The sequence below is a fragment of the Dokdonia sp. R78006 genome, from assembly GCF_042466145.1.
GTDB lineage: Bacteria > Bacteroidota > Bacteroidia > Flavobacteriales > Flavobacteriaceae > Dokdonia.
In genome coordinates, this window is sequence record NZ_JAXHBU010000001.1 from 290858 (window position 1) to 406200 (window position 115343).

Annotated in this window: 103 protein-coding genes and 1 tRNA gene (2 of these 104 running past the window's edge); 33 read left to right on the top strand and 71 right to left on the bottom strand. The window is 37.8% G+C overall.

All coding sequences use genetic code 11. The annotated features are described in order from the left end of the window. The 26 genes from infA to rpsL all read right to left on the bottom strand — a co-directional run. Positions 1-209, bottom strand: the 5' portion of a protein-coding gene (infA, locus tag SJY37_RS01375; RefSeq protein WP_013751343.1) for a translation initiation factor IF-1. 7 nt of this gene lie to the left of the window's left edge; only the first 209 of its 216 coding nucleotides appear in the window; its start codon is at positions 207-209; its stop codon lies beyond the left edge, outside the window. Beyond that, the gene (gene secY, locus SJY37_RS01380) at positions 209-1561 is read right to left on the bottom strand and encodes a preprotein translocase subunit SecY (RefSeq protein ID WP_013751342.1); all 1353 of its coding nucleotides are present in this window, start codon (positions 1559-1561) and stop codon (positions 209-211) included. Before secY ends, infA begins: the two co-directional genes overlap by 1 nt. Before the next feature lie 13 nt (positions 1562-1574). Continuing rightward, positions 1575-2027, bottom strand: a complete 453-nt coding sequence (gene rplO / locus SJY37_RS01385) for a 50S ribosomal protein L15 (protein ID WP_013751341.1) — start codon at positions 2025-2027, stop codon at positions 1575-1577. A gap of 12 nt (positions 2028-2039) precedes the next feature. Further along, positions 2040-2219, bottom strand: coding sequence for a 50S ribosomal protein L30 (rpmD, locus tag SJY37_RS01390; protein ID WP_013751340.1), 180 nt, complete (start codon positions 2217-2219; stop codon positions 2040-2042). Positions 2220-2229: 10 nt separating this feature from the next. Next, positions 2230-2754 (bottom strand): 30S ribosomal protein S5, encoded by a 525-nt coding sequence (gene rpsE / locus SJY37_RS01395; protein WP_013751339.1) that lies wholly within the window; start codon positions 2752-2754, stop codon positions 2230-2232. 5 nt (positions 2755-2759) lie between these two features. After that, entirely contained in the window at positions 2760-3116 is a 357-nt protein-coding gene (gene rplR, locus SJY37_RS01400) for a 50S ribosomal protein L18 (RefSeq protein ID WP_013751338.1), read from the bottom strand. An 11-nt stretch (positions 3117-3127) separates the two neighbouring features. Continuing rightward, complete coding sequence (gene rplF, locus SJY37_RS01405) at positions 3128-3670, bottom strand: 50S ribosomal protein L6 (RefSeq protein ID WP_298328852.1); 543 nt, start codon at positions 3668-3670, stop codon at positions 3128-3130. A gap of 20 nt (positions 3671-3690) precedes the next feature. Then, positions 3691-4089, bottom strand: coding sequence for a 30S ribosomal protein S8 (rpsH, locus tag SJY37_RS01410; protein ID WP_013751336.1), 399 nt, complete (start codon positions 4087-4089; stop codon positions 3691-3693). 86 nt (positions 4090-4175) lie between these two features. Continuing rightward, the gene (gene rpsN / locus SJY37_RS01415) at positions 4176-4445 is read right to left on the bottom strand and encodes a 30S ribosomal protein S14 (protein ID WP_013751335.1); all 270 of its coding nucleotides are present in this window, start codon (positions 4443-4445) and stop codon (positions 4176-4178) included. A gap of 3 nt (positions 4446-4448) precedes the next feature. Further along, complete coding sequence (gene rplE / locus SJY37_RS01420) at positions 4449-5000, bottom strand: 50S ribosomal protein L5 (protein ID WP_013751334.1); 552 nt, start codon at positions 4998-5000, stop codon at positions 4449-4451. Between the two features lie 2 nt (positions 5001-5002). Next, on the bottom strand, positions 5003-5314 hold the full coding sequence (gene rplX / locus SJY37_RS01425) for a 50S ribosomal protein L24 (RefSeq protein WP_013751333.1): 312 nt from the start codon (positions 5312-5314) through the stop codon (positions 5003-5005). 13 nt (positions 5315-5327) lie between these two features. Next, positions 5328-5696 carry a 50S ribosomal protein L14 gene (rplN, locus tag SJY37_RS01430; protein WP_013751332.1) on the bottom strand — a complete coding sequence of 123 codons (369 nt, stop codon included), beginning with the start codon at positions 5694-5696 and terminating at the stop codon, positions 5328-5330. Continuing rightward, positions 5696-5953 carry a 30S ribosomal protein S17 gene (gene rpsQ / locus SJY37_RS01435; protein WP_013751331.1) on the bottom strand — a complete coding sequence of 86 codons (258 nt, stop codon included), beginning with the start codon at positions 5951-5953 and terminating at the stop codon, positions 5696-5698. Before rpsQ ends, rplN begins: the two co-directional genes overlap by 1 nt. Positions 5954-5964: 11 nt before the next feature. Beyond that, a complete protein-coding gene (gene rpmC / locus SJY37_RS01440; protein ID WP_013751330.1) occupies positions 5965-6153 on the bottom strand; it encodes a 50S ribosomal protein L29 in 189 nt (62 codons plus the stop codon). 11 nt (positions 6154-6164) lie between these two features. Further along, on the bottom strand, positions 6165-6587 hold the full coding sequence (gene rplP / locus SJY37_RS01445; protein WP_013751329.1) for a 50S ribosomal protein L16: 423 nt from the start codon (positions 6585-6587) through the stop codon (positions 6165-6167). 21 nt (positions 6588-6608) lie between these two features. Then, a complete protein-coding gene (gene rpsC / locus SJY37_RS01450) occupies positions 6609-7331 on the bottom strand; it encodes a 30S ribosomal protein S3 (protein ID WP_013751328.1) in 723 nt (240 codons plus the stop codon). A gap of 4 nt (positions 7332-7335) precedes the next feature. Further along, positions 7336-7746 (bottom strand): 50S ribosomal protein L22, encoded by a 411-nt coding sequence (gene rplV, locus SJY37_RS01455; protein WP_013751327.1) that lies wholly within the window; start codon positions 7744-7746, stop codon positions 7336-7338. Between the two features lie 6 nt (positions 7747-7752). Then, positions 7753-8034 carry a 30S ribosomal protein S19 gene (rpsS, locus tag SJY37_RS01460; protein WP_108876871.1) on the bottom strand — a complete coding sequence of 94 codons (282 nt, stop codon included), beginning with the start codon at positions 8032-8034 and terminating at the stop codon, positions 7753-7755. A gap of 6 nt (positions 8035-8040) precedes the next feature. Further along, entirely contained in the window at positions 8041-8865 is an 825-nt protein-coding gene (gene rplB, locus SJY37_RS01465) for a 50S ribosomal protein L2 (protein ID WP_013751325.1), read from the bottom strand. Positions 8866-8874: 9 nt separating this feature from the next. Continuing rightward, positions 8875-9165 (bottom strand): 50S ribosomal protein L23, encoded by a 291-nt coding sequence (gene rplW, locus SJY37_RS01470; RefSeq protein WP_013751324.1) that lies wholly within the window; start codon positions 9163-9165, stop codon positions 8875-8877. Between the two features lie 6 nt (positions 9166-9171). Beyond that, the gene (rplD, locus tag SJY37_RS01475; RefSeq protein ID WP_013751323.1) at positions 9172-9801 is read right to left on the bottom strand and encodes a 50S ribosomal protein L4; all 630 of its coding nucleotides are present in this window, start codon (positions 9799-9801) and stop codon (positions 9172-9174) included. After that, positions 9801-10412 (bottom strand): 50S ribosomal protein L3, encoded by a 612-nt coding sequence (gene rplC, locus SJY37_RS01480; protein WP_108876872.1) that lies wholly within the window; start codon positions 10410-10412, stop codon positions 9801-9803. Before rplC ends, rplD begins: the two co-directional genes overlap by 1 nt. 154 nt (positions 10413-10566) lie before the next feature. Next, positions 10567-10872 carry a 30S ribosomal protein S10 gene (gene rpsJ, locus SJY37_RS01485; RefSeq protein ID WP_013073266.1) on the bottom strand — a complete coding sequence of 102 codons (306 nt, stop codon included), beginning with the start codon at positions 10870-10872 and terminating at the stop codon, positions 10567-10569. An 11-nt stretch (positions 10873-10883) separates the two neighbouring features. Beyond that, positions 10884-13010: an elongation factor G gene (fusA, locus tag SJY37_RS01490; protein ID WP_298328891.1), complete on the bottom strand. Its 2127-nt coding sequence runs from the start codon at positions 13008-13010 to the stop codon at positions 10884-10886. Positions 13011-13013: 3 nt separating this feature from the next. After that, positions 13014-13490: a 30S ribosomal protein S7 gene (gene rpsG, locus SJY37_RS01495; RefSeq protein ID WP_013751319.1), complete on the bottom strand. Its 477-nt coding sequence runs from the start codon at positions 13488-13490 to the stop codon at positions 13014-13016. Between the two features lie 25 nt (positions 13491-13515). Next, positions 13516-13890, bottom strand: a complete 375-nt coding sequence (rpsL, locus tag SJY37_RS01500; RefSeq protein ID WP_013751318.1) for a 30S ribosomal protein S12 — start codon at positions 13888-13890, stop codon at positions 13516-13518. A gap of 231 nt (positions 13891-14121) precedes the next feature. On the opposite strand from rpsL, the gene SJY37_RS01505 reads away from it, so the two are divergent. The 12 genes from SJY37_RS01505 (at position 14122) to rlmB (ending at position 34730) form a co-directional block, all read left to right on the top strand. Then, positions 14122-15768: a POTRA domain-containing protein gene (locus SJY37_RS01505; RefSeq protein WP_298328897.1), complete on the top strand. Its 1647-nt coding sequence runs from the start codon at positions 14122-14124 to the stop codon at positions 15766-15768. A 199-nt stretch (positions 15769-15967) separates the two neighbouring features. Further along, entirely contained in the window at positions 15968-18997 is a 3030-nt protein-coding gene (locus tag SJY37_RS01510; protein WP_298328899.1) for a SusC/RagA family TonB-linked outer membrane protein, read from the top strand. 13 nt (positions 18998-19010) lie between these two features. After that, positions 19011-20462, top strand: coding sequence for a RagB/SusD family nutrient uptake outer membrane protein (locus SJY37_RS01515; protein WP_298328902.1), 1452 nt, complete (start codon positions 19011-19013; stop codon positions 20460-20462). A gap of 18 nt (positions 20463-20480) precedes the next feature. Next, complete coding sequence (locus SJY37_RS01520; protein ID WP_298328905.1) at positions 20481-21335, top strand: hypothetical protein; 855 nt, start codon at positions 20481-20483, stop codon at positions 21333-21335. A gap of 457 nt (positions 21336-21792) precedes the next feature. Next, complete coding sequence (locus SJY37_RS01525) at positions 21793-24996, top strand: SusC/RagA family TonB-linked outer membrane protein (protein WP_298328908.1); 3204 nt, start codon at positions 21793-21795, stop codon at positions 24994-24996. 4 nt (positions 24997-25000) lie between these two features. Further along, the gene (locus SJY37_RS01530) at positions 25001-26599 is read left to right on the top strand and encodes a SusD/RagB family nutrient-binding outer membrane lipoprotein (protein ID WP_298328911.1); all 1599 of its coding nucleotides are present in this window, start codon (positions 25001-25003) and stop codon (positions 26597-26599) included. A gap of 334 nt (positions 26600-26933) precedes the next feature. Further along, on the top strand, positions 26934-30128 hold the full coding sequence (locus tag SJY37_RS01535) for a SusC/RagA family TonB-linked outer membrane protein (RefSeq protein ID WP_298328914.1): 3195 nt from the start codon (positions 26934-26936) through the stop codon (positions 30126-30128). Positions 30129-30140: 12 nt separating this feature from the next. Then, the gene (locus SJY37_RS01540) at positions 30141-31832 is read left to right on the top strand and encodes a SusD/RagB family nutrient-binding outer membrane lipoprotein (RefSeq protein ID WP_298328919.1); all 1692 of its coding nucleotides are present in this window, start codon (positions 30141-30143) and stop codon (positions 31830-31832) included. A 7-nt stretch (positions 31833-31839) separates the two neighbouring features. Next, a complete protein-coding gene (locus SJY37_RS01545; protein WP_298328922.1) occupies positions 31840-32751 on the top strand; it encodes a hypothetical protein in 912 nt (303 codons plus the stop codon). A gap of 58 nt (positions 32752-32809) precedes the next feature. After that, positions 32810-33643, top strand: coding sequence for a hypothetical protein (locus SJY37_RS01550; RefSeq protein WP_298328925.1), 834 nt, complete (start codon positions 32810-32812; stop codon positions 33641-33643). A gap of 75 nt (positions 33644-33718) precedes the next feature. After that, positions 33719-34000 carry a hypothetical protein gene (locus SJY37_RS01555; protein WP_298328928.1) on the top strand — a complete coding sequence of 94 codons (282 nt, stop codon included), beginning with the start codon at positions 33719-33721 and terminating at the stop codon, positions 33998-34000. Beyond that, positions 33984-34730, top strand: a complete 747-nt coding sequence (gene rlmB, locus SJY37_RS01560) for a 23S rRNA (guanosine(2251)-2'-O)-methyltransferase RlmB (protein ID WP_298328931.1) — start codon at positions 33984-33986, stop codon at positions 34728-34730. The genes SJY37_RS01555 and rlmB overlap by 17 nt, the downstream gene beginning before the upstream one ends. Here the strand turns inward: rlmB and SJY37_RS01565 are convergent. Next, on the bottom strand, positions 34725-35480 hold the full coding sequence (locus tag SJY37_RS01565; RefSeq protein WP_298328935.1) for a rhomboid family intramembrane serine protease: 756 nt from the start codon (positions 35478-35480) through the stop codon (positions 34725-34727). The genes rlmB and SJY37_RS01565 overlap by 6 nt on opposite strands. Before the next feature lie 99 nt (positions 35481-35579). Here SJY37_RS01565 and SJY37_RS01570 point away from each other — a divergent pair, with 99 nt between their 5' ends. After that, positions 35580-36857, top strand: a complete 1278-nt coding sequence (locus SJY37_RS01570) for a replication-associated recombination protein A (protein ID WP_298328939.1) — start codon at positions 35580-35582, stop codon at positions 36855-36857. Between the two features lie 7 nt (positions 36858-36864). Here SJY37_RS01570 and SJY37_RS01575 read toward each other — a convergent pair whose 3' ends face one another. From SJY37_RS01575 to radC, 6 genes are read right to left on the bottom strand one after another with little or no spacing between them, the layout of a single operon-like run. After that, positions 36865-37695 carry a hypothetical protein gene (locus tag SJY37_RS01575; RefSeq protein ID WP_298328943.1) on the bottom strand — a complete coding sequence of 277 codons (831 nt, stop codon included), beginning with the start codon at positions 37693-37695 and terminating at the stop codon, positions 36865-36867. Between the two features lie 7 nt (positions 37696-37702). Further along, on the bottom strand, positions 37703-39109 hold the full coding sequence (locus SJY37_RS01580; RefSeq protein ID WP_379952716.1) for a DUF5723 family protein: 1407 nt from the start codon (positions 39107-39109) through the stop codon (positions 37703-37705). A gap of 1 nt (position 39110) precedes the next feature. Next, positions 39111-39671, bottom strand: a complete 561-nt coding sequence (locus SJY37_RS01585; RefSeq protein WP_298328949.1) for a hypothetical protein — start codon at positions 39669-39671, stop codon at positions 39111-39113. 56 nt (positions 39672-39727) lie between these two features. Further along, positions 39728-40411 (bottom strand): YjjG family noncanonical pyrimidine nucleotidase, encoded by a 684-nt coding sequence (locus tag SJY37_RS01590; protein ID WP_298328952.1) that lies wholly within the window; start codon positions 40409-40411, stop codon positions 39728-39730. Then, positions 40404-41687 carry a polysaccharide deacetylase family protein gene (locus tag SJY37_RS01595; protein WP_379952717.1) on the bottom strand — a complete coding sequence of 428 codons (1284 nt, stop codon included), beginning with the start codon at positions 41685-41687 and terminating at the stop codon, positions 40404-40406. The genes SJY37_RS01590 and SJY37_RS01595 overlap by 8 nt, the downstream gene beginning before the upstream one ends. A gap of 14 nt (positions 41688-41701) precedes the next feature. Next, a complete protein-coding gene (radC, locus tag SJY37_RS01600) occupies positions 41702-42415 on the bottom strand; it encodes a DNA repair protein RadC (protein ID WP_379952718.1) in 714 nt (237 codons plus the stop codon). Positions 42416-42613: 198 nt separating this feature from the next. Between radC and SJY37_RS01605 the strand changes: the two genes are divergently transcribed. The 3 genes from SJY37_RS01605 (at position 42614) to SJY37_RS01615 (ending at position 45617) form a co-directional block, all read left to right on the top strand. Beyond that, positions 42614-43231 carry a MarC family protein gene (locus tag SJY37_RS01605; protein ID WP_108876891.1) on the top strand — a complete coding sequence of 206 codons (618 nt, stop codon included), beginning with the start codon at positions 42614-42616 and terminating at the stop codon, positions 43229-43231. Between the two features lie 34 nt (positions 43232-43265). Further along, positions 43266-44429, top strand: a complete 1164-nt coding sequence (locus SJY37_RS01610) for an ATP-grasp domain-containing protein (RefSeq protein WP_379952719.1) — start codon at positions 43266-43268, stop codon at positions 44427-44429. A 117-nt stretch (positions 44430-44546) separates the two neighbouring features. Beyond that, positions 44547-45617 carry an L-dopachrome tautomerase-related protein gene (locus SJY37_RS01615; RefSeq protein WP_379952721.1) on the top strand — a complete coding sequence of 357 codons (1071 nt, stop codon included), beginning with the start codon at positions 44547-44549 and terminating at the stop codon, positions 45615-45617. A gap of 85 nt (positions 45618-45702) precedes the next feature. Here SJY37_RS01615 and asnB read toward each other — a convergent pair whose 3' ends face one another. Then, positions 45703-47370, bottom strand: a complete 1668-nt coding sequence (gene asnB, locus SJY37_RS01620; RefSeq protein ID WP_298328973.1) for an asparagine synthase B — start codon at positions 47368-47370, stop codon at positions 45703-45705. A 257-nt stretch (positions 47371-47627) separates the two neighbouring features. On the opposite strand from asnB, the gene SJY37_RS01625 reads away from it, so the two are divergent. Continuing rightward, on the top strand, positions 47628-48164 hold the full coding sequence (locus SJY37_RS01625; RefSeq protein WP_298328976.1) for a DUF2911 domain-containing protein: 537 nt from the start codon (positions 47628-47630) through the stop codon (positions 48162-48164). A 123-nt stretch (positions 48165-48287) separates the two neighbouring features. Here SJY37_RS01625 and SJY37_RS01630 read toward each other — a convergent pair whose 3' ends face one another. From SJY37_RS01630 to SJY37_RS01695, 14 genes are all read right to left on the bottom strand, one after another. Beyond that, the gene (locus SJY37_RS01630; protein WP_298328978.1) at positions 48288-48818 is read right to left on the bottom strand and encodes a hypothetical protein; all 531 of its coding nucleotides are present in this window, start codon (positions 48816-48818) and stop codon (positions 48288-48290) included. A gap of 5 nt (positions 48819-48823) precedes the next feature. Next, a complete protein-coding gene (locus SJY37_RS01635) occupies positions 48824-50083 on the bottom strand; it encodes an asparagine synthetase B (RefSeq protein ID WP_298328981.1) in 1260 nt (419 codons plus the stop codon). Positions 50084-50178: 95 nt separating this feature from the next. Further along, positions 50179-51921, bottom strand: a complete 1743-nt coding sequence (locus SJY37_RS01640) for an alkaline phosphatase (RefSeq protein WP_298328983.1) — start codon at positions 51919-51921, stop codon at positions 50179-50181. Between the two features lie 398 nt (positions 51922-52319). Then, positions 52320-53876: a replicative DNA helicase gene (gene dnaB / locus SJY37_RS01645; RefSeq protein ID WP_298328985.1), complete on the bottom strand. Its 1557-nt coding sequence runs from the start codon at positions 53874-53876 to the stop codon at positions 52320-52322. A gap of 167 nt (positions 53877-54043) precedes the next feature. Next, on the bottom strand, positions 54044-54997 hold the full coding sequence (locus tag SJY37_RS01650) for an acetyl-CoA carboxylase carboxyltransferase subunit alpha (RefSeq protein WP_298328989.1): 954 nt from the start codon (positions 54995-54997) through the stop codon (positions 54044-54046). An 80-nt stretch (positions 54998-55077) separates the two neighbouring features. Further along, on the bottom strand, positions 55078-55983 hold the full coding sequence (locus SJY37_RS01655) for a DMT family transporter (RefSeq protein WP_298328991.1): 906 nt from the start codon (positions 55981-55983) through the stop codon (positions 55078-55080). Then, complete coding sequence (locus tag SJY37_RS01660; protein ID WP_298328993.1) at positions 55970-57046, bottom strand: LptF/LptG family permease; 1077 nt, start codon at positions 57044-57046, stop codon at positions 55970-55972. The genes SJY37_RS01655 and SJY37_RS01660 overlap by 14 nt, the downstream gene beginning before the upstream one ends. After that, on the bottom strand, positions 57047-58177 hold the full coding sequence (gene tgt, locus SJY37_RS01665; protein WP_108876903.1) for a tRNA guanosine(34) transglycosylase Tgt: 1131 nt from the start codon (positions 58175-58177) through the stop codon (positions 57047-57049). A gap of 80 nt (positions 58178-58257) precedes the next feature. Further along, a complete protein-coding gene (locus SJY37_RS01670) occupies positions 58258-59493 on the bottom strand; it encodes an NRAMP family divalent metal transporter (RefSeq protein ID WP_298328997.1) in 1236 nt (411 codons plus the stop codon). Further along, positions 59490-60059, bottom strand: a complete 570-nt coding sequence (locus tag SJY37_RS01675) for an RNA polymerase sigma factor (RefSeq protein WP_013751284.1) — start codon at positions 60057-60059, stop codon at positions 59490-59492. The genes SJY37_RS01670 and SJY37_RS01675 overlap by 4 nt, the downstream gene beginning before the upstream one ends. Next, positions 60050-61135, bottom strand: a complete 1086-nt coding sequence (locus tag SJY37_RS01680) for a glycosyltransferase (protein WP_379952723.1) — start codon at positions 61133-61135, stop codon at positions 60050-60052. Before SJY37_RS01680 ends, SJY37_RS01675 begins: the two co-directional genes overlap by 10 nt. Before the next feature lie 42 nt (positions 61136-61177). Beyond that, entirely contained in the window at positions 61178-61375 is a 198-nt protein-coding gene (locus tag SJY37_RS01685) for a hypothetical protein (protein WP_013751282.1), read from the bottom strand. A 69-nt stretch (positions 61376-61444) separates the two neighbouring features. Beyond that, positions 61445-62212 carry an anti-sigma factor gene (locus SJY37_RS01690; protein WP_298329005.1) on the bottom strand — a complete coding sequence of 256 codons (768 nt, stop codon included), beginning with the start codon at positions 62210-62212 and terminating at the stop codon, positions 61445-61447. After that, on the bottom strand, positions 62209-62763 hold the full coding sequence (locus tag SJY37_RS01695) for an RNA polymerase sigma factor (RefSeq protein ID WP_298329007.1): 555 nt from the start codon (positions 62761-62763) through the stop codon (positions 62209-62211). Before SJY37_RS01695 ends, SJY37_RS01690 begins: the two co-directional genes overlap by 4 nt. A 123-nt stretch (positions 62764-62886) precedes the next feature. Here SJY37_RS01695 and SJY37_RS01700 point away from each other — a divergent pair, with 123 nt between their 5' ends. After that, a complete protein-coding gene (locus SJY37_RS01700) occupies positions 62887-63399 on the top strand; it encodes a fasciclin domain-containing protein (protein WP_298329010.1) in 513 nt (170 codons plus the stop codon). 169 nt (positions 63400-63568) lie between these two features. On the opposite strand, the gene murB is transcribed toward SJY37_RS01700, so the two are convergent. The 3 genes from murB to SJY37_RS01715 all read right to left on the bottom strand — a co-directional run bounded on the left by murB (position 63569) and on the right by SJY37_RS01715 (position 66304). Then, positions 63569-64588, bottom strand: coding sequence for a UDP-N-acetylmuramate dehydrogenase (gene murB, locus SJY37_RS01705; protein ID WP_298329013.1), 1020 nt, complete (start codon positions 64586-64588; stop codon positions 63569-63571). 2 nt (positions 64589-64590) lie between these two features. Beyond that, positions 64591-65781, bottom strand: a complete 1191-nt coding sequence (locus tag SJY37_RS01710) for a pyridoxal phosphate-dependent aminotransferase (protein WP_298329098.1) — start codon at positions 65779-65781, stop codon at positions 64591-64593. 136 nt (positions 65782-65917) lie between these two features. Next, a complete protein-coding gene (locus SJY37_RS01715; RefSeq protein WP_298329016.1) occupies positions 65918-66304 on the bottom strand; it encodes a DUF1573 domain-containing protein in 387 nt (128 codons plus the stop codon). 179 nt (positions 66305-66483) lie between these two features. Here SJY37_RS01715 and SJY37_RS01720 point away from each other — a divergent pair, with 179 nt between their 5' ends. Beyond that, on the top strand, positions 66484-69117 hold the full coding sequence (locus tag SJY37_RS01720) for a valine--tRNA ligase (RefSeq protein WP_298329019.1): 2634 nt from the start codon (positions 66484-66486) through the stop codon (positions 69115-69117). 81 nt (positions 69118-69198) lie between these two features. Here the strand turns inward: SJY37_RS01720 and SJY37_RS01725 are convergent, their stop codons facing one another. The 6 genes from SJY37_RS01725 to rsfS all read right to left on the bottom strand — a co-directional run bounded on the left by SJY37_RS01725 (position 69199) and on the right by rsfS (position 73993). Next, positions 69199-69459 (bottom strand): acyl-CoA-binding protein, encoded by a 261-nt coding sequence (locus SJY37_RS01725; protein ID WP_298329022.1) that lies wholly within the window; start codon positions 69457-69459, stop codon positions 69199-69201. After that, complete coding sequence (locus tag SJY37_RS01730; RefSeq protein WP_379952724.1) at positions 69459-70109, bottom strand: phosphatidylserine decarboxylase family protein; 651 nt, start codon at positions 70107-70109, stop codon at positions 69459-69461. The genes SJY37_RS01725 and SJY37_RS01730 overlap by 1 nt, the downstream gene beginning before the upstream one ends. Continuing rightward, positions 70099-70902, bottom strand: coding sequence for a phosphatidate cytidylyltransferase (locus tag SJY37_RS01735; protein ID WP_379952725.1), 804 nt, complete (start codon positions 70900-70902; stop codon positions 70099-70101). Before SJY37_RS01735 ends, SJY37_RS01730 begins: the two co-directional genes overlap by 11 nt. Before the next feature lies 1 nt (position 70903). Next, complete coding sequence (locus SJY37_RS01740) at positions 70904-71518, bottom strand: LUD domain-containing protein (protein WP_379952726.1); 615 nt, start codon at positions 71516-71518, stop codon at positions 70904-70906. A 112-nt stretch (positions 71519-71630) separates the two neighbouring features. Next, the gene (gene ftsH / locus SJY37_RS01745; protein WP_298329034.1) at positions 71631-73607 is read right to left on the bottom strand and encodes an ATP-dependent zinc metalloprotease FtsH; all 1977 of its coding nucleotides are present in this window, start codon (positions 73605-73607) and stop codon (positions 71631-71633) included. A 14-nt stretch (positions 73608-73621) separates the two neighbouring features. Continuing rightward, positions 73622-73993, bottom strand: coding sequence for a ribosome silencing factor (gene rsfS / locus SJY37_RS01750; RefSeq protein ID WP_108876919.1), 372 nt, complete (start codon positions 73991-73993; stop codon positions 73622-73624). A gap of 83 nt (positions 73994-74076) precedes the next feature. Between rsfS and SJY37_RS01755 the strand changes: the two genes are divergently transcribed. The 4 genes from SJY37_RS01755 (at position 74077) to SJY37_RS01770 (ending at position 79018) form a co-directional block, all read left to right on the top strand. Then, on the top strand, positions 74077-74808 hold the full coding sequence (locus SJY37_RS01755) for a biotin--[acetyl-CoA-carboxylase] ligase (RefSeq protein ID WP_379952727.1): 732 nt from the start codon (positions 74077-74079) through the stop codon (positions 74806-74808). 73 nt (positions 74809-74881) lie between these two features. Then, positions 74882-75757: a lipoyl synthase gene (gene lipA, locus SJY37_RS01760; protein ID WP_379952728.1), complete on the top strand. Its 876-nt coding sequence runs from the start codon at positions 74882-74884 to the stop codon at positions 75755-75757. 4 nt (positions 75758-75761) lie between these two features. Next, positions 75762-76763 carry a type I glyceraldehyde-3-phosphate dehydrogenase gene (gene gap, locus SJY37_RS01765; protein WP_339850030.1) on the top strand — a complete coding sequence of 334 codons (1002 nt, stop codon included), beginning with the start codon at positions 75762-75764 and terminating at the stop codon, positions 76761-76763. A 32-nt stretch (positions 76764-76795) separates the two neighbouring features. Beyond that, complete coding sequence (locus SJY37_RS01770; RefSeq protein ID WP_379952729.1) at positions 76796-79018, top strand: response regulator; 2223 nt, start codon at positions 76796-76798, stop codon at positions 79016-79018. Between the two features lie 27 nt (positions 79019-79045). On the opposite strand, the gene lpxK is transcribed toward SJY37_RS01770, so the two are convergent. Beyond that, positions 79046-80056 (bottom strand): tetraacyldisaccharide 4'-kinase, encoded by a 1011-nt coding sequence (gene lpxK, locus SJY37_RS01775; RefSeq protein WP_379952730.1) that lies wholly within the window; start codon positions 80054-80056, stop codon positions 79046-79048. 33 nt (positions 80057-80089) lie between these two features. On the opposite strand from lpxK, the gene SJY37_RS01780 reads away from it, so the two are divergent. From SJY37_RS01780 to msrA, 3 genes are all read left to right on the top strand, one after another. Beyond that, positions 80090-81184 (top strand): Nif3-like dinuclear metal center hexameric protein, encoded by a 1095-nt coding sequence (locus tag SJY37_RS01780; protein ID WP_379952731.1) that lies wholly within the window; start codon positions 80090-80092, stop codon positions 81182-81184. A gap of 3 nt (positions 81185-81187) precedes the next feature. Continuing rightward, positions 81188-81967: a zinc ribbon domain-containing protein gene (locus SJY37_RS01785; RefSeq protein ID WP_013751262.1), complete on the top strand. Its 780-nt coding sequence runs from the start codon at positions 81188-81190 to the stop codon at positions 81965-81967. A gap of 209 nt (positions 81968-82176) precedes the next feature. Further along, positions 82177-82833, top strand: coding sequence for a peptide-methionine (S)-S-oxide reductase MsrA (gene msrA / locus SJY37_RS01790; RefSeq protein ID WP_298329057.1), 657 nt, complete (start codon positions 82177-82179; stop codon positions 82831-82833). Here msrA and SJY37_RS01795 read toward each other — a convergent pair. Next, a complete protein-coding gene (locus SJY37_RS01795) occupies positions 82830-83633 on the bottom strand; it encodes a bifunctional 2-polyprenyl-6-hydroxyphenol methylase/3-demethylubiquinol 3-O-methyltransferase UbiG (RefSeq protein WP_298329060.1) in 804 nt (267 codons plus the stop codon). The genes msrA and SJY37_RS01795 overlap by 4 nt on opposite strands. A gap of 20 nt (positions 83634-83653) precedes the next feature. On the opposite strand from SJY37_RS01795, the gene SJY37_RS01800 reads away from it, so the two are divergent. The 4 genes from SJY37_RS01800 to SJY37_RS01815 all read left to right on the top strand — a co-directional run bounded on the left by SJY37_RS01800 (position 83654) and on the right by SJY37_RS01815 (position 87387). Beyond that, positions 83654-84301 carry a flavin reductase family protein gene (locus tag SJY37_RS01800; RefSeq protein ID WP_298329063.1) on the top strand — a complete coding sequence of 216 codons (648 nt, stop codon included), beginning with the start codon at positions 83654-83656 and terminating at the stop codon, positions 84299-84301. Between the two features lie 82 nt (positions 84302-84383). Beyond that, positions 84384-85202 (top strand): 3-deoxy-8-phosphooctulonate synthase, encoded by an 819-nt coding sequence (kdsA, locus tag SJY37_RS01805; protein WP_298329066.1) that lies wholly within the window; start codon positions 84384-84386, stop codon positions 85200-85202. Positions 85203-85336: 134 nt separating this feature from the next. Next, positions 85337-86782 carry an RNA polymerase factor sigma-54 gene (rpoN, locus tag SJY37_RS01810; RefSeq protein ID WP_013751257.1) on the top strand — a complete coding sequence of 482 codons (1446 nt, stop codon included), beginning with the start codon at positions 85337-85339 and terminating at the stop codon, positions 86780-86782. Continuing rightward, positions 86782-87387, top strand: a complete 606-nt coding sequence (locus SJY37_RS01815) for a hypothetical protein (protein WP_298329070.1) — start codon at positions 86782-86784, stop codon at positions 87385-87387. The genes rpoN and SJY37_RS01815 overlap by 1 nt, the downstream gene beginning before the upstream one ends. Positions 87388-87431: 44 nt before the next feature. Here the strand turns inward: SJY37_RS01815 and SJY37_RS01820 are convergent, their stop codons facing one another. The 12 genes from SJY37_RS01820 to SJY37_RS01875 all read right to left on the bottom strand — a co-directional run bounded on the left by SJY37_RS01820 (position 87432) and on the right by SJY37_RS01875 (position 112526). Next, complete coding sequence (locus SJY37_RS01820; RefSeq protein WP_379952732.1) at positions 87432-88133, bottom strand: porin family protein; 702 nt, start codon at positions 88131-88133, stop codon at positions 87432-87434. Between the two features lie 104 nt (positions 88134-88237). Next, positions 88238-88711: a biopolymer transporter ExbD gene (locus tag SJY37_RS01825; RefSeq protein ID WP_013751254.1), complete on the bottom strand. Its 474-nt coding sequence runs from the start codon at positions 88709-88711 to the stop codon at positions 88238-88240. 18 nt (positions 88712-88729) lie between these two features. Further along, complete coding sequence (locus SJY37_RS01830) at positions 88730-89344, bottom strand: biopolymer transporter ExbD (protein WP_013751253.1); 615 nt, start codon at positions 89342-89344, stop codon at positions 88730-88732. A gap of 2 nt (positions 89345-89346) precedes the next feature. Continuing rightward, positions 89347-89781, bottom strand: a complete 435-nt coding sequence (locus SJY37_RS01835) for a hypothetical protein (protein WP_379952733.1) — start codon at positions 89779-89781, stop codon at positions 89347-89349. 31 nt (positions 89782-89812) lie between these two features. Beyond that, entirely contained in the window at positions 89813-90607 is a 795-nt protein-coding gene (locus SJY37_RS01840; RefSeq protein WP_041295665.1) for a MotA/TolQ/ExbB proton channel family protein, read from the bottom strand. Between the two features lie 442 nt (positions 90608-91049). Beyond that, positions 91050-93008, bottom strand: coding sequence for an OmpA family protein (locus tag SJY37_RS01845; protein WP_379952734.1), 1959 nt, complete (start codon positions 93006-93008; stop codon positions 91050-91052). A gap of 10 nt (positions 93009-93018) precedes the next feature. After that, on the bottom strand, positions 93019-93933 hold the full coding sequence (locus SJY37_RS01850; RefSeq protein WP_108876941.1) for a type IX secretion system membrane protein PorP/SprF: 915 nt from the start codon (positions 93931-93933) through the stop codon (positions 93019-93021). 32 nt (positions 93934-93965) lie between these two features. Then, positions 93966-108806: a gliding motility-associated C-terminal domain-containing protein gene (locus SJY37_RS01855; RefSeq protein WP_379952735.1), complete on the bottom strand. Its 14841-nt coding sequence runs from the start codon at positions 108804-108806 to the stop codon at positions 93966-93968. Between the two features lie 480 nt (positions 108807-109286). Then, a tRNA-Ser gene (locus SJY37_RS01860) sits at positions 109287-109371 on the bottom strand. A 167-nt stretch (positions 109372-109538) separates the two neighbouring features. Then, the gene (locus SJY37_RS01865) at positions 109539-110561 is read right to left on the bottom strand and encodes an asparaginase (RefSeq protein ID WP_379952736.1); all 1023 of its coding nucleotides are present in this window, start codon (positions 110559-110561) and stop codon (positions 109539-109541) included. Then, on the bottom strand, positions 110558-111679 hold the full coding sequence (locus SJY37_RS01870) for a 1-acyl-sn-glycerol-3-phosphate acyltransferase (RefSeq protein WP_379952737.1): 1122 nt from the start codon (positions 111677-111679) through the stop codon (positions 110558-110560). The genes SJY37_RS01865 and SJY37_RS01870 overlap by 4 nt, the downstream gene beginning before the upstream one ends. Before the next feature lie 70 nt (positions 111680-111749). Then, positions 111750-112526: a TatD family hydrolase gene (locus SJY37_RS01875; RefSeq protein ID WP_379952738.1), complete on the bottom strand. Its 777-nt coding sequence runs from the start codon at positions 112524-112526 to the stop codon at positions 111750-111752. Between the two features lie 121 nt (positions 112527-112647). Between SJY37_RS01875 and SJY37_RS01880 the strand changes: the two genes are divergently transcribed. From SJY37_RS01880 to SJY37_RS01890, 3 genes are all read left to right on the top strand, one after another. Continuing rightward, on the top strand, positions 112648-113085 hold the full coding sequence (locus SJY37_RS01880) for a retropepsin-like aspartic protease (protein ID WP_298330392.1): 438 nt from the start codon (positions 112648-112650) through the stop codon (positions 113083-113085). A gap of 260 nt (positions 113086-113345) precedes the next feature. Beyond that, positions 113346-114506, top strand: coding sequence for a M12 family metallopeptidase (locus tag SJY37_RS01885; protein ID WP_379952739.1), 1161 nt, complete (start codon positions 113346-113348; stop codon positions 114504-114506). Positions 114507-114656: 150 nt separating this feature from the next. Continuing rightward, positions 114657-115343, top strand: the 5' end (the start) of a protein-coding gene (locus SJY37_RS01890) for a GH3 auxin-responsive promoter family protein (protein ID WP_379953352.1). Its footprint extends 834 nt past the window's final position; the window shows 687 of its 1521 coding nt (coding positions 1-687); its start codon is at positions 114657-114659; its stop codon lies off the right edge, out of view.

The following is a 115343-nucleotide window of genomic DNA, read 5'->3' on the forward strand; positions in this document are numbered from 1 at the left end:
CGGTAAGTTATACGAGCCTTTGATAAATCGTAAGGACTCATTTCTAATTTTACTTTATCTCCAGGTAATAATTTTATATAGTGCATACGCATCTTACCTGAGATATGCGCTGTCACAACGTGACCATTTTCTAACTCTACTCTAAACATTGCGTTAGACAATGCTTCGATTATAGATCCATCTTGCTCTATTGCTGCTTGCTTTGCCATTATGCTACTGCTTTTCTGTTTTTACCTGATTTCATAAGACCATCGTAGTGCTTATTCAAAAGATAAGAATTTACTTGTTGCATAGTATCTATAGCTACACCAACCATAATTAATAGTGATGTACCTCCATAAAACAATGCCCATCCTTGTTGCATACCTAAAACATTAACTGCTACTGCAGGAAATATAGCGATTAGAGCAAGAAACACAGAACCCGGAAGGGTAATCTGAGACATTATTCTATCTAAATATTCAGCAGTTTCAGACCCTGGACGTATACCAGCTATAAAGCCACCACTACGTTTTAAATCATCTGCCATTTTATTAGTAGGTACTGTGATTGCTGTATAGAAATATGTAAATACAATAATCAATAGTGCAAACACAAGGTTATACCAAAATCCAAAAATGTTATTTCCGAAGTTGGTTTGTAACCAAGTTCCAGCAGTTGTATCTGCCAAGAAACTTGCTCCACCTATCAACCCAGGTACAAACATTATTGCTTGTGCAAAGATAATAGGCATTACCCCAGAAGCGTTAAGTTTTAGTGGTAAAAATTGTCTACTACCAAAAACATTTTTTTCGTAGGCTCCAGTCGCTGTTCTTCGTGCATATGAAACCGGAACTTGACGTACTGCCATTACAAGTAAAATACATAGTAGGATAATAACAAACCAAATCACTAACTCTATGAGTATCATAATCAAACCACCGTTAGACTCAGTAACACGAGCTACCCATTCTTGTACAAATGATATAGGCATTGTTGCAATAATACCCACCATAATTAAAAGTGAAATACCATTACCGATACCTTTATCTGTGATTTTTTCACCTAACCACATAGCAAAAACACAACCTGTAACTAAAATAAATACAGATGATATATAGAATGTAGGCGTTAAACCCATTACAAAAGCGCTAGAAGGAACTCCTAATGCAGGTAAAGCAGCAAGATATCCTGGCGCCTGTAATAAACATATTGCAATAGTTAACCATCTAGTTATTTGGTTAATTTTGCGACGTCCACTTTCACCTTCCTTTTGTAGCTTCTGCAGATAAGGTATTGCTATACCCATTAACTGCACCACAATAGAAGCAGATATATATGGCATAATCCCCAACGCAAAAACAGATGCATTAGAAAATGCACCACCTGTAAATGCTGCTAGAAGACCTAACAAACCTTGATCAGTACTATCCTGCAAGCCCCCTAATTGAGAAGCATCTATACCAGGTAGTACTACTTGAGCACCAAAACGATATACGAGGAGAAGTGTGAGCGTAAGGAGTATTCTATTCCTTAGCTCATCAATCTTCCAGATATTCTTTATTGTATCTATAAATTTCATCCTCTTATATCGATTATAACGTTACAGCTTCACCGCCAGCAGCTTCAACAGCAGCCTTTGCAGTTGCAGTAAATTTATGTGCAGATACTTTAATTTTCGCTTTAAGCTCTCCTCTACCTAATATTTTTACTAGATCGTTTTTACCAACTAATCCAGCTTCCATAAGAGATTCTATAGATACTTCTTCTGTCAGGCGTCCAGCATCAACATACTCTTGTAGCGTATCAAGGTTTACACCCGCATACTCTTTTCTGTTGATATTTGTAAATCCAAATTTAGGAACACGACGTTGAAGTGGCATTTGCCCTCCTTCAAAACCAATTTTCTTACTGTATCCTGAACGAGACTTCTGTCCTTTGTGTCCACGACCAGCCGTACCACCTTGACCAGTTGCCTGACCACGACCTTTACGACTATCGTTTTTCTTAACAGCTCCTTTTGCAGGCCTTAAGTTATTTAACTCCATCTGTTATTTATATTAAGCTTCCTCTACAGAAACTAAGTGACTAACTTTACTTACCATACCAAGGATGTTAGGTGTATTATCATGCACCTTTACCTGGCCTATTTTTCTCAATCCAAGAGATTCTAAGATTCTCTTTTGGTTTTGAGTGCGGTTTATTGCACTCTTAACCTTTGTTACTTTGATTTTTGCCATTGTCCTTGATTTATCCTTTAAACACTTTATCTAGTGTGATACCACGTTGCTTTGCAACAGTCTCAGCACTTCTTAACTTAAGTAAAGCATCAAAAGTTGCCTTTACTACGTTATGTGGGTTTGAAGATCCTTGATTCTTTGATAATACATCATGTATACCAACTGACTCAAGTACTGCACGTATTGCACCACCCGCGATAACTCCAGTACCCGCTGCTGCAGGTAATAAAAGTACACGAGCTCCTCCAAATTTACCTTTCTGTTCGTGAGGTATAGTTGCTTTATTTAATGGAATACGAACTAAGTTTTTCTTAGCATCTTCCATAGCCTTTGCGATTGCAGAAGCTACTTCTTTAGACTTTCCTAAACCGTGACCTACTACTCCATTCTCATCACCTACTACAACAATAGCAGAAAATCCAAAAGCTCTACCTCCTTTAGTTACCTTAGTAACACGCTGTACACCAACTAAACGATCTTTAAGATCTAACCCAGATGGTTTTACTAACTCTACGTTTTTATAATCTTGATACATACTTCTTAGAATTTAAGACCGCCTTCTCTTGCGCCCTCTGCTAGTTGTTTAATTCTTCCGTGATATAAGTAACCACCTCTGTCAAATACTACAGCCTCTACTCCAGATTTTGTAGCTTTTTCAGCGATTGCCTTACCTACAAGCTTTGCAGTTTCAGTCTTACTTGATTTTGCAGCTGCGATATCTTTATCACGTGACGATGCTGCCATAATAGTTTTCCCCGTAAGGTCATCTACTAACTGAGCATAAATCTCTTTATTACTTCTAAATACACAGAGTCTTGGTCTCTCCGCAGATCCAGAAATAGTCTTACGAATTCTAAGATGAATTCTATTTCTTTTTTCACTTTTTGATAATGCCATTTCTCTATGTATTATGCAGATTTACCTGCTTTTCTTCTAATTATCTCTCCTACAAACTTGATACCTTTACCTTTGTAAGGTTCTGGTCTGCGGAAACCGCGTATTTTTGCAGCTACCTGTCCTACAAGTTGTTTATCATGTGAAGTTAATTTTATAATAGGATTTTTTCCTTTATCAGAAACTGTTTCCACTTTTACTTCTGGAGCTATATCCAAAACTATATTGTGAGAAAATCCTACTGCAAGATCAAGCTTATTACCTTGGTTACTTGCTCTATAACCTACACCTACAAGTTCTAATTTCTTTTCAAAACCGTTAGATACACCTTCAATCATGTTTGCAATCAAAGACCTGTATAGTCCGTGCTTTGCACGAACATCCTTCTTATCTGAGTCACGCTCAAGAGTAATAGTTCCGTCTTCGATTTTAATATCTATACCAGAGTACTCTTGCGTAAGCTCGCCTAATTTTCCTTTTACCGTTACAACACCGTCTGCTACGTTTACCGTAACACCATCTGGAACTGTAATTGGGCTTCTACCTATTCTTGACATCTTGTTGTCTTTTTATCTGATTAGTAAACGTAACAAAGTACCTCTCCTCCAACATTGTGTTGAGCCGCTTGCTTACCTGTCATAACTCCTTTAGAAGTTGAAACAATAGCAATTCCCAGTCCATTCAATATACGAGGTATCTCTGTTGATGAAGAATATTTACGCAAACCAGGCTTACTTATTCTTTGTATATCCTTAATAACAGCTTCTTTAGTAATGCGATCATACTTCAAGGCAATCTTGATAGTATCCTGCGCCTTACCTTCTTCAAACTTGTAGCTAAGAATGTACCCTTGGTCAAATAAGATTTTAGTCATCGCCTTCTTAAGGTTTGATGCTGGAATCTCGACCACTCTGTGATTTGCTGCCGATGCGTTACGCACACGTGTCAGGAAATCTGCAATAGTATCTGTATTCATTTAATTATAGTTACGGTAGTGGTTTTCTCTAGTCTCGCTTTCGCGAAAGCATAAAAAGAACCTTCTACCAATTTATACTCTTTGTATTACCAGCTCGCTTTCTTAACTCCTGGTATTAATCCTTGGTTTGCCATTTGACGAAACATCACACGTGATAATCCGAACTGACGCATATAACCCTTAGGACGACCTGTAAGTTTGCAACGATTGTGCTGACGTATAGGTGAAGCGTTCTTAGGTAACTTTTGCAATCCTTCGTAATCTCCAGCTTCTTTTAAAGCCTTACGTTTCTCAGCATATTTTGCAACTGTTTTAGCACGCTTTACCTCACGGGCTTTCATTGATTCTTTAGCCATATCTTAATTCTTTTTAAAAGGTAAACCTAGTTCTGCAAGTAATGATTTTGCTTCCTTATCAGTTTGAGCAGAAGTTTGAAAAGTGATGTTCATACCATCTATTTTCTTGATTCTATCAATATTGATTTCAGGAAAGATAATCTGTTCAGTAACTCCCATACTGTAGTTACCACGACCATCAAAACCAGTAGCATTGATTCCGTTAAAGTCACGCACACGTGGTAGTGCAGATGTAACAAGTCTATCTAAAAACTCATACATGCGTTCTCCACGTAAAGTAACTTTGGCACCAATAGGCATTCCTTTACGTAATTTAAATGTCGCAACATCCTTCTTAGACATTGTCGAGATAGCTCTCTGTCCTGTGATAAGCGTAAGCTCCTCAACAGCATTTTCTACAAGCTTCTTATCTGCAACCGCAGCTCCAACACCACGAGATACTACAATCTTATTAAGACGAGGTACCTGCATAATATTTTTGTAACCAAACTCTTCTTGAAGGGCTGGCGTTACGCGGTCTTTAAACTCTTGTTTTAGTCTTGGTACGTATCCCATCACTATAATATTTCGTTGTTAGACTTTGCAAAGCGTACCTTCTTATCTCCTTCCATACGGTAACCTACTCTCGTAGTCTTACCATCCTTATCCATCAAAGATAAGTTAGAAATTTGAAGTGGCGCTTCTTTTTCTTTAATTCCACCTTGAGGATTTGCGGCGCTAGGCTTTTCGTGCTTCTTCACCATGTTAACACCCTCAACGATTGCTTTGTTCTTCTCGATAAATACTTTTACGACTTTACCTTCAGATCCTTTATGATCTCCAGCAATAACCTTAACTGTATCTCCCGTTTTTATTTTAAGCTTTGTCATCTTATTGTCTGTATTAAAGCACCTCTGGTGCTAATGATACAATCTTCATAAACTGTTTGTCACGAAGCTCTCTTGCTACTGGTCCAAATACACGAGTACCGCGCATCTCACCTTGAGCATTTAAAAGAACACAAGCATTATCATCAAAACGGATATATGATCCATCTGGACGACGTACTTCTTTCTTAGTACGTACAACTACTGCTGTAGATACGGCACCTTTTTTAATTTGACCGTTAGGTGTAGCATCTTTTACAGACACTACAATCTTATCTCCTACAGAAGCATATCTTCTTTTAGTACCTCCTAATACACGGATAGTCAAAACTTCTTTTGCCCCAGTATTATCTGCTACTTTTAATCTTGATTCTTGCTGTAACATTACTTCGCTCTTTCAATGATTTCTACTAGTCTCCAAGTCTTTGATTTACTCATAGGACGTGTTTCCATGATCCTAACTGTATCTCCTTCGTTGCAGTCGTTTGTTTCGTCGTGTGCTACATACTTCTTCGTCTTTAAAACGAATTTACCATACATAGGGTGCTTTACTTTTTTCACTTCAGCAACAACGATAGACTTTTGCATCTTGTTACTAGTTACTACACCGACACGCTCTTTTCTTAAATTTCTTTTTTCCATCTTAAGCAGCGTTATTGTTCTCTTTTAGTTAATTCAGTTGCAATTCTAGCGACTGTACGTCTCATAGAACGCAGTTGAATAGGATTGTCAAGTGGAGAGATAGCGTGCGCCATCTTAAGATCCATGTAAGATCTTTTTGCTTTTCCAAGCTCTTCTTGCAATTCTGCTACAGATAATCCTTTTACCTCTGATTGTTTCATAGTACTATAATTTATTCAGCTGAAAAATCTCTAGCTACGACATACTTAGTTCTTACTGGAAGTTTTTGAGCTGCAAGACGTAACGCCTCTTTTGCTACTGGTTCTGGAACCCCTCCTAATTCGAACATAATGCGTCCTGGTTTTACAACTGCTGCCCAATATTCTACAGCACCTTTACCTTTACCCATACGTACCTCTAAAGGCTTCTTAGTAATAGGCTTATCTGGGAAGATCTTAATCCAAAGAGTTCCCTCTCTTTTCATGTAACGTGTTGCTGCTATACGAGCTGCTTCTATTTGTCTCGCAGTTACAAAAGATGAATCGAGTGATTTTATACCAAACTGACCATTAGAAAGCAAATGCCCTCTATTAGCTAGTCCTTTCATACGACCCTTCTGCTGCTTGCGGAATTTTGTTTTTCTAGGCTGTAACATTTTTTACTGTCTTTTTAAAAATTACTTTCTACGACGTGGTCCACGGTTGTCCTTACGACCTCCACCACCTTTTCCAGACTTGCTATTTTGCAGTCCTACTAAAGGAGAAAGCTCTCTCTTGCCATATACTTCACCTTTCATGATCCATACTTTGATACCCAATCTACCATAAGTAGTGTGAGCTTCAACCAAAGCATAATCTATGTCGGCTCTAAAAGTAGATAAAGGAATACGCCCATCTTTATAAGACTCTGAACGCGCCATTTCAGCACCATTCAAACGTCCAGAAATCTGGATTTTAATACCCTCAGCATTCATACGCATCGCTGCTGCGATAGCCATCTTAATTGCACGACGGAAAGAAATTCTTCCTTCAATCTGACGAGCAACACTTTGACCTACCAGAAATGCATCAAGCTCTGGACGTTTAATCTCGTGGATATTAATTTGCACTTCTTTACCTGTGAGTTTCTTAAGCTCTTCTTTCAACTTGTCTACTTCCTGGCCACCTTTCCCGATAATAATACCAGGTCTTGCTGTAGTAATAGTAACGGTTACAAGTTTAAGCGTACGCTCAATTATAACTCTAGACACACTAGCTTTGCTTAAACGAGCGTGAATATAACGTCTAATCTTATCGTCTTCGGCAAGTTTATCACCGTAGTCATTACCTCCGTACCAGTTAGATTCCCATCCTCTGATTATTCCAAGGCGATTTCCGATTGGATTTGTCTTCTGTCCCATCTAATTAATTGCTTTGTGTGTTATCTTTTGCTCCAAGAATCACTGTTACGTGATTAGAACGTTTTCTAATTCTGTGCGCGCGACCCTGTGGTGCTGGACGTAGTCTTTTCAACATTGTTCCAGAATCAACTTTGATCTCTTTAATAAAAAGATTAGCATCTTCGATACTAGCATCTTCATTCTTAGCTTCCCAGTTTGCAACTGCAGAAAGAACAAGTTTCTCAACTTTACGTGATGCTTCTTTATTACTAAATTTCAACAACTGAAGTGCTCTCTCCACTTGCGTACCTCGTACCATATCTGCTACAAGACGCATTTTACGTGGAGAGGTAGGGCAGTTATTCAATTTCGCGAAAGCGATAGACTTATTAGCCTCTTTGCGACGATTAGCCGCTTCTTTTTTACGAACTCCCATCTCCTGTTATCTTTTACCTTTATTTTTCTTATCAGCTCCGTGCCCTCTGTAAGAGCGCGTAGGTGAAAATTCTCCTAGCTTATGCCCTACCATGTTCTCAGTAACATATACTGGTACGAACTGGCGACCATTATGTACCGCAATAGTTTGCCCCACAAAATCCGGAGTAATCATAGAAGCTCTAGACCAAGTCTTAATGACAGTCTTTTTATCGCCTTCTACGTTTGCAGTAACTTTCTTTTCTAACTTATAGTGAACGTAAGGTCCTTTTTTTAATGAACGTGCCATATCTTATTATTTCTTTCTACGTTCTACAATATACTTATTACTCGACTTCGTCTTAGAACGCGTTCTGTAACCCTTAGCAGGCACACCATTACGGTTTCTAGGATGACCTCCAGAAGATTTACCTTCTCCACCTCCCATTGGGTGATCGACAGGGTTCATAACTACTGGACGTACACGTGGACGACGACCTAACCAACGACTTCTACCAGCTTTACCAGATACAAGTAACTGGTGATCACTATTAGATACAGCACCTATTGTTGCCATACACGTTGATAAGATTAATCTTGTCTCTCCAGAAGGAAGTTTTACCGTAGCAAACTTACCATCACGAGCCATTAACTGAGCAAATGAACCAGCCGAACGCGCCATAACAGCACCTTGACCTGGACGTAACTCAATACAAGATATTATAGTTCCCAAAGGAATCGCCGAAAGCGGCATAGCATTACCAATCTCAGGAGCTACACTTGCACCAGAAACTAAGTTCTGACCAACTTGCAAACCATTCTGAGCGATAATATAACGCTTCTCACCATCTTGATAATCAAGAAGAGCGATAAACGCCGTTCTATTTGGATCATATTGGATTGACGCAACAGTTGCAGGAACTCCTTCTTTGTTACGTTTAAAATCGATAATACGGTAACGTTTTTTATGACCTCCACCAACTTGGCGTATGGTCATCTTACCCGTATTATTTCTACCTCCTGAGCGTTTTTTCGGAGCCAATAGGCTTTTTTCCGGCTTATCAGTTGTAATCTGGTCGAAACCATTTACAACTCTAAATCGCTGCCCTGGAGTGATAGGTTTTAATTTTCTTACTGACATTTTGTTGTCTTAAATGTTGTTATAAAAATCTATTGTATCACCTTCCGCCAACTGTACAATTGCCTTTTTAATAGCATTTGTTTTACCAGTAAGAACACCAGACTTCGTATGACGAGACTTGCGATCCGGGCGGACATTCATTGTGCGAACTTTTTCAACTGAAACACCATAAGCAGCTTCTACCGCTTTCTTAATTTCAACCTTATTTGTTCTCATACTCACTTCAAAAGTAAAACGATTCATTTCCTCGCTATCTTTTGTTGCTTTTTCTGTAATAACAGGCTTTATTAAAATACTCATCGTGTCTTATTTTGCTAAATTTGCTTCAACACCTTCTAAAGACCCTTCTAAGAACACAACGTTGTTTGCATTCATTATTCCGTAAGTGCTTAATTCTGAGCTTTTTACGACTTTAGCGGTCTTTAAATTGCGCGACGACAAATATACGTTATTATTTGACTCTCCCAACACTATAAGTGACTTTTTATTCTCTAACCCTAAGGCTTTCAAAACATTCACAAAATCTTTCGTTTTTGGAGCGTCTAGATTAAAATCTTCTATTACAGTGATTGCGTTATCGTTAGCCTTAATTGTAAGTGCCGAACGACGTGCAAGTCTCTTCAATCCTTTGTTTAATTTGAAAGAGTAATTTCTAGGTCTTGGTCCGAACATACGTCCTCCTCCTCTAAAAACACCAGACTTGATACTACCCGCACGGGCTGTACCAGTTCCTTTTTGCTTCTTGATCTTACGAGTAGAACCCGCAATCTCTGCTCTTTCTTTAGACTTGTGCGTTCCTTGACGTTGGTTTGCAAGAAATTGCTTAACATCTAAATACACAGCATGCTTGTTTGGTTCAATTCCAAAAACAGCATCAGAAAGGTCTGCCTTTCTCCCTGTTTCTTTTCCTTTGATATCTACAACTGCTATCTTCATTACTTCTGAATGATTACATAAGCATTTTTGTGACCAGGAACACATCCTTTCACTACAAGTAGATTCTTTTCAGCAACTACTTTCAATACTTTAAGATTTTGAACTTTGATTTTGTCACCACCCATACGACCTGCCATACGCATTCCTTTGAATACACGTGCAGGGTAAGATGCTGCCCCAATTGAACCTGGCGCTCTAAGACGGTTATGTTGACCGTGAGTAGCTTGTCCAACACCACGGAAACCGTGACGCTTTACAACTCCTTGAAAACCTTTACCTTTTGAAGTTCCCGATACATCGACAAATTCTCCTTCAGCAAAATGATCTACAGTGATTGCATCTCCTAATTTAAACTCTCCTTCAAATCCTTGGAACTCGACAACTTTACGCTTAGCAACAGTTCCTGCTTTTTTGGCGTGGCCAGCAGCAGCTTTGTTTGCCTTCTTAGCGTCATCGAAACCAAGTTGAAGGGCTTCATACCCGTCAGCTTCTGTGGTTCTGACTTGGGTGATAACGCAGGGACCTGCTTCGATAACGGTACATGGAATGTTTTTTCCATTCTCGTCAAAGATGCTAGTCATACCTACTTTCTTTCCGATTAACCCAGACATAATTATAAATATTTGTTATTAAAAAAATCTATTCTAAAAAAAACAAGGCCGAACACGTTCGACCTTGAATGTGTGTTTCCGTTTTTCCCTCGCACGCAGCTCAGGACAAATTAGTGTGGTAATTAATACGCTTTCGCGAAAGCGTAAATACCTATCACACCTTAATCTCTACCTCTACTCCAGATGGTAACTCTAATTTCATCAAAGCATCAATAGTCTTTGAAGAAGAAGAATAGATATCTAGTAAACGCTTGTAAGAGCTAAGCTCAAACTGCTCACGAGATTTCTTGTTTACGTGTGGAGAACGTAATACAGTAAAGATTTTCTTATGTGTTGGAAGAGGAATAGGTCCTGTTACTACAGCTCCTGTTGTCTTCACAGTCTTAACAATCTTCTCAGCACTTTTATCTACTAAGTTGTGATCGTAAGATTTTAGTTTAATTCTAATTTTTTGACTCATTTCCTTAGTAATTAATCGTTTGTACCTTTAGATGCTGCAATAACTTCTGCTGCAATGTTTGCAGGAGTTTCCTCGTAGTGAGAGAATTCCATAGTAGAAGTTGCACGTCCAGATGATAGTGTACGTAGCGTAGTTACATAACCAAACATCTCAGAAAGTGGCACTGTTGCCTTAATAGTCTTTGCACCAGCACGGTCACCCATACTTGACATTTGACCACGACGACGGTTCAAATCCCCTACAATATCACCCATGTTCTCTTCTGGCGTAATCACCTCAAGTTTCATGATAGGCTCCATTATAACAGCTTTGGCAGCTTTTGCAGAGTTTTTAAATCCAAGTTTAGCAGCAAGTTCAAAAGAAAGTTGATCAGAATCCACATCGTGGTAAGATCCATCTCTCAATGTTACTTTGATTGCATCAACTTCGTAACCAGCAAGAGGTCCGTTTACCATTGCCATTTTGAATCCTTTCTCAATAGATGGAATAAATTCCTTAGGAACGTTACCACCCTTAATTACTGATTCAAATTGTAATCCTACAACACCTTCGTCTGCAGGCTCAATTGTAAATACGATGTCAGCAAATTTACCACGTCCACCAGATTGCTTTTTGTAAGTTTCTCTGTGTTCTGCAGCTCTTGTAATTGCCTCCTTATACTCAACTTGTGGTTGACCTTGGTTAACCTCTACTTTAAATTCTCTTCTTAAACGGTCTACAATTACATCTAAGTGAAGCTCACCCATTCCTGATATAATAGTTTGACCTGAAGCCTCGTCTGAACGCACTGTAAACGTAGGATCCTCTTCAGCAAGTTTTGCTAAGCCCATTCCTAATTTATCTACATCTGCCTTAGTCTTAGGCTCAACCGCGATACCGATTACCGGATCTGGGAAGTCCATAGATTCTAAAACAATAGGGTGCTTCTCATCAGAAAGTGTATCTCCAGTCTTAATAGACTTAAAACCTACAGCTGCTCCAATATCTCCAGCTTCTATATAATCAATTGCATTTTGCTTGTTAGCGTGCATTTGATAGATACGTGAGATACGCTCTTTTTTACCAGAACGATTGTTTAATACATAAGATCCAGCATCTAAACGACCTGAGTACGCTCTAAAAAATGCAAGACGCCCTACAAAAGGATCTGTTGCAATTTTAAATGCAAGTGCAGCAAAAGGCTCCTTTACATCTGGCTTACGTAATTCTTCTTTTTCTGTATCTGGATTTACACCTACGATACCTTCCTTATCCATAGGAGAAGGCAAGTAACGACAAACAGCATCAAGAAGGAATTGAACTCCTTTATTCTTAAATGCAGATCCACAGATCATAGGAATGATAGACATATCCATTACAGCAGCACGAAGCGCAGCGTGCACTTCATCTTCTGTAATTGAATCCTCATCTTCCATATATTTTTCTAGCAAGTTTTCATCATACGCAGCAACTTCTTCAATAAGTTTACCACGAAGCATTCTTGCTTCTTCTTTTAAATTTTCTGGAATATCAACAACATCAAAAGTTGCTCCCATTCCTTCTTCATGCCATACAATAGCACGGTTCTTAACAAGATCGACAATTCCTTTAAAATCTTCTTCGTCACCTATGTTAAGAACGATAGGCACAGCATTTGAACCTAACATTTCCTTAACCTGAGTACAAACCTCTAAGAAGTTTGAACCTTGGCGGTCCATTTTATTTACAAAACCAATACGTGGCACTTTGTAATTATCTGCAAGTCTCCAGTTAGTTTCTGATTGTGGCTCAACACCATCAACAGCACTAAACAAGAATACTAAACCATCAAGTACACGTAAAGAACGATTCACCTCTACAGTAAAATCAACGTGACCAGGAGTATCAATAATATTAAAGTGATAATCCTTAGTATCAGGAAGCGTTTGCGCGTTCTCCATTGGAAACTTCCAAGTACAAGTAGTAGCAGCAGAGGTAATTGTAATACCACGTTCCTGCTCTTGCTCCATCCAGTCCATTGTTGCAGCACCATCATGCACTTCACCAATCTTGTGACTTACACCTGTATAATAAAGGATACGCTCTGTAGTCGTAGTTTTTCCAGCATCAATGTGAGCTGCAATACCTATATTTCTAGTAAATTTTAAGTCTCTAGCCATTTCTTAGAATCTAAAGTGTGAGAATGCTTTGTTTGCTTCTGCCATCTTGTGTGTATCAACACGCTTCTTTACAGCAGCACCTTCCTCCTTTGCAGCAGCAAGAATCTCTGCCGCAAGTTTTGCAGCCATTGATTTCTCATTTCTCTTACGAGAAAAACTAATTAACCACTTCATAGCCGTAGAGATCTTACGATCTGGGCGGATTTGGTTTGGGATCTGATATGTTGCCCCTCCTACACGACGACTACGTACTTCTACGTGTGGCATCACATTAGATAAAGCATCTTTCCACAATTCAAGAGCAGTTTTCTCTTCATTTGTGTTTTTTTCTTCTACGATATCAATTGCATCATAAAAAACTTTGAATGCAGTAGACTTCTTACCACTCCACATCATCATGTTAACGAAACGAGTCACTAACTGATCGTTAAATTTCGGATCTGGAAGAATTGGTCTCTTCTTGGCCTGTTTTTTTCTCATTACTTCTTCTTAAAGTGTTGTTGATTTACTTCTTAGGGCGTTTTGCACCGTACTTAGATCTCGATTGCGTTCTTCCTGCAACACCAGCGGTGTCTAAGGCTCCACGTACAATGTGATATCTAACTCCTGGCAAATCTTTTACCCTTCCACCTCTTACCAATACTATCGAGTGCTCTTGTAAATTGTGTCCTTCACCACCGATGTATGCATTCACCTCTTTACCATTTGTTAAACGAACACGCGCAACTTTACGCATAGCCGAGTTTGGTTTTTTAGGTGTAGTCGTGTAAACACGAGTACATACGCCACGTCGTTGTGGGCACGATTCAAGGGCAGCAGATTTACTCTTCTTGGTAATCTTGGTTCTTCCTTTACGTACTAATTGTGAAATTGTTGGCATAATTTCTTTCTACCTAATTGTTAATTTTCTTAATCTACCCAAATTTAGGGTTTGCAAAAGTAAGAATAATTTACTAACCATCAAACCCACTTTCATTAAAATTTAGAAAAAGTTCTGAATACCAAAAAACTAACATACTTTCGTAATCCTAAATTCGTTTAAAAACGACACTAAAAATATCACTTGAAACTACTCTATCTATTTTTAATTATTTTCTTTGTCAGACAACATATGTCTGCGCAAAAAAATGATGCAAGAATACAATTAGAAATACAAAGTAATTTTCCATCAGAATCTGCTATTCTGGATAACACAAATTACAAGACTACATTTAAAGATAAACAGTCTGCACTAAATGAACTCCAAAACCTAAACACGCAATTACAAAATTTAGGGCACCTAGACAGCACTTATAAGTTAACTACAAAAAATGACACCTTATATATTGCCACATTCCTTCTAGACAAACCCTACCCATACATAACTTTAAAAATCAAAAAAAACAAAGACCTCGAGAGTTATATAACACAGACAGGATATAGAATTAAAAATGACAGCATAACTATAGAGACCGCTTTCGCGAAAGCGTACTTAAAAAAATTAAGCTCCATAGCATCAAACAACGGAAATCCTTTTGCTACATTTCAAATAGCCAACATCACCAAAACAACACAACACAATCTTGAAGGAACACTCAACTATTCTTTTGAAAACAGAAGAACAATTGATAGGATCGAAATTGAAGGATACACTAATGTCCCGAAAAGCTTTCTCAAACATAGCGTCAAATTAAAGGAAGGCGAAATATTTAACCGTGAGAAACTGAATAAACAGAGCAAGGAACTCTCGTCTCTTCCTTTTGTAAATCAAACTAAAACTCCGCAAGTACTTTTTAATCCGGACAGCACAATAGTTTACCTTTATTTAGAACGTAAAAATGTCAATAAATTTGATGGCTTTCTAGGTTTTGCAAATGAGGAAGACAACTCTTTTAGCTTAAATGGGTATCTCGACCTACTCCTTACAAACAACTTTAATTATGGAGAAACATTCATTTTAAATTACAAAGCAGATGGAGGCGATCAATCGCAGCTCCATTTAAAGACCAAACTACCTTACCTTCTCAAAAGTCCACTAGGAATTGAAGCATCTCTCAACCTCTTTAGAAAAGACAGCACATTTTCCACAACACAACAGTCCCTAGATTTAGTTTATCAACTAAATCAAAAAAACCACCTTACACTAGGATACGAATCTGAACAATCAGAAAATCTTAACGACAACACCATTACTCAACTTGTAAATCTTGAAGACTTCACCTCTAAAAGACTAACAACATCATTTACACACCAAAATCTATCTACTGATTTATTTTTTCCAACAAAAAGACGTTTACACTTTAGAGCTGCTTTTGGAAATAGAGAAATTACAGAAAGCTTAGACAAACAAATATCTCTTACTGCTATACTAGAAAATGAATTTACCTTAAATGATAACCACTCCATATTTGCAAAAAATACCACACAATATTTAATCTCTAACAATTTCTTAACAAACGAACTTTATCGTTTTGGCGGAATTTTAACTCTTAGAGGATTTGAAGAGAATAGCCTTTTAGCAAACTTTTATAACACCCTAAATACAGAGTATAGATACAAACTGAACGATGGCATCTACATCAACTCAATTTTAGACCTTGGCTACCTCGAAAATCGCATTGAGAAGACAAAGCGAAAACTCTATAGTTTTGGCTTAGGCACTGGCATTCAGACCAAAGCAGGAATACTAAAATTAAACATTGCAAATGGTCTATTTGATAATCAGGACTTTAGATTTTCAGACACTAAACTTCATATAATTTTAGAAGTAAACTTCTAATAAAAGAATAAAAAACGACTTCCATTTATACAATAGAAAATTCTAATCAAAACGTAAACAGTTAAATTTTACAAGGGGTTATCACAAAAAAGAGTTAACGATAAGTTAAAGTTAATTTTTCTTAATTATTTTAACAAAAAAGGTTGTGATTCAAATAATGTTATTACAGAATTTTGCTAGAAATAAACAAATTTTTTTTATGAAAACACTTTTACAAAAAGTACTTGTTCTTTGTACTATTTTAAGTGCCTCCGCCCTGTTTGCACAGGGTCGTATCATTACGGGTACGGTAACTGAGGCTAATGGACCACTTCCAGGAGCGACAGTGGTAATCAAAGGTACCTCTACAGGTACTCAAACAGATTTTGATGGAAACTTTTCTATTGAAGCAGCATCAAGTGATGTTCTTTCTTTTAGCTATGTTGGATTCAAAACTTTAGATATTCAAGTTGGTAATCAAAACTCAATCAACGCTACACTTGAAGCCGACAACTCTCTAGCAGAGGTTGTAATTACTGGTTACGGAAGTCGCTCTAGAGATTTATCTACAGCAGCTACTACAACTGTAAGTGCTGGTTCTATTGAAGATTTTGTACCATCTACGAGTGTAGACAACATTCTTCAAGGTAAAGCTGCCGGTGTACAAGTAACTGCTGCAAATGGACGACCAGGTCAAACTGCATTTGTACAGATACGTGGTGTAGGATCTATTAACGCCGCAACAACTCCATTATATGTAATTGATGGTGCCCCTATTGAGGCTGAGTTCGTTAACAACATTAACCCTAACGATATTGAGACTTTAACTATTCTTAAGGATGCTGCTACAGTATCTAAGTATGGTTCAAGAGGAGCAAACGGAGTTATCTTAATTACTACAAAGAGAGGTAGAAGTAAGGACGCTAAATTTGTATTTAGATCTTCTATAGGAACTAGTGAGAGAATTGCAGATCCATTTGATTTAATGAATGCATCTCAAAAATTAGAACTTGAAAGACAATATGCTGCATTAGGTGTTCCTCAAGCTCAGGGACTCCCTGGTGCTACAGCAACACCAGAACAATTAGCTACATTTATTGAAAATGATACTAATTGGGAGGATGCACTTTTAAGAAAAGGTTATATACAATCTAACTCTCTCGCTATATCTGGAGCAGATGAGAAAATCAACTACTTTTTATCACTTGGATATGACAAAAACACGGGTATTATAGATCGTATAGATGGTTTTGAGAGAATTTCTGCTCGCCTTAACACAACTTACGAGGCTAGAGATTGGCTAACAGTAGGGACAAACATTTCTGCATCTAGAAGTACAACAGATCTACCAAGAGACCGTAATAACGTTCAAAACCCATTCAGATTTTTATACGATGCAAACCCTTATGAAACTCTATTCTTAAGAGATGGAAATAATGAGGTAGTAACTAATGCTGATGGTGAACCACAATTCAACCCTACAACTTCAGGATTCCCTGTTGCTCAAGCACTTATTACTGAGCCATCTTCAGAAACTAACTTCTTACTTGTTGGTAATATCTTTGCTGATATTAAATTTTCTGATAAATTTTCAAACAGATTTGCTGTTGGTACAACTACCAACAGAGGCAGAACTGTAGCTAGATCTATTGCTGGCGGAACACTTGATCCTATAGTTGGAGATTCTGACTTTCCAGGAACTCAAAGAGAATCAATGAATGTAGATTTCCAATATAATGTGAGTAACGTTTTTGGTTACAAAGATACATTCGGCGAAAAGCACAACATTAGTGCAGATGTACTTTTAGAGTACAATGAAAGAATTTTTACTCGTACAAATGTTTCTGGTAGAGGATTTCCGACACCGGATATTGCATTCTTAGATGTAGCTGCTGATTTTAGTACAGGAGGATCTACAGAAGTACGTAATAGCTTATTCTCACAAGGACTTTTCGTTGATTATGATTACGATGGTAAGTATCTTGTTTCTGCATCAGTAAGAAATGACGGATCATCTCGCTTTGGCCCTGAAAATCAAAATGCTGTTTTCTATAGTGGAAGTGCTGCTTGGAATATTTCCAAAGAAGACTTTATGGAAGGAAGCGTATTTAGCGATTTAAAACTTAGAGCTTCTTACGGTAGTTCTGGTAACCAAAACATTGGAAACAATCAATTTGTGAACCTAATTGGATTTGGAACTTATAATGGAAATAGCTCTGCAGTACCAGGTGGTATAGCAAATCCTGATATCAAATGGGAACAACAATTTCTTGCCGACATAGGTGTTGAATTTGGATTATTCAATGACCGTATTACTGGTGTTGTAGATTACTACGTAAAAACTTCTGAAGACCTTCTTTTAAACAGACCTATTTCAGGACTTGTAGGAGATGGAAACAACGGAATTTTATCGAACATTGGTAAAATTGAAAACTCTGGACTAGAAGTTGCTTTAAATTTTGATGCTATCAAAACTGAAGACTGGAGAGTATCCTTAGGAGGTAATGTTGCTTTCCTTGATAACGAAGTTAAAGAATTAGTAGACGGTGACGATATTAACAACGGAAATACCATTCTACGTGTAGGTGAGGAAATCAACACATTTTTCCTAGTAGAATATGCTGGCGTAAATCCTGCAAATGGAGAGCCTCTTTATCTTACTGCAGACGGAGATGTAACAAACCAATACAGTGCTGATTTCGCTAAGACATTAGAAGGCAAGTCACCACTTGCAAATATAGAAGGTGGATTTTACGGAAATGTACGTTACAAAGGATTTGGACTTCGTGGTGATTTCGTTTTTAAAGCTGGAAACTACATTCAGAACTTCCAAAGATCTGCGGGTGTAAGTATTGGCAATATTGATGCTAACCAAAGAGTTGAAGCTTTTAATTACTGGCAACAACCGGGAGATCAAAATGTTCTTCCAAACCCATTGTACGAAGCAACAGCAGATCAAACCTCTACTAGATTTTTAGAAAAAGGTGATTATGTTAGACTAAGAACATTAACTCTTTCTTACGACATCCCTAGTCAACTACTAGATAGAACAGGTCTTTCCTCAGTTAGAATTTACGGAACTGGACAAAACTTACTAACATTTACTGACTATGAAGGAGATCCAGAAATTGGAATTGGTTCTGCTGAAAATAGCGCACCTGGTAACGCTGGATTCGTTGCTGGACAGTTTTCTCTATTTAGCTACCCTCAAACTAAGTCACTTACATTTGGTGTTGACATCGGATTTTAAAATAAAATAAAATATGAAAACAATAAAAACGATACTTACGATTTTCATCATGACACTAGGACTTACGTCTTGTGATGATGAATTAGAGATCGCACCTTTCATTCAAGGAGATGCGGATACTTTTTACAATAGTGTAAATAATTTTGAGATTGCTCTTAATGGAATGTACAGTTCATTCTTTGGGTACTACTCAAATGGTTCTGGTGTTCAAGGACTTCCTGACATTCTTTCGGATAACGCGATTATAGCTAGAACTGGAAGAGGGTCAAATCAAGTTTTTTCTGACTTCACTTACGGAGCAAATAATGGTGGTTACATCACCAATGTATTCAATGGAGCTTATACTACTATTCGTAGAGCAAACTTGATGATATCTCAGATTGATAATATTGATGGTGAAGCAGAAAGAGATAATATTCTTGGACAAGCCCTTGCAGGTAGAGCTTTCGCTCACTTAGACCTAGTACGTACTTATGGAAAAATACCTACACAAAGCGCTGATGCAAACGCATCACTTGGTATTACATACATAAAAGAACCTATTGACGCGTTAAGTCAATTATCTAGAGAAACCGTAGCTAGTAATTATGAGAACATAATTGCTGACCTTACTGATGCTCTTGCCCTTATAGATGATACAACTCTTGCCGGAGAGGACAAAATTGAAGGAGTTTTCAATAAGAACTCTGTAAGAGGAATGTTAAGCAGAGTATACTTATACACTGGAGACTATGATGCTGTAATTGATATTGTAGACGAAATAACGGCTCCTTTAGCAACGAGAACTCAAATACCAGGCGTATACACAGATTCTAATGACAATGGACTTCTTGTTGAATTTGCTGTTAATACAGCTTCTGAAAGTGGCTTTAACAATGTTGGCGTTATTTACAGCCAAACAATTAATGGAGCTACCGTTTCAGAATTTGCTGTTGACTTTGGACTTTTTAATGAATTAGACATTACAGATGTACGTAGAAACATTGTAGCTTTCTCAGCTTCAAATGAAGGTAACACTTATAATGGCATCAACAAGTTTATTGGAGAAACTGACCAAGTGAATGGTCGTGTAGATATCAAAGCCTTAAGAGTAGCAGAAGCTATTTTAAACAAAGCAGAAGCTCAATTTGAGTTAGGTTTAGAAGGTGATGCTCTAATAACTTTAGATTTGCTAAGAGCACAGAGATTCTCTCCTTTCTCAATCGGAACAGAGACTGGGCAAGATCTTGAAGATGCTATTCAACTAAATCGTCGTATAGAACTTGCTTTTGAAGGTCATCGTTTTTATGATCTAAAGAGACGTGGTGAAGCTATCGAAAGAGGTACTTTTGGTGATTTATCAGATGGATCTGGGACCCCTAATACTACTCAAACAATTGAAGCTGGAAACTTTAGGTTCCAATTACCAATTCCTCAAGCTGAGATCAATGTAAATCCAAATTACACTCAAAACGAGGGTTACTAATCTTAAAACATATTTATAATGAATAAATTAAAATATATCGCAGCTAGTTTACTAGTAGGATTTATGACTCTTACTTCATGTGAGGACGCAGAAATCCCTCAAGTGGACACAGAAAACGGTAGAGCAATAGCTGGCTTTAACGGAGCTATTTCTAATCCTAAAATAGTTTTTGACCCTTCTCAAAATTTTGAGAACACTATCACAGTTGGAGTTTCAACAGTATCAGATGTAGATAGAGCTGTAGTGCTTAGTCTTAATGAAGACGACACTACCCTTCCTTCATCTTTTTATGAGATAAGCACACTTAATCCTGTAATTACTGCTGGTTCATTTACAACAGACATTACAATTACTACCATCGGTACTTCTGATTTACCAAGTACATCTGACATAATCGCATTAGATTTAGTATCTGTAGAGGCGTCAGAAATACTTACTGAAAGTGAGGATCGTCTTAATATATCTCTGACTATCCAGTGTCCTACAGTAGAAACTGATAATATTCCTGGTACTTATACCATTATACAGGATGATTTTGGAACTACTGTTGGCGATAATACATTTGAACTTATCGCTGGCCCTGGTGCAAACGAATACACTATGGTTAACCCATTTGATCACCCAAATCCAAACGATGGTGGTGCTCAAAGTTATAATGTAATTATAGAGATAGATCCAAGTTCAGGAGTTTCAAGAATAGCACGTCAAGACGCTTGGCACTGTGATAACTTTGGCTGTGGATTTGGTCAAGGTAGAGTTGACGGTACGGGTATCACTCTTACATGTATCAACCAAATTCAATTTCCTGGTCTTCGTCATACTGTTGATGCTGGAAGTTTTGGATCTTTTGCTTTCATAATAGAAAAGCAGTAAGCTAGATTAAATTAATATAATTTTCCTAAAGGGCTGTCTAAGTAATTAGACAGCCCTTTTTTCATTTAAACCAAATACGCTTTCGCGAAAGCGAAACACCGATAAGTAAATTATAAGAACAGAAAAAAAACATAAAATTCTAATAATTACAATCATTTTGAAATCATTAAATCATTCGAATTTTAAAACCGTAATATTCTAAATAAAACACATAATCAACTCCCTAAATTTATATAGACTCAAAAGCATTTGTTAAACAAAACTTATAACTAAGGGGTAAATTGTTAAATTTTAAGAAGTTCAATCACTCATTAACAACTATTTAACATCTACATATGTTAAACAAAATTCATTATTATGGCATTTTTGTTAACGCATTCCCAATTTCGTTAAAAGCGTACTAATTAGGTTTCTTTATGACTTTATTTGGAACGGCTAATTCAAATAATTTATAAAAATGAAAACAAAGTTTAGTGGAATTTTAACGCTATTACTAGCGTTTGTAGTGCAAGTTTCGTTTGCACAATTAACAGTGACTGGAACGGTGAAAGACGACACCGGCGTACCACTTCCAGGAGCAAATGTTCTTTTGAAAGGAACAAACACAGGTACACAAACAGATTTTGACGGTAATTACTCAATAGAAGCAGAGCAAGGACAATCTCTTGTCTTTACTTATGTAGGTTTTACTGACCAAACTATATTGGTAGGTACTTCTTCTACTATTAATGTAACCTTAGCTGCTGGAGATGCTCTTGACGAAGTTGTGATTACTGCATTAGGTATTTCTAGAGAAAAGAAATCTCTAGGTTACTCAACTCAAGAAGTTTCTGGTGAAGAAATTGCCGAGACTAGGAATCCAAATGCGCTTAACTCGATCTCTGGTAAAGTAGCCGGAGTTCAAATCTCTAATGCCACAGGTAACTTAGGGGGTTCTACACGCATTGTAATTCGTGGTGCATCATCTATTACAGGTGAAAACAGACCTCTTATTGTTGTAGATGGAATTCCATTAGACAACAGTAACTACAACTCTTCATCTACTCAATCTGGTGGAGGTGGAAGAGATTACGGTGATGCTGGTTTTGATATTAATCCGGATGACATCGCAACTATGAACGTTCTTAAAGGTGGACCTGCAGCTGCACTTTACGGATCTAGAGCAAGTAATGGTGTAATACTCATTACTACTAAATCTGGAAAAAAAGGAAGAGCTGAAGTTACAGTTAACTCGGGTATTACATTTGAAACTGTAAACATCCTCCCTAAAATTCAAAAACTCTACGGAGGTGGTGCTGGAGATGCTAGTACCATTGGTCAAGCTGGGTTCAATCAAGCGACTATAAACGGAACTACATATGATGTAGTTGATTATGGTACTGATGAATCATGGGGACCTAGATTTGAAGGACAACAAGTACTACACTGGGATGCTTTTGATCCTGAATTTGCAGATGATTTTCTTCAAACTCGTGCTTGGTCAGCTCCTAAAAACAACATTGATTCATTTTGGGACACTGGCGTTTCTTACAACAATGGAGTATCATTCTCACAAGGAACAGATAAATCAACAATGCGTTTGAGTGCTAACAACACTAGAACTGATGGTATTGTACCGAATTCAAACTTAAGAAAGAATTCAATTAACTTTAACGCTACTAGCCAGATATCTGATAAGTTAAAAGTGGAAGCAATTGTAAACCTTACTGTTACTGAAGGATTTAACAGACCTGCTTCTGGTTATACCGGTGCTGGTGTAGTACAACAATTATATCAATTTGGACAGACTTCTCTTGATTATAGTCGTCTAAGAGATTACAAACTAGCTGATGGATCACAAAGACCTTGGAATAGAATTTCTGCTACAAACGGAAATCCAAGATACTCAGACAACCCGTACTGGACCTTGTATGAAAATACTGCAAAGGACAAAAGAACTCGTTGGTACGGTAACTTAGGAGCTACGTATAATTTTACAGATGACTTTTATGTTGTAGGTAAAGTATATGCAGATACTTATGATTTTAGAATCAATGAAAGAGTTGCTGTAGGATCTCAGGGAGTTGCAGGTTATGCAGAATCTGATCGTGACTTTGAAGAAATAAACTACGAAGCGCGTGTTCACTACGATAAAAAATTCTTTGATAATAAAGTGAGCCTTAATACATTTTTAGGTACAAACAGAAGAGATGCCGAATTCCACAGACTTTCAGCAGCAACTTCAGGAGGACTCGTAGTTCCAGGACTTTACACAATTAGTAATTCAGCAGATCCAGCACAAGCAACTGAATTTGACTCAAGAAAGCGCGTCAATAGTGTTTTTGGATCTGTGTCAGTAGGATATGACAACTTTGCATATTTAACGTTTACAGGAAGAAATGACTGGTCCTCTACTCTACCAGCAGATAATGCTTCATTCTTTTACCCAAGTGTAAATGGTAGTCTTGTGTTTTCTAATCTTATAGAGGCAGAGTGGCTTTCATTTGGTAAAATACGTGGTGGATATGCCGAAGTAGCAAGTGATACTGACCCTTATTCTCTAGCAACTATATTTAGTGCATCAATTCCATTTTTAGGTGATGTACCTTTTAGCACTTCTAATACAAGTCAAAATCCAAATCTTGAACCAGAATTCAAAAATACTTATGAGTTTGGTTTAGAGATGGCATTTTTACAAAATCGTATTAGTTTTGACCTTACTTATTATAATGAAGAAACTTCTAACCTAATCACACCTGTTCAGGTTGATCCTTCTACTGGTTTCTCTTCCACATTTACAAATGGCGGAACATTGAGAAACCGTGGTATTGAGGCTTTAGTTAATGCGACAGTTATCCAAACAGAAAATTTTTCTTGGGATACAACTTTTAACTTCTCAAAGAACAACAATGAGCTACTTGAGCTAATAGATGGCGTAGAATCTTTACAGATAGCAAGTTTTCCATTCAACTCGGTTACATTAAACGCCGTTGTTGGTGAACCTTATGGAATTATTAGAGGAACAAACTTTGTTTTTGATGATCAAGGGAATAAAGTAGTAAACTCAAATGGAAGTTTTGCAGAGACTCAGGACCAAGAGAATTTAGGAACTATTTTACCTGATTTTAATTTAGGTATCAGAAATACTTTCCGCTATAAAAATTTAAGTTTAGGATTTTTAGTAGATATTCAAGAAGGTGGAAAGTACAGATCATTAACAAACATCTGGGGTAACTATTCTGGTATTCTTGAACAGACTGCTACAGATAATAAACGTGAAGTAGGTACTGTATTGGAAGGAGTAACAGGAACGGTTACGTATGACGCAAATGGAGATTACACAGTTACTGACACAGCAGCAAATACACAAGTAATTTCTGCTCAACAAGAAGGTACTGATTACTTTTTTGGACCAGACGCAGCTAACGTATTTGATGCAGATTATATTAAATTAAGAGAAGTGTCTCTAAGCTATAGATTACCTTCAGAATGGATTAAAAACCTTGGAGTATCTGATGTTATGCTTTCAGCTTTTGGTAGAAACTTAGGTGTTTGGGGTCTAGATAATGACAACTTTGATCCAGAAGTAGCTACTTCAGGAAGTGGAAATATTCAAGGCTCTGAAGGAGGATCGCTTCCATCAACAAAGAGCTACGGGTTTAACGTACAATTAAAATTTTAAGAAAATGAAAACTAAATTTTTTATAATTATGATGCTAGTCATCGCTGGCGCATTCACCTCATGCACCGATGACTTAGTTGAACTGAATATCAATCCGAACCAACCAGAGGTTGTTCCAACCGCTAATATATTTTCAAGCGCAACGAAACAATTTACTGATTTTTCAAGAAGTGGATTTAATGAAGGTCGTCTTACGTTGCCATGGATGCAATATTGGGGACAAACTGCTTATGCCGATGAAGATAGATTTCTTTATCGAGAAACTACTGCTGAGTCAATTTACAACAACACGTACTTGACGATGACAGATTTCAAAGCAATATTGGATCTAAATACAAATGAAGAAACAAGAGGAGATGCAGCAGCATCAGGAAATAATGACAATCAAATTGCTGCTTCACGCATCATGTTATCTTATATGTTTTATGAGTTGACAAATTTCTTTGGAGATGTACCTTATTACTCTTATGGATCTGATAATGAAACTTTCCAAGCTGCACAATTAGATGCTGGTAACTTTACACCGGTGTTTGCTGCTCAACAAGATATCTACACAGATATCCTTAAAGAGCTTAGAGAATCTGCAGATATGATTAATGAAGATGAACTTGTATTCACTAACGGTGATAACATTTTCAATGGAGATGCGACAAAATGGAAAAAGTTTGCGAACTCACTTATCTTAAGAGTTGCTACGACTATCAAAGGTGTTGACGCTGGTGCATACCAAACAGCTTTTGACGCAGCAATTGCTAGCGGAGTAATGACATCAAATGATGATAATGCTTCACAAGCTTATGACACTGCAGATGCAAATGCATCTCCATTATGGGGAGCATTTCTTACAAGAACTGACTTTGCGGTAGCCGCTCCTTTTGTTGAACTACTTAAAGGTGAAAGAGGAAACTTTGATCAAGATCCAAGATTATTTCAAATGGCAGTGCCAATTTCTGTTGACATTGAAGATGTAAAATCTGGTACTGCTGCAGTAACTATGGACTATGATGACTATTTAGGAGTACCATATGCATTCAGAAATACTAACTTTCTAGATAGAACTACATATTCATATCCAAGTAGTAATGTAATTAAACCAGATTATCGCGAGATACTAATGGAATATGCAGAGGTACAGTTCTTAATTTCTGAAAGAAATGGTTTCGCACAAGCAAACTATGAGAATGGAGTTACAGCAAGTATGGAAAAATGGGGAGTTCCTGCGGCAGACATCGCTACTTTTGTAGGTAACTTACCAGCGGCTAATCAAGCCAACGTATTAAATCAAAAATATATTGCTTTATATATGCAAGGACATCAAGCTTACACTGAATATAGAAGAACAGGTTTTCCTGATATTCTAGTTCAAGTAGACGAAACTGTTGCATTAGCTCAAGAACAGATTGATGGACTTGCTCCAGAAAACAGAGTTGAAAGCTATGTATTTGAAGCTGGTCCTGTTGACCCTTCAGTATCTGACTTACCTTTTAGACTAAGATACCCACAAGTATTACAAACTCTAAACGGAGCAAATAGAGATGCTGCGGCAGCTAACTTATCAAATGGTGATTTAATAATCAGTAAACTATTTTGGGACGTTAACTAAACATTTCTTATTAATATCTAAAAAGCCACTCATGTCATGAGTGGCTTTTTTTTATTTATAAATCCCGTTTCAAAAACCATAATTCATGGTAAGAATTACACAATGCAAGCATGTTAAAAACATATCGAATTTTCACATTTTTTTCAATTTTGTTAACAATTCAATATTAAAACCTACACATCTGTATTTGAGATAGTTACACAACAAAACCTTAAGAGACTCTTAATAAATATCACGATTACAATCATTTAAAATCTAATTTCCGTTAAAGAAATATTAATTTTTATATATAAAATGTTATTTTAGCCATGGCTAATTCAAATAATTTATAAAAATGAAAACAAAGTTTAGTGGAATTTTAACGCTATTACTAGCGTTTGTAGTGCAAGTTTCCTTTGCACAGACAACAGTTTCCGGAACTGTTACCGAAGAAAATGGTCCTTTGCCTGGTGCAAATGTCATTATTAAGGGAACATCAACCGGAACCCAAACAGATTTTGATGGTAACTACTCAATTCAAGCAAGTGCAACAGATGTACTTGTTTTTAGTTTTGTAGGTTTTACTACAAAAGAAGTTACAGTAGGTGGTCAAACAACTATTAATATAGGTTTGGCTGCAGACAATGCACTTGAAGAAGTAATTGTAACTGCACAAGGTATTAAAAGAGAAAAGAAAGCTCTTGGATATGCAGTTACTTCGATTTCAAGTGAGGAAATTGAAAACAAACCTGTAGGTGATGTAGGAAGACTACTCCAAGGTAAAGCACCAGGTGTACGTATTACATCTACTGGAGGTGTAGCTGGATCAGGAACAAACATTATAATTAGAGGTTATTCATCAATTGGTGGAAGTAATCAACCACTTTTTATCGTTGATGGAGTACCTTTCTCATCTGACACTAACCAGTCAGGGAGTTTTATAACAAGTTCAAATACAGCTTCAAGATTTGGAGATTTAGATCCAAATAATATTGAAAGCATGAGTGTTCTAAAGGGACTATCTGCTACCGCACTGTATGGTGAAGAGGGTAAAAATGGTGTAATTCTTATTACCACTAAGAGTGGGGCTAATCGCAAGAACAAAACAGAAGTTACGGTTTCTTCTTCATTATTCTTTAATGAAATTAGACTTCCAGATTACCAAAACACTTATGGTGGTGGATTCTTTCAGGATTACGGACCTTTCTTCTCAAACTGGGGATCGGCTTTTTCTAGCCAAGAGACAATACCTAATGCATTCTTAGGAGCTTTTCAAAACATTGATCGTTTTGATGGTGTATTGCCATCGGAAGTTTTTCCAGGTCGTACTGATTTAGATGCAACGAGTGTAGAATACAGACCTTATGACAGTCAAGAGCAATTTTTTAGAACTGGGGTAATTAGCAATACTTCTATTAACCTAGCAGGATCTTCAATGTCTAAGGATGGAAGAGCTTCAAATTTCAGCTTAAATTACTCTCACCTTGAAGATCAGTCATTCGTACCAGGGAACACAGTAAGACGAAATAACTTTAGTTTAGGTGGAGCTGCAGAATTGAGTAACAATTTCTCAATATCAGGTAAACTATCTTACGCTAAGTTTGATAAGACTTCTCCAATGACAGATGCTTCATTTGGTAGTGATGTATTTGGTGCGGGAATCGCATCTATCTGGAATGTTCTTTACATACCAAGATCTGTAGATTTATTTGGATCTCCATCATCACTTCCTGATACTGGTGAGTCTATTTGGTACCGTGCAGGTAACGATAGAACTAATCCATTATGGGTTGTTGATAATACAAGAGATAACAACTTAACCAATCGTTTATTTGGTAACACAAACGTTACTTACAAATTTACAGATGATATTAGTTTAACTTACCGTTATGGTTTAGATTACTATGCAGAAGATCAATTTAGAGCTATCAATGCAGGTGCAAACGATGGTGCAAGACCTTTTGGATATTTAAGCACGATTACAAATCAAAACACTATTCATGATCATTCTGTTTTATTCAACTTAGATAAAGACATTATTGAGGATGATTTACGTTTAACTTTTACAGGTGCATTAAACCTAAGAAGAAACGAGTTTAGTCAAGTATCAGTTCAAAGTGATAGACAATTAGCAAATGCTTTTGGATTATTTAGACATAGTGTATTTGAAAACAGACTAGCGTCAAGTGGGAACTTCACATCAGAAGAAAACAACAACGCAGTTTATGGTAATGCTACATTAGATTATGGTAACTGGGCATTCTTAAATCTTTCTGCTCGTAATGACTGGTCTTCTGTGTTTGAAGAAGCAAACAGATCTGTATTTTCTTACGGAGGAAGTATGTCTATAGACGTAACTGGCGCTATTCCGTCAATCAAAAATACATTTGTTGATTATCTTAAGGTTCGTGCTGGTTATGGACAAGCTCCAGGATTTGCATCACCTTATAGCACACGTCCAAACTTAGGAATCAATAGTCAAGCATTTAATCTTGGTGGTAATAACATCGCTACAAACAATGTTCAGAACTTCTTACCTAATCCAGATTTAAAGCCAGAGCTTTCAAAAGAATTTGAAGTTGGTATGGAGGCAAGACTTTTCAACAACAGAGTTAGTTTTGATTTCACATACTACAATAAAGATACTGAAGACCAAATTATCAACAGACCTTTACCTGCTGAAAGTGGATTTACATCATTTGCTGATAACTTCGGTAACGTGAATAATAAAGGTATAGAATTAGGGTTTAGAGTAGTTCCTGTAAAAAGCGAAAACTTTGTATGGAGCATTGATGGAAATTACAATGTGAATGAAAATATTGTAACAGACACAGACGGACAAACAGTTCAAATTGCTGGATTTGGTGATGACTTAGGAAACTATGCAATCGAAGATCAAGCTTTCGGTATTATTCAAGGTTCAAGAGTTGCTAGAGATGAAAATGGTAACCTACTTGTTGATGACACAGGATTTTATGTAACTGATAGTAATATTGGAGTAATTGCAGATCCTAATCCAGACTGGACAATGAGTTTAGTAAACGGTTTCAGATACAAAAACTGGAATTTAACTGCTCAAATTGAATATCAACACGGAGGAGACATGTTTTTAAGAACTGTAAACACTCTAGCTGCTCGTGGTTTAACAACTGATACCGATTTTGACAGAACACAAACTTTTATTCTAAACGGAGTAAATCAGAACACTGGACAACCTAATACGGTTCAACTTGCTCCTACAGAGGCGTATTTTGACAACTATGGTTTTGGTGCTGATGAATTTAACGTTTATGATGTTACTAACATCCGCTTAAGAGAACTTGCTGTTGGATATAGCTTCCCTGCAGAACTTCTAGAAAACACTCCATTTGGATCTCTTTCTATTACAGCTCAAGGTTACAACCTTTTTGTTGAAGCAGTGAACACTCCTAAAGGCGTTAATTTTGATCCAGACGTAAACTCTGTTGGAGTTGGTAATGGATTCGGATTTGACTTCCTAACTTCTTGGAATTCTAGAAGATATGGAGCAAGTGTTAAGGTAACTTTTTAAAAAAAATTAAACATGAAACTAAGAACAAAAATAGGATTTGGTTTAGTGGCCGCACTTGGTTTATTTTCCTCTTGTGAAACTACTGAGCTTGAAGGCTTGCTGGATAATCCCAACCAGCTAAGACCAGAACAGATTAATCTTGCCTCAGGTATTGATGGTCTACAATTTCAAATGAACAATGTATTTAGAAGCACATCAGCTGTTGCAGCAGATGCCACACGTTTATCATGGATGTTTGGTACTACATATCAAAATGCATTTAGCCCTGGTTCAGGGGGAGGAGCGTGGAATGCTGCTTATGCAGGAATTCTTTTAGACTCAAACGTGATCATTCCACAATTAGTAGAGCTCGATGCCGCTTATGAAGAAGGAATGGTACGTACTATAAAAGCGTATGCATTGATGACGTTAGTTGACTTCTGGGGAGATGTACCTTTTGATGAGGCTGCCTTAGGTCTTGAAAACTTCAACCCTGCCCTTACACCTGGTGATCAAGTTTATGCTGCAGCGTTAGCAGAATTAGATCTTGCAATTGCGGCATTTGATAGAGATCTAGATCCAGATATCACTACAGGAAGTATTGTAGGAGGAGATATTCCTTTAAACTTATTTTTTGCTGGTGACGATATCGGATCGCAAACAAATAAGAGTGAAAACTGGAAAAAGTTTGCTACTACGTTACAATTTAAATATCATTTAAATCTTGGTAATGTTACAGAGCTAAATGCTCTTATTGCTAGTGGGGATTTAATAGAAGATATAGAGGACAGCGTTGCACTTCAGTATGGGACGAGTACCAATCCAGAATCAAGAAACCCAGTTTATGTTGCCGAGTATGGTGACGATACTCCTGGAGATTATATTTCAAACAGTTTGATGTACAGAATGGTAGACATCAATGATCAGTATTTCGGAGAAGATCCACGTGCTGCTCATTATTTCTATCGTCAAACTACTGAATTCCCTACAGGGATTACCAATCCATCTATAGGAGATGCATTACCTTGTTTTGATGATCCTTCACCATATGCTCCAGAATTCGTATTCTGTGCGTTTGATTTAACTGATGATAATCCAGCGGCTTATTGGGGACGTGATCACGGAGATTCTGGAGGTATACCACCAGACAATAATTTAAGATCAACTTACGGTTCATACCCTATTGGAGGAAATGTTGATACTGGCGACGGTGGTGGAGTTGGTGATGGCGATGGTATAAACGGAGAAGGAATATCTCCTTTATTAATGGCTTGGCAAGTTGACATGATGAGAGCAGAGGCGGCACTTCGTCTAGGTACTGCAGATCTTGCTGCAAACGTATTACTTCAAAGAGCTATTGAAAAATCAGTATCTTTTGTTACTGCATTTGATAGAGATTTAGCTACAGATGATAATGGAGTAGCTTTTGCTTCAAATGTGATAGCAGATTTTGACGCTGCAGGTTCTGTAGATGATCAACTTCAAATATTAGGAACTCAGTTTTGGATTTCTTGTTATCAAAGTGGAAATGAGTTTTACAACTTTTACCGTAGAACTGGATTCCCTAATAACTTACAACCACACCTTCAACTTGGTGGCGCAGGAGATTTCCCTAGATCGTTATTTTACGTAGGAGGAACTGCAAACTTAAATTTATCTGTACAACAAAAACCAGACTTAAATCAGTCAGTTTTCTGGGCAGACTCATCAATACCTTTAAACTAGTATTATTATGAAAAAGATTAAATTTTTATCTCTTTTTGTTTGTGCACTGGCTTTTTTGACAGCGTGTGAAGATGAAGACAAAAGACTTCTTCCATTTGGTGAGCCAGGTGCGGTAGAGGGACGAGCAGGAGTTTTTGTAACTGCAGATATTACTACAGCAGTTATAGATGGTAACGATGTACCTAACGGAGTATTTGCCTTCACAGTAGGTGCACCTAATAACAATGTTGCCTCTTTTGATATCATAGCGCAACGTAGAACTCCAGCTCCTTCAAGCGAGCAGAGTGAGTTTGCACTTATCCAAACAGTCACTACATTTCCATCAGATATTGTAATTACAACAGGAGATTTAGCTAGCGCTTTTGGATTAACTGTTGATGAACTTGGTCTGGGTGATACATTTGTATTTAGAAATGTAGCTACTGGTACACAAGGTGAAATTGTTGAATTTGACGATTTAGATGCTGATTTGCAATCTGAGGGTGGTCAAATGCAAGGATTTGGATTATCAACACTTATTGTATGTCCATTACCAGATGGTTTTGCTACAGGTGATTATGCTGTTGAAACTACGATTGGTGGTATCTTTGGAGATATTTTTCTTCCACAGACTGTAACGTTAAGTTCAGAGTCAGTCTATCAGAGAAGCTTTGAAGCTAATTATCTTGAACAATTTGGAATTGGTCAACCTGATATGACTTTTACTATAAACTTCCTATGTGGTGTACAAACCGGACGTGATGGTATGGGTACCAATTTAGGATGTGCCGGTGGAGGACTAAGACTTAACTCGTCTGCAAATGCATTACCATACTCTGAAGATGATGATACATCTTTCGTAATCAACTTCACAGAAGATAGTGTAGGTTGTGGTGGAGTTCCTGCAGGAGAAGTACAAATTACTTTAACGAAATTATAAAACATATTGTGTAGGAGGTATTTAAAAATCTCTCCTACACTTTACTTAACTCATTAATATGAAAGCAAATTTTAAGAATATACTCCTTATGAGTGGTTTCGCTGCTTCTTTACTTACCTCTTGTTATAATGACGAGGGAGATGTTAAAGTACTTGAAAACAGCGCAACTGACGTAGTTATAGAGGCTACCATTTCATCTACAAGGGACTTTACAGCTCCAGGTGATTTAATTCCTTTTACAGTTATGTTTAGTCAATCTGTAGATAGTTTATCGTCTGTAGGTATAGAAGCAAGAGCCGATGATACTTCATTTATAAACACTTATTTTGACCTTCCCGCTGGAGCTACTTCGCTTTCAGGAACAGTATTTACTCCTGGAGGAAACGGATTTTCAGCAAGCGGAATAGGTTCTATAAATGACCTTATCGACCTAGAAGTTATTGGATTAGACAGTAATATTGAAGGACAACAAATTTTAGTTAACTCTAACGATGTTCAACTTGACGTATTTGATAGACTTCCTGAGGCAAACTTTGATGCCGCGACTGTTTTGTTTGACTGGACTAATCCAGATGCTAACGATCTTGATTTGGTGATTTTTGGTGATGGTGGAGCTTTAACAGGTTTTACTGGAGATAGATACGAAGAACTTGTACTTTCAAGCGATTTTCCTGATGGAGATTACACTGTACAATTGCAATTCTTCTTTGCTAACGACACTCCTATAGACTACAATGTATTCATCAGATTAGAAGATGGTGCTACTGTAGAGTTTAATGGTCAACAAACGTTTACAGATGCGGAAGTTGCGGCTGGAGCAGTTAACTTTGCTACTATTACAAAAGTAAGCGATGCAGATGGTAATCCTTCTTTCACGGTTGCTTATCTATAAGATAACTATTATTATAATTAAAAAGGGCTACCTTTGTCGAAAGACATGGTAGCCCTTTTCTTTTACAAAATTCTTATGAAAAAAATATACAACTACATCTTTCCTGTTGTCATAATGCTAGTTTTGATATCTTGTGGAAACAATGATGATGATTCTAACAGTGAAGTTCCGTTTGATTGCGGATCATCATTAAGTCAGATTGAAGCAGCTGATGCTGCATATACAGCAGATGCATCTATGTTTAACTGTAGAAGATTAAGAAATCTACTTGCAGATTATGTAGAAAGCGATTGTCCTGCAAATCCTCAATATGAACAACAAATACAACAATTAGACTGCGATGGTGGAATCAACTAAAAAAGACCTACAAATCTTTGGTACTCGTGCCATCATAGAAGCTATACAAGCTGGTAAAGAAATAGATAAAGTTTTCCTTCAAAAAGGACTACATAATCCTTTATTGAGTGAACTCAATACGCTCATCAAAAAAAATGGTGTACAAACTTCACATGTACCTATTGAAAAACTTAATAAACTAACGCAACAGAACCACCAAGGAGCAATTGCAGTAGTGAGCGCAATTTCATATTATGATTTTGAAGAACTTGTAAATGCTGTTGTAGAAACTGAAGCTGCTCCCCTATTTATATTATTAGATCAATTATCTGATGTAAGAAATTTTGGTGCCATCATACGTACTGCAGAGTGTACAGGTGTTCACGGTATTATTATTCCTAAAAAAGGAGGTGCACCGGTAAATGGTGTGGCTATAAAAACCTCGGCAGGAGCTGCATTTAATATTCCTATTGCAAAGGTTGACCACATCAAAGATGCTATTTATTACCTACAAGGATCTGGTGTACAAGTAGTGGCTGCGACTGAAAAAACTGATACTACTTTATTTGAAACGGACTTTACACCACCTACGGCTATAGTAATGGGTCGTGAAGACAGTGGGGTATCTCCTGGCGTTCTCAAAATTGTAGACAAACAGGCAAAACTCCCTCTTAAGGGCTCTATTGCTTCATTAAATGTTTCGGTAGCCTGTGGTGCCTTTCTTTATGAAATAGTTAGACAACGCTCATAAGTCACCTTTTTCAGTTGATTTAGGCTCTTTATACTCATAACTTATCACAATAGTTTCCGTTTCCCCATCTTGGTCAATTTCTGGAGGTAGCTCAAAAAAGTTTCCGTTTTCATCAAACTGCTGCATGAATGGATCTTGTTCTGAAGCATAATCTGGTTGCTCCCAGTTGTATGTGACTGGTTTTGGTACGCTTTCGCGAAAGCATAACGCAACCAATCCTCCAGCTATAAATCCAGATAAATGTCCTTCCCAAGATATAGTCTCACTAGTGGGTAGCGTTCCCCATATGAGACTACCGTATAGAAAGACAACTATTAAGGAAAGTGCAATAAGCCGAAAATGCTTTGCTAGAATCCCTTTAAAAAAGAGAAAAGAAACTAGCGCATATATAACGCCGCTCATACCTATGTGATAGGAAACTCTTCCAATCATCCAAGTACCTGCACCGCTTAAGAGTATTAGAAGCGCCAAAACACGCCAAGATATTTTCCTATAAAAATAAAACAAGGCGGCACTAAGTACAAGTAATGGCACGGTGTTGTGCCATAAGTGTTTAATTCCAGAATGAATAAATGGTGAGAAAATCACACCTCTTATTCCCGATACAGTACGCGGTTTAACACCCCATCTTGTGAAGTCTAAGCCGAACTTTATTTCTACCCAAAATATAATCCACATCACGAGCACAAACAACAATGGGTACACTAATACCCCGTTATAAAACTTAAAATAATCTGCTTCTTTGTTCATAATAATGTGGTTATCTCTTTAACTACAAATTAACGCCCACAGATGAAGTAGATGTAATATTGTCACGAAAGACCTCATCAAAATAGCTATTTTTGTAATATGAATACTCCTCTTGCAGAAAGGTTACGCCCTAAAAAATTAGAAGATTACCTCAGCCAGCAGCACCTTGTAGGTCCTAATGGATCATTACAGCAGGCATTAAAAGCAGGTATTATCCCGTCGCTTATTTTATGGGGGCCTCCAGGCATAGGAAAGACAACCCTCGCTACTATTATCTCTGAAGAGTCTAACAGACCTTTCTACACATTGAGCGCAATAAACAGTGGCGTAAAAGATATACGCGACGTTATTGACAAGGCAAAACAAAGTGGAGGACTTTTTACTCAGAAAAATCCTATTCTTTTTATAGACGAGATTCATAGATTTTCAAAATCTCAACAAGATTCTCTACTAGGCGCAGTAGAGCGTGGTTGGGTCACATTAATAGGCGCTACTACAGAAAATCCAAGTTTCGAGGTTATTCCCGCACTGCTATCCCGTTGTCAAGTATATATCCTAAAACCTTTTGACAAGAAAGATTTAGAATTACTACTTAACAGAGCGATTACAGAAGATAGCATTCTCAAGAAGAAAGATATCACACTTAAAGAAACGGAAGCACTACTATTCTTAAGTGGTGGAGATGCTCGTAAATTGCTCAATATATTTGAACTTATAGTAACTACAGAGCCTCAAAAGGAGGTAATTGTTACTAATGATATGGTCCAATCTAAAGTGCAACAGAATATTGTACGTTATGACAAGACTGGAGAGCAGCATTACGACATAATTTCTGCTTTTATAAAATCAATACGCGGTAGTGATCCTAATGCGGCAGTTTATTGGCTTGCCCGTATGATAGAAGGTGGAGAAGATATTAAATTTATTGCTCGCCGTCTTATTATTGCAGCTTCTGAAGATATTGGTAATGCAAATCCTACGGCACTGGTAATTGCTAATAATTGTTTTCAAGCAGTAACTACAATCGGGTATCCAGAAGCACGAATTATACTCAGTCAGTGCGTGACTTACCTTGCCACCTCACCAAAAAGTAATGCCTCATACCTTGCAATTGGAAAAGCGCAACAGCTAGTAAAACAAACAGGAGACCTATCTGTGCCACTCCCGTTACGTAATGCTCCTACCAAGTTAATGAAAGAAATAGGGTATGGTGATGATTATAAATACTCACATGACTTCCCAGGTAGTTTTGTAAAGCAAGAATTTATGCCACCCGAAATAAGTGGCACCAGGTTTTACGAACCTACTAATAATGCCCGCGAAAAATCTTTACGCGAAAGCTTAAAAGAAAAATGGGGCTCTAAATATGGATATTAAAATTATCCTACTTCTTTATAAAGATCATTTCAATAGGATCTGCAATACCTTTTATAATACGTTCTACAATAAGGCGTCCTTCCTTTAAATACCCCTTACCACTAAATTGCGTTGTTTTCACTTGAAAAGGTGCATCTACATTTACATTAGTCACCTCACCTATTTTTTGAGAATTTTCAAAAAACTGAATAGATGAACCAGCGGTTAGTGCCTCATAAGCACCATCTGTACTAACATAAGATTGTACCGCCAACACAGCTTTTTCGGTAAGTGACTCATTACCTACTTGCTCTTGACTAAAAGCAGTAGACTTAACTATATTCTCTACCTTAGGTGTATTATCTACTGTAAGTCTCTCAACTTTTTCTGTGATAGTAGGTTTTTCTTCAACCACCACAGTGTTATTTTCATGATACGCATAATTAAGCTCTTCAATAGATTCAAAAGCCCTTCTCAATGCTTCATGATAACTTTTCTTATATTCTTTAAGCTTACTAGAACCTTCTTCTGAAATAAAGACTACAGCATCATTACAATCTAATAATTTCACTTGCAATTTGGTTCTAAGCATTCCTGAAGATTCTGTAACATCAGCATAGAGTACATTACAACCATTACGCGTATAATCTAAAGGGAGGTCATCACTTTTTGCGACATAAGCCTCAAAACCGTACTTATTGAAAAGAAATGTAGTTAAGCTATTCATTTGATATTGATCTTTTTCATTTAAAAAATCAAATTTCTCAGGCACAATAACGTACTTGTAATCATTAACAGATTGAGATATTAATGAAGACCCTATAAATACAGTGAATAATAAGCTAAGTAATAATTTCATTTTGGGATTATTTGTTGTTGAAGACTAGCTGCATTCCAAGCTGCAAACTCGCGCCTCTAGCTTTTGCTAGATTTGTAAATTCTAATAAATTATCTGCAGCAAGATAAAGATTAAATTTATCAATTTTTGCACTCATTAGAAGTCCTATGTTTTTACTCGAACGTTTGTCATAAGTATATGTAACTCGCGATAGCAACTTATTGCTCCACTGTTTTTCATAGTAACCCGTAAATGCTGTTTGAACACCTCTAGGCCTTTTTATGCTATATAAATGAGCACCTACTCTATTATTATAATTTCTTTTTGATTGGGACCTACAGTTGCACCCCTCTCTTCTATCCTCACCAAAGGAATACTGTATAGAACCGTTTATTTTTAAGGGACGCCAACTTGTATAGGGATTAGACAGGCTGTCTTCAAGTATAACTGCATCTTCAAACTCATCTTCTAGCTCTTGCCAGTATGAAGTTGTCTCGACTCCTTGTATAGAACCTGGAAATTCAAGCTCAATACCACTCGTGTCGTAATCTCCTGTCGCACTAAAATTTCTAACATCTCCTTTATGTTTTATAAAACCAATATCTATAAGACTTCCTGTAACTGTCCATTGATCATTGAGAAAGTGTGTAAATCCTATGTCTAGCCCCATTCCAATGTTGTCACTTAAGAAAGCATTACTAGCAATTTCACCAACATCAGTAGACTCCTCATCATCAAATAATGATGCAATTCCAGACGTGTTAACTCCTAGTCTTGCATTACGAAGTTGATGACTATAAAAATTAGGACCTTCCGGCGTACTTCTAGTGACAAAGGTTCCAGTGTTATCTATGCTATTTACATTTGCTACGCTCATGTAAACTTTAGCTCTTATTCCTAATTGCCAAGAGTCATTTACTTTTTTCTGTAATCCAAAGTGATAAACAGAGAGTGACTCTGCTGTAAACGAAAGATCAGAAAAGTTAAACGCTCTATCAATATAGTCTGCATTACCTCTATAGGCTAGCACTGCGATGTCTTTAGGGAAATACATGAGTGCGTCTATCTCATGATACAAACCTCCAGAGTAATAAATCTCAGACTTTCTAGATCTCCAACCAAAAGATAGAATCTCTAGCTGCTGATTTAAGCCAAAATAATCCTTATTATCAAGCTCGGCGATGGCAATATCGATAGAGGTATTAATATCACGATCTGACCTAAAAAGGTCATAAGCACTTACTCCAGATGAACCTACCTCAACAGAAAATCCTGATAAAAGTGGTATACCTATATGCTTATCAAAATTAATAACACTAGCAGGATTACTTAGTAGTGACTGAGGTAACTCTTGCACATTATACAGAAGTTGTCTGTTTTGTGCAGATAAAGTACTTAGTGATACTAGAAAGATTATAATAGCTAGTACACGCATATTAAAGGTCTGAAAGTTCTAATGAATAGATTGCTTTACTCTGCAGGGTTAAAACTCCCTCATTTACAATCCCATTTGTGAATAACGTCACTTCATTTACTAGCTGTATGGAATTCCTAATAGCCTCTATATCTTCTTCAGAAAGAATCACTTGATATCTTGTAGTAGCTACCCCCCCATTTTGTGATGCGTTTATAGGAAAGCTCACTTCATATTGAATAACTCCAGCGTCATCTAAAAACAAAGATCTATTTATAAGAGCACTATTAAATGTATTATCAGAACGATATGTGAGCTCTATTTCTTTTAAATTTTCTTGAACCACATTATCATCAAGAAACTCGAGTCTAGTTGTATCTCGCACAACTAATTGAGCAGTATTTGTATTTGCAGTTTCAAAATCTGAAGCACTAAGAGTAAAGAAAACAAGATCTGCATCAATTCTTGGAGTAAGAACAACCTCATCAATACGATCCAAATCTATATCACTTACACAAGAAGCAACTACTAATAGCTGAAGCAGTAATACAATAACAAAATTTATCCGTCTATAATAACCCATATATGATACGTATTGTGTCTTGAAAGATTAAAACGGTAGTTACTCATTTATTATTGCTATAAATGATCTCTAAGCTGCATGATACTCTTAACTTCTTTTATTCCTTGCGGTAATGCTAGTTTGTGGTAATTAAAGCAGATAGCATCCATCCCTACATTTATAGCACCCACTATATCTGCTTCATAAGTATCACCTATCATAATACTAGTACTGGCGGCTGCTCCTGCTTTTTCCATAGCTACATGAAAAATTTTAGGATTTGGCTTTTTTACATTGGCAGACTCGCTAGTGGTCATGGTTTTAAAATAAGGTGCCAGACCTGACTTTTCCATTTTAGTAGTTTGCACCTCCTGAAAGCCATTTGTAATAATGTGCATCTTATAATTAGGCGCTAGATAGTCTAGTAGTTCTATGGTACCATCAAATAGAAAATTATTCTCTGGTAAGTGATTGATGTAATCATCAGAGAGTCTATCAATAATATCATCTGTTACAGAGATACCCATTTTATCAAAAGTCTTTTTAAACCTTCCATAGCGTAGCTGTGCTTTAGTAATGCGCTCTTCTCGATACCATTTCCATTGCTGGAAATTTATAGGACTATAAACTTCTAAGAACTCGTCGTAATTAATAGAAAGATTGTTTAGTTCAAAAATTTTGGCGAATGCTAAACCACTATTACGGTCAAAATCCCATAAGGTGTGATCTAGGTCAAAAAATATATCTGTAATGTTAGCCATCTGCTAGTAAGTGTCTAAAGAGTTTTTTACTGTAAATATCATCAAAGGAATCATTAGAAAAAGAGATTCTAAATACTCCTCCTATGTTTTTAAGGCGATCTTGTAATTCTTTGAGAAGTACAAAATCTATGGTGTGATTTTTATAATTTATGATGACGTCAGACTGCATACATACTGGATTTATCACTAATGGCGTCTGTATCTCATAATCGAGATCGTAATACAAGAATGATTGCGATGTACCTGCTCTAAAGCCTATAATTCCATCATAGCCCATGGTGAAATCTTCTTGAATCTCTTGATCTAAAGCATCACGATATACGTGAGGCAAATTCAATTTAAAATTTGAGATGTGTATACTACGCAATGGTCTGTGCTCTATTTCTTCTAGACGTTTACGTTCTAAACCTAAAGAAATCTTGTCACGTGCTGCCTGTGGTGAAACCAGCAAACCTACTTTGCAATAGTCTGCCACCATTTTTATGGTGCTTTGAAAACTGCGCTTAGAATGCTTTATATTCTTCCCATCCTTACCATAATCTCCTACTTGAAAAAATACCTGAAAGAGACACTTCTCATTTTTCTGCACATTAGTAAGCCACCCAAAGGTGTCATAAGGATCTTTACGAGCGCCTACTAATACCTGCGTTCGTTTTAAAATTTCGCGCAAGCGTAATTTACTTATATCTCGCATATAACCTCCCAGCATACGCAACACACCTAGCTTCCTATATTTGAAAGCCTGAGGCACTGTAACCATCATATGTGTATGGTAGCTGCTGTCCTTTAACTCAATTGCCGGAAAACTATTTACTAGTACCGCTGCAAAGCGATGTATCCAGATATCAATGACTGGCTGCTGTAAAAAACCATGTATTCCCGCCAGACTCTCTGAGGCAGGAAAGCGTCCTAACTCATCTTTTACATGAGGTAAATACTCTTCGTACCTACTTAACAAGTAAAATGTCGCTGCAAAAATATCATAAGGAATCTCTGTAGTTGCTTCTCTTATTTGGAAAAAGCATGGAACTCCATCCCAGTCTTGCACACTTACATCCATAGAGAGCACTCCTTGATCAAAGAGCAAGTCTGTACTTCTTATGTGAAGTTCGTTACCTAATTTTTTATTGGTATATGAAAGTTTAGGTCCCTCGTGAGCAATAAAAGCTTCTAGCTTACTAGTAAACTGCACTGGCACCCCAAGAATACGTGTACATATATGCTTGAATGTATATGAAACACGAGGTGTAATTTTATGCGTATAAACGAGTAACATGAGGCGGGCAGTGATTATAGAATGCCGTCATCGGCAAAGCTAAAATACTGCTTTTCGGTCACAATAATATGGTCTAAGACTTGGATATCCAGACTCTGTGCAGCCGTTTTAAGTTTGGCAGTAAGTAGCTTATCTGCCTGTGATGGTTTCAATGTTCCAGAAGGGTGATTGTGCCCTAAAATCATACCGACAGCACTAAGCTCTATAGCCGTTTTCATGACTAACCTCACATCTACTAGCGTCCCCGTGAGTCCGCCTTTACTCACTTGATCTTTGCGCAACACCTTATTTGAATTATTTAAAAAAAGTACCCAGAATTCCTCATGCCCTAGCTCTCCTATTATTGGTTGTAAAATTTGATAAGCATCTTTTGAGGAAGAAATACGCTTTCGCGAAAGCGTCTCTCCACCACTTCTCCTTCTCCCTAGTTCTAGTGCAGCAGCAATAGTAACTGCCTTTGCCTCTCCTATTCCCTTAAATTTCATTAGATCTTTTACCGAAAATTTACCCAGCTCCGAAAGATTATTCTCGGCCTGTGAGAGAATGCGTTTACTTAATGCGACTGCGCTTTCTTCTCTAGAACCAGAACTTATCAAAATAGCGATTAACTCTGCATCAGATAACACTGACCGCCCTTTAATCATTAGTTTTTCTCGTGGTCTATCATCTTCAGACCAATTTTTTATAGAAATATAGGAAGCAGCGTCTGTGGATGTTTTTATAGCCATAAGCCTTAAATATAATGCTTTAGTCTGAATATCTGCATCTTAGCAAAAAATCGGGGTAAATTAAATTACAAGTACCACGTTAACAAAAAGGACACGTGATATTACAGCTGCACTATATTATTTACAAGCTGTTTTCCAATTTGAGAATATGAAGAATGAGAAAATGCTACATTTACAATTCATTATAAAAAGCGACAAATGTCTGAAATCATCACTTCCATTTTCTTCATTTTTGCAGTGATCGACCCTATAGGATCTATCCCTGTATATCTAGAGGCTACAAAAGAATTTGATTTACGTCACAAAAAGAAAATTGCTATTAGAGCTTCTGTGATAGCATTTTTAATACTCTTATTTTTTATTGTGATAGGGCAACTCATTCTTGAGGGCATGTCTGTTTCCTTAAATGCCTTCCAGATCTCTGGAGGTGTAATACTATTTCTATTTGCGCTGACTATGATTTTTGGCGATGGCAAACCAGAAGAAGAAAAGAGTAAAATAACAGATTATAAACACGTGACCATTTTCCCTATTGCTATACCATCTATTGCTTCACCTGGAGCAATTATGGCAGTGGTTTTGATGACAGATAATCACATTTACTCCATACAAGAGCAGTTTATAGCTACAGCGCTCGTGCTATTTGTGATAGGACTTACTTGCTTGATTTTACTTGGAGCAAATAAACTTCAAGAGCGCATAGGCAACTATGGGATTACAGTTATTAGTAAAATAATGGGACTCATCTTAGCCGCATATGCTGTACAAAGTATCTTGAGCGGGATAAGCGCTTATTTTGGAACCGCTACGGCTTAAAGTTTAATTAGAGTACCTCACAATAACCATCATTATGTTTTTAATAGATAAGCCATTTGCTTCAGATTTTCTTATTGCAACTATAAAGGAAAATAACTACCCCATTATTGCAACTCCAGTTGCGATGTCTATCATACAAGATGACACACTTAACTGGATTGATGAGCAGGATGCTATAACTGTCTATAACGATAATCCAGAGACAACGCTATACTCAAATTCAGAAAACGCGCTGGTATGGATAGAACAGCACCTGGGAGATAGCCAGCTTGCTCGACAAATAAATATCTTGAAGGATAAAGTCCAGTTTAGAGAACTTACAAAAAGCTTGTTTCCAGACTTTTATTTCCAAAAGCTTTCTCTAACAGATGTGCATCTTCTAGATGCCGAAACATTGAAATTTCCTTTTGTTATAAAACCTAGTGTTGGCTTTTTCAGTATAGGCGTTCATATTATTCAAGATCAACATGATTGGGAACAGGCAAAGAAAGAGCTACACCCAGAGAAGCTCAAAAGCATCTTTCCTAAAAATGTGCTGGACACCACATATTTCATTATTGAAGAATTTATTCAAGGAGAAGAATTTGCTATAGATTACTATCACAATGCAAATGGTGAGGTTGTAATCTTAAACATTTTACACCACCTATTCTCTTCTGGAAAAGACACTAGCGATCGCGTTTATTGCACCTCAAAAGATATTATCACCACACATAGTACTGCCATACATGAATTTCTAAACGCATTAGGACAAGAATTACAACTCAAGAATTTTCCTGCGCATGCAGAGATACGTATAGGTGCTTCTGGAAAGATCACTCCTATTGAGGTTAATCCGTTACGTTTTGGAGGATTTTGTACTACGGGTGACTCACTTGGTGTTACTGTAGATTTTAATTCTTATGTATGCTTTCGCGAAAGCAAAAAACCTAACTGGGACCAGATATTTAAAAGCAAGGAAGATAAAGTCTTTAGCATAATTATACTCGATAATAGCACGGGTATCCCTGCCGAAAACATCAAAAGTTTTGACTACAAGAAGATAGCTACAAAGTTTGAAAAACCAGTATTAGTAAGACCACTAGATATACATAGCTATCCTGTATTTGGATTTATTTTTACAGAGACAAATCCTGATAATGAGCGCGAACTCACAGATATCTTAACTTCTGATTTAAAAGAATACGTGACTACATGATCTGAACAAGGTTTCTTGAATTTTATAATAAGCCTAACACTTTCTATTCGCTAGGCGTAAATAGCCGTACTATCTTTGCAAGGTTAAAGAAGTACCATACATTATAAAACTCATATCATGAATAAAACAATACTATCGCTGCTAGTTATATTTTCTATAATAAGTTGCAAGAACGCTACAGAAACAAAAGAAGTACAGAAAACTCAAGAAAGCCCAGTAATCACTAAAGTAGCTTCTTTTACGGGACAACAAGTTACAGGTGTTACGGTAAGTAATGAAGGTAGAATATTTGCTAATTTCCCAAGATGGAGAAAAGGTGTAGAAAACTCTGTAGTTGAAGTATTAGAAAATAATGAATCGGCTGCATTCCCTAACGAACAGTGGAATACATGGGAAGATGGAAAAGAAGTTAATGATTCACTTTTTGTAGCGGTACAATCTGTAGTCGCTTTCAATAATGATTTATATGTAGTGGATACTCGTAATCCATTATTTGGTGGTGTGATTGACAACCCAAAAATCTTTGTATTTGATCTAACTACAAACTCATTAAAACGCACCTACACTATTACAGAAAGTAGCATCCATAAAGACTCATACATAAACGATGTGCGTATAGATGTAAAAAACAACAAAGCTTACTTTACAGACTCTGGACATGCAGGACTTGTAATTTTAGATCTTGAGTCTGGCGAATCTAAAAGAGTGCTTAATGAGCACACCTCAACACAAGCTGAAGTAAGCCAACTTACATTTCCTGATGGCAGTACTTGGGAGAACAAAGTACATTCTGATGGTATTGCATTAGATGTAAATAATGACATTTTATATTACCACGCACTAAGCGGTTATAGCTTATATGCTATCCCAACTTCAACACTTATTAATGGCACACAAGAAGATATAGAAAATAGCGTGTCTCTAGTTAAGAAAACAAGTGCACCAGACGGGATGATACTTGATGATGCTAGTAACCTTTACTTCGCGGACTTAGAGAATAATAAGGTGATGAAAATGGATACTAACACTAAAGAAGTATCTACACTTATTGAAGGTGACCAAGTGCGCTGGGCAGATACCTTTAGTATTTACAAAGGTGATTTATACTACACCAACTCTAGAATTAATGAAATTACAGGTCCTCTAGGAGATATGAAATTTACTATTAATAAAGTGAGTATTGATTAAATAAAAGCCTTTCAATTTCACACATTAAAAAACCGCTTTATCCTTTAAGATAAAGCGGTTTTTCTATTTAACAATTTACATATTCTTAATAAGCATCATCATGTACAAAAGCAACAGCTCTACCTGATGGATCATTCATATTTTTAAAAGCTTCATCCCATTCTAGTGCTGTAGGTGTACTACAAGCTACACTTGGCACAGAAGGCACACAGCGCGCTGCAGCATCACTCGGGAAGTGCTCTTCAAAAATAGTACGGTAGTAAAACTCTTCTTTGTTTTGAGGCGTATGGATAGGGAATCTATGATGAGCGTTTTCCATTTGGGTAGCACTCACAGCTTCATCTACTACTTCCTTAAGACTATCAATCCATGAATAACCTACACCGTCTGAAAATTGCTCCTTTTGTCTCCAGGCTACACTTTCTGGTAAATACTTTTCAAAGGCTTTACGCAAGATCCATTTTTCCATCTTACGCTCCTTAGTAATCATTTTATCTTGAGGGTTAAGACGCATAGCCACATCCATAAATTCTTTATCTAAGAAAGGAACACGCCCTTCTATTCCCCAGGCTGCAAGTGATTTATTTGCACGTAGACAGTCATACATGTGTAACTTATCTAGTTTACGCACAGTCTCCTCATGAAACTCTTTTGCATTTGGTGCTTTATGGAAGTATAAATATCCTCCAAAAATCTCATCTGCTCCTTCTCCTGAGAGTACCATTTTTACTCCCATAGATTTAATCACACGTGCCATTAAGTACATAGGCGTACTCGCTCTTATTGTGGTGATATCATATGTTTCTAGATGATAGATTACATCTCGTATAGCATCTAGCCCTTCTTGTATCGTAAACTCAATAGGGTGATGTACTGTCCCTATGTGATCTGCTACCACCTGAGCAGCTGCTAGATCTGGAGAACCTTTAAGTCCTATACTAAAAGAGTGTAACTGTGGCCACCACGCAGCTTGCTCATCACCAGATTCTATACGCTTTTCTGCATATAGCTTTGCAACTGCACTGGTGATTGAAGAATCTAAACCTCCAGAAAGTAATACCCCATAAGGCACATCACTCATAAGTTGGCGCTTTATAGATGCCGCAAGTGCATCGTGTAACTCTTCTATACTTGACTCGTTATCTTTTACGTTATCATATTCCATCCAGTCACGAGAGTACCAGCGTGTGAGCTCTCCTGTTACACTAGAGTAATAATGTCCTGGAGGAAATAATTCTATCTTAGAACAAACACCTTCTAGTGCCTTTAACTCAGAAGCTACATAAAAAGTCCCGTGCTGATCCCATCCCATATAGAGTGGAATAATCCCCATGTGATCACGGGCTACAAAATATTCATCTTTGGCTACGTCATATAACGCAAAGCCAAAAATCCCGTTGAGCTTGTCACAAAAGTCATGACCGTGTTCTTTATAAAGTGCGAGTATGATCTCACAATCTGATGCTGTTTGAAACTCGTAATCTCCAGTTAAGGTCTCACGTAATTCCTTATGGTTATATATCTCCCCATTTGCCGCAAGTACTAGACTCTTATCTTTTGAAAATAACGGTTGCTTTCCAGAAGCTGGATCTACTATAGACAGACGTTCGTGTGTCATGATGGCTTTATCATTATTAAAAACTCCATTCCAATCCGGTCCTCTGTGGCGGATTTTTTTTGACATTTCTAATAATTGAGGACGTAAATCTTCGGCTTTCTCCTTGAGATCAAAGGCACATACAATTCCACACATGATTTTATATATTTATTGTTATTAATAAGCCAAATATGCAATTATACTTCCTTTAATAAAACAATTACATCAATTACAGTTACATATTATAACTATAAATCTATTAAACGTATTAATATGAAGTTATACGCTTTCGCGAAAGCGTACTTCTAAAACATTTTGAAAGTTTTAGCACTTTTGTGAGACTTACAGCATAACTTTGAAGGAGCCTTGAGAGCTATTTCAAGACTAATTAACTCTTAAACACAATTACTATTATGAAAAAGTTTTTTATGACTGCTATGGTGGCACTAGCATTTGTTGCTGCACCATCTGTAACTGCACAAGATTTTAATGTAGATAAAAGCCCAATGGATCAAGCGGCTTTTCCATCTAATTACAAGGAATCAAATAAGCTAGTAAAAGTAACATATAGCCGCCCTCAGCTTAAAGAGCGTGAGCTTTCAAAACTTGCTCCAGACGGTAAAGTATGGAGACTAGGTGCAAATGAAGCAGCAGAGATTACTCTTTACAAGGATATGAAACTAGGAACGACGCCAGTAAAAGCAGGAACGTACACAATGTATGCAATGCCTAATGGTGCTGAGTGGACCATCATTTTAAGCTCTGACCTTAATGTATGGGGATCTTACTTTTATAAAGAAGCAAATGATGTAGCTCGTATCACGGTTCCAGTAACACAAGCAGATGAGTCTATTGAGTATTTTGGAATGGAATTCACACCTGTAGATCAAGGAGCTCACCTTCACATGGCGTGGGGTAATGCTCGTGTAGAAGTACCTTTCTACAACTAAGCATAAGCTTTAGGCTTTAGGCTTTAGGCTTTAGGCTTTAGGCTTTAGGCTAAGAAACAGAAAACTGGATTCTCAAGAATGAGAATCCAGTTTTTTTATGTGTTAGAATGTGTATCTAGTTTTCTATTCTTCAAAATCTCCTCTTAACCATCTTGCAACTTTAAGCTCCCACTGTACTTCTTTCATATGGTCAATCGAGTGGTTTGTTTCTTTATCAAATAATTGCTGAGTAGCGATACGCTCTTCCTCTACTTCTTTATAAAGCATTTTTATTTCTTCAAGACTATTTGATGTAAACGTAAACGCGGCTACTTTATCTTCAAGCTTACGTGCATACACTTCTGTAATATTAAAATGTGTTTGCTCATGAGCCAGAAGATGCTTACTCTTTTCTTGATGTCGCACCCATGAGTACTCCGGATAGAAATGAGCCGTGACTGTAAGACTTTCTTTGTCTATATAACCATCGCTGTTAGAAGCATATCCCTGACTAAGACCCGTGCTAGAACTAGCAGCCCATCGTTCTAAAGAATCTGGTGTTCCTTTAAAATCTGACCATTGCAGTACTCGCTGGCTATGCCAAGCAAGTCGCTCTGGAGCATCAGAGACAGACACAAAGGCTATTGCAAATAGTATGATAAATACTCTACTCAATATAATTAGGTTTTTTGTTTTTTCTTACGCGCTGCTGGAAACAGTACATTATTTAATATCAAACGATAACCAGGCGAGTTAGGATGTAGTTCTAACTCTGTCTTAGGATCACCTACTCTGTGCCGATAATCTTCTGGGTCGTGACCTCCATAGAACGTAAAGAAACCTTTTCCTTTAATCCCGTGGATATATCTTGCCTCACCGTTAGTCAGGTTTTCACCCATTACTAGCACATTAGACTTGATAGTCTCTGGATCATAACTTGTAGTCTGTCCCATAAATCCTTTTACAAGAGCCGTATGATTTTGACAAAGCATCGTAGGAATAGGATCCCATTTTGCACTGTAATCTTTTAAGGTAAAATAATCTGTTTGAAAAAGAATCTTACGTTTACTCGTCATATCTATAGACGAAAACTCGTAGGTAGTAGGAGAACGCTCTAGGGTATAGTTTTTAAAAGCAAATGTTTTCTGGAAGTCTATTTTTGAAGTATATCCTGGTTCGCTAGGATCTCCGTCAAACATTGGCTCGCAAATATCTACTCCCTCGGCAGAGAGGGCAATATCGAAACTATCTGTTGCACTACACATAGCAAACATAAAGCCTCCACCCACAACATAGTCTCGTATTTTAAGAGCTACATCGCCTTTTTCTTTTGATACTTTATCGTAACCTAATTTGGTAGCAAGTGCTTCGGCTGCTTTTTTCTCTTCTATATACCAAGGCGAGGCGCGGTAAGAGCCATAGAATTTTCCAAACTGTCCCGTAAAATCTTCGTGATGTAAGTGTAACCAATCATATAAAATAAGCTGATCACTTAGTACTTCTGTATCGTAAATCGTAGTATAAGGTATCTCTGCATAGGTAAGCACCATGGTCACGGCATCATCCCAAGGCACCTTACTGTCTGGCGTGTAAACAGCAATTTTTGGTGCTTTTTCTAATACAATTGCTTCCATATTCTGAGAAGGACTCGCTATTTCTGTTAGAATTTGCTCCGTTTGTCCGTCTGATAATACTTCATAAGAGACACCACGTATGGTACACTCGCGGCGTACCTCTTCGGTATCTGGTAGCAAGAAAGAGCCGCCTCTATAGTTTAGTAACCATTTTACTTTTTGGTTTTTATCAAGTGACCAGTACGTGATTCCATATGCTTTAAGATGCTCCCTTTGAGTCTCTATATCCATAGGGATAAGGATATATGACGCTTTCGCGAAAGCGAAATTCAATATCAAAAAGGATAAAATAAGTAGTTTCTTCATTGTCAATTTTATAACGTTGAAATTACAAAAATCGTGCACAAAAAAAACCCTTATATAATAATAAGGGTTCTAATCATTGATTTACTCTGGTTTAACTAAAAACTCTCAGAAAAACCCATGTGTGCTATATAATTTGAAGAAGCAATCGTATCAATAAAAATCCAATCTGACTGCACTCCAGAACCACTTAAAGTTACTTTAAGATAGCCACGCTCAGTTGCATTAAAGTAATTAAGTCCATCTATAAGAATGGTCATTGCTTGTTGGAACCCTGTAATTGTAGCTGCATCACCTCCTAAAATACCTTCAAAACCAGGCGAACTAACAGAAGCTGTTGCAAGCTCCTTACCAACAGCAGTTCCATCTTGCAGGGTAAGATCATTATACCACGCATTATGTGTATCTCCCGCAAGAACAACCACATCTTTCCCTACAAAGCTATTCATTAACTCTTCTCGTTCTACTAAGTATCCATCCCAAGCATCAAGGTTATAAGGAATGGTATTAGACACACGTCCTATTTCTTGGGTAGTAAGCGTTGGATCATTTGCTTGTACACGTAGTTTAAGCGTTACCAGCTCGGTAAGCTGCGCTTGAAAAAAAGCTGTAGTTCCGGCAGACACCGATCCTGTTGCTCCTATTTCTCCTAAAATGGTTCCTATTGTAATGATAAGCTCTGCCGGTATAAACATTTTTCCCATAAGCACCTGCTGCCCTATTACTTGATACTTTGAAGAACTATTTGCTAGGGCACTCTGGAACCAACTCTTTTGTTGTGCGCCTAGCATACTACGGTTAGGATCTACTAGATCTTCACCAAATGCAGTAAAATCAAAACTACCAGTACTCCCAAAATAGTTATTAAAATCTAGTTGCTTATCACGACCTATTAATCGAGTATCAAGCATAATTAAATCTGCAAGATCTCCTATCTTAAAACTTCTATATATGATATTTACATCATTTGTCATTGCTGGTAAATACTCGCTATATGCTTGGAGTGCTGCCTGCTTGCGAGTTTCAAAATCACCTTCGTTATCTTGATGATTTTGGGCTCCATCTTGATAAGTGTCATTTGTAATCTCGTGATCATCCCACACGGCAATAAACGGTTTTTTTTGATGTGCTAATTGTAGTCCAGCATCACTGCGATATTGACGATATCTCTGGCGATAATCATCAAGACTTACGATTTCATGATTAGGCTCGGGAACTCTACCTAATGCAACTGTATTCTCATTTGTTCCATATTGATTCTCTCCGTACTCGTAAATATAATCTCCCAAGTGGACTATGATATCTACGTCAGAATTTCCAAGAGCGTCATATACATTAAAAAGCCCAGCTGCATAGTTTGCACAAGAAACTACTCCCATAGATACTGCATCAAGGCCACTCGATGGTAAAGTAATAGTCTCTCCTATTACAGAAATAGTGTTATCTTCTAGGTTTGCAAAGCGATAATATAAATTTTGACCTGCCTCAAGATCTTGTACCTCAACACTAACTGTAAAGTCACGGCTACTGTCTGTAATTACCTCACCACTTCTTACGATAGTATTAAAATTTATATCTGTACTTAATTCATAAGTAATCGTTGCCTGACTTGCATCTGTTGTATAATGTGTCCAGATAATAACCTGATTACTAGTAGGGTCAAAACTTGCTACGCCAAGTTCAAAATTAGATGTCGTTAGGTTATCTGGTATGATCGCATTATTCAACGTTAGATCATCATCATTAGAACAGCTTATAAAGTTAGGAATCAATATTATACCGCCAGTAGCTAGCAATGTATTTCTTAGAAAAAGTCTCCTTTTATTAGATGGATTACTCATAAAAATATGTGTTTGATTTTGTGACACATAATTAAAGTTCATCCTTAAAGTCTGAGTTATTCTAAAGTTAAAGTAGTTTTATGAAACCAAGTGGTATGTTATTTTAACATTAGTATACTACATCAAACGGTGTGGCTAGGTTAAGAATATAGACACACCTCATGTGCAATTCAACAGACTTGAAATAAGGGATGAATCAAAAAATGTACATATTTTGTGCGGAGAAATAAATAGCACGATCATTTAGAAACCTGGAATTTGAGATACTTCCCTTGCGTTTATCTGCAACTCTAGTGTGATGATTTATAACGCTTTCGCGAAAGCGTAATTTAACGCAAGAAAACACGAAAGCCCCAATAGCAATACTATTGAGGCTTTTTCTATAATTATATCATTTTCTAAAAAGGAACATCGTCATCCTCATTCTCACTTGGGAGTCCTGGTGGTGGGCCTCCAAAGGCATCATCTGCACTAGGTAGTGCATTAGGATTAAAAGTATCATCATTTGCGGCAGCATTCATACTACTTGCAAACTCGTATGGCGTAGAGAAGTCATCAAGGTTGTCAAACTTACCTAAGTGACCAACGAACTTAAGACGTATGTTATCAAGACCACCGTTACGGTGCTTTGCTACAATAAACTCTCCTTGTCCTTCTGTTGGGCTGCGTTCATCATCATCCCATTCTTCAATTTTATAGTATTCTGGACGGTAGATAAAAGATACAATATCTGCATCCTGCTCGATCGCTCCAGATTCACGAAGGTCAGAAAGTAAAGGCCTTTTACTACCTCCACGCGTCTCCACCGCACGTGATAGCTGTGACAGCGCAATTACTGGTATAGAAAGTTCCTTTGCAAGTGCTTTAAGGTTACGAGAAATCATCGAGATTTCTTGCTCTCGGTTACCTCCACCCTTTTGAGAAGAACCACCCGTCATTAACTGCAGGTAATCAATCATTATTATTTTAATCCCAAACTGTGATGCGAGACGTCTTGCCTTTGCACGTAAGTCAAAAATAGAAAGCGATGGTGTATCATCAATAAATAAAGGGGCTTTCTCTAAGCTTTTTACTTTCACATTGAGCTGCTCCCATTCATGCTTCTCTAACTTTCCTGTTCTTAGTTTTTCTGAAGATAATCCCGTTTCTGACGAAATCAAACGAGTAATCAACTGTACTGAAGACATCTCCAGTGAGAAGAATGCTACCGGTATATTTTGATCTACCGCCATGTTACGAGCCATCGTAAGTGTCATCGCTGTTTTACCCATACCTGGACGAGCTGCAACGATAATTAAATCTGATGGTTGCCATCCTGAGGTAAGCTCATCTACCTTATGAAAACCAGTAGGAATACCTGATAATCCCTCTTGATTTGCTATCTCTTCAATTCGCTTTTTTGCTTGTATTACAAGGTTCTGAGCACTCTCGGAACTACGTTTTACGTTTCCTTGAGTTACCTCATACAGTTTTGTTTCTGCAGTATCTAGAAGATCAAATACATCTGTAGTTTCATCATACGCCTCTTCTATAATTTCATTAGAAATTTTAATGAGTGAACGCTGTATAAACTTCTGTAAGATGATACGAGCGTGATACTCTATGTGGGCAGAAGAAGCTACTTTTTGAGTGAGTTGGATAAGGTAATAATCACCTCCAGCTACATCCAGCTTACCCATCTTCTTAAGTTGCTCAGAAACAGTTAATAAGTCGACTGGTTGCCCTTCTTCAAAGAGCACTCTTATCGCCTCAAAAATATGTCTATGCTGATCTTTATAAAAAACCTCTGGTGATAAGATGTCAATTACTTCATCTACACCTTTCTTGTCAATCATAAGCGCTCCAAGCACAACAACCTCAAGATCAATTGCTTGCGGTGGTATTTTCCCTTTTTCAAGGCTAATTACTTGACCTTTAGAAGTGTTATATGCTGGCTTCGGCTTAGTTTGTTCCATAGCTACGAAAGTAAATAAATAGTTATGCGAGATACGCTTTCGCAAAAGCGTAGTACTCACAGGTCATTAACAATTGAACTGTTAATAACTAGAAAATATTGTTAATAAGGGTAAAAAAATCCGCACTGGAAAAGCGCGGATTATGGCATCAAGTGAAAAAGGTCTTGTTAGCCTTTGAAGACTCCCATTTCTGAATATTTATTCATCCTTTGTTCCACCAGTTCTGTTGGTGATAAGTTCTTAAATTCGTCAAAAGCTTTTAATATTGATTCTTTTACAGTAAGAAAAGCCTCTGGACGGTTTGCATGTGCTCCGCCTAATGGTTCCTTTACAATCTCATCAATAAGCTTTTGTTTTTTCATATCTGTAGCAGTAAGTTTTAAAGCCTCTGCTGCTTGTTCTTTATACTCCCAGCTTCTCCATAAAATTGAAGAACATGACTCTGGTGAGATTACAGAATACCAAGTATTCTCAAGCATCAATACTTTATTACCAACGCCTATTCCTAAGGCTCCACCACTTGCTCCTTCACCTATAATTATTACGATGATAGGCACTTTAAGACGTGTCATTTCAAGAATGTTACGGGCGATAGCTTCTCCTTGTCCACGCTCTTCTGCCTCTAGACCTGGGTATGCTCCTGGTGTATCTACAATAGAAACTACAGGTACTCCAAACTTTTCGGCACTTTTCATAAGACGTAACGCCTTACGATATCCTTCTGGGTTTGCCATACCGAAGTTACGGTACTGTCTTGTTTTTGTGTTATATCCCTTTTGCTGGCCAATGAACATAAATGACTGATCACCTATCTTTCCTAGGCCACCTATCATTGCTTTATCATCTTTTACATTGCGATCTCCATGAAGCTCTAAAAAGGTATCACCACAGATAGCGTTTATGTAATCTAATGTATAAGGACGATTAGGGTGTCTTGATAATTGAACACGCTGCCAAGCGGTAAGATTTTTATAAATATCCTTTTTGGCTGCGGCTAGTTTTTTTTCTATTTGCTTACAAGTCTGGGTAACGTCTACATCACTCTCTTGGCCTATTAAGGCACATTTTTCCAGTTGCTCTTCAAGCTCTTTGATGGGTAATTCGAAATCTAAATATTCCATTCTCAAGGTTTTAAGACGCGCAAAGGCGCTTTACTTTCGGTTAGGTATAGTCTACAAATATAATGGTTTTCTTAAGAGACTCAAGCCTCTTTAACAGCCTTGAATTTTTTACTATTCTTAAGCACTCCATTAGCAATAACTACAGCGAGTATTACAAGCGCGCCATAGTAAAATTCTGTACTCATTTGTTCTGCATCTCCTAGCACTAGAAAGGCTAGTAATATTCCATATACTGGTTCAAGATTAATGGTAAGCATGATTGTATACGGACTTAAATGTTTCATTACCGCTACAGCCGCTATAAAGGCATATGCTGTACATACAGAGGAAAGTACCCCCATATAAACCCAATCCATAGTAGGTAGAGCAAAAAACTGTGCAGAAAAGAATGTATCTGGCCTTGCAACCACAAGATAGACTGTCACACACAGACTCCCAATGAGTAACTCGTAAAAAGATATTTTTGTAGGATGATGATTTTCTATAAACTTCCCATTTATCAACGTAAATACTGCCGATAAAAATGCGGAAAGCAAAGCCAACAATATACCAGTTTGATATGCTGTCTCTACTTCAAAAATAACGTAAAGTGCACCTACAACGATAGCACCAAATAAAAGCTCATACCAGATTACCTTACGTTTATAGAATATAGGTTCGAGTAAAGCTGTAAAGAATGCTCCTGTACTCATCATTGCAAGGGTAATGGAAACATTAGATTCCTTAATAGCTCCAAAGAAAGTAAGCCAGTGTACCGCAATGACTAGTCCTGCAATTGCAAAACCTATTAATGTTTTACGTGGTACAGCGAGAGATACTCCACGTATCTTTATAAAAGCAAATATTAATATACTTGCAAGTCCCATTCTAAACCATACTAATGGAACAGCATCTATAGTTATAAGTGCTCCAAGTACTGCTGTAAATCCCCAAATAAATACTATCAGGTGAAAATGAAGGTATGCCTTAAGCTTATCGTTTTGCATTGCGTAGAAGATATACTGCTAGTATAGCAAAAAGTATGTTAGGTGTCCACACAGCAATTAACGGTGGAAAATCTGATTGTTCTGCAAGTGTTCCAAAAACTTTATCAAAGAATATAAAAACAAAAGCAAGCACAATTCCAAAGGCAAGGTTGATACCCATCCCTCCACGACGCTTCATAGCGCTTACAGCTACTGCTATAATTGTGAGTATGTAAGCTGCGACAGGTAAACTATAGCGTTTTTGTAAAGTCACTTCATAACGACTTATGTAAGAAGATCCTCTTGACTTTTCCTTTGCAATAAACTCTCTTAATTCTGGAGTACTCAAGGTCTCTGCAATATATTCTACAGGCGTTAGGTCATCCATATCAAAATTGAATACCGTATCTAATTTTGCTTTACTTTCTAGAATATCACCGTTCTCTGTAATCGTTCTCTTCTTAAAACTATTTAAGGTATAAGTAGTATCCTCTTCATTATATCTAATACGTGTAGCACTCATTTTGTAAGTCATCTTATTGCCTTCAAAATGCTCCCAAGTAAAATTACGCCCAGTCTTAGTACGTGGTGTAAAACTGCTTACATAGATATAATCTCCTGTATCAATCTGTCGATAAACGTTTTGTGTATCTCGATCTTTTTTATTCTTCTTTAGGTATTCAAAAATGAATTCGTTGTAGCCTTTATTTGCACGAGGAGCAAGATAAGTCCCTAAGAAAAAAGCACCTGCACAAACTATGGTCGCCCCTATTATATATGGTCTTAAGAATCTATAAAAGGATACTCCACTACTCAAGAAGGCAATAACCTCCGTATTGTTTGCCAGTTTTGAGGTAAACCAAATGACCGACAAAAACAGAAATAAAGGAAAAAGAAGATTTGCAAAGTATATTGTAAAATTGAGATAATATAAAGCCACCTCACCAAAAGGAACTTCGTTTGCCAAGATTTTATCAATCTTCTCTGCAAGGTTTACAATGATACCTATAGGTATAAACAGCACAAGCATCGTGACAAATGTCCCGATGTATCGCTTTACTATATACCAATCTAGAATCTTCAATTATAAACGATTATCCATTTGTTTTACCATCATTTCTTTCCAAGTCACAAAGTCTCCTGCAATAATATGCTTGCGAGCTTCGCGTACTAACCACATGTAAAATCCTAAATTGTGGATGGTTGCGATTTGCATTCCTAATAACTCATGACATTTGAACAGGTGACGAAGATAGGCTTTACTATATTCTGTATCTACCCAAGTAAGTCCCATTTCATCTATAGGAGAGAAATCATCCTCCCATTTCAGGTTTTTAATGTTTATACTACCGTAGGCAGTAAATAACATTCCGTTACGAGCATTTCTTGTAGGCATCACACAGTCAAACATATCTACACCTAACGCAATATTCTCTAAAATATTTATAGGAGTACCTACTCCCATTAAATATCTAGGCTTATCCTTAGGTAATATAGCAGTCACAACCTCTGTCATCCCATACATTTCTTCTGCTGGCTCTCCTACAGAGAGTCCACCTATGGCATTTCCAAAAGCACCTGCATTTGCAATATATTCGGCAGATTGAGCTCTTAAGTCCTTATACGTACTTCCTTGTACAATAGGAAATAATGCTTGCTCATGACCGTATAATGCTGGGATTTTATTAAAATGATTAATACAACGATCTAACCATCTATGCGTCATATGCATAGACCTCTTTGCATAACGGTAATCACACGGATATGGTGTACACTCATCAAATGCCATCATAATATCTGCACCTATCTGGCGCTGAATTTCCATCACATTTTCTGGTGTAAACAAGTGCATAGACCCATCTACGTGAGACTTAAAACGCACTCCTTCCTCCTTAATCTTACGTCTATTAGAAAGAGAGTATACTTGATACCCACCACTATCTGTAAGAATAGGTCGATCCCAGTTCATAAACTTATGTAACCCACCTGCCTTCTGCATAATGTCCATCTTAGGACGTAAGTACAAATGATAGGTATTACCTAATATAATATCTGGATTAATATCTTCTCTAAGCTCGCGCTGGTGTACACCCTTTACAGATGCTACCGTACCTACGGGCATAAAAATAGGCGTCTCAATGACACCGTGATCTGTTGTAAGTTTTCCTGCTCTCGCTTGAGATGCAGGATCTGTTGTAAGTAAGTCAAATTGCATAAGAGGCAAAGATATAACTTAGATACAATTTAAAATGAAAGTTGTAACGTCATTTTAAAGGTTAAAAAAGCCTCAGCATATTAAAACAATGTAATAACATACCAGATACTGAAGCCTAACAAAGCAATTATACTCACAATACTGAGCAAATTCATGCCTTTAGAGAGCCTCGCTTCTTTAGGAATACTTTTGTCCTTAAAGGATAAATAGTTGCAAATGGCATAAAATGGAGCGGTAAGAAAGGATAATATGGTCGCCAGTTTTACAAGAGCTCCCATCTCGCTTATTAAGAAAAATAATATGCCGCAGGTTCCAAGAATTAAGACGATTAAATAAAACAAGTACCCTCGTTTTTTAAAACCAAAACCTAATAATGAGGTGGTAGCTTCTAGCGCTCTAGGAGACGCATCTAATGTAGTAAGTGTGGTGCTAAACATTGTTGTAAATGCAGCCAAACCAATAAGCAAGGTTGCCCAGTCTCCCAGACTTGCTGTATACATATTGATAAGTTGGCCTGCAAAAACACCTCCCCTTGGAGAAAAAGTCTCTCCAGTGCCAAACATGACTAACGCTCCTAAAGTCATAAAGCAAATACCCAGCACTACCGCACCAGCATACCCTATATTAAAATCAAAAATTGAATTGCGCATTGCATCCTTACCCGTATCTCTCTTTTCTAGTGTCCATAATGAATGCCATATAGAAATATCAAGTGGCGCTGGCATCCACCCCATAAAGGCAATTAGAAATGCCACAGCTGCTCCTTCGGTTGGTATAATTTGGAGCAAGTTTGCCGGAGTTCCCATTCCTTGATTAGTTACGCTTTCGCGAAAAGCAAAAAAGACAGCCACCAGCGTACTTATAGTGAGTGTGATAATAATCACCTTCATTAGTTTATCGAGAATCCTATACTTTCCTATTGCTAGTATTGCAGCACACAGTATTGTAATTGCGACACTCCATATCGCGACGTCATTAGTTATTCCAAAAAGCTGAACAGCTATTCCTGCAGTTACAATAGTTACTGCTGTCTGAATAGTAAACATAGTGGCTAGCGTCAAAAAGAAATAAACCCACAAAACAGGTTTGCCTAACTTCATATAACCGACTAACAAACTATTCCCAGTTGCCGAGGCATACCTAGGCCCAAACTGAAAGAAGGGATATTTTATAATATTGACAAGAATCAAAGCCCACAATAGACCAAAGCCAAAATCGGCGCCTGCTCTGGTGCTTTGTACAAGATGAGAAACCCCAATAGCTGCACCAGCAAATAATAATCCTGGCCCTAACTTTTTAAAGGGTATAGCTTTCAATTATCTTCCGTTTTAATTACATCTGCGAGTAATCTACGAGCACGTAGAAGCTTGACTTTTACATTACTCATAGGCTCTTCAAGATATTCTGCCATTTCTTTATAGCTCATTTCTTGAAAGTAACGCAAATTAATGATTTCCTGATAATGAGGCTTCAAGGTTTTAATATAAGCTAGTAATTCAGATAAATTCTGCTCCTTTATGAGTACATCTTCTGGAGATGGATTTAAGTCTGCAACTTTCTTTACTCGCTCGTCATCACGATCAGAAATATGAGATCGTATAGAAGACTCCTTCTTCCGAATTATATCAATGTGTATATTTTTTGATATAGTAATTAACCATGTGGCAAACCTATACTCTTCTTTATAGGTATCTATTTTTGAAAAGGCTTTGGAAAACGTCTGGATGGTTATATCCTCTGCATCATAAGCATTTTTAGTACGCTTGAGTTGGAATCCATATACTTCACTCCAAAAGGAATTAAGCAAAAAATTGAAAGCACTTTGCTTTCCTTCTTTTGCTCGGGATATTTCTAGAATAATTTTTTCGGGGGTTACTTCCACCGTGTGGGTTTTGTGATAAGGTTACTGATAAAGATACTCATTTGCACACATACCAACGTAATCTCGTAAATAGGGTATAAATAAGTCAAATCTTTTTCTTGCAAACGCGCAGCGCTACAACCTACAGTAATCCATGCACATAAATAACGTACACCAATAATGAGCGCTACCCACTGCCAGTTAAACTGAGTTACAAGAAGGGCAATTGCTCCTACCAAGAACAAACACTGACTTATATAAAATAGCGCTAGCAATGATTTCTCAAGAAATTTATAGTGTACTGCAGTGCTTATATGCCTGCGCTTTTGAGTTATCCAACTTGCAAAAGTTTTCTTAGGAGTAGAAATTGTAAATGATTCTGGAGAAAACTGTATCGCTGTATTCTTACGTGTGCTTGCCTCGTTTACAAACAGGTCGTCATCACCACTTTGAATTTTAATGTGGTTGATAAATCCCTTTTGCTCATAAAAAACATCTGACGTATACGCTAGGTTACGACCAACGCCCATGTAAGGTCTACCCGCTTTTGCCCAACTAAAATATTGCAAAGCAGACATCAAAGTTTCAAATCTTATAAGCTTATTAATCCAAGATCCTTTAATTTTCTCATAAGCTCCATAACCTAACACAATTTCCTTTTCTTCACTAAAGGAAGAGGCCATGTGCTGTAACCAGTGATTTGATGCTGGAACACAATCTGCATCTGTAAATAACATGTGCTTATGCTGTGCTCGTTTTATCCCAAGCGTAAGTGCGTATTTTTTATTACCCCAGAAAGTCTCATTATTCACCACATTTACTTGCTGTACATTTACATTGGCCAGTTTAAATGCTTCCATAATATCTTCTGTATCATCAGAAGATGCGTCATTAATTAAAATAACTTCAAATTCTGGATAGTCTTGAGATAGTATTTTTGGGATATTTTTTTGAAGATTTGCCGACTCATTTTTGGCACAAACTATTACCGAAACTGGAGGAAGCGAACTTGTATTGGTATTAGAAATTTTCGCGAAAGCGAATAACCAATAGAAAACATAAAAAGTCACGTTAATAAACGTGACTCCTATAAACATATAAAAAAGTAGTGTGAAAATTTGTTCCAACAGATAGAGGTCTTATTTCTCTACAGAACAGTCACCCATTTCTTCGGGCATTTTACCGCACATACCGCAAGCCTCACCACTCTTATTAAGAAAAGGACTTTGACTAGCGCAGGTACCTGCAAATTTACCATCTTTTTTTGCCCAAATTTTGATTGCAATACCTGCTACAGATAGTGCAAGAAGGGCTAGTGTTATTAATAGTAACTCCATGACAATTATTTTGCACAAAGATACAGAAAGGCATTAGGAAGTAAAAGTTTTTTAAAGGAAGGAAAGTGCTTAGTTATTCTCAAAACTTATAGTAGCAACTTCATTTGCTTGTGTTGCTTCTTTACTCCCACCCTTAGGTTCTATCGTAATATTAATACTCGCCATACGTTCCTCATAAGGAATCTCTACAAGGTTATCTTTTGTAACCTTAAGAATATCTAGAGGAACTAGTGTTCCATCTACAGATGCCCACATCTGGTATACTTGCTCGTCTGGAAGTTCAGGCAACGTATTTACGTGTATGTATGAGCGCTGCTCTAGCTCGTTAACGTAAGCAACAGCCTCTAGTCGCTGTGCACGTACATTACCTTGTAAAATGTATTTCTGGGTTGATGTATTATTAAGAATCATAAATTGCTCCTCTACAGATTGTAACATCTCTCTGTTTGAAACGATATCATCATTTAAGTTTTCAAGCAGGTTTGATGTAAACCTTCTATCATCTAGCAACTCTTGATTTTGCTTATAAATCATAATAGCAACTAGCCCAAAAAATGCAGCAATCATACATGCAGTAATGGCAAGGATAGGCAAAGCACGCTTAGGCTTATTCCTTGCTACATTTACGATTGTAGCACGCAACTCCTCAGGAACTTTAACAGCATAGGATGCCGCATAATTCTCAAGATTTTCTTGTAATTCTATATAGGTTTGCTTCACCTCTGGATACTTAGCTATATAATGCTCAGCTTCCTGAGACTCTATAGGCGAAGTAGTTCCCATAAGGTAACGCTCTAATAAATCGCTCTCTAAAAATTGTGAAACTCTATCACTCATAACATACTGATCATAAAAAATAATACTCCAAACAGTTTACGCAGTTCTCGTAGGCCTATTTTTAACCTAGACTTCACAGTACCTAACGGTATGTTCAGCTCTTCACTTGCCTCTTGCTGGGTCATTCCTTGAAAAAACAATGCATCAATTACTACTCTGTATTTATCTTCAAGTCCATTTGCATGTTCTTGAATATCCATATGCTCTATTGCCAGCGAGGTAGACTGTAAATGATATACGTTTGAATCGTTTGTTTGGACTTCTTTATTCATTTTTCTTTTACGACTACGCACCTTGTCTATAGCCGTGTTTTGAACTACTCTAAAAAGCCAGGTAAACAGACGCGCTTTATCTGCGTCATACTTATGTGCGTTTTTCCAAATTTTGACAAATGATTCTTGCAATACGTCTTGAGCAAGCTCCTCATCATGGGTCACTTTAATCGCAACACCATACAGAGCATCTGCATAGTTGTCATATAATAACCCTATAGCACGCTCATCTCCAGCCTTAAGGAGTTCTACAATATGTTTTTCGACAAATGTCTTCAAAAAGTAAGTTTTTCTTGAATTAACAAAATCTTAAGAATACAATTCCATCCCGCACTTCAAGTTAGTGCGTATAATTAAGAAAGGAAAAGATTTTACTATAAACTCTGTAAACAACGTATTATTATGAAACTCAAAAATATAATTTTAATTGCAGTAATTTCATTCTTTTCCTTGAGCAGTTATGCACAATCGGACATAGTAGACATCATCTTACATTCTGAAAATCACACAACATTTACCGCAACAGTAAAAGCGGCAAATCTTGTTTCTACTCTCAAAGAAAAAGGTTCATATACCGTATTTGCACCTACCAATGAAGCATTTGACAAACTTGAACAAGGAAAACTACAATCCCTCTTACAACCAGAAAATAAAGCTATACTATCCACTACGCTTACCTATCACGTAATACCAGCTTATTTGACCGCAAATAACATTGTTGACCAAATAAAGATAGGAGACGGCACCTTTAAAATGACAACCGTTGCTGGCAATATTCTCACAACCTCTATTAAAGATGGCAATGTAATACTCACAGACAGCTCAGGGAATATTGCAACAATCACTGCTACAGATTTAAAAGGATCTAACGGTATCGTCCATGTAGTTGATGGAGTAATGATCCCTGATAATTAGAATTACCTAAAGTCTAGTTTAGTTGAGAGAGCCCTATGCGAGTGGGGCTTTTTTTTACGCTTTCGCGAAAAAAGTAGAAATCACAAAAAGGTAGAAATGGAAAAAGAGCAGCTATTGGGCTGCTCTTTCTTTATGTGAAAAATTATATTCTTATCTAATTCTTTTGACCTTAAATCACATTCACCTCTGGAACAATCTTTATCCCAAACATTTCATTTACGGCTGCTTGAATTTTCATAGCAACACCCCAAACATCTTCTCCGGTTGCATTCCCATGATTAACTAACACAAGTGCTTGCTTATCATGTACACCCGCATCTCCAAATCTTTTTCCCTTAAAACCTGCTTGTTCGATGAGCCATCCTGCTGGAACTTTGATTTGCTCATTACCTATCGGATAAAAAGGTATTTCGGTATGCTCTTTTCTGAGTTCGGTAAACTGAGCTTGAGAGATTACTGGGTTTTTAAAAAATGATCCGCTATTTCCTATCTTTTTAGGATCTGGCAACTTAGACTGGCGTATCTCTATAACCGCGTTTGAGATATCTACTAAGGTGGGGTTTGTTATTTCTTTCGCTTTAAGCGTGTCATAAATAGCGCCGTACTCTGTATTTATTTTATGATTCTTCTTTGTGAGTTTAAAAGTCACCGACGTAATTACATATTGATCTTTGAGCTCATTTTTAAACACAGAATCTCTATATCCAAAAGCACAATCTTCAAGTGTAAAAACACGTTCCTGTTGTGTAGCTCTATGCACTGCCTCACATGAGTAAAAAGTATCTTTTAATTCTACTCCGTAAGCACCTATATTTTGAATAGGTGATGTTCCCACATTACCTGGGATAAGAGATAGATTTTCAACACCTCCTAGGTCGTGATTTACACAGTACAATACAAACTCGTGCCAGTTTTCTCCTCCAGCTACCTTAAGCAAGATCTCATCTTCAGTAAATGTATCATCTACCACTTCAATACTCTTAAGGTCACAATGAATCACTAGCCTATCGACATCTTTAGTGAGAAGCATATTACTCCCTCCTCCTATTATAAAAGGATTAAGATATGCATCATCTGCAAGCAATTCTTTTAAGGCATCAATAGAAGAAACGCTCGCAAAAAAGCGAGCGTTTACGTCTATACCAAAGGTATTATACTTCTTAAGTGATACGTTTTCTAGTACCTCCATTATTAATCTTGATATTGCTCTAGAGCAACTTTTAAAATAGCCACAGCATCTTTTAAGTGGCTTTCTTCTAGCACATAAGCGATACGTACTTGGTTAAGACCTACGTTTTCACTACTGTAAAATCCAGCTGCTGGAGCTACCATTATTGTTCTTCCATCTAAGTCAAAAGACTCAAGTAACCACTGTGCAAAAGCATCTGCATTTTTTATTGGAAGCTCTGCGATACAGTAAAATGCTCCTTTAGGCTTTGCTACTTTTACTCCCGGTATAGCTTCTAGTCCCGCTACAAGAATATCTCTACGAGACACATACTCTTCAATCACATCGTCAAAGTAACTTTGCGGAGTATCTAATGCTGCCTCAGATGCTATTTGTGCAAATGTAGGAGGACTCAAACGTGCTTGTGCAAACTTCATAGCCGTACTCATAAGTTCTTTGTTGCGACTTACGATACACCCTATACGAGCTCCACACATAGAAAAACGCTTTGACACAGAATCTATCATGATTGCATGATTATCTATATCTCGCTCTTTCATTACTGAGTGATGCTGGTGACCATCATAAGCAAACTCACGATACACCTCGTCTGCAATAAGAAATAGATCATGCTTTTTAACTAGCTCTGCTAGTTGGCGTATTTCTTCTTGAGAATATAAATACCCTGTTGGATTCCCAGGATTACAAATAACGATTGCCTTTGTCTTGTCTGATATCAGTTTTTCAAAATCTGAAATAGGAGGCAATGCAAATCCTTCTTCTAATGTAGATATAACAGGAACTACCGTCACGCCACTTGCAGTCGCAAATCCGTTGTAGTTTGCATAGAAAGGCTCTGGAATGATAATTTCATCACCTGGATCTGTAACACTTCCCATTGCAAACAACAATGCTTCAGAACCTCCTGTAGAAATGATTATCTCTTCTGAGGTCACATCAATACCGTGATTACTGTAATAAGAAGCAAGTTTATCTCTGTAAGATTGAAATCCTGCACTATGACTATAAGCAAGCACCTCGAGATCATTATTTTTTACCGCATCAAGCGCTACTTGTGGCGTTTTGATATCTGGCTGACCAATGTTAAGTTGGTAAATTTTTATTCCTCGAGCTTTGGCCGCATCGGCAAATGGTACGAGTTTACGTATAGGTGATTGAGGCATTGCTAGCCCCTTCTTTGATATTGCTGGCATAATGTATTTTTCTTTATACAAAAATGCGGAATTTATTGGTGTTTTTAAAGCGTGTGGAAGGGTATTTTGCTTTCGCGAAAGCGCATAAAAAAAGACCGCCATTACGGCAGTCTTTAATACGATTTATGTGACCTAATTATTGACCAGCTTCTGGCTTTACCAGTCCTTTTATTTTAAGACTTTGTGGCACTTCTGAAGCATTAGAATAAATTGTTATTGTTCTTCTAATAGGTCCTTCTCTTTTTGTGTCATACTTTACCTCTATCTCACCTTTTTCTCCTGGTTGAATAGGACTTTCTGGTTTTTTAGGTATTGTACAACCGCAAGTAGAGTAAACTCTTGCCACGATAAGTACATCATCACCTGTATTTGTAAAAGTAAACTTACGTACACCGTCTGCACCGTAGTCTATTTCACCATAATCTATAACTTCTGAATCAAAAGTGATTACAGCTTTTTTCTCTTGTGCTTGAACGCTTACTACTAGAAGCATAGCGACAAATAAAAATAGTACCTTTTTCATAATTTTCAATATTTGAGGGATTCCAAATGTAACTACAAATTAAACACCTGCCAAGAATGATATTAACATTAACATGATGCGCTACTGTATATGTGTGCCAAAAATAGCACTTTGTCTACACAATAATCCTACTGTTATCCCTACTTTTGCTTACTTTAAGACAATAATCAGACCAAACTATGAGTATAGCATCAAAATATGATTCTACCCAAGTAGAAGACAAGTGGTACAGCTACTGGATGGAACATAATTACTTCCATTCTACACCAGACGATAGAGAACCGTATACCATTGTGATACCGCCTCCTAACGTCACTGGAGTCTTACACATGGGACATATGCTTAACAATACGATTCAAGATGTTTTAGTACGTCGCGCTCGATTGTTAGGAAAAAATGCTTGCTGGGTACCTGGAACAGATCACGCTTCTATTGCTACAGAGGCAAAGGTAGTTGCACGTCTTAAAGAACAAGGGATAAAAAAATCTGATCTTACTCGTGAGGAGTTTCTTGCGCATGCATGGGAGTGGAAAGAAGAGTATGGTGGGGTAATCCTCGATCAGCTCAAAAAGCTAGGAGCTTCATGTGACTGGGAACGCACCGCATTTACAATGGATCCAGCAATGTCTGAGTCTGTTATAAAAACTTTTGTAGACTTACATAATAAAGGACTTATATATCGCGGTTACCGCATGGTAAACTGGGATCCAGAAGCAAAAACTACACTTTCTGACGAGGAAGTAATACACGAAGAACGTCAAGGACTTTTATATTACCTTAACTACAAATTAGAAGGCTCTGACGAAACGTTAACGATTGCCACTACACGTCCAGAAACTATTTTTGGCGATACTGCTATATGCATCAACCCTACAGACGAACGCTTTACGCATCTTAAAGGAAAGAAAGCGATTGTACCTATAAGTGGCCGTGTGATTCCTATTATAGAAGATGAGTATGTAGATCTTGAGTTTGGAACAGGATGCCTAAAGGTTACTCCTGCACACGACGAGAATGACAAAATGCTGGGCGATAAACATAAGCTTGAAGTAATAGACATCTTTAATGATGACGCTTCTCTTAATAGTTTTGGACTTCACTATGAAGGTCAAGATCGCTTTGAATGTCGTAAGAATATCAAAAAAGAACTTGAAGAAATAGGCGCTCTAGTAAAAACAGAGAACCACATTAATAAAGTGGGAACATCTGAGCGTACAAAGGCCGTAATTGAGCCTAGACTATCTGACCAATGGTTCCTTAAAATGGAAGAGCTCGTAAAACCTGCCATAAAAGCTGTGCTTGAAACTGGCGAGGTAAAGTTATTTCCTAAGAAATTTGAAAACACCTACCGTCACTGGATGGAGAATATACGTGACTGGAATATCTCTCGCCAATTATGGTGGGGACAGCAAATTCCTGCTTACTTCTATGGAGATGGCAAAGAGGATTTTGTGGTAGCAGAAAGTATGGAGGAGGCTGTTACGCTTTCGCGAAAGCGTACCGGAAACGATTCCCTCACTGCAACAGATTTACGTCAAGACGAAGATGCTATGGACACTTGGTTCAGCTCTTGGTTGTGGCCTATGAGTGTTTTTGACGGAGTGCGCAATCCAGACAATGAAGAGTTTAACTACTACTACCCTACTAATGATCTTGTAACGGGTCCAGATATTTTATTTTTCTGGGTAGCGCGTATGATCATAGCTGGATATGAGTATACAGATAAAAGACCTTTCCAAAATGTATACCTCACAGGACTTGTAAGAGACAAGCAGCGCCGTAAGATGTCTAAATCATTAGGTAATTCACCAGATGCGCTAGAGCTCATAAAAGAGTACGGAGCAGATGGTGTACGTGTAGGACTATTATTGAGTAGTGCCGCTGGTAACGACCTTATGTTTGATGAAGATCTACTTAAACAAGGAAAAGGATTCATCAAGAAAAATTTAAGTGCCTTTAGCCTTATACAAGGTTGGGAAATAGACGAGACCATACCACAACCTGCACACAGTGCACAAGGTTTAGAGTGGTACACTAACCGTTTTAACCAGACACTTGTTGAGATAGAAGATCACTTCTCAAAATATAGAATTTCTGACGCTTTGATGGCTAGTTACAAACTTGTATGGAATGACTTCTGTGGTTGGTTACTAGAAATTATAAAGCCAGCATACCAGCAGCCTATTGATCGTAAGACGTATGATGCGGTAATTGCAGCATTTGAAAACAACCTACGTATCCTTCATCCATTTATTCCTTTTGCATCTGAAGAGATCTGGCAGACAATCGCTACACGTACACCACAAGAAGCGCTAATTATTAATAAATGGCCAGAAGGAGGCGAAGTAAATGAGGAAATCATTGCAGATTTTGACTACGCTACTCAAGTTGTTTCAGGAATAAGAACGATAAGAAAAAGCAAGAACATAGCTTTTAAAGATCAAATAGAATTACATCTTTTAAGCAATGAGAAAGCATCATCAAACTATGATGGCATCATCTCGAAGTTAGGTAATGTGAGTGAGATCGCTTTTGCGAAAGCGCCACTAGACGGAGCATTATCCTTTAGAGTAAAATCTAATGAGTACTTCATACCACTTGCAGGTGCTATTGATGTAGAGGCCGAAGTTGCAAAAATTGAGGAAGAACTCAAATACACTAAAGGTTTCCTTATATCTGTTTCTAAGAAACTATCAAACGAACGCTTTGTAAGCAATGCACCAGAAAAGGTGGTTGAGATCGAAAAGCAAAAGATGGCAGATGCCGAAGCAAAAATTGAGGCTTTAGAAAAACGTCTTGCTAGTTTGACATAGACTTTCAAATACCTATTATAACAACAAAGGCGCAGATGATATCTGCGCCTTTGCTATTTTATATAATCTAGTCAATTGTTTTTACAAATATTTATCTGCGGCTTCGATATACGCTTCTTTTGCCTCTCGCGCAGTCATTGACTTAACTTGTAGTAATGCATTAATCTTAAAGGCACTTACAAGCTCGTGCTCACCTTCGTTGTGACTAAATGTATTCTTTTGAGTAGCCTGTTTGTAAAGCGCGTAAAACTGCAGCAATACGTCAGGTGGAAATTCTTGCTTAGCATTACTGACCTTACGGAGGGCTTCTTCAAATTTTTCTTGAAGTACCTTCTTATCCATTATATTGATGCTATTATCGATTTCGCTCCTTTTACAACATCATTAAGCTTTACATCGAGCTTGGTTCCTATAGGTAGATATAAATCTACACGAGAACCAAAACGTATAAAACCACTGTCATCTCCTTGTACAACCATTTGGCCTTCTTCTGCATAATTGATAATGCGCTTAGCAAGGGCACCAGCAATCTGACGGTATAATACATCTCCAAACTTATCTGTAGTCACAACAACAGTTGTACGCTCATTCTCAGTACTAGATTTCGGATGCCAAGCTACTAGGTATTTACCTGGATGATACTTGCTGTAAGCAATACGCCCTCCTCCTGGATAACGTGTAACGTGCACATTAAGTGGCGACATAAACACAGAAACCTGAAGACGCTTGTCTTTAAAGTATTCTGCCTCATACACCTCTTCAATTACAACTACTTTACCATCTACTGGTGATGTAAGTACATTTGCATCATGAGGAGCAGTGCGCTCAGGATTTCTAAAAAACTGAAGCACTAGATACAATAGCACGCCTAAGATGACTGCTACTAGATAAAACAACCAGTTTTTATCTAAAAATCTATTAGCAACCAATATTAGTCCCGTAAAGATAACGAGTGATATTACTATAATTTTATATCCTTCTTTATGGAACATAGTCAAGTACAATTAAAAATAAGTATAAAAATGGTGCTGCAAATATGATACTATCTAGTCGATCATATAATCCACCGTGCCCTGGCATGATGCGCCCACTGTCCTTTACTCCAGCCTGACGCTTGAGCTGTGATTGAATAAGATCTCCCAAAGTTCCAAAAACAGAAGTAACAATCGCTATCGTTAACCAAAGCTGAAGACTAAGAAGATCTGTAAAAATGTAAAATAACAAACTAGCCAAACAACAGAATACTAATCCACCCACAAAACCTTCGACAGTTTTGTTAGGAGAGATACGTTCTAGCAGCTTGTGCTTACCTATACTTTTACCTACTATAAATGCAAAGGTATCATTAATCCATATAAGGGCAAATACGCTTGCTACAAGTAAAGAGGTATATTCTCCTTTGTATGATGGAAGAAGTATAGTAAACACTACACCTCCTATGATATAAAATATGGTATAAGCATACTTTTGAGCAACTGTAATATATCGCTCTGAAGGCCTAATAAGATTTTTAATGAGAAAAAGGTTTACTGTAATTGTGAGTGCTAAAAATATGAGAGTAACACTTCTATCTAACTTTAGATAACATAAAACGGTTACACAAAGAAGTAGTAAAACATAAGAAAGCAATGATTTTATCTCAATGAGTTTAAGAAACTCATATAAGACTACCACTCCTAGACCTAGAAACACTATTAGATATGTAGTTTCTAATGAAAAAATAGCAAGCAACAACAAGGTCACATAGAGCAATCCAGACAGCCCTCTAATTATTATTTCACGCATATTAAAGGTCTTCTAGCAATAACAGGTAAAGATTCTTGGTACTACTTCCATAGGTCATAAAATCCTTATCATCTTCTTTTGACTCAAAATTCTTAATAGTAGTAATGTTAGTAGGTATACTTCCAGAATTTCTATTTTTTATGAGTCTTAATCCCTCTCCTATTGTGTTTACTATTTGACTTGTAGTCCCAAAAACAATAATATTCTCAGGCAAATCGTTTAGCTTTAATTCTTTTAGTTGCTTAGAACACACTAATAAAGATCCGTCATTTGCTACAAGGCTCTCACAGGTAGTCAAAAAGAAAGGAGCTTCTCCATTTGTTCCAAATGTAAGATTATAACCTTTAAAGATCTCTTTGAGGTTATCATCTGTACAAAACACATGCTCTTCGTACCAATCGTTTTCTAATAAGATGTTATCAAAATTCTCATGAATCTCATCTTGATTAAGAGCATACAAAAATCGCCCTCCATTTATGATAAAGTTTTTTGTGAAACGCTCGTCTGCTGGAGTATTAATATCCGGCATGTATTTACTGCGCACTTCACCTTCTTTATCGCTATGGGGGCTATCTGACTTAGATGTATTTCCAAAGATTTTTCTAAAAAGACTCATCAATAGATTTGCTCAACGCTTGGTGTATTTTTCAAATATAAAAAATCTTGACTGAACCTTAGGTACAATCAAGATTTTTTGAGGGTCTATCCCTTAATAGCTTAGTCTAAAACTAGACTAGTGGCTTTGTTTCAGAATCTTCAGAAGCTTCTTCGATTTCGACATTTCCAAAAGCACGTTTTCCAAAGATTTCCTCTAGGTTATCTTTAAAAATCACTTCTTTATCAAGAAGATATTCTGCTAGTTGGGTAAGCTTTTCTTTCTCCTTAGTAAGTAAATCGATAGCTCTTTGATATTGCCCCTCTATAATATTAGAGATTTCTTTATCAATTATTTCTGCTGTCTGCTCACTATAAGGCTTTGTAAAACTACTATCTGACTGACCTGTAGAATCATAATAAGTAAGGTTACCTACTTTATCATTTAATCCATAAACAGTGACCATCATTCTAGCCTGCTTAGTTACTTTCTCAAGATCACTTAAAGCTCCAGTAGATATCTTGTTAAAGATTACCTTTTCTGCTGCTCTACCTCCTAAGGCAGCACACATTTCGTCTAGCATTTGTTCCGGACGTACGATGAGCCTCTCTTCTGGTAAATACCATGCAGCTCCTAAAGATTGCCCACGAGGAACAATAGTCACTTTTACAAGTGGCGCAGCATGCTCAAGCATCCAGCTTACTGTAGCGTGTCCAGCTTCATGAAAAGCAATTGCGCGCTTCTCATCTGGTGTGATAATTTTATTTTTCTTTTCTAGTCCTCCTACAATACGATCTACCGCATCTAAGAAATCTTGTTTACCTACTGCTTTACTTCCTTTACGAGCAGCAATAAGTGCAGCTTCGTTACACATGTTTGCAATATCTGCTCCAGAGAAACCTGGAGTTTGCTTTGCAAGGAAATCCACATCAAGCTCATCATCTACCTTTTTCAAAGGACGAAGGTGAACTTCAAAAATCTCTTTACGCTCACGTACATCTGGAAGATCCACATAAATCTGACGATCAAAACGACCAGCACGCATTAAAGCTTTATCAAGAACGTCTGCTCTGTTTGTAGCAGCAAGCACAATTACGTTTGTATTAGTGCCAAAACCATCCATCTCTGTTAGAAGTTGGTTAAGTGTATTCTCACGCTCATCATTACCTCCAGAAAAGTTATTTTTTCCACGAGCACGTCCTATTGCATCAATCTCATCTATAAATATTATAGCTGGAGATTTTTCTTTTGCTTGTTTGAACAAATCACGTACACGTGAAGCACCCACACCTACAAACATCTCCACAAAGTCTGATCCTGATAATGAGAAGAAAGGAACCTTTGCTTCCCCAGCAACTGCCTTTGCTAGTAATGTTTTACCAGTACCTGGTTGTCCTACTAGTAACGCTCCTTTAGGAATCTTACCTCCTAAACTTGTATACTTCTCTGGATTCTTCAAGAAATCTACAATCTCTTGTATTTCTTCTTTTGCTCCTTCAAGTCCCGCTACGTCTTTAAATGTAGTTTTTACATCTGTTTTCTCGTCAAATAACTTAGCCTTTGACTTACCAATGTTAAAAATTTGACCTCCAGGACCTCCTCCTCCACCAGAAGACATACGTCTCATGATAAAAATCCAAAGTCCTATGATAAGTATGAAAGGAAGAAAACTAGCAACAAGCCCCCACATATCACCTTCCGTCTCATAAGAAACTCTTGTGTCTAGGTTGTTTTCATCAATCGTTGTGTTGATATCATTTTCAAAATTCTGTAAATCCCCTATTTCAAAACGATAATCTGGAGCACCTGCAGAAGGTTTCAAAAAACCTGTAGCTCGTCCTTTATTGTGGACTTCCTTTGCTTCGGCTTCTTTAGTAAGATAAACCTTTACAGAGTTTTTATTTACGATCTCTACACGAGCAACATCACCAGCTTCTAGGTATTCTTCAAATTGGTAAAGAGAAGTTTTCTGTGCTTCACCTAACCCAGAACTACCAGTAAGCATACTGATTGCAATAAATATTATAACAATTAAACCGTATATCCAGTAAGAACTAAACTTAGGTTTATTAGGCGGAGTACCGCCTGCATTCTTTTCTTCTTTAGCCATTTAATCTTTTTTTTTTAATAATCTGATGGGATAGTAGTAATCTTTGCATCACCCCAAAGACTTTCTATATCATAGAATTCACGTATGTGCTTTTGAAAAACATGCACGACTACATTTACGTAGTCCATAAGTACCCATTCTTGATTTTCCATACCCTCGATATGCCATGCTTTTTCTTGCAGAGCTTTACTAGCAGTCTTTTGGATAGAACTTACGATAGCCCCCACTTGAGTGTTTGATGTTCCATCACATATGATAAAATAATCACAAACCGTATTTTCTATATCTCTAAGATCCAGTATATCAATATTCTGTCCCTTCACATCTTCAATTCCCTCGACAATCTTAGCAATTAATTGATCTGTATTCTTTTCCTTATTTACCATTAAATTCTTTAATTTACACAAAGTTATTACAAATTTACATTACTCTGCGGTCTTAACACAAGTTTAGACTGGGTGTTTTACATATGCGCATAGACAAACTTCATACCATTGACTCAACAAACGATTACCTCAAACGTATTTCAAAAGAAGAAAACGCAGAGGAAGACATCGTAGTTTGGGCTCTAGAACAAACTGCCGGACGCGGACAGATGGGTACTCAGTGGCAAACTGAAAGCGGTAAAAACCTAACCTTCAGCGTTTTTAGAAAAGTAAAGCGAATTACCATCAACGAGCAATTTTATGCTCTTATGGCAGCTTCTCTCGCCGTTAAAGATGTTTTATCTAAACTTCTCATAAAAAATGTTCGTGTTAAATGGCCTAACGACATATTGACAGATAACGACAAAATATGCGGCATACTTATAGAGAGTGTCATAAAAGGCGGGCAACTTGACGCAATGATCTTAGGCGTAGGACTTAATGTAAATCAGACACAGTGGAATAATGTACCTCGCGCTACTTCAATAAAGTCTAGAACAGGGATTCACTTTGAGTTGGAAGAAATTTTATCGCTTCTACTCAAGAGATTTCATCACTATGTTGACCTACTTCTCAAAGGAGAATTCAACACCATCAAAAATGACTATGAAGCTCACTTATTTAAAAAAGATAAACCTGCTACATTTATTTCGGCAGGTGGGCGTCAGTTTGTTGGAATAATAAAAGGTGTTTCAGAGTCTGGAAAACTACTTCTTCAAGAAGAAAATGATATTGTAAATGAGTACGATCTCAAGGAACTTCAATTATTATATTAAGAGTACGCTTTCGCGAAAGCGTAACAACCCACAATTCATTATTTAGTATCTTTGTAACGCTATAAAAAATGCTATGCAAGAAGAACTCACTATTACTAAGCCAGAGCGCGTCGCAAAGCCAAAATGGCTTCGTGTAAAACTGCCTACTGGTAAGAAATATAAAGACCTACGTAATCTAGTAGACAAATACAGTCTTAATACGATATGCACCTCTGGAAGTTGCCCAAACATGGGTGAATGCTGGAGTGAAGGTACAGCGACATTTATGATTCTCGGGAACACATGTACACGTTCTTGTGGATTTTGTGGTGTAAAAACAGGTCGTCCAGAGCAAGTAGACTGGGAAGAACCAGAAAAAGTAGCTCGATCTATTAAATTAATGGACATCAAACATGCAGTAATTACTTCTGTAGATCGCGATGACCTTAAGGATATGGGAACTATAATCTGGGCAGAAACTGTACAGGCTATACGCCGCATGAACCCAAATACAACGCTAGAAACTCTTATTCCTGATTTCCAAGGTAGAGAAGATTTACTGGATCGTATTGTAGCTGTAGCACCAGAAGTGGTGTCTCACAACATGGAAACTGTAAAACGTCTTACTCGCGAAGTACGTATACAAGCCAAATATGAACGTAGTCTTGGTATTTTAAAATATTTAAAAGACAGCGGAATTAAGCGTACAAAGTCTGGTATCATGCTAGGTTTAGGTGAAACTGAAGATGAAGTAATCCAGACACTAAAAGATTTACGATCTGTAAATCTAGATATCGTAACAATAGGTCAGTACTTACAGCCATCAAAAAAACATCTTCCTGTAAAACAATTTATCACTCCAGATCAGTTTCAGAAGTATGAGAAGATAGGTTTAGAAATGGGATTCCGTCATGTAGAAAGTGGTGCACTCGTGCGCTCTTCTTACAAAGCACAGAAACACCTTACATAAAAAAATGACTACACTTAAGATTGCTATCAACGGTTTTGGCCGCATAGGTCGCACTGTGTTTAGACTTATTGAAGAGCATCCAGCAATGGAAGTAGTCGCAATTAATGATCTAGCAGATGCCCGCACTTTATCACACCTTCTTAAATACGATAGTATTCAAGGTGTTCTTAAAAAAGAGGTGTCACATAGTGAGCATACTATAATTATTGACGGTAAAACTATCCCGCTATATAATGAAAGTGAGATAAGCAATATCCCTTGGAATATTACATCTCCAGATATTGTTATAGAAAGTACAGGTAAGTTTAAAACTAGAAAAGATCTTGAAAAACATATAAGTGCCGGCGCAGCTAAAGTAATTTTAAGTGTGCCGCCACTTGATGAAGATATACCCATGATTGTTATGGGAGTAAATGATCATGAAATAAAAGATAGCGATACTATTATTTCAAACGCATCGTGCACTACAAACAATGCCGCACCCATGGTGCAAATTATAGACGAACTGTGTGGTGTAGAGCAAGCATACATAACTACAATACACTCTTACACTACAGATCAAAGCTTACATGACCAACCGCATCGAGATTTAAGAAGAGCCAGAGCGGCAGGACAAAGTATTGTACCTACTACTACTGGAGCAGCAAAAGCTTTAACAGGCATTTTCCCTCATCTCTCTGATGTAATAGGTGGTTGTGGAATACGCGTACCCGTTCCAAATGGATCTCTCACGGATATTACATTTAATGTAAAAAGAGACACCTCAATTGACGAAATCAATGACGCTATGCGCAAAGCATCGTTAGGAAGATTTAAAGGTATTGTATCGTATACGGAAGACCCTATCGTATCTATAGACATTGTAGGAAATCCTTATTCATGCACTTTTGATTCACAAATGACATCTGTAATAGGTAAGATGGTAAAAATTATAGGCTGGTATGATAACGAAATGGGATATTCTAGCAGAATAGTTGACTTAATACTACGGATTTCTACAAAATAATATATATTGCAGTTGAATAATCAGAATTTCTTATGAATTTGCTATTAGTACGTTTTCTTCTAGCGCTTCTTCTTTCTTATCCTGTGATAAGTATTGCCCAAGAAAGAGAGAATGTAGAGGAAACGCTTACCAATGATAAAATAGACTCGCTTCTCAAGCGAGCTGTGATTGCAGTTTCTGATCGCAATTATAACCATGCCATTGATATACTAAAGTATTCTAGAGACCTAGCAACAGGCATAGGCCACACAAAGCGCGTAGGTCTTGCATCTGGAACTCTCGCAAAGCTATATTTTCAACTTAATGATTACGAGAAAGCACTTATTGAAAACGAGCGTGCAATAGCCTTACAAAAAGAAACTAAAAGTCTCGATCTTTTAGGGCAGAGTTACATTACCGCTACTCAACTAGCTCTTATAAAAAAAGACACCACCACTGCCCTAACATATATTTCTAATGGAATTGTAACTCTCGAAAATAGTACTCGAGACGATTTAAAGGCTCAATTACACACATTAAAAGGTGACATTTTAAGAAATAGTGAAAGCCATCTAGACGCTATTGCATCTTACAACAAGAGTATTGAATATGCAAAAAATGAAAAGAGCGACTACCTAAAAACTCAAGCGCTTACCAATAAAGCATTAAGCCTAGCCGAATTAGGTAGACTTGAAGAAACAGATGAAACTTTAATGGAAGTTGAGTCGCTATTAAGCTCAAATAATTTTCCAAGTATTAGCACTACCTTATTCAAAGTTAAGCACCTAGTAGCTCAAGGACGCGGAAACTACAGAGAAGCAAATGACCACCTAACATCGTACTATCAATCAACAGATCAAAATACGCTAAGTAAAATATCAAGTGTTCCACTACCAACATCAGAGAGTCAAGAACTTGATGACATGGTAAAACGACTAGAACAAGACATTGAAATAGAAGAAGACAGAAACTCTAGAGCTATGAGGCTCACTCTCGTACTAAGTATCGCCCTCTGCTCTATTCTTGCACTGCTCACCCTATCCTTGTACAAGAACAACAACCTAAGAGCAAAAGCAAATGAGCTTTTACAAGCTAAAAACGTGGAGCTTGTAATTGCAAGAGATAATGCAGAAAAAGCATCAATGGTTAAAGCTCAGTTCTTATCAACAATAACACATGAGCTACGAACACCCATGTATGCTGTTACAGGATTAACACACTTACTCCTATCTGAAAACCCAACGGAAGATCAGAAAAAGCACCTTGACTCTCTCAAATTTTCTGGAGAGTATCTACTTTCCCTAATAAACAACATACTTGACCTCAATAAATTAGAGGCAAACAAGGTAGAAGTTGAAGAAACAGCTTTCAATATCAAGAAGCGTATTGAAGATGTGTTATTTGCTTTAGGCAAATCTGCTAGAGATAAAGGAAATAAATTGCATATTGAATTTGACCCTAACATCCCTACAGAACTTCTGGGAGATCCATTAATGATCTCACAAGTACTCATCAACCTAGTTGGAAATGCCATTAAATTTACCCGAGATGGTGACGTTTGGGTTCGTGTACAGAAGATTAAACAAGGTGAGTCCGACATAAAACTTCACTTTGAAATAGAAGATAATGGTGAAGGAATCTCAAAGAAGAAACAAAAAACAATTTTTCAAAACTTCACACAAGGATCTGTAGCTATTAATAGAAAATTTGGCGGTACAGGCTTAGGGTTATCTATTGTTAAGAATCTTTTAGACTTACTTAATAGTGAGATAATACTAGAAAGCACATTAGGCAAAGGAACTACCTTTAAATTTGACCTTAACTACAACCTGACTCAGACAGCTCCAGGTGAAGTAAATGCAAACGACATCGTGTACGAAATAGATTATAATGCCCTTGAGAATCGTCATATACTTGTAGTAGAAGACAACAAGATTAACCAAATGATTACTCGCAAGATTCTTGAAAAAAATAAAATCACCTGCGAAACGGCTGATAACGGTGAGATTGCTGTCGAGAAGGCACGCACAGAAAAATTTGACCTTATTCTAATGGACATACATATGCCTGGAATAAGTGGTATAGAAGCTACAGAACAAATTCGTTTGTTTGATAAAGACATTCCTATACTAGCGCTTACCGCTGTAACGATAGATGAAAATATTGATGAATTTCACGCTGTTGGATTTAATGACATCATTCCTAAACCATATAAGGTAGAAGAGTTCTTTCAGAAAATCTACAATGGCTTAAAGAATAGCAAAGTTCTCAACTAAGACTTCTTTATTGAAATTCACTTGCTTTTAAAAACTTGAGACAAAGTTTTTAATCTCCTCAGACAACAACTCTTCACCATCTAAAAATTGCGCCTTTATAGGTAAATAGTACAAATCACTCATCTTAAGTAAAGGGCGAAGTCTTACATAATCCTTTTCTGTAGTGAGGATACAATCTAATGTATCAAGAATCTCTATCTCAGAGCTTGTAAAATTATGATGATCTCCATACGCCTCATGAGAAAATGATAGCCCTTGACTAGCTAAATAAGCCGACAGCGGTTTAGGATTTGCAATTCCCGTCACTAGCGTAACATTTTTAACCTTAAGCCGGTTAAGTGACACAGCTCCCTCTGCAGAATGCACCTGCTCATCATATGATATAGCTGAAAAATATACTTGCTGAGTTTTATTCACATTTAAAGAATCAACAATAGACCCTTGTTCTTGTGAACTTAAATTTTCTGGACATTTAGTTACAACTATAACATCTGCCCTACTCGCACCAGCTCTAGGCTCTCTTAAATTTCCAGCTGGTAACAGGAAGTCATTACTATAAAGATCACTGTATGCTGTTAATAATATATAAAACCCAGCTTCTACCTTTCTATGCTGGTAAGCATCATCTAGAACTACAACTTCAGGTACATTGACTTTTGACAATAATGTTTGAATACCAGTTTGGCGATCCTCGCAAACTGCAACTTGGATATTTTTGAATTTCTGAGCAAATTGTAATGGCTCATCACCTACCATAGTTGCCTGATTTTCTGGATGAACATCTAGGTATCCTTTCGTTTTTCGGCCATAACCCCTACTTAGTGTGGCTACTTTATAGTCATGATGCAAAAGCCGAACTACAAACTCAGTCATTGGGGATTTCCCAGTTCCTCCCACGCTCAAATTACCCACACATATAACTGGAACATCATATTTTTTTGACTTAAATATACCAGTGTCGTAGAGCTTATTTCGCGTAAGCGTAACTAAATAATAAATTCCCGCGACGGGAAATAACAAGAGACGTAGTTTTCTCATAAAACGAAGGTATCATTTTTTATCTTTACGCTTATGAAGGTACAAGATGTAAGTAATTTAATTAATGAATGGGCGCCACTAGCTTATGCAGAAGATTTTGATAATGTTGGTCTTCTTGTAGGTGACCCTCATCAAGAAGTAAGTAATATACTCGTATCACATGATGCACTAGAAAATGTGGTTGATGAGGCAATTACAAAAAATTGCAACCTTATTGTTTGTTTTCATCCTATAATTTTTTCAGGTTTAAAAAAGCTTACAGCAAGCAATTATGTGCAAAGAGTGGTTCAAAAGGCTATTAAAAATGATATTGCCATTTTTGCAATTCACACTGCGCTAGATAACGTAGAGCACGGTGTTAACTTTGGAATGTGCAAGGCTCTCAATCTATCAAACACAAAGATTTTAAGCCCTAAACAGCATCATATTTACAAACTCACCACTTACGTTCCCCACGCTTCTGTAAAGAGCGTCACTGATTCATTATTTAAAGCTGGAGCTGGAAGTATAGGTAATTATGAAGAGTGTAGCTTTGAGGTAAAAGGTCAAGGTTCTTTTAAAGGAAATGAAAACTCTAACCCTGTCATAGGAAGTAGAGGCACAAAACATATTGAACCAGAGACACAAGTACATCTTAGGTTTGAAAAACACCTTAAGTCTAAGATTTTACAAACACTTTTTGAAAATCATCCTTACGAAGAAGTTGCTTATGAAATTACCTCTCTAGAAAATACGCTACAAAATGTGGGTATGGGTATGATAGGTGAGCTTGATAAAGAAATGAGTGAGGTGGAATTTTTAGCTTTCGCGAAAGCGCAATTTAAAACAGGTGGTATACGTCATTCACAATTATTAGGTAAACCTATAAAGAAAATAGCCGTACTAGGAGGAAGCGGAACGTTTGCCATTAAAAGTGCAAAAGCCCAAGGAGCCGATGTACTCGTTACTTCAGATTTAAAATATCACGACTATTATCAAGCCGAAAGCCGCATCCTTTTATGCGATGTGGGACATTATGAAAGTGAGCGATATACGAAAAACCTAATATGCGATTATCTTACAGAAAAAATTAGTACTTTTGCAATCATTTTATCTGAGGAAAATACCAATCCTATCAACTATTTTTAACGTATGGCAAAGAAGAAAGAAGCAACAGTAGAAGAAAAACTACGCTCGCTTTACGATTTACAACTTATAGATTCACGTGTGGACGAGATCCGCAATGTACGTGGAGAGCTTCCACTGGAAGTTGAAGACCTTGAAGATGAAGTAGCTGGTCTTAACAAGCGCATCGAGAAGTTAGAAAACGATTTAAAATTGGTAGACGACTCTATCAAGGCTAAAAAAATCCAGATAGATGACTCAAAAGCATCTATTAAAAAATACTCTGAGCAGCAAAAAAACGTACGTAATAACCGTGAGTTTAATGCTTTAAGTAAAGAAGTAGAGTTCCAAGAACTTGAAATTCAACTTGCAGAGAAAAATATCCGTGAGTACAAAGCACAGATTGAGCAAAAAGGAGAAGTTATCACACAAACTAAGCAACGCCTTGGAGAACGTGAGAACCACCTTAAGCACAAGAAAAACGAGCTAGATGCTATTCTCTCTGAAACAGAGAAAGAAGAACAAGCACTTCTAGCTAAAAGTGCAGAATATGAAACTAACATTGAAGACCGCTTAGTAAAAGCTTACAAGAGAATTCGTTCTAGTGTACGTAATGGTCTTGCTATTGTACCTATAGAGCGTGGAGCATCTGGAGGATCTTACTTTACAATCCCACCACAAGTACAGGTTGAGATTGCTGGACGTAAGAAAATCATCACAGACGAGCACTCTGGTCGTATCTTAATAGATAGCGAACTAGCAAACGAGCAACATGAAAAAATGGTAAAGCTTTTTAAGAAGCTATAACCACTTTTCCTTACAACATTAAAAAGCCTTCTATTTATAGAGGGCTTTTTTTTTTACCATTGAGTTATCTATAAATAACAATTTCTCGATTTGACATCTAGATATTTTCATTAAATACTCCACTTTATAATGACTATAATTGATTAACAAAACGATAACAATAATCTCAACCCTTATGATGTACTTTTATAGACTTTAAAAAAACCTCTATGAAATTACTTGCCTCCCTTGCAACGCTCATTACTTTTATGGCTTGCAACCATGATCCTAAGCCTATGACTGAGCCTACAGCTATGCTTGACCCTGTAGAAACGACGTTTCAAGATGGGATGAGTAGGGCATATTTTGCTAGTGGATGTTTCTGGTGTGTAGAGGCAGTTTTCGAAAGTGTGAAAGGTGTCGATGAGGCCGTAAGTGGCTATAGTGGCGGTAAAGAAGACAATCCAACCTACAAACAAGTGAGCTACGGAAATACGACTCACGCTGAAGCCGTAGAAGTAATTTATGACCCAAAGGTGATTTCTTTTCAACAACTGGTAGATGTGTTTTTTGGATCACAAGACCCAACCACAAAAAATCGTCAAGGCCCAGATGCAGGTCCACAATATCGTTCTATCGCTTTCTATCAAAACGACAGTGAGAAAAAAATAATAGATGAAACTATTGCTGCTTTAAATGAGTCTACTTACAATGGTCGCATAAGCACCCAAGTACTACCGTTTCAGAAATTTTGGATTGCCGAAGACTACCACCAAGATTACGAGAAAAACAATCCAAGCAACCCATATATTCAAAACGTTTCTATCCCAAGATATAGACGTTTTGCACAGAAGTTTCCAGAATTATTAAAAGAGGATGCACACTAAATTTTAGTAGCTTTTATCTCAAAAATTAATGGATATAAATGGTCTTTACTTTCGTAAAGACCATTTTCATTTTTGACCAAATCCGAAAGAACATCATAAGGAGAAGCATCGTGTTCTCTTAAAATTTCTATTTTAAGACCGGCATCTATTAGAGCAGAAACCACTTCACCTAAACCGTGATTCCACCCGTACTCTTTACTAATTATTGCAGCATCAGTCTGAGCATAAGTCCCTTCATATTCTTCATAAACCGCTTCATCTTGATGGTAACCATATTTCATTACCGGCTTATCTCCTGTATAATCAAACATCCAGACGATGGGATGAAACTCTACCATATAAAAAGTCCCTCCACTCTTTAATCGCTGTGCAATCATAAGCGCCCAAGGTTTTAAATCTGGCAACCACCCTATCACACCATAACTCGTAAAAACAATATCAAATTGCTCTTGGATATGCATTGAAGTATCAAGAACATTACAGCACACAAATTCGGCAGACAACCCTAGTTGTTTGTTTAGCTTTCGCGAAAGCGTAATTGCCTCCTCACTAATATCTACTCCTGTTGCCAAAGCACCCATCCTTGCCCAACTCAACGTATCTTGTCCAAAATGACATTGAAGATGGAGTAAACTTTTACCATTTACATCTCCCAAGGCATCCAACTCATAGCTGTTAAGAGAGCTTTTACCATTTAAAAATGATGGCACATCATAGAAGCTACTCTCTGCATGTATAGGCACTTTCTTTTCCCAAGTTTTCTTGTTTGTGCCAAAGTAATCCTGAAACTGCTCTTTCATAATCCGTATTTTTGGAAATAATGAAAAAGATACTACATTTTGACGACGATGCAATTAGCGCAATGGATAAGCGTTACCGTGCGAACTTTATTAATAGTGTTACGGGATATAAAAGCGCCAACCTGATAGGTACTACATCTAAGGATAACCATGAAAATCTAGCTGTTTTTAGTTCTGTCACACACATAGGAAGTAGCCCTGCTCTGTTAAGCTTTATCATGAGACCTACTACGGTCCCTAGACATACATATAAAAACATCAAAGAGACGGGAGTTTTTACAGTGAACCACATTAATACTAAAATCATCTCACAATCACACCAAACAGCTGCAGCTTACGAGGAGAATGTTTCAGAGTTTAACGCTACCGGATTACAAACTGAATATTTACATAACTCGAAAGCACCATTTGTAAAACAGGCACATATTAAAATTGCCTGCGAATACGTAAATGAATACAAAATTGAGGAAAATGGCACTATTTTAATGATAGGAGCTATTAAGGAAATCTTTATACCAGATAACTGCCTAGATGAAGATGGATGGATTGATCTAGAAGCATCTATGGGAGTAACCATAAACGGACTTGATGGTTATGCTTCTCCAAAACTTATAGACAGATTTTCTTATGCAAAACCTGATAAGCAAACCACTTCTATCAAGAAGTAACAATGCTCATCTGTTTTAATACTATCTTTGTAACACCCATTTATTCCTGAGAAAAATCCAGGAAACAATTAAAAACTAAACGATGAAACTTTCTAACATACCTAAAATAAAACATACAGATGCCAATAACTTTTTCCTACTATGTGGCCCATGTGCTATAGAAGGAGAAGATATGGCAATGCGCATTGCAGAGAAGGTGGTAAAAATTACCGACACTCTAAAAATACCATATGTTTTTAAAGGGAGTTTTAGAAAAGCAAATCGTAGCAGAGTAGATAGTTTTACGGGTATAGGAGATGAAAAAGCTCTTGAGATTTTAGCAAAGGTTTCTGCAGAATTTGATGTACCTACTGTAACAGACATTCACGAAAGTTCTGATGCTGCTCTCGCAGCACAATATGTAGATGTTTTACAAATTCCTGCATTTTTGGTAAGACAAACTTCTCTTGTAGTCGCTGCTGCCGAAACAGGAAAAGTAGTAAACCTAAAAAAGGGACAATTCATGTCTCCAGAATCGATGAAGCATGCTGTACAAAAGGTTCATGACACTGGCAATGAAAATGCTTGGATTACAGATCGTGGTACTATGTTTGGCTACCAAGATATGATTGTAGATTTTAGAGGAATACCTACGATGAGGCAGTATGCTCCTACGGTACTTGATGTGACACACTCCTTACAACAACCTAATCAATCAAGCGGCGTTACTGGTGGACGACCAGATATGATTGAAACTATAGCCAGAGCTGGTATTGTGAATAACGTGGATGGATTGTTTATTGAAACACACTTTGACCCTGCAAATGCAAAAAGCGATGGAGCAAATATGCTTGATCTTGCATATCTTGAGCAATTATTAAGTAATCTTGTAGCGATTAGAAAAGTAGTAAACACGCTTTAAAATTAAGACAATTCCAAACCTCAAATACGATTTAAAATCTCAAATATAAGAGAGCAAACCTTCTATTAATTAAAATTTTGCTTAACATATATTTCTCATCACTGTCTACTGCTTTTTCGTAACTTCGTTTTTATATGTTAAAACAACAACTTAATTTTAAACTTTCGCAAAAGCTTTCTCCTCAGCAAATCCAGCTGATGAAGCTTATCCAACTTCCTACGCAGGCGTTTGAACAAAAAATCAAACAAGAGCTGGAAGAAAATCCCGCTCTAGATAGCGGCAAGGAGGAAGTTCAAGATGATTTTGAAGAGTTTGACAATACAGATGACTTTGATGAAGCGCCAGAAGTTGAAATTAATGTGGATGATTATCTAAGTGATGATGAAATCCCAGAGTATCGCCTGAGCGCAAATAATTACAGCGCAGATGATGAGGACAAACAAGTCCCTTATGCTTCTGGAACTTCATTTAACCAATATCTAAAAACACAACTCAATACCGTAAGAATATCTTCTGAAGAGCGCGAGGTGGCCGAATTTATTATAGGCTCTCTAGACGAAGCAGGATACCTGAGACGTCCGCTAGCAGATCTTATGGACGATCTAGCTTTTACACAAAACATCTACACCTCTGAAGAGGTTATAGAAAAAATGCTTTTTAAAGTGCAAGATCTTGACCCAGCAGGGGTGGGCGCACGTAATTTACAAGAATGTCTGGTGCTACAACTAGATAGAAAGCCAGCTACAAAATCTGTATCGCTAGCTGTTGATATTCTTGAAAAGTCTTTTGACCATTTTAGCAAGAAGCATTACAAAAAGCTCATGGCTAAGTTCCACATAACAGAAGAGGAACTTAAAGATGCTATCAATGAGATAGAACACCTTAATCCAAGACCAGGAGGATCATACTCTAGTAACACAAAAATAGTAGAGCACGTTGTTCCAGACTTCACCATACGCATAGTAGATGGCGAGCTAGAACTCTCATTAAATGGACGTAACGCCCCAGAACTTAAGGTCTCTCGAGATTATAGTAACATGCTTAAAGGTTACAAAGAATCTAAGGAGCGCACCAAAGCACAGAAAGATGCGGTAATGTTCATTAAGCAAAAACTTGATGCAGCCAAATGGTTTATAGAAGCCATTATACAGCGACAGCAAACACTTTTTGTCACTATGAGTAGCATCATGCATTATCAAGAAAAATACTTCTTAACTGGTGATGAGCGCAACTTAAGACCTATGATATTGAAAGATATCGCTACAGAAATTGGGATGGATGTATCCACCGTTTCTCGGGTAGCAAATAGTAAATATGTAGACACACCTTACGGAACAAAACTTATTAAAGAGTTCTTTTCTGAGAGTATGACAAATGATCAAGGTGAAGAAGTATCTACACGTGAGATTAAAAAAATCTTAGAAATGGTTATCGAGGAAGAGGATAAACGCAAACCTCTTACAGATGATAAACTTGCGGGCATTTTAAAAGAAAAAGGATACCCTATTGCACGTAGAACGGTAGCTAAATATCGTGAGCAACTAGATCTTCCAGTAGCGAGATTACGTAAACAGATTTAATGAAATTCCTCATACGTAGCTTTTCCTATATTTTCCACCCTCTGTTTATGCCGCTGAGTGGTGTTTTGTATTACTTCTACATTTCACCTAGGTACTTCAATGAAGAGTTTATTTACTCTAAGATATTTGCAGCTGCCATAATGACTACCGTAATACCCATTTTAAGCTTCTATATGCTTAAAAATTTACAATTAGTCTCAAACATACACCTCAAGGATGTAAGGGAGCGCAAATGGCCGCTACTTATGCAGATAGTATTCATCTTCATATTAATAAGATTAATATTTGACGGTTATGAGATTCCCGCACTTTACTTTTTTTTTGTTGGAGTTTTAGGAGCTAGTTCTGGAGCATTCTTACTATCTCTTTTTAAGTTTAAAGCAAGTCTTCACATGATCGGACTCTCGGGAGTTTTATTCTTTATTATAGGACTCAGTCTTCACTATGGCTCAAACATGCTTCCCTGGATTGCAGTCGGGATATTTGCTTGTGGCGCAACAGCTACATCAAGACTCGATGCAAAAGCCCACACTCCTATTGAACTTATTATTGGATTTATTATAGGTGCCGCTTCGCAGTTTCTAGTTTACCCCTATTGGCTATAATAATAGTAGTAGTAGTATTGTAGCGCTTTCGCGAAAGCGTACCCTTATAAGAAGTAAAAAACTAATCCCAAACGAATCACCTGAAGGTTAACGTTATCGGCATCTATTTGCGCGTCGTCATTAAACAACGTACTCAAACCATAATATCCTTGGAAATTAAAAGCTCCGTACCCGAAAGAGAATGATGGTCCGTACTGGAAGTTATTTATCTCAGGTAAATCTGTACGAACAATATCAGAAGTAGCATCTTGAAAAGTAGATTTAAACCTGAATAAGTAACCTAATTTTACTCCGGCATGTATACGCCAAAAACTATACTTGGTTGGTGTAGATGTACGCCATCTGTATTCAAGTGGAAACTCAAGAGTATATGTAGTAAATCTATTTACTTCTTCGTTAATCTGATCATCAAGGATTTCATAATTGGTCACCTCACCCGCAATTTCTTCACCTATAAACAAGTTTTGATTATACGTATCAAGGGCAAGACCTATTCCTACACCAATTGCCTCATTGCGGCGCTTATTGATAGGAAAATCTCTAATAACTCCAACTTGTACTCCTGCACTAAGACCATTTTGACTAAAGCTTGCTGGTTTATTACTTAATAAATTAAATGTAACACCTACATAGACTTGATCTTCTCTATACAAGGAATCAACCTCCTCCTCATACGAAATAGCTTCCTCTTGAGCCATAAGACCAATAGTGAGAAATAAAATGGTTAAAAATAGGTAGTATTTCAAGTGGAAGAATTTGTAACAAATATAAGAGAAATGACAATGAGTATTGAAAATAAAAAAACGCCTTGAGTTACCTCAAGACGTTTTTTTACTAATTTAATATAGGACTATTGCGTTACAGCATCATCCGTTTGTGTGGTAATATAAATTACCTTAAGCATGTTTGCTTGTCTAAGCTCCTGCTTTACGTCATATACCAAACCTGAATTAGTTTCCTTATCTACTTTAAAGGCAACCATTACACGGTCTTTAAGCTCATCTCTAAGCTTTTCACGCTCTTCGAGTATTGCTGGTTGTACTTCGTTTATGTTTACAAACTTGTCTCCAATTTGTATTTTCCCTTCTGTACCAAGGTTCTTATATCCCTCTCCTGGAGTACCAGCAAAGATGTATACACTTCGATCCTTTTTAAGCTTCTCAGTTTGATCTGCTGAAGGTAAAATTTGAGCTACTTTGACGTCATTTTTACGTAACACCGTAGCAACCATAAAGAAGAATAATAACATAAATACAATATCTGGTAAGGAAGCAGTATTTACTGCTGGTAATTCCTTAGCACCGCCTTTTCTAAATTTTGACATATTGTTATTGTTTTTATATTAGTTATTAGGGTCTACTTCAGAAAGCTTCTGAGGATACATGTTCTTGATAATATCAAGTTTTTTCTCAGTTGCATCTTCGTTACCCTTAAAAACACCTTCATCTATCGCTTTACTTACTTCGGTGTACTTCCACCCGTATAAACGTTGCGATTCTCTATCACGTAAGAAATTATATGCTCCTACTAGCTCATTTTGAACTGTAATAAAAGACTCGTAAGATGACTCACGAAGACTCTTTACAGTAACAATAGCCTTATCAGGATAATCCGATGAACTCGGATTACGTTCTCCCTGACAATAGTCACAATACCCTTCTTGTCCTTTCGGCACTCCCCCATTATCTAGGAAAGCAATGGCTGCTGCTTGAAGATCTTTCATCTCCATAGGCTCATTTTCAACCAAAAGCTGTTCTTCATTGTTTACAATAACAACAAAAAGGTTCTTTTCTTTTATGATAGGAGGCTCCACATTCTCAGGTTGCTCTGGCGGTAACGCTCTTACTAGACCTCTATCTTTTTCAATGGTAGTAGTTACCAAGAAGAAGATAAGTAGTAAGAATGCGATGTCTGCCATAGACCCTGCATTAATTTCTGGTGCATTTCTCCTAGCCATAATTATTTATTTACAAGTTTCTTAGCTCCAGAAATAATCATTAATACAATTGCGACAGCCGCAAGAATAAAGAATGCATTAATACCAGCGCTTACCCATTGTGAACCACTAGCAGATAGCATTTCTCCGTCTTTCATTGCAACTTCTTCTGCTCCGCTTGCAGCGAAGTAAGATATAGCAACTACTAACAAGAATGCTCCGGCACCTATTAGTGTATTCTTTGCGTTACCCGAAAATAGACCTTTGATAACAAAAATCGCTACGAGTATTACTGCGATACCTATAACTATCCATGCAAGGAGAATCATGATATCAACAAGGTTCTGTGAGTCACCACCTACGATGGCTTCATTGTTTGCCCATACCATACCAGCAACAACAAGTGCTACGATACCTACGATACCAACAATGAGTTTTAAAATTTTATGTAATCCCATAATATGTATGAATTTTTAAGATTACTATATATTACTTCTTGTAACGTACAAGCATGTCCATCAATGTGATTGATGCATCTTCCATATCGTTTACGATACTGTCAATTTTTGCAATAATATAGTTATAGAATATTTGAAGAATAATAGCCACAATCAGTCCAAATACTGTTGTAAGAAGTGCTACTTTAATACCTCCTGCTACAAGAGCTGGATTCATATCACCCGCTGCTTCAATTCTATCAAAGGCTTGAATCATACCGATTACCGTACCCATGAAACCAAGCATTGGTGCAAGTGCGATAAATAATGAAATCCAAGATACGTTCTTTTCAAGTTGTCCCATTTGAACACCACCATAAGCTACAACAGCTTTTTCAGCAGCTTCTACTCCTTCATCTACACGGTCAAGACCTTGGTAGTAGATAGAAGCAACAGGCCCCTTAGTGTTACGACATACTTCTTTTGCAGCTTCAACACCACCACTATTTAATGCATCTTCAACATCTTGAGCTAACTTCTTAGTGTTAGTAGATGCTAGGTTAAGATATATAATACGCTCAATAGCAATTGCAAGTCCTAAAATAAGACATAAAAGTACAATCCCCATGAATCCAGGACCTCCTTCAATGAATCGTTTTTTCAAATCTTGCGTAAAAGAAAGCTCTTCTGCTACGGCTTCATCTTGAAAAGATGCACCAGAATCTACATTCGCAACGATTTGTTGGATTTGTACTGGAAGGGTTGTTTGTGCGTTACTGGCGTTTGCTGTGAATGTGCTTAACACTACTACAGCGGCAATTGCCATGATAGAGAATAATTTTTTCATTGCTCTTGATCTTAAAGTTTAAATTAGTAAAGGGTTAAATATAGTAATTAATTAGATTAACTGTAACAAATATAGAAAAGCATCGTCTTATTTTAATTACAATTATTTTAGTATGTAATCTCTAAAGTAGCGTGCTTTCGCTAAAATTCGCATGAAATACTTCTAATTCTATCACAAAATAATTACTTCACGTTATTGTGAAATCTTTTGAGATAGCAAGTATATGAAAGTATGCTGTAATTTCTTACTACCTTGATACTTTTTTAATAGAAACACCTCATTATTGTGAAAAAATAAATAGTCTGTTCTATATCTTGAGTTTTTTACTTACAAAAACACCTGTAAAATTGGAAAATACTAGTTCTTAACAAAGCATAAAAAAAGCTCTCAATTTTATTTGAGAGCTTTTCTTTATAATAACTAATAGTATGTTTTTGAATACTTACATTTTCTCTATAATAAACTCTGACCTTCTATTAATTTGATGCTGCACTTCATCGCATTGCACTCCATTAAAACAATCATTAAGCAATTGCGTTTCTCCAAAGCCTTGAGCAGACAATATTCTCTCCTTTGCTATTCCTTGTCTTATTAAGTAATTTTTGGTTGATATAGCCCTTCTTTGCGAGAGCTCCATATTATAATTATCATCTGCGCGGGCATCCGTATGAGATTCTATTCTAATCTCTATAGATGGTTGTTGAGACATCAGTGTTACAATCTTATTGAGCTCCATAGCAGCGTCTGGACGTATGTAGTCCTTATTGAGATCAAAGAATATAATTCCAACCTTAATTTTAAGTAGACCGTCATCTTCCACAATAAGTTCACTTAGCGTTTCAAGGTCTAAGGGAACTACAGTTTCTGATGAGATACTAGAAGTAACAATATTTTTTGAATTAGGAGTGTACCCTAATTTATTCACTTTTATATCATATTGCTCAGCACAGTCAAGGTCAAAATTAAATACATAATCACCATTCCTTTTACTCACGGTTTCAGAAAGCTTAACTCCATTCTCCCCATATAAAGAAACTGTAGCATCCGCTATACGCTCTTGCGTACGTGCGTTAATCACATACCCCTTAACAAGTTGTTTACAATCGTCTACAACATCTTCAGGAGCAATACGTTGTATTGCATAAATATCATCATCGCCTACTCCTCCTTCTCTGTTTGAGCATACAAAGCCTTGCTCTCCTTCTTCGTTAATAATGAAACCAAAATCATCCAACTTACTGTTAAGTGGCTTACCAAGGTTACGAGGATCTGAGAATAAATCATTATCCATATTACTTTCAAAAACATCTAATCCACCAACACCTAAATGTCCATCCGAAGCAAAGTACATCACTCCCTTTGCAATAAAAGGAAACATTTCTCTTCCTGATGTATTCACTTTAGGGCCTAGATTTCGAGGTGTAGAATATGTACTATCACCCAATATATCTACCACAAATATATCTGTAGCGCCTATTGTTCCTGGCATGTCTGATACAAAATAAAGTTTACTACCATCTTCACTAAGCGTAGGATGACCCGTAGAGTAATCCTTACTATTAAATGGCAGTTCACGCACATCACTCCAGTCGTCCTTTCTATCTAGACTGTCATTCCTAACTGCAGTATATAATTTGAGATGGCTAATTCCATCCTCTCCTCTTTTTAAATCTCCATCATAGTTATTTCTAGTAAAGTAAATACGATTACCATCATTAGTAAAAGCAATTGTAGCCTCGTGATATTTTGTATTTATAACCTTAGAAAATATTTTTTCTCTTTTTACTTCATTCTCGGCAGCATTTATTTGTCCTATATAAAAATCTAAAAATGGCTGATCGTTCCAATGATACCTTCTTTTGATATAATAAGACGTATCCACAGCAGATGAGTAGACAAGTTTATTTCCATAATATGCAGGTCCAAAATCTGAATACGCTGTATTTATTGATAAGTTTTTAAGCTCAAATTGCGCAGGAATCGCTAGCACATCTGCCAGAGTGCGTTCTTTCTGAGCATAATCATCAATACGTTTATCATTTTTAGTTGACGCTTTCGCGAAAGCTTTCATCCATTTTTTTGCCGCTTTATAATCCCCAACACCTTGTAGTGAGTGTGCAAATCGAAATAAATACTCGGCATCGACTTCATCTCTATATTGACTCACAAGCAGATCATACCACTTATAAGCCTCCTCCATATTAGTATTGAAGTAATATGAATCTCCAGCCTTCTGCAGAAGAACCATAGAATTATCTCCTCTATCTATTGCTTTCTCATAAACAGCTGCCGCTTCAACATAGCGCATTTGTTCAAATAGCTTATCTGCGTTTTTATATGTTTTCTGTGCAAAGAGAGAGACAGAAAAAAGTAGCAGAAGTATCGTAATATTCTTTGTCATTATTTATAATTTAAAAGAAACGAGGTGATTTAATTTTCTTTGTTTTTGAGATAAGATCAAATCTCATTGTAATCTCATGGCTTCCAGTATTAAATCGCTGTAGTTCTGTAGTAGTATAATCATAAGAATACCCTACCAGTAGCTGTGGTGTTATCTGGAATCCTGCAAGACCACTTACAGAATCATCCCATCTATAAGAAAGCCCTAATCTCAGCTTTTCATAAAACATAAAATTTGCAGATAAATCCACAATGAGTGGAGCTCCCGTAACACTCTTTACAAGGAAAGCTGGTTTAAATTTTGTCGTACTACTAAGATCTGTAACAATACCTCCTATTATAAATAAGTGAAGTCTTTCGGCAGCTACAGTTTGCTGTATATCATCATAGGTTTGATCTGTAAATAAATTTGGGATTGAAAACCCAAGATAGTTACGATCATTATGCCAGTAGACACCTGCTCCTAGAGTAGGTAAAAATTCACTCACATTATTTTGAAAAAGGACATCTTGACTTTGAGCATTACCCTTAGAAAAATCAATATCTAAGAAACGCCCACCTCCTTTTAACCCAAATGAAAGCTTACGAGTGTCTGAAGTCATTATCGTATAAGAAAAATTAAGATCTAGATACGTTTCCTTAGAGGGACCGAGTTCATCGTTTGCTATTGCCAGACCAAGACCTACATGTTCACCAATTGGAGTGTCTAAGGAAAAAGTCTGTGTTCTAGGAGCTCCATCAAGACCAACCCATTGCGATCTCAACACCCCAATCGCAGAAGCATGACCTCTAGATCCAGCATATGCTGGATTTACACTCAATGTATTGTACATATATTGTGTAAACTGGGGATCTTGCTGCGCAAATAGCGTCTGGAAGGATAGACCTACTAAACCTACTATTAATACTCTAAGCTTTACATTCATACTTTTTATTTTTAGTGCTTATACACCTTAAATTATCTGTTTATATATAACCATCCTGCACGACCTGAACTTCCATCATTAAGGTCTAGAAGATAATAATATGTTCCTACTGGCAGTTTCTCCCCTCTTTCAACGGTTGCTCGACCATTTGAAGTACCATCAAAGTTATTTTTATAGTTTGCTTCTTCAAAAACGATATTACCCCATCTGTTATAAATGCGAAGAACGTTGTTAGGATAATTTTGTAATCCTTGAATAACAAAGGTTTCATTCACACCATCACCATTTGGAGAAATTTCATTAAATATTTCCAAATCTTGTTCTACATCTAATACTGTAATAGTAGGATCATCTGGTTCACCATCATTATTCTCATCATTATCTGTAGGGTTTGTAGGATCATCCGAAACATCTGTTACAATGGCTCCATTTGCAGTTCTTGCAGTTACAGTAGCTGTGTTTAATACACTTCCGTTGGCCACATCCTCATTAGTAAGAACGTAACTAGCGCTGAATGTAGAACTGTCAGTCTCCCCTATTGCGAGATCAATTGGACCTCCATCTACCTCTACTAAGCTATCGTCGACACTTACGTCAAACAATGGTGTGTTACCAGTATTTGTCACAGTAAACATGTAATCAATACGGTCACCTTGATCTATTATATTATTGAGGTTAGTATCAATGTATTCTCCCATTTTCTGTAAAGAAATATTAGCTACTTCAAACATTGTTACCGTAGGGTCATCTCCTGCTCCAGTATCGTCTGCAGGATTAGCACTATCCGACACATCCGTAAGCGGCTGCCCCATTGCATCTATCGCACTTGCTTCTGCCGAGTTTATAATCATTCCTACCATGATATCATCTAGTGTAAGGACATATGCAGCTACTGCAATTCCACTTTCTCCAGGCTGCAATGTACTAGGCACAATAGGTAGGTTACTTAGTCCGATTGTACTATCGTTTATTTCAACATTAGTGACTGTTACATTCCCAGTATTAGTAACTGTAAACGTATATAAGATTTCATCTCCCACATCTACGGTGTTACTATTGTTCGTGTCTTGTAGCTGGGCTGCTTTTACTAAAGCAATACCTCCCATATCATCTATATCAAATACAACTGTATCTGCAGAGGTAACATCGTTATCAAATGGATCATTACCAATAGCCGTGACTGTATTAGTAACACTTCCTGTATCAATATCCGCCTGTGTTAAGTTATAAGTAGCAGTTACATTACCTGTATCAGAAGGTGTGAGTACATCAATCACTCCAACAATACCACCTAATAATGGATCATTTACAACAACGTCTGTAATAGTAACGTTTCCGTTATTAACTACGACAAAGTTATACTGTAATTGATCACCCAAGTCTATAGAGCCATTACCATTTGTGTCTAAATAAACGAACGTTTTAGTTATAACAATTACTGGATTTTGCTGTAAGAATACTTCCGTATCGTTATCAGGATCTCCATCTCCATCAGAATCTACTAGAACATCATTAGAAGGATCACCATCTCCATCAGAATCAACTCCACTTGTTGCAAAGTCTCTATCATGAGAAACATCTCTTACTTCATCACAATCTGCTCCCACGGGGTCTGCAACAATAAATGCAGTATTGAGCACATAACCTGTATCAATATCATCTTGCGTGATAGTATAGGTCTGTGTGGTTGTTAGAGATTGTCCAACTAATATCTCTTCAAATTCACCAACGAAACCACCTAGCAGCGCGTCAAATATTTCCGCATTTAAAAGTGTGATATTCCCTGTGTTTACCGCTGTAAATTGGAACGTTATAATATCACCCGGGACTGGGTTTGTAACGTCACCACTAAATGCAATATCTTCTTTAAAGAGAGAAATATTAGGCATACATCCGAAATCAACAATTGTTGGGTCATCAGGGTTACCATCTGTATTAGGATCAACGTTAGTGTTATCGTTCGGATCATCAGATGTGTCTACCACAGGTTCTCCGTTAGGTGCGCTTCCAGCAATAGTTGCTGTATTCACGACCATTCCAGCATCTACATCATCTTGTGTTAATGCGTAGGTCGCTGTGTAAATCCACACTTCATCTACATCAAGAACAGACACGTTACCTACATCTCCCGAATCAGGACCTGCAATAACACCTCCAAGTAACTGATCTGTAAGTACCGGATTTGTAACTGTTGTTGTTCCAGTATTTGTTAGAGTAAATGTGTATGTAATAATATCACCAGCTTGTAATCCATCACCTCCATCGTCAAGAACTCCAATCTTATCAAGATTCATACTTGCATCTTGAGGTATAAATGTATTAGTAGGATCATTATCATTACCAGTATTATCACCATCGTTACCTGAATCAGACTCATCAGATACTGTCGTTCCATTTGGAGATGTACCATTTACTTCAGCTTGATTTGTAACTACTCCAGCATCAATATCAATTTGCGTTAGCAAGTAGCTAGCTGTAAAGAAAAGCATATCTCCTGGATTTGCATCAAAGGCATCTGCATCGCCATCTATGTCAACTCCACCTCCTGTATATACAGGTACAGGCGTAGCACCAGTTCCTGAGAAGGCCGTTTCAACAAGTACTATATCAAATACTGCTACATTCCCAGTATTCTCAACAGTATAAGTATAAGTAATTGTATTTGACGCAATGTCTATACTTGAACTCTTAACAAGAGTAAGCTCTGAAGAAGATGGTAGCGGAGTTACCGTGTCATCATCACCAGCTCCAGACTCATCTGCTGGGTTACCAGAATCAGAATCATCACTTACCGTATTTCCATTTGGATCCTCACCAGAAGCAACTGCTTCATTGATTACCTCTCCTGCATTTACATCTGCCTGAGTAATGGTATAACTAGCTGTTAGTGTTTGGTTGGCCATTGGAGCTAGACTCGCAATTGTACCTACTAAACTTGGCGTCAAATTAGTATCTGTCACATCAATCGATGTTACTGTTACATTACCCGTGTTTGTTACCACAAAGGTATAAGCAATCATATCTCCAGGACTTACCACACCATCACCATTGGTATCTGCATAAGCACTTGTTTTTACAAGGTCGAGTGCAGGTGTAGCAGGTATTGGTAAGTTCGTTGGATCATTCGTATCATCTGCATCTGCATCTGAGTTTCCTGGTTGACCTTCGTCATCATTAGGATTTGTACTATCAGACACATCGGTTACAGCTGCTCCATTTGGATCTGTTCCTGTTGCCGTTGCTGTGTTTTCTACATTCCCAGCATTTACATCGGCCTGAGTTAAGATATAGTTGGCTGTTACACTTCCCATCTCCGTAGGTTGTAATGTAGATGGAGTTACCACTGCATTACTAAGTCCTATCGTTGCATCGTTTACTGTAAGATTACTAACTGTTGTACTTCCAGTATTTGTTACTGTAAAGGTATAAGTCACTTGATCTCCTGCTCCTAATAAACCATCGCCGTTGGTATCTGTAAGTGCCGATACCGCTTTCGCGAAAGCAATCTCACTCTCCACAGGAAGTGGCGTCACAGTAGCATCATCATCAGCTCCAGTATCATCTGCAGCGTTACCAGAATCTGAAGCATCGGTTATTGGATTACCACTTGGATCTGTTACCGAAGCTGTTGCCTCGTTCACTACAGTTCCAGCATTGATATCATCTTGTGTTAATATGTAGCTCGCAGTAAATGTAAGTACATCGCCAGGTGCTGCATCAAATGCATCACCTTCACCGTCAAGATCTCCACCACCCATTTGGTACAATGGTGTAGGTGCCGTTCCAGTTCCCGAGAAGCTAGTCTCTGTTACCGTCACATCATTGGTAGTTACATTTCCTGTATTTTCAACAGTGTATATATAATCGATTTGATCTCCTACTGTAAGTCCAGCAGGTGCATTATCTACATACGTACTTGATTTTACAAGCTCAATCATTGGCATTGCAGGGATTGGAGTACTCGTAGTATCATCTCCAGCTCCAGTATCATCTGCAGCATTACCAGAATCAGAAGCATCTGTTACTACAGCTCCTGCTGGATCTGTTCCGCTAGCAAGCGCTTCATTATCTACAACTCCAGCATCAATATCTGCCTGAGTTAATACATAAGTAGCAGTAAACTGCAACACATCTCCAGGACTTGCATCAAAAGCATCTGCATCACCATCCAGATCAAAACCTCCCGCTGAATACATCGGCGTTGGCGTTGTTCCTGTACCCGTAAATGTAGTTTCTGCTATCGTAATGTCATTTACTGTAGTGTTACCAGTATTCTCAACGATATAGGTATAGGTAATACTATTAGTAGCTGCATTAAAAGTTGAACTCTTAACAAGAGTAAGCTCTGAAGAAGATGGCAGCGGAGTTACCGTATCATCATCACCAGCTCCAGACTCATCTGCTGGGTTACCAGAATCAGAATCATCACTTACCGTATTTCCATTAGGATCCTCACCAGAAGCAACTGCTTCATTAATTACCTCTCCTGCATTTACATCTGCCTGAGTAATGGTATAACTAGCCGTTAGTGTTTGGTTGGCCATTGGAGCTAGACTCGCAATCGTACCTACTAAACTTGGCGTCAAATTAGTATCTGTTACATCAATCGATGTTACTGTTACATTACCTGTGTTTGTCACCATAAAGGTATAAGCAATCATATCTCCAGGACTTACCACTCCATCTCCATTGGTATCTGCATAAGCACTTGTTTTTACAAGAGCGAGTGCAGGTGTTGCAGTTATTGGTAAGTTCGTTGGATCATTCGTATTATCTGCATCTGCATCTGAGTTTCCTGGTTGACCTTCGTCATCATTAGGATTTGTACTATCAGACACATCGGTTACAGCAGCTCCATTTGGATCTGTTCCTGTTGCCGTTGCTGTGTTTTCTACATTTCCAGCGTTTACATCAGCCTGAGTTAAGATATAGTTTGCTGTTACACTTCCCATCTCCGTAGGTTGTAATGTAGATGGAGTTACCACTGCATTACTAAGTCCTATCGTTGCATCGTTTACAGTAAGATTACTAACTGTACTACTTCCAGTATTTGTTACTGTAAAGGTGTAAGTCACTTGATCTCCTGCTCCTAAAAGTCCATCGCCGTTGGTATCTGTAAGTGCCGATACAGCTTTCGCGAAAGCGATCTCACTCACCACAGGAAGTGGCGTTACAGTAGCATCATCATCAGCTCCAGTATCATCACCAGCATTACCAGAATCAGAAGCATCTGTTATTGGGTTACCGCTTGGATCTGTTGCCGAAGCAGTTGCTTCGTTCTCTACCGTTCCAGCATTGATGTCATCTTGTGTTAAGATATAGCTCGCAGTAAATGTAAGTACATCGCTAGGTGCTGCATCAAATGAGTCACCGTCACCGTCAAGATCTCCACCACCCATCTGGTATAATGGTGTAGGTGTTGTTCCTGTTCCTGAGAAGCTAGTCTCCGTTACAGCAACATCATTGGCAGTTACATTTCCAGTGTTTTCAACCGTGTATATATAATCGATTTGATCTCCTACCGTAAGTCCAGCAGGTGCATTATCTACATACGTACTTGATTTTACAAGCTCAATCATTGGCATTGCAGGGATCAATGTACTGGTCGTATCATCTCCAGCTCCAGTATCATCAGCAGCATTACCAGAATCAGAAGCATCTGATACTGCCGCTCCTGCTGGATCAGTTCCGCTAGCAAGGGCTTCATTATCTACAACTCCAGCATCAATATCTGCCTGAGTTAATACATAGGTAGCAGTAAACTGTAGCACATCTCCAGGTTTAGCATCAAAAGCATCTGCATCACCATCCAAGTCAAAACCTCCAGCCGAATAAACTGGCGTTGGTGTTGTTCCTGTACCTGTAAATGTAGTCTCTGCAATTGTGATATCATTTACTGTAGTATTACCAGTATTCTCAACAATATAAGTATAGGTAATACTATTAGTAACTGCATCAAAAGTTGAACTCTTAACAAGAGTAAGCTCTGAAGAAGATGGTAGCGGTGTTACCGTATCATCATCACCAGCTCCAGAATCATCTGCTGGGTTACCAGAATCAGAATCATCACTTACCGTATTTCCATTAGGATCCTCACCAGAAGCAACTGCTTCATTGACTACCTCTCCTGCGTTTACATCTGCCTGAGTAATGGTATAACTAGCCGTTAGTGTTTGGTTGGCCATTGGAGCTAGACTCGCAATCGCACCTACTAAACTTGGCGTCAAATTAGTATCTGTTACATCAATAGATGTTACTGTCACATTACCTGTGTTAGTCACCACAAAAGTGTAAGCAATCATATCTCCAGGACTTACCACACCATCACCATTGGTATCTGCATAAGCACTTGTTTTTACAAGAGCGAGTGATGGAGCACAAGCAATAATCGTAGTTGTAACTGAATTTGTACATCCAGTAACAGCGTCTACGAAAGTATATTCTATTGTGTGTGGACCAGGAGTTTCAATCGCTGGATCAAAGGTTGTATTTGCTACACCATCTATAGTAATAGTTGTTCCTATTCCTCCAGTTGCAAAAGCAGGAGAAACTACAGTAGTCAGATCTAGTGCTGGCTCTCCTATACAAACATTAGATGGAGCTGTAATTGTTGGAGTTGGCAGTAAATTAATTGTAAGCACTGTAGTATCAGAAACTATTGAAGAAGAACAAGCACCTAATCCCGTAAGAGTTTTAGTAAGCGTTACTGATCCCGAATTAATATCTAAAGTACTTGGAGTATAGATCGGGTTATCAACTGTTGTACTTGAAAAATTACCAGTTCCACTTGTAGTCCAAGCAATTGTTCCATTTGTAGACAAACCGCCTACAACTGTATACATTTCATCTTCACAGATTTCAGCTGTAGCTGGTCCTGCGTCAACTGTTGGTTCATCTTCCACAGTAATCGTTACCATATCTGTTGCAGCAACACAAGGTGCTGTAAAGTCAGATGTTAATGTAAGTATGTAATCTCCAGGTACCGTAGCTGTAAAAGTTACTGCTTCAGGATTAGCTGTTCCAGCAGTTGAGCTTAATGCTCCATCGCCTCCAGTTGGACTGGTCGTTAGTGACCAAGTTCCCATAGTAGCTCCGCCACCGATAGTAGCATCACTTAAGGTATAAGGACCAGCATCAGAACATAAAGAAACAGCGGCTCCAGCTTCAACTGTTGGCTCTTCACTGATTGTTAATGCTATTGAAGCAGATACTGTACTCGAAGCACAAACTCCTGTTCCAGTTACTGTCTTTGTTAGTGTTACTACTCCAGCACTTACATCTTGAGTACTCGCTGTGTAAACAGGGTTATCGATAGTTGCATCGTCATAGGTACCTGTTCCACTAGTAGTCCAAGTAATTGTTCCGTTGGTAGAAGTACTTCCAGCAACCGTAAACATATCATCAAAACAAATAGTTGCAGTTGGCGATGCTACTGTTACTGTTGGCTCATCTTCCACCGTAATCGTTACCGTATCTGTTGCAGCAACACAAGGTGCTGTAAAGTCACTTGTTAATGTCAGTATGTAATCTCCAGGTACCGTAGCTGTAAAAGTTACTGTCTCAGGAGTAGCTGTTGCAGCAGTTGAGCTTAATGCTCCATCACCACCTGCAGGACTGGTCGTAAGTGACCAAGTTCCCATAGTCGCTCCGCCACCGATGGTAGCATCACTTAATGTATAAGGACTAGCATCAGAACATAGAGAAGCAGCTGCCCCAGCTTCTACTGTTGGCTCTTCACTGATTGTTAATGCTATTGAAGCTGAAACCATACTTGATGCACAAGCTCCTCTTCCTGTTACTGTTTTGGTAAGTGTTATTACTCCAGCGCTTACATCTTGTGTACTCGCAGTGTATATTGGATTCTCTGCCGTAGCATTGTCATAAGTTCCTGTTCCACTAGTAGTCCAAGCAATTGTTCCGTTGGTAGAAGTACTTCCAGCAACCGTAAACATATCATCAAAACAAATAGTTGCCGTTGGTGATGTTACTGCTACTGTTGGTTCATCTTCTACAGTAATGGTTACTGTATCTGTTACAGCAACACAAGGTGCTGTAAAGTCAGATGTTAATGTTAATATATAATCTCCAGGTACCGTAGCTGTAAAAGTTACTGTCTCAGGAGTAGCTGTTGCACCAGTTGAGCTTAATGCTCCATCACCACCTGCAGGACTGGTCGTAAGTGACCAAGTTCCCATAGTCGCTCCGCCACCGATGGTAGCATCACTTAATGTATAAGGACTAGCATCAGAACATAAAGAAGCAGCTGCCCCAGCTTCTACTGTTGGCTCTTCGCTGATTGTTAATGCTATTGAAGCAGATACTGTACTCGAAGCACAAGCTCCTGTTCCAGTTACTGTTTTGGTAAGTGTTATTACTCCTGCATCCACGTCAAGTGCGCTTGCTGTGTAAACAGGATTATCAATCGTATTATCTGTAAAAGATCCAGATCCACTAGTTATCCAAGCAATCGTTCCATTTGCAGAAGTACTTCCAGCAACCGTAAACATATCATCAAAACAAATCGTTGCCGTTGGCGATGCCACTGTTACTGTTGGTTCATCTTCCACAGTAATGGTTACCGTATCTGTTGCTGCAACACAAGGTGCAGTAAAGTCACTTGTCAATGTAAGTACGTAATCCCCGGGTACCGTAGCTGTAAAAGTTACTGTTTCAGGAGTAGCTGTAGAAACCGTTGAGCTTAATACTCCATCTCCACCTGCAGGACTGGTCGTTAGTGACCAAGTTCCCATAGTCGCTCCGCCACCGATAGTAGCATCACTTAAGGTGTAAGGACCAGCATCAGAACATAAAGAAGCAGCGGTTCCAGCTTCTACGGTTGGCTCTTCACTAATCGTTAAGGATATTGAAGCTGAAACCATACTTGATGCACAAGCTCCTGTTCCAGTTACTGTCTTTGTTAGTGTTACTACTCCAGCGCTTACATCTTGTGTACTCGCTGTATATATTGGGTTTTCTGCCGTAGCATTGTCATAGGTACCTGTTCCACTAGTAGTCCAAGCAATCGTTCCGTTGGTAGATGTACTTCCAGCAACTGTAAACATATCATCAAAACAAATAGTTGCCGTTGGTGATGCTACTGTTACTGTTGGCTCATCTTCCACGGTAATCGTTACCGTATCTGTTGCAGCAGCACAAGGTGCTGTAAAGTCACTTGTTAATGTCAGTATGTAATCTCCAGGTACCGTAGCTGTAAAAGTTACTGTCTCAGGAGTAGCTGTTGCAGCAGTTGAGCTTAATGCTCCATCTCCTGTTGCAGGACTGGTCGTAAGTGACCAAGTTCCCATAGTCGCTCCGCCACCGATAGTAGCATCACTTAAGGTATAAGGACTAGCATCAGAACATAAGGAAGCAGCGGCTCCAGCTTCCACTGTTGGCTCTTCACTGATTGTTAATGCTATTGAGGCAGATACTGTACTCGAAGCACAAGCTCCTGTTCCTGTTACTGTCTTTGTTAGGGTAACTACTCCAGCGCTTACATCTTGTGTACTCGCTGTATATATTGGGTTTTCTGCCGTAGCATTGTCATAGGTACCTGTTCCACTAGTAGTCCAAGCAATCGTTCCGTTGGTAGATGTACTTCCAGCAACTGTAAACATATCATCAAAACAAATAGTTGCCGTTGGTGATGCTACTGTTACTGTTGGCTCATCTTCCACGGTAATCGTTACCGTATCTGTTGCAGCAGCACAAGGTGCTGTAAAGTCACTTGTTAATGTCAGTATGTAATCTCCAGGTACCGTAGCTGTAAAAGTTACTGTCTCAGGAGTAGCTGTTGCAGCAGTTGAGCTTAATGCTCCATCACCACCTGCAGGACTGGTCGTAAGTGACCAAGTTCCCATAGTCGCTCCGCCACCGATAGTAGCATCACTTAAGGTATAAGGACTAGCATCAGAACATAAGGAAGCAGCGGCTCCAGCTTCCACTGTTGGCTCTTCACTGATTGTTAATGCTATTGAAGCAGATACTGTACTCGAAGCACAAGCTCCTGTTCCAGTTACTGTTTTTGTTAGTGTTACTACTCCAGCGCTTACATCTTGTGTACTCGCTGTATATATTGGGTTTTCTGCCGTAGCATTGTCATAGGTACCTGTTCCACTAGTAGTCCAAGCAATCGTTCCGTTGGTCGATGTGCTTCCAGCAACCGTAAACATATCATCAAAACAGATAGTTGCCGTTGGCGATGCTACTGTTACTGTTGGCTCATCTTCCACAGTAATGGTTACCGTATCTGTTGCAGCAACGCAAGGTGCTGTAAAGTCACTTGTTAATGTCAGTATGTAATCTCCAGGTACCGTAGCTGTAAAAGTTACTGTCTCAGGGTTAGCTACCGCAGCAGTTGAGCTTAATGCTCCATCACCACCTGCAGGACTAGTCGTAAGTGACCAAGTTCCCGCAGTAGCTCCGCCACCGATGGTAGCATCACTTAAAGTATATGCACCATTATCAGAACACAAAGAAGCAGCGGCTCCAGCTTCAACTGTAGGCTCTTCACTGATTGTTAATGCTATTGAGGCAGATACTGCACTTGAAGCACAAGCTCCAGTTCCAGTTACTGTTTTGGTAAGTGTTATTACTCCTGCATCCACGTCAAGTGCGCTTGCTGTATAAACAGGATTGTCAATCGTATTGTCTGAGAATGAACCAGATCCACTAGTCGTCCAAGCAATTGTTCCGTTGGTAGAAGTACTTCCAGCAACCGTAAACATATCATCAAAACAAATAGTTGCCGTTGGTGATGCTACTGTTACTGTTGGCTCATCTTCCACAGTAATGGTTACCGTATCTGTTGCAGCAACACAAGGTGCTGTAAAGTCAGATGTTAATGTTAATACATAATCTCCAGGTACCGTAGCTGTAAAAGTTACTGTTTCAGGATTAGCTGTTGCAGCAGTTGAGCTTAATGCACCATCACCACCTGCAGGACTTGTCGTTAGTGACCAAGTTCCCATAGTAGCTCCGCCACCGATAGTAGCATCACTTAATGTATAAGAAACAGCATCAGAACATAAGGAAACAGCGGCTCCAGCTTCCACTGTTGGCTCTTCACTGATTGTTAATGCTATTGAAGCTGAAACCATACTTGATGCACAAGCGCCTGTTCCAGTTACTGTTTTGGTAAGTGTTATTACTCCAGCGCTTACATCTTGTGTACTCGCAGTGTATATTGGATTCTCTGCCGTAGCATTGTCATAAGTTCCTGTTCCACTAGTCGTCCAAGCAATTGTTCCGTTGGTAGAAGTACTTCCAGCAACCGTAAACATATCATCAAAACAAATAGTTGCCGTTGGTGATGCCACTGCTACTGTTGGCTCATCTTCCACAGTAATTGTTACCATATCTGTTGCAGCAACACAAGGTGCTGTAAAGTCAGATGTTAATGTCAGTATGTAATCTCCAGGTACCGTAGCTGTAAAAGTTACTGTCTCAGGAGTAGCTGTTGCAGCAGTTGAGCTTAATGCTCCATCACCACCTGCAGGACTGGTCGTAAGTGACCAAGTTCCCATAGTCGCTCCGCCACCGATAGTAGCATCACTTAAGGTATAAGGACTAGCATCAGAACATAAGGAAGCAGCGGCTCCAGCTTCCACTGTTGGCTCTTCACTGATTGTTAAAGTAACAGTATCCGAGACCTTAGTTGTAGAACAAGAATCCTCACCAGTTACTGTTTTAGTTAACGTCACTACACCAGCATCCACGTCCAAGGTGCTCGCAGTATATACTGGATTATCAATTGTATTATCTGAGAACGATCCAGATCCACTAGTACTCCATATTATCGTTCCATTACTAGATGTGCTTCCAGTTACTGTATACATCTCGTCATAACAGATGACAGCTGAGGCTGGACCAGCATCCACTTCTGGTGCTGGTGCTATAGTTACGGTAATTGTTTCCGTTTCTCCTTCACATCCAGAATTTGAGGTAGCCTGCACAACATACTCTACCGTTAAATCTCCTGCTGTAGTATTTGTAAACGCATCATTAGCAATTGCATTGGCTGCTAATCCTGCTGTAATTACTGCGTTAGACCCTCCAGGAACTAAGCCCGCTTGAGGTGTAATACTTACAAGTCTATACGAAGCAGCCGGAGTACTTGTAGGTTCGACATCTAAGGTCACCCCAATAACTACATCACTACAAACTGTCTCATCTAACGTACTTGAAACTACAGGCTCAGGAGCAACCGTTACCACTACATCAAATATTTGACCTGTACAAGGATCCGGATCACTCACGGTTAAAGTATATGTAATAGTCACATTATTAGATGTCCTATTTATATAAGTATCAGTTATATCATCTGCAGAAGGAGTATTTCGATTTGCAGCTGCAGGCACATTCAGTTCATCTGATGACACAACAGTATAAGACGGTGTAACGCTTGATACATCGATATTTAATTGTTCACCAGAACATACTGCTTCCGCAAAATCAGGAAACGGAGGATCTACTAATGTAAGGACCACTTCTTCTCTTACAGGGTTAGTACACGGAATACTCGAATCTGAAATTTCAGCAAAATAAGATATTGATCCTGCAGCAGTAAGTTCAGGCTCACCAGCTATTGGACTTCCTCCAGTCGCTGTGGTATACCAATCAACTGATATGTTTGGATCAGAATCTATAGCATTATTTGCATTAAGCTCTGCTCCAGATACTGCGCAACCAATTAAATCTTGAATAGAATTTAACTGTGGTTCGACCACAGTAATTGTTAACGTATCCTCTGCTGGAATACAAGGAGCCGCTGCATCTGTAGTTAATGTTAACACATAAATTCCGGCGGTAGTTGCTGTAAAATTGGCGGTATCAGGCGAAGATGTAGCTGTATTAGGTGTAACAGCACCATCCCCAGGATTTGTACTTACTGTCCAAGTACCAGTTGTAGCTCCTCCGCCAATAGACGAACCCACGAGCTGGTAGCTAGCAAAATCTATACATAACGTTATGTCATTTCCAGCCTCAACAGTTGGATCTGTATTGATAGACAAAACAAAATCATCAGAAGCGGTTGTTGCTCCACAACCACCTGTTCCAGTTACTGTCTTAGTTAGGGTTATTGTTGTCGCCGCAATATCATCAGCACTAGGAGTATACGTTGGATTTTCAGCAGTGAGACTACTAAAAACACCATTACCACTTGTTGTCCAACTTATTACATCTGATGGTGTGCCACCTATTGAAGAAGTACCATCTGTAAATTGATACATATCTATTGAACAAATCGTAGCTGCTTTTTCTGTTCCTACGCTTGCAGTAGGTGCTTCATCTACCGTGATTGTAACGGTGTCAAAAATTACAGGACATGGAGTATCCGTGTTTGTCGTTAATGTCAATATATAATCGCCAGAAACAGTTGCTGAAAAACTAGCACTTTCTGGATTTGCTGTTGCTATTGCTGGATTAACTACTCCATCACCGCCGCTTGGTTGTGTAATGGTCCACAGACCTGTAGTTGCCCCACCACCTATAGAAGCACTTGAAAGCATGTAGCTTCCAAAATCATTACATAATGCAATATCATTTCCTGCTTCAACAGTTGCTTCTTCTATTCTCGTGAGCGTAAGACTATCTGTTGTAGGATCACAAATCATGTCTGTATTAGATACTGTAACAGAAAGTTGTATCGTGGTTGCACTTTGATCTGCTGATCCTAACGTATAAATTGGATTAGTTGCAGACACATCATTAAAAGCTCCATCTCCAGTAGTTTCCCATAATATATTATCTGCCACTACGTTTGCAGCTGTTAGACTATATGTAGATTCAGTTTCGCAAATCTCTTCATCTGGACCCGCTTCACCAATAGGGGCACCTATTACATTAAGAGTAGTGCATCGTTGTTCTGCGCATCCACCTGGATCGATTACATTACATATTACATAGGTGCCAGGAGCAGCAAATGTATAATTAACATCTTGACCACCACCTCCAACGACTTGCGCAGGACCTCCGTCTACAGAAACAGTAAACTGCTGTCCAGCTCCAGATGCTGATGGTATAAATACAGACTCGCCTACACAGTAATCTTCGCCATCAAGAGCTATAGAATCTGTACCATCAATAGTGAACCCTAGACCACCTGTTGGAAATATAAAATAATCAATAAATGCGCAATTTGCAGCGACAGCTACAGAGTTTACCATAGGCCCTCCATTTGCCTGATTATTAAAAACCCTACCACCTCCAGATGGAACGGACTGACTATAGGTAAGACAATCTCCAGTACACCCCGCTGGTGTAATATCTGGCTGAGGACCTGCCGGAACATTACAAAAGTCACCTACTGTATTTCCAGAAGCTGCTCCATCCGTATATAATGTCAAACTAAAAACACCATCTGCAGTTTGTGCATTAAAGGCACAAGAAGTAATTGTAATTACTTCACAAACTGGGCCCGATGTACAATCAAAAGATATATTACCTTGACCAGGAATTATACCTACTTGATTTAAATCCTCATCTAAAATAAAAACTGCTTCAGCGGTTTGTCCGAAATCCCCACGTCTACAAACTCTAATTTCTATATCCTCAGAAACTGGTAATATGTTACCTGGATCTGCGAGAACAACGTCAAATCTCCATTCTGGATCTTCACCAGGACTACCGTTGTTCCCCCCTCCTCCTGTAATACAGGCTTCTGCTCCTTGTACTTGAAAAGTAACTCCATCTGCACCAAGAGCCGCATTTACGGCTATAATAGCATCTGGGTTTCCTGGAGGACCCGCAGGATCAGGGTTTGGCCTGTTAGTCCCTGCAATAATTTGAGCCTCTAATTGAAAGGAACAAAATAGAAGCGTTACAAAAAAAATTAAAGCAGTAAGTTGAGTTTTGGTAGTTTTATGAATCATACGTGATGATTTTGAAAGGATTTGGGTCAATTAGTATTGTCAACTAGTATTCAATGTTTTGACACTAGATTTTTTTCAAGGGAGAAAGATAAAGAACTTTCAAATGACATCTATGTATTTATCACAAGTTATCAACAATTAACATGACAATTACGACAAAAAGTATTTTTTTTCGGATTAAATACGTAATTCGCTATGATGAAATCGAAAAACCTACAATTCCCTTGATATTTAAGATGAATTCTTTTCTATTCGCCAACAAGAGACACCCTCAATTGCAATAAGCAGTTTTATTGCTCAATCTAAAACAACCCATTCAAGAACGTATTGGCTATATCAAACTAGTGGGCTGCGTATTATGACAAGAACCATATATAGATAAGCAGGCTTAGAAATACACTACACTATTTTTTTTTAAGTGGAATTAACAAAAACAGAAGTAACAAAAAAGTGCTATACTTTAAAGCATAGCACTTATAGCAGAGAGGAAGGGATTCGAACCCTCGATACGTTGCCGTATACACGCTTTCCAGGCGTGCGCCTTAAGCCACTCGGCCACCTCTCTATTTTTGTTGTAAAGCGAGTGCTCTACAGGTATTTATTCTTAACGACATCTGATTACAACTCACTGTTGTAGGTGTTTCAAATTTTCGCGAAAGCGTATAAATCATACTCTTTCTAAAGGATTGCGAAATAACAAAAAAATAATAACTCATTCAAGAGTTACACACTTTATGTGAGCTCTCCTCGTAAAGAAGTTTCAAAGACGGTTTTAAAGACTTTAGGCCCAAGTTCCTGCCCTAGTAAATACATCATTTTTGTGGTGGCTGCTTCTGTAGTCATGTCGCCTCCATTAATGACGCCCATTTTCTTTAAAGCGACACTAGTTTCATAATTCCCCATGTGCACACTGCCAGAGATACACTGCGTGATATTTACGATAGGGACTCCTCGCTTGATAGTTGCTTTAAGCGCATCTACAAACCAAGGTTGCGTAGAGGTGTTTCCTGCCCCGAAGGTTTCTAGCACCACGCCACGCGTACAAGGAATATTAAGCATTGCTTCTACTAAGCACTGCGAAATACCAGGATATATTTTAAGTAGTAAAATCTCTGTAACTAAGGTTCTGTGAACTTTAAGTGGTTTTTTATTCGGTTTCCAGAGTGCATCTTCATTAATAGTGAGATGTACTCCTGAGGTGAGGAGTTCTGGATAATTAGGAGAAGTAAACGCTTCAAAATTTTCAGCACTTATTTTTGAGGTGCGATTTGCTCTGTATAGCTTGTACTCAAAGTAGAGACACACTTCAGTTATAAGTGGTTTATTACGTTTTCTCAAAGCAGCTACTTGAACTGCAGTAATTAAATTTTCTTTTGCATCTGTGCGCAAATCTCCTATAGGAAGCTGTGATCCCGTAAACACCACAGGCTTAGATAGATTTTCTAGCATAAAACTTATGGCAGATGCGCTATAACTCATGGTATCGCTACCGTGCAGTACTACAAAGCCATCATAACTATCGTATCCTTCTTTTATAAAATCACAAAGCTCGTTCCAGTAAGTAGGATTCATGTTTGACGAATCAATTACGGTATCAAATGAGGCGGTGCTTATCTCACAATCTAGCAATCTAAGCTCTGGGATTTTTTCAAGCAACTCATCAAAGTTGAAAGCTTTTAAAGCTCCCGTTTCATAATCTTTGATCATACCTATGGTACCACCTGTGTATATTAAGAGAATTTTAGCCTTGCTCATACTTTTTCTGATTGTACTACTGGGTTTGCGTACATTAATAAGAAGCTATCTACTTCTATCTGCTTTTCTGCATCTACTCGCACTTCTAATCTACGTTCAAAATGACGTAATTCTTTCTCATCATAATAAGCGCTGTACTTATTGCTTTTATGGTATAAATCATATGCAATATAATTAGACGGCCACAACTTATAATGCTTCCATATTATATTATCTAAGGCACTGGCAAATGCTTGTAACTTATCATTATCACTTGTATAATCCTGAGCAATTTGATCATAAATTTCTTCTGGTATAGGTGCCGCTGCTATATGGATATTGCGTTTATTACCTAGTGCACCTTTAAGGATGCTATTAAAATCTTCGTTTGCTGTTTTTATGTAAGGTACATTTTCTTGTTTTGCCACAATTTCGGGTACCTTCAAGATATCTGTAGGGTCATACTCATAAGAGATTGCGACTCCTACTATGTTAAGTTCTTTGAGGTATTCCATTAGTGGTGTTTTACCACGAGCAATGGTAATCATCTTGAGTACGCCTTGCTGCGTTTTATCGAGTCCGTCTTTTGTTCTTCCTTCTCGCTGGGCTACCCACACAGATCTATTTTCTACTAGCAAGTGCTTAATGTATTGAGACAAGAGTTTAGAACTCATAAGCATCTCACGTGGTGACTGCCCTCTTAACACCAAGAAGTTTCTATTGAGCTTAGACAGCTCCATTAAAAAATCTTTTTGCACAAGGTTATCTCCTATTGCAGAGGCTGTTGTTATAAGACCATGATCTATAAGCGTCATATTAAGCAATGACGTATCAAGCACGATATCACGATGGTTTGATAGGTATAAATAAGACCGCTTTCGCGAAAGCGTATCAAACCCACTACACGTAAAATCCTCAGCACTTTTATCAAGTAGATTTGTTACTGATTTATAGATAACTTTTTCTTGAAAATCGGCTATTGAAAAGCAGGTACTGAGTACTTCGACAATTTCTTCTTGTGTTTTATCTGGAAATGTAAATTGCAGTAAAATCCTAAACATAGGATGTCTTGCTGCGTGAAGTAAAGCCTGATTTACTTCATTATCATTATAAGGTCGTATATGGTCGTATCTATTCAAAATAGTCTGGATTGTTTGTCACAAAAGAACAAAATATTTTGAGTCTTCATCTACTATTTACAAGAAGATGCTATGCACGCTTTGTAAAAAACACTTCATCTGCATTACTAGTAGTTATTGCAGCGATTTCATCTAAAGGTTTTTGATAAATTGTCGCCAGCTTTTCGGCTACTAAAACCACGTAGCTACTTTCATTACGTTTACCACGATACGGCACAGGACTTAAATACGGCGCATCTGTTTCTAGTACAATATGTGATAACGGTATCTCCGCTAGAAATTGATCGATTTTACCATTTTTAAAAGTTGCTACGCCACCTATCCCGAGTTTCATGTTGTAATTAATGGCCTGCTCTGCTTGTTCTTTAGTTCCAGAAAAGCAGTGAAATATCCCAAAGAGATCATCTCCTTTCTCACTTTCTAGCACTTCAAAAACTTCGTCAAATGCCTCTCTACAGTGTATAACGATAGGTTTTTTATACTTTTTGGCCAGTTGTATTTGTCGTTTGAAAGCATCTCGCTGAATTTCTAAAGTAGACTTATCCCAATACAAATCTATCCCTATCTCCCCTACTGCATAAAAATCACGAGCGGCAAATTGTGCCTCCACATGCGCCAGCTCTTCTTCGTAATTCTCCTTAACATGCGTAGGATGTAGACCCGCCATTAAAAACATATGATCTGGATAGTTTTTTTCTAACGCATACATACGCTCTGTATACTCAGAGTCTATCGCAGGAATAAAAAATCTGTTTACGCCAGCGTCAATTGCTCGTTGTATCATCACGTCCTGATCTTCATCAAAAGACTCGCTGTATAAATGGGTATGGGTATCTGTAAAATTCATAGACCACAAAAATAGCTAGCGCATAGAAAAGAGAGAAGGGAAAACACATAAACTTGAGCAATGCTTTACAAAGCTACAAGTCTATAGGATTGTAGTATTTTTGAGTAATACACTAATAAATATGCCTTCATTACGCGAGTTTCTACTTTCAAAAAAATATTGCCGTACACGTCTCTTCCCTACCGTGACTAATCATCTTGAAATGAAAGCAAGAATTAATGGTGTAGAAGGTTCCTTCATACTTGATACAGGAGCTTCTAGTTCGTGCATAGACTTTGAATTTGCAGAGTTGTTTGGGCTACTTTCTGAAGACAGTGAAGTCCTAGCTGCAGGTGCTGGCGCAACTGATATGATTACTAAGCTTTCGCGAAAAAATACCATTACCATTCAAAAATGGGAATACAAAAAATTAGACATCGTCCTCTTTGATATGTCACATGTAAATACAGCACTGAGAAATCATGATGCTGCTCCCGTTCATGGAATTCTAGGTGCAGATGTACTTAATGCAGGAAAAGGGATTATTGATTATCAATATAATTGCTTGTATTTAAAATAAGTGCACATTTTAAGCACTACATCTTCTCGTAAATCCACGTTAAATGTTAAAATTTTAACGATTATTCAATTTAAACACCTATCAATCAGTAATCTATATTTTTTAACAAAATTCATATAATCCAATAAGAATTTTCTCACGTTTAAATATTTGTAACCATTACAGTATTTTTTTACTGTATTCATACAAACATTCAAGACAACTTTCTGCGGCCGCGATAAGTGATTTTGGAATTAACCTTTTTAATTTAAAATCCAATTATGAAAAATTTTCATCTAGCAGTCGCCTGTGCCTTATCATTATGTCTATTTAATTCTTGTGAGAAAGAAGACATTAATGAAATCAGCGAAGCAGAAAACACCACTGTAGAAATCCAATCAAATGACATTGAGAAAGCAGAAGAAGCTTTCCCAGGTCAAAAAGGACAATCACAAAATCTATTTTACGGATTACATAGTCTAGAAGTCGCGACTATAAACGACACCTATGTCTTTGAAGGAGATATAATCTTCTCAAAAAATCAACTACAAGAAAGCACAGATGCTACTCGTAGCACTGGACGCACTGGAGGTAGATGGGCAAACAATACCGTGTATTATGCTATAAATCCTAGTCTTCCTAATCAAGCTCGTGTTACAAATGCCATAGCAAACTGGGAAGCGAGCACTTCTGTACGTTTTGTACAACGCACAAACCAATCGGACTACGTGTATTTCACTCCTGGTAGCGGTTGTTCTTCATATGTAGGAAGAATAGGCGGTCGCCAAGACATTACACTTGCAAGCGGTTGCTCTACGGGTAGCACCATTCATGAAATAGGTCACGCCGTAGGTTTATGGCACGAACAAAGTCGCGCAGATCGTGATGACTACCTCACCATCAACCTAAACAATGTACAAGATGGAGTGGATTATAACTTTCTAACATATGTTGCACAAGGACAAGATGGAACAGAATATACAGCCCAGCTTGACTTTAATTCTGTAATGCTTTATAGCTCTTTTGCTTTTAGCAAAAATGGCCAACCTACCATCACAAAAAAAGATGGTTCCACATATACTACAAACCGCACAGCACTCTCTAATGGAGATATTACTGGCATCAATATCATGTACCCAGGTGATGGTGGCGACGGAGGCAATAGTGGAGACATTTGCGATGGTGTAGCTGCATACAATAGCAACACAAATTATACTATAGGCAATCAAGTGACTTACCAAGGGAATCTTTATGAACGTGTAAATGGAGGTTGGACAAACCTAGGTCCTTGCGGAAGCAATCAACCGCCAGCAGATATATGCGAAGGTGTGCCAGCATATAATGGTAATCAAAGTTATAGTGTAGGTGATTTTGTGACCTACCAAGGCGGACTTTATGAACGTTTATCAACAAGCTGGGATCGTATAGGTGACTGTGGTTAGGCTTTCATAAATATCTCACATTATCAATAGCCACTCTGCAAAGAGTGGCTATTTCTTTTCACAATTCTTCCTTAACATCGGGTTAAACTTGCTACAATCTATATTAACTTTATAGTGAGATTTAACATATTTGTAAAAACAACCACAACCATGGCAATTCTAGGATCTATAATAAAAAGTGCAATTGACTTAAAGGATACATTATCCTCAGACATTAATCCTATTCAAGAGCAGGAACAGGTTCTAGCAGATATGCTGAATACTGCAAAGGATACTGCCTTTGGAAAGTATTATGGGTTTTCTCAACTACTAGAAGAAGAAGATCAAGCAGCTGCATTTTCAAAAATGGTTCCTTACCACGATTATAACCAGATGGACAGTATGTGGTGGGATCGCATAAAACATGGATTAGAAGATATAACATGGCCTGGAAAACCTCACTACTTTGCACTTTCTAGTGGTACTACTGGAAAAACGAGCAAAAGAATTCCAGTCACTGAAGAAATGGTTGCTGCCATAAGAAGCACCAGTCTTGCTCAAGTATCTGCACTTGCTCATTATGATTTACCAACAGATTTTTTTGATAAAGAAGTAATGGCTCTAGGCAGCTCTACAGATCTTATCGAACATGATGAATTTCTTGAGGGTGAAATAAGTGGTATTACAGCGAGTAATATTCCTTTTTGGTTTAAAGGATTTTACAAGCCTGGAGAAGATATCGCTAAAATTGAAAACTGGGATGAACGCGTAAAAACCATTGCAGAAAGAGCCAAAAATTGGGACATAGGCGCACTAAGCGGGATTCCATCATGGATGGAGCTTATGCTTAAAGAAGTA

Bases quoted from the DNA above. Each gene is read 5' to 3' on its own strand.
- kdsA (WP_298329066.1), top strand. From the start codon at position 84,384: ATGAAACTTTCTAACATACCTAAAATAAAACATACAGATGCCAATAAC.
- SJY37_RS01590 (WP_298328952.1), bottom strand. From the start codon at position 40,411: ATGGCTAACATTACAGATATATTTTTTGACCTAGATCACACCTTATGG.
- SJY37_RS01830 (WP_013751253.1), bottom strand. From the start codon at position 89,344: ATGGCTAGGAGAAATGCACCAGAAATTAATGCAGGGTCTATGGCAGAC.
- asnB (WP_298328973.1), bottom strand. From the start codon at position 47,370: ATGTGTGGAATTGTATGTGCCTTTGATCTCAAGGAGAAAGCCGAAGAT.
- SJY37_RS01875 (WP_379952738.1), bottom strand. From the start codon at position 112,526: ATGAATTTTACAGATACCCATACCCATTTATACAGCGAGTCTTTTGAT.
- lipA (WP_379952728.1), top strand. From the start codon at position 74,882: ATGCAAGAAGAACTCACTATTACTAAGCCAGAGCGCGTCGCAAAGCCA.
- SJY37_RS01780 (WP_379952731.1), top strand. From the start codon at position 80,090: ATGAAGGTACAAGATGTAAGTAATTTAATTAATGAATGGGCGCCACTA.
- SJY37_RS01720 (WP_298329019.1), top strand. From the start codon at position 66,484: ATGAGTATAGCATCAAAATATGATTCTACCCAAGTAGAAGACAAGTGG.
- SJY37_RS01545 (WP_298328922.1), top strand. From the start codon at position 31,840: ATGAAAAAGATTAAATTTTTATCTCTTTTTGTTTGTGCACTGGCTTTT.
- murB (WP_298329013.1), bottom strand. From the start codon at position 64,588: ATGGAGGTACTAGAAAACGTATCACTTAAGAAGTATAATACCTTTGGT.
- SJY37_RS01740 (WP_379952726.1), bottom strand. From the start codon at position 71,518: ATGAGTCTTTTTAGAAAAATCTTTGGAAATACATCTAAGTCAGATAGC.
- SJY37_RS01770 (WP_379952729.1), top strand. From the start codon at position 76,796: ATGAATTTGCTATTAGTACGTTTTCTTCTAGCGCTTCTTCTTTCTTAT.
- SJY37_RS01580 (WP_379952716.1), bottom strand. From the start codon at position 39,109: ATGCGTGTACTAGCTATTATAATCTTTCTAGTATCACTAAGTACTTTA.
- ftsH (WP_298329034.1), bottom strand. From the start codon at position 73,607: ATGGCTAAAGAAGAAAAGAATGCAGGCGGTACTCCGCCTAATAAACCT.
- SJY37_RS01575 (WP_298328943.1), bottom strand. From the start codon at position 37,695: ATGAAATTATTACTTAGCTTATTATTCACTGTATTTATAGGGTCTTCA.
- SJY37_RS01625 (WP_298328976.1), top strand. From the start codon at position 47,628: ATGAAAAAGTTTTTTATGACTGCTATGGTGGCACTAGCATTTGTTGCT.
- rplO (WP_013751341.1), bottom strand. From the start codon at position 2,027: ATGGAGTTAAATAACTTAAGGCCTGCAAAAGGAGCTGTTAAGAAAAAC.
- SJY37_RS01835 (WP_379952733.1), bottom strand. From the start codon at position 89,781: ATGGGATTACATAAAATTTTAAAACTCATTGTTGGTATCGTAGGTATC.
- SJY37_RS01730 (WP_379952724.1), bottom strand. From the start codon at position 70,109: ATGTTCCATAAAGAAGGATATAAAATTATAGTAATATCACTCGTTATC.
- SJY37_RS01615 (WP_379952721.1), top strand. From the start codon at position 44,547: ATGAATAAAACAATACTATCGCTGCTAGTTATATTTTCTATAATAAGT.
- rplP (WP_013751329.1), bottom strand. From the start codon at position 6,587: ATGTTACAGCCTAGAAAAACAAAATTCCGCAAGCAGCAGAAGGGTCGT.
- rlmB (WP_298328931.1), top strand. From the start codon at position 33,984: ATGGTGGAATCAACTAAAAAAGACCTACAAATCTTTGGTACTCGTGCC.
- SJY37_RS01680 (WP_379952723.1), bottom strand. From the start codon at position 61,135: ATGTTTATAGGAGTCACGTTTATTAACGTGACTTTTTATGTTTTCTAT.
- fusA (WP_298328891.1), bottom strand. From the start codon at position 13,010: ATGGCTAGAGACTTAAAATTTACTAGAAATATAGGTATTGCAGCTCAC.
- rpsJ (WP_013073266.1), bottom strand. From the start codon at position 10,872: ATGAGTCAAAAAATTAGAATTAAACTAAAATCTTACGATCACAACTTA.
- SJY37_RS01525 (WP_298328908.1), top strand. From the start codon at position 21,793: ATGAAAACAAAGTTTAGTGGAATTTTAACGCTATTACTAGCGTTTGTA.
- rpsE (WP_013751339.1), bottom strand. From the start codon at position 2,754: ATGTATCAAGATTATAAAAACGTAGAGTTAGTAAAACCATCTGGGTTA.
- rplF (WP_298328852.1), bottom strand. From the start codon at position 3,670: ATGTCAAGAATAGGTAGAAGCCCAATTACAGTTCCAGATGGTGTTACG.
- SJY37_RS01515 (WP_298328902.1), top strand. From the start codon at position 19,011: ATGAAAACAATAAAAACGATACTTACGATTTTCATCATGACACTAGGA.
- SJY37_RS01710 (WP_298329098.1), bottom strand. From the start codon at position 65,781: ATGCCAGCAATATCAAAGAAGGGGCTAGCAATGCCTCAATCACCTATA.
- rplW (WP_013751324.1), bottom strand. From the start codon at position 9,165: ATGAGTATTTTAATAAAGCCTGTTATTACAGAAAAAGCAACAAAAGAT.
- tgt (WP_108876903.1), bottom strand. From the start codon at position 58,177: ATGCAATTTGACTTACTTACAACAGATCCTGCATCTCAAGCGAGAGCA.
- SJY37_RS01510 (WP_298328899.1), top strand. From the start codon at position 15,968: ATGAAAACACTTTTACAAAAAGTACTTGTTCTTTGTACTATTTTAAGT.
- SJY37_RS01700 (WP_298329010.1), top strand. From the start codon at position 62,887: ATGAAACTCAAAAATATAATTTTAATTGCAGTAATTTCATTCTTTTCC.
- dnaB (WP_298328985.1), bottom strand. From the start codon at position 53,876: ATGGAACAAACTAAGCCGAAGCCAGCATATAACACTTCTAAAGGTCAA.
- SJY37_RS01865 (WP_379952736.1), bottom strand. From the start codon at position 110,561: ATGAGCAAGGCTAAAATTCTCTTAATATACACAGGTGGTACCATAGGT.
- SJY37_RS01505 (WP_298328897.1), top strand. From the start codon at position 14,122: ATGTCTGCGCAAAAAAATGATGCAAGAATACAATTAGAAATACAAAGT.
- SJY37_RS01815 (WP_298329070.1), top strand. From the start codon at position 86,782: ATGAAATTCCTCATACGTAGCTTTTCCTATATTTTCCACCCTCTGTTT.
- SJY37_RS01850 (WP_108876941.1), bottom strand. From the start codon at position 93,933: ATGAATGTAAAGCTTAGAGTATTAATAGTAGGTTTAGTAGGTCTATCC.
- radC (WP_379952718.1), bottom strand. From the start codon at position 42,415: ATGGCTATAAAAACATCCACAGACGCTGCTTCCTATATTTCTATAAAA.
- SJY37_RS01800 (WP_298329063.1), top strand. From the start codon at position 83,654: ATGAAAAAGATACTACATTTTGACGACGATGCAATTAGCGCAATGGAT.
- SJY37_RS01685 (WP_013751282.1), bottom strand. From the start codon at position 61,375: ATGGAGTTACTATTAATAACACTAGCCCTTCTTGCACTATCTGTAGCA.
- SJY37_RS01520 (WP_298328905.1), top strand. From the start codon at position 20,481: ATGAATAAATTAAAATATATCGCAGCTAGTTTACTAGTAGGATTTATG.
- rplB (WP_013751325.1), bottom strand. From the start codon at position 8,865: ATGTCAGTAAGAAAATTAAAACCTATCACTCCAGGGCAGCGATTTAGA.
- rpsQ (WP_013751331.1), bottom strand. From the start codon at position 5,953: ATGGAAAAAAGAAATTTAAGAAAAGAGCGTGTCGGTGTAGTAACTAGT.
- SJY37_RS01785 (WP_013751262.1), top strand. From the start codon at position 81,188: ATGGCAAAGAAGAAAGAAGCAACAGTAGAAGAAAAACTACGCTCGCTT.
- SJY37_RS01825 (WP_013751254.1), bottom strand. From the start codon at position 88,711: ATGTCAAAATTTAGAAAAGGCGGTGCTAAGGAATTACCAGCAGTAAAT.
- SJY37_RS01535 (WP_298328914.1), top strand. From the start codon at position 26,934: ATGAAAACAAAGTTTAGTGGAATTTTAACGCTATTACTAGCGTTTGTA.
- rplX (WP_013751333.1), bottom strand. From the start codon at position 5,314: ATGACAAAGCTTAAAATAAAAACGGGAGATACAGTTAAGGTTATTGCT.
- SJY37_RS01755 (WP_379952727.1), top strand. From the start codon at position 74,077: ATGCGCATAGACAAACTTCATACCATTGACTCAACAAACGATTACCTC.
- rpsL (WP_013751318.1), bottom strand. From the start codon at position 13,890: ATGCCAACAATTTCACAATTAGTACGTAAAGGAAGAACCAAGATTACC.
- lpxK (WP_379952730.1), bottom strand. From the start codon at position 80,056: ATGAGAAAACTACGTCTCTTGTTATTTCCCGTCGCGGGAATTTATTAT.
- SJY37_RS01640 (WP_298328983.1), bottom strand. From the start codon at position 51,921: ATGAGTAATCCATCTAATAAAAGGAGACTTTTTCTAAGAAATACATTG.
- SJY37_RS01845 (WP_379952734.1), bottom strand. From the start codon at position 93,008: ATGACAAAGAATATTACGATACTTCTGCTACTTTTTTCTGTCTCTCTC.
- SJY37_RS01650 (WP_298328989.1), bottom strand. From the start codon at position 54,997: ATGGAATATTTAGATTTCGAATTACCCATCAAAGAGCTTGAAGAGCAA.
- rplE (WP_013751334.1), bottom strand. From the start codon at position 5,000: ATGGGATACGTACCAAGACTAAAACAAGAGTTTAAAGACCGCGTAACG.
- SJY37_RS01715 (WP_298329016.1), bottom strand. From the start codon at position 66,304: ATGAAAAAGGTACTATTTTTATTTGTCGCTATGCTTCTAGTAGTAAGC.
- SJY37_RS01565 (WP_298328935.1), bottom strand. From the start codon at position 35,480: ATGAACAAAGAAGCAGATTATTTTAAGTTTTATAACGGGGTATTAGTG.
- rplC (WP_108876872.1), bottom strand. From the start codon at position 10,412: ATGTCTGGGTTAATCGGAAAGAAAGTAGGTATGACTAGCATCTTTGAC.
- rpsS (WP_108876871.1), bottom strand. From the start codon at position 8,034: ATGGCACGTTCATTAAAAAAAGGACCTTACGTTCACTATAAGTTAGAA.
- rpsC (WP_013751328.1), bottom strand. From the start codon at position 7,331: ATGGGACAGAAGACAAATCCAATCGGAAATCGCCTTGGAATAATCAGA.
- SJY37_RS01855 (WP_379952735.1), bottom strand. From the start codon at position 108,806: ATGATTCATAAAACTACCAAAACTCAACTTACTGCTTTAATTTTTTTT.
- SJY37_RS01795 (WP_298329060.1), bottom strand. From the start codon at position 83,633: ATGAAAGAGCAGTTTCAGGATTACTTTGGCACAAACAAGAAAACTTGG.
- SJY37_RS01550 (WP_298328925.1), top strand. From the start codon at position 32,810: ATGAAAGCAAATTTTAAGAATATACTCCTTATGAGTGGTTTCGCTGCT.
- rpmC (WP_013751330.1), bottom strand. From the start codon at position 6,153: ATGAAACAATCAGAGGTAAAAGGATTATCTGTAGCAGAATTGCAAGAA.
- rplV (WP_013751327.1), bottom strand. From the start codon at position 7,746: ATGGGAGTTCGTAAAAAAGAAGCGGCTAATCGTCGCAAAGAGGCTAAT.
- rsfS (WP_108876919.1), bottom strand. From the start codon at position 73,993: ATGGTAAATAAGGAAAAGAATACAGATCAATTAATTGCTAAGATTGTC.
- rpmD (WP_013751340.1), bottom strand. From the start codon at position 2,219: ATGGCAAAAATCAAAGTAACAAAGGTTAAGAGTGCAATAAACCGCACT.
- rpsH (WP_013751336.1), bottom strand. From the start codon at position 4,089: ATGAATACAGATACTATTGCAGATTTCCTGACACGTGTGCGTAACGCA.
- SJY37_RS01655 (WP_298328991.1), bottom strand. From the start codon at position 55,983: ATGCAAAACGATAAGCTTAAGGCATACCTTCATTTTCACCTGATAGTA.
- SJY37_RS01635 (WP_298328981.1), bottom strand. From the start codon at position 50,083: ATGAAGAAACTACTTATTTTATCCTTTTTGATATTGAATTTCGCTTTC.
- SJY37_RS01555 (WP_298328928.1), top strand. From the start codon at position 33,719: ATGAAAAAAATATACAACTACATCTTTCCTGTTGTCATAATGCTAGTT.
- SJY37_RS01840 (WP_041295665.1), bottom strand. From the start codon at position 90,607: ATGAAAAAATTATTCTCTATCATGGCAATTGCCGCTGTAGTAGTGTTA.
- rpoN (WP_013751257.1), top strand. From the start codon at position 85,337: ATGTTAAAACAACAACTTAATTTTAAACTTTCGCAAAAGCTTTCTCCT.
- rpsN (WP_013751335.1), bottom strand. From the start codon at position 4,445: ATGGCTAAAGAATCAATGAAAGCCCGTGAGGTAAAGCGTGCTAAAACA.
- SJY37_RS01880 (WP_298330392.1), top strand. From the start codon at position 112,648: ATGCCTTCATTACGCGAGTTTCTACTTTCAAAAAAATATTGCCGTACA.
- SJY37_RS01595 (WP_379952717.1), bottom strand. From the start codon at position 41,687: ATGTTACTCGTTTATACGCATAAAATTACACCTCGTGTTTCATATACA.
- SJY37_RS01690 (WP_298329005.1), bottom strand. From the start codon at position 62,212: ATGAGTGATAGAGTTTCACAATTTTTAGAGAGCGATTTATTAGAGCGT.
- SJY37_RS01585 (WP_298328949.1), bottom strand. From the start codon at position 39,671: ATGGGTTATTATAGACGGATAAATTTTGTTATTGTATTACTGCTTCAG.
- SJY37_RS01605 (WP_108876891.1), top strand. From the start codon at position 42,614: ATGTCTGAAATCATCACTTCCATTTTCTTCATTTTTGCAGTGATCGAC.
- rplD (WP_013751323.1), bottom strand. From the start codon at position 9,801: ATGAAGATAGCAGTTGTAGATATCAAAGGAAAAGAAACAGGGAGAAAG.
- SJY37_RS01610 (WP_379952719.1), top strand. From the start codon at position 43,266: ATGTTTTTAATAGATAAGCCATTTGCTTCAGATTTTCTTATTGCAACT.
- gap (WP_339850030.1), top strand. From the start codon at position 75,762: ATGACTACACTTAAGATTGCTATCAACGGTTTTGGCCGCATAGGTCGC.
- SJY37_RS01725 (WP_298329022.1), bottom strand. From the start codon at position 69,459: ATGGATAAGAAGGTACTTCAAGAAAAATTTGAAGAAGCCCTCCGTAAG.
- SJY37_RS01530 (WP_298328911.1), top strand. From the start codon at position 25,001: ATGAAAACTAAATTTTTTATAATTATGATGCTAGTCATCGCTGGCGCA.
- SJY37_RS01570 (WP_298328939.1), top strand. From the start codon at position 35,580: ATGAATACTCCTCTTGCAGAAAGGTTACGCCCTAAAAAATTAGAAGAT.
- SJY37_RS01885 (WP_379952739.1), top strand. From the start codon at position 113,346: ATGAAAAATTTTCATCTAGCAGTCGCCTGTGCCTTATCATTATGTCTA.
- SJY37_RS01540 (WP_298328919.1), top strand. From the start codon at position 30,141: ATGAAACTAAGAACAAAAATAGGATTTGGTTTAGTGGCCGCACTTGGT.
- rplN (WP_013751332.1), bottom strand. From the start codon at position 5,696: ATGTTACAGCAAGAATCAAGATTAAAAGTAGCAGATAATACTGGGGCA.
- rplR (WP_013751338.1), bottom strand. From the start codon at position 3,116: ATGGCATTATCAAAAAGTGAAAAAAGAAATAGAATTCATCTTAGAATT.
- secY (WP_013751342.1), bottom strand. From the start codon at position 1,561: ATGAAATTTATAGATACAATAAAGAATATCTGGAAGATTGATGAGCTA.
- SJY37_RS01735 (WP_379952725.1), bottom strand. From the start codon at position 70,902: ATGCGTGAAATAATAATTAGAGGGCTGTCTGGATTGCTCTATGTGACC.
- rpsG (WP_013751319.1), bottom strand. From the start codon at position 13,490: ATGAGAAAAAAACAGGCCAAGAAGAGACCAATTCTTCCAGATCCGAAA.
- msrA (WP_298329057.1), top strand. From the start codon at position 82,177: ATGAAATTACTTGCCTCCCTTGCAACGCTCATTACTTTTATGGCTTGC.